Annotated in this window: 98 protein-coding genes, 1 tRNA gene and 2 pseudogenes (1 of these 101 cut by a window edge); 50 read left to right on the top strand and 51 right to left on the bottom strand. The window is 68.0% G+C overall.

The features are described from left to right. Nucleotides 1-1221 precede the first annotated feature (1221 nt). Nucleotides 1222-2898: a recombinase family protein gene (locus NI2_RS13120; RefSeq protein ID WP_243749992.1), complete on the top strand. Its 1677-nt coding sequence runs from the start codon at nt 1222-1224 to the stop codon at nt 2896-2898. Nucleotides 2899-3674: 776 nt separating this feature from the next. Here the strand turns inward: NI2_RS13120 and NI2_RS13115 are convergent. Both NI2_RS13115 and NI2_RS13110 read right to left on the bottom strand, forming a co-directional pair. Further along, nucleotides 3675-3762, bottom strand: a tRNA-Leu gene (locus tag NI2_RS13115). A gap of 197 nt (nt 3763-3959) precedes the next feature. Beyond that, nucleotides 3960-5567: an FAD-binding protein gene (locus tag NI2_RS13110; protein ID WP_371851973.1), complete on the bottom strand. Its 1608-nt coding sequence runs from the start codon at nt 5565-5567 to the stop codon at nt 3960-3962. 183 nt (nt 5568-5750) lie between these two features. On the opposite strand from NI2_RS13110, the gene NI2_RS13105 reads away from it, so the two are divergent. Further along, nucleotides 5751-6041 carry a hypothetical protein gene (locus tag NI2_RS13105; RefSeq protein ID WP_067490252.1) on the top strand — a complete coding sequence of 97 codons (291 nt, stop codon included), beginning with the start codon at nt 5751-5753 and terminating at the stop codon, nt 6039-6041. A 38-nt stretch (nt 6042-6079) separates the two neighbouring features. Here the strand turns inward: NI2_RS13105 and NI2_RS13100 are convergent, their stop codons facing one another. The 3 genes from NI2_RS13100 to NI2_RS13090 form a co-directional block, all read right to left on the bottom strand. Beyond that, entirely contained in the window at nt 6080-6553 is a 474-nt protein-coding gene (locus tag NI2_RS13100) for a PaaI family thioesterase (protein ID WP_067490249.1), read from the bottom strand. Further along, complete coding sequence (locus tag NI2_RS13095; RefSeq protein WP_067490246.1) at nt 6550-7047, bottom strand: nitroreductase family deazaflavin-dependent oxidoreductase; 498 nt, start codon at nt 7045-7047, stop codon at nt 6550-6552. The genes NI2_RS13100 and NI2_RS13095 overlap by 4 nt, the downstream gene beginning before the upstream one ends. A 120-nt stretch (nt 7048-7167) precedes the next feature. Continuing rightward, entirely contained in the window at nt 7168-8889 is a 1722-nt protein-coding gene (locus tag NI2_RS13090; protein ID WP_067490243.1) for a phytoene desaturase family protein, read from the bottom strand. A 145-nt stretch (nt 8890-9034) separates the two neighbouring features. On the opposite strand from NI2_RS13090, the gene NI2_RS13085 reads away from it, so the two are divergent. Continuing rightward, nucleotides 9035-9643 (top strand): TetR/AcrR family transcriptional regulator, encoded by a 609-nt coding sequence (locus NI2_RS13085; protein ID WP_067490240.1) that lies wholly within the window; start codon nt 9035-9037, stop codon nt 9641-9643. A gap of 256 nt (nt 9644-9899) precedes the next feature. On the opposite strand, the gene NI2_RS13080 is transcribed toward NI2_RS13085, so the two are convergent. From NI2_RS13080 to NI2_RS13070, 3 genes are all read right to left on the bottom strand, one after another. Next, nucleotides 9900-10568, bottom strand: coding sequence for a hypothetical protein (locus tag NI2_RS13080; protein ID WP_067490237.1), 669 nt, complete (start codon nt 10566-10568; stop codon nt 9900-9902). Then, nucleotides 10565-11221, bottom strand: coding sequence for a sigma-70 RNA polymerase sigma factor region 4 domain-containing protein (locus NI2_RS13075; protein ID WP_133734106.1), 657 nt, complete (start codon nt 11219-11221; stop codon nt 10565-10567). The genes NI2_RS13080 and NI2_RS13075 overlap by 4 nt, the downstream gene beginning before the upstream one ends. A gap of 277 nt (nt 11222-11498) precedes the next feature. Then, nucleotides 11499-12020, bottom strand: a complete 522-nt coding sequence (locus tag NI2_RS13070; RefSeq protein ID WP_067490232.1) for an MTB12 C-terminal domain-containing protein — start codon at nt 12018-12020, stop codon at nt 11499-11501. Between the two features lie 62 nt (nt 12021-12082). Between NI2_RS13070 and NI2_RS13065 the strand changes: the two genes are divergently transcribed. Then, nucleotides 12083-15433: a WD40 repeat domain-containing protein gene (locus NI2_RS13065; protein ID WP_067490229.1), complete on the top strand. Its 3351-nt coding sequence runs from the start codon at nt 12083-12085 to the stop codon at nt 15431-15433. Between the two features lie 246 nt (nt 15434-15679). On the opposite strand, the gene NI2_RS13060 is transcribed toward NI2_RS13065, so the two are convergent. Beyond that, entirely contained in the window at nt 15680-16606 is a 927-nt protein-coding gene (locus NI2_RS13060) for a LysR family transcriptional regulator (protein ID WP_243749993.1), read from the bottom strand. A gap of 117 nt (nt 16607-16723) precedes the next feature. Here NI2_RS13060 and NI2_RS13055 point away from each other — a divergent pair, with 117 nt between their 5' ends. Next, nucleotides 16724-18097: an MFS transporter gene (locus NI2_RS13055; RefSeq protein ID WP_067490223.1), complete on the top strand. Its 1374-nt coding sequence runs from the start codon at nt 16724-16726 to the stop codon at nt 18095-18097. Continuing rightward, the gene (locus NI2_RS13050) at nt 18094-18840 is read left to right on the top strand and encodes a 3-hydroxybutyrate dehydrogenase (RefSeq protein ID WP_067490220.1); all 747 of its coding nucleotides are present in this window, start codon (nt 18094-18096) and stop codon (nt 18838-18840) included. Before NI2_RS13055 ends, NI2_RS13050 begins: the two co-directional genes overlap by 4 nt. Nucleotides 18841-18857: 17 nt before the next feature. Here the strand turns inward: NI2_RS13050 and NI2_RS13045 are convergent, their stop codons facing one another. The 5 genes from NI2_RS13045 to cysD are packed head-to-tail and all read right to left on the bottom strand — an operon-like array spanning nt 18858 to nt 24756. After that, nucleotides 18858-19991: a sulfotransferase family protein gene (locus NI2_RS13045; RefSeq protein WP_067490217.1), complete on the bottom strand. Its 1134-nt coding sequence runs from the start codon at nt 19989-19991 to the stop codon at nt 18858-18860. A 16-nt stretch (nt 19992-20007) separates the two neighbouring features. Continuing rightward, complete coding sequence (locus NI2_RS13040) at nt 20008-20784, bottom strand: SDR family oxidoreductase (RefSeq protein WP_067490215.1); 777 nt, start codon at nt 20782-20784, stop codon at nt 20008-20010. Further along, complete coding sequence (locus tag NI2_RS13035; protein WP_067490212.1) at nt 20781-21995, bottom strand: hypothetical protein; 1215 nt, start codon at nt 21993-21995, stop codon at nt 20781-20783. Before NI2_RS13035 ends, NI2_RS13040 begins: the two co-directional genes overlap by 4 nt. Then, nucleotides 21992-23851 carry an adenylyl-sulfate kinase gene (gene cysC / locus NI2_RS13030; RefSeq protein WP_067490209.1) on the bottom strand — a complete coding sequence of 620 codons (1860 nt, stop codon included), beginning with the start codon at nt 23849-23851 and terminating at the stop codon, nt 21992-21994. The genes NI2_RS13035 and cysC overlap by 4 nt, the downstream gene beginning before the upstream one ends. Then, nucleotides 23851-24756, bottom strand: a complete 906-nt coding sequence (gene cysD, locus NI2_RS13025) for a sulfate adenylyltransferase subunit CysD (RefSeq protein WP_174550314.1) — start codon at nt 24754-24756, stop codon at nt 23851-23853. The genes cysC and cysD overlap by 1 nt, the downstream gene beginning before the upstream one ends. Before the next feature lie 69 nt (nt 24757-24825). Between cysD and NI2_RS13020 the strand changes: the two genes are divergently transcribed. The 3 genes from NI2_RS13020 (at nt 24826) to NI2_RS13010 (ending at nt 28189) form a co-directional block, all read left to right on the top strand. Then, the gene (locus tag NI2_RS13020) at nt 24826-25749 is read left to right on the top strand and encodes an IclR family transcriptional regulator (protein WP_243749994.1); all 924 of its coding nucleotides are present in this window, start codon (nt 24826-24828) and stop codon (nt 25747-25749) included. A gap of 644 nt (nt 25750-26393) precedes the next feature. After that, nucleotides 26394-27152 carry a DUF8017 domain-containing protein gene (locus tag NI2_RS13015; protein WP_067490201.1) on the top strand — a complete coding sequence of 253 codons (759 nt, stop codon included), beginning with the start codon at nt 26394-26396 and terminating at the stop codon, nt 27150-27152. Between the two features lie 149 nt (nt 27153-27301). After that, a complete protein-coding gene (locus NI2_RS13010; RefSeq protein WP_067490198.1) occupies nt 27302-28189 on the top strand; it encodes a DUF5995 family protein in 888 nt (295 codons plus the stop codon). A gap of 58 nt (nt 28190-28247) precedes the next feature. Here the strand turns inward: NI2_RS13010 and NI2_RS13005 are convergent, their stop codons facing one another. Continuing rightward, a complete protein-coding gene (locus NI2_RS13005; RefSeq protein WP_067490195.1) occupies nt 28248-29972 on the bottom strand; it encodes a GMC oxidoreductase in 1725 nt (574 codons plus the stop codon). A gap of 101 nt (nt 29973-30073) precedes the next feature. Between NI2_RS13005 and NI2_RS13000 the strand changes: the two genes are divergently transcribed. From NI2_RS13000 to NI2_RS12990, 3 genes are all read left to right on the top strand, one after another. Then, entirely contained in the window at nt 30074-30841 is a 768-nt protein-coding gene (locus NI2_RS13000) for a MerR family transcriptional regulator (RefSeq protein WP_084476387.1), read from the top strand. 87 nt (nt 30842-30928) lie between these two features. Beyond that, on the top strand, nt 30929-31519 hold the full coding sequence (locus tag NI2_RS12995) for a hypothetical protein (RefSeq protein WP_067490192.1): 591 nt from the start codon (nt 30929-30931) through the stop codon (nt 31517-31519). A 128-nt stretch (nt 31520-31647) separates the two neighbouring features. Then, the gene (locus NI2_RS12990; RefSeq protein ID WP_067490189.1) at nt 31648-32646 is read left to right on the top strand and encodes an AurF N-oxygenase family protein; all 999 of its coding nucleotides are present in this window, start codon (nt 31648-31650) and stop codon (nt 32644-32646) included. Between the two features lie 7 nt (nt 32647-32653). Here the strand turns inward: NI2_RS12990 and NI2_RS12985 are convergent, their stop codons facing one another. Further along, entirely contained in the window at nt 32654-33379 is a 726-nt protein-coding gene (locus NI2_RS12985; RefSeq protein ID WP_067490186.1) for a TetR/AcrR family transcriptional regulator, read from the bottom strand. 37 nt (nt 33380-33416) lie between these two features. Further along, nucleotides 33417-34736, bottom strand: coding sequence for a family 1 glycosylhydrolase (locus tag NI2_RS12980; RefSeq protein ID WP_067490183.1), 1320 nt, complete (start codon nt 34734-34736; stop codon nt 33417-33419). A 274-nt stretch (nt 34737-35010) separates the two neighbouring features. On the opposite strand from NI2_RS12980, the gene NI2_RS12975 reads away from it, so the two are divergent. After that, nucleotides 35011-35493, top strand: a complete 483-nt coding sequence (locus NI2_RS12975; protein WP_067490180.1) for a nitroreductase family deazaflavin-dependent oxidoreductase — start codon at nt 35011-35013, stop codon at nt 35491-35493. Nucleotides 35494-35541: 48 nt separating this feature from the next. Here the strand turns inward: NI2_RS12975 and NI2_RS12970 are convergent, their stop codons facing one another. From NI2_RS12970 to NI2_RS12945, 6 genes are read right to left on the bottom strand one after another with little or no spacing between them, the layout of a single operon-like run. Next, a complete protein-coding gene (locus NI2_RS12970; protein WP_067490177.1) occupies nt 35542-36984 on the bottom strand; it encodes an NCS1 family nucleobase:cation symporter-1 in 1443 nt (480 codons plus the stop codon). Between the two features lie 24 nt (nt 36985-37008). Beyond that, nucleotides 37009-38502 (bottom strand): CoA-acylating methylmalonate-semialdehyde dehydrogenase, encoded by a 1494-nt coding sequence (locus tag NI2_RS12965; protein WP_067490420.1) that lies wholly within the window; start codon nt 38500-38502, stop codon nt 37009-37011. Nucleotides 38503-38518: 16 nt separating this feature from the next. After that, nucleotides 38519-39835, bottom strand: a complete 1317-nt coding sequence (locus NI2_RS12960; protein WP_067490174.1) for an aspartate aminotransferase family protein — start codon at nt 39833-39835, stop codon at nt 38519-38521. Then, nucleotides 39832-40857 (bottom strand): TIGR03842 family LLM class F420-dependent oxidoreductase, encoded by a 1026-nt coding sequence (locus tag NI2_RS12955; protein ID WP_067490171.1) that lies wholly within the window; start codon nt 40855-40857, stop codon nt 39832-39834. The genes NI2_RS12960 and NI2_RS12955 overlap by 4 nt, the downstream gene beginning before the upstream one ends. A gap of 9 nt (nt 40858-40866) precedes the next feature. Continuing rightward, complete coding sequence (gene hydA / locus NI2_RS12950; RefSeq protein ID WP_067490168.1) at nt 40867-42288, bottom strand: dihydropyrimidinase; 1422 nt, start codon at nt 42286-42288, stop codon at nt 40867-40869. A gap of 16 nt (nt 42289-42304) precedes the next feature. After that, the gene (locus tag NI2_RS12945) at nt 42305-43147 is read right to left on the bottom strand and encodes a nitrilase-related carbon-nitrogen hydrolase (RefSeq protein ID WP_174552205.1); all 843 of its coding nucleotides are present in this window, start codon (nt 43145-43147) and stop codon (nt 42305-42307) included. Nucleotides 43148-43268: 121 nt separating this feature from the next. On the opposite strand from NI2_RS12945, the gene NI2_RS12940 reads away from it, so the two are divergent. The 4 genes from NI2_RS12940 to NI2_RS12925 all read left to right on the top strand — a co-directional run bounded on the left by NI2_RS12940 (nt 43269) and on the right by NI2_RS12925 (nt 47116). After that, a complete protein-coding gene (locus NI2_RS12940) occupies nt 43269-44630 on the top strand; it encodes an aminotransferase-like domain-containing protein (protein ID WP_067490162.1) in 1362 nt (453 codons plus the stop codon). A gap of 160 nt (nt 44631-44790) precedes the next feature. Beyond that, nucleotides 44791-45675: a haloalkane dehalogenase gene (locus NI2_RS12935; RefSeq protein ID WP_067490159.1), complete on the top strand. Its 885-nt coding sequence runs from the start codon at nt 44791-44793 to the stop codon at nt 45673-45675. Between the two features lie 287 nt (nt 45676-45962). Beyond that, nucleotides 45963-46685 (top strand): helix-turn-helix transcriptional regulator, encoded by a 723-nt coding sequence (locus NI2_RS12930; RefSeq protein ID WP_067490155.1) that lies wholly within the window; start codon nt 45963-45965, stop codon nt 46683-46685. Nucleotides 46686-46756: 71 nt separating this feature from the next. Then, complete coding sequence (locus tag NI2_RS12925; RefSeq protein ID WP_067490152.1) at nt 46757-47116, top strand: DUF3703 domain-containing protein; 360 nt, start codon at nt 46757-46759, stop codon at nt 47114-47116. Between the two features lie 62 nt (nt 47117-47178). On the opposite strand, the gene NI2_RS12920 is transcribed toward NI2_RS12925, so the two are convergent. From NI2_RS12920 to NI2_RS12910, 3 genes are all read right to left on the bottom strand, one after another. Next, nucleotides 47179-48372, bottom strand: coding sequence for a site-specific integrase (locus tag NI2_RS12920; protein WP_067490149.1), 1194 nt, complete (start codon nt 48370-48372; stop codon nt 47179-47181). Nucleotides 48373-48433: 61 nt separating this feature from the next. Then, entirely contained in the window at nt 48434-48667 is a 234-nt protein-coding gene (locus tag NI2_RS12915) for a hypothetical protein (RefSeq protein WP_067490147.1), read from the bottom strand. A 100-nt stretch (nt 48668-48767) separates the two neighbouring features. Further along, nucleotides 48768-49457: a winged helix-turn-helix transcriptional regulator gene (locus NI2_RS12910; RefSeq protein ID WP_067490417.1), complete on the bottom strand. Its 690-nt coding sequence runs from the start codon at nt 49455-49457 to the stop codon at nt 48768-48770. Nucleotides 49458-49548: 91 nt separating this feature from the next. Between NI2_RS12910 and NI2_RS12905 the strand changes: the two genes are divergently transcribed. The 5 genes from NI2_RS12905 (at nt 49549) to NI2_RS12885 (ending at nt 55088) form a co-directional block, all read left to right on the top strand. After that, nucleotides 49549-50667, top strand: coding sequence for an acyl-CoA dehydrogenase family protein (locus NI2_RS12905; RefSeq protein ID WP_067490144.1), 1119 nt, complete (start codon nt 49549-49551; stop codon nt 50665-50667). A gap of 187 nt (nt 50668-50854) precedes the next feature. Next, on the top strand, nt 50855-51559 hold the full coding sequence (locus NI2_RS12900) for a class I SAM-dependent methyltransferase (RefSeq protein WP_067490141.1): 705 nt from the start codon (nt 50855-50857) through the stop codon (nt 51557-51559). A gap of 36 nt (nt 51560-51595) precedes the next feature. Beyond that, nucleotides 51596-52105, top strand: a complete 510-nt coding sequence (locus NI2_RS35870) for a copper chaperone PCu(A)C domain-containing protein (protein ID WP_503826289.1) — start codon at nt 51596-51598, stop codon at nt 52103-52105. A gap of 41 nt (nt 52106-52146) precedes the next feature. After that, nucleotides 52147-54603 (top strand): molybdopterin oxidoreductase family protein, encoded by a 2457-nt coding sequence (locus tag NI2_RS12890; protein WP_084476385.1) that lies wholly within the window; start codon nt 52147-52149, stop codon nt 54601-54603. Next, nucleotides 54600-55088: a hypothetical protein gene (locus NI2_RS12885; protein WP_067490135.1), complete on the top strand. Its 489-nt coding sequence runs from the start codon at nt 54600-54602 to the stop codon at nt 55086-55088. The genes NI2_RS12890 and NI2_RS12885 overlap by 4 nt, the downstream gene beginning before the upstream one ends. 119 nt (nt 55089-55207) lie before the next feature. Here NI2_RS12885 and NI2_RS12880 read toward each other — a convergent pair whose 3' ends face one another. Further along, on the bottom strand, nt 55208-55615 hold the full coding sequence (locus NI2_RS12880) for a four-helix bundle copper-binding protein (RefSeq protein ID WP_067490132.1): 408 nt from the start codon (nt 55613-55615) through the stop codon (nt 55208-55210). A gap of 296 nt (nt 55616-55911) precedes the next feature. On the opposite strand from NI2_RS12880, the gene NI2_RS12875 reads away from it, so the two are divergent. The 3 genes and pseudogenes from NI2_RS12875 to NI2_RS12865 all read left to right on the top strand — a co-directional run. Further along, nucleotides 55912-56997, top strand: a complete 1086-nt coding sequence (locus NI2_RS12875) for a metallophosphoesterase (protein ID WP_067490129.1) — start codon at nt 55912-55914, stop codon at nt 56995-56997. Between the two features lie 86 nt (nt 56998-57083). Continuing rightward, nucleotides 57084-57695, top strand: a complete 612-nt coding sequence (locus NI2_RS12870) for a class I SAM-dependent methyltransferase (protein ID WP_067490126.1) — start codon at nt 57084-57086, stop codon at nt 57693-57695. Between the two features lie 123 nt (nt 57696-57818). Continuing rightward, nucleotides 57819-58004, top strand: a pseudogene (locus NI2_RS12865) (OsmC family protein); the annotation flags it as partial. Nucleotide 58005: 1 nt separating this feature from the next. Here the strand turns inward: NI2_RS12865 and NI2_RS12860 are convergent. Beyond that, nucleotides 58006-58860, bottom strand: coding sequence for an alpha/beta fold hydrolase (locus NI2_RS12860; RefSeq protein ID WP_067490123.1), 855 nt, complete (start codon nt 58858-58860; stop codon nt 58006-58008). Nucleotides 58861-58925: 65 nt separating this feature from the next. On the opposite strand from NI2_RS12860, the gene NI2_RS12855 reads away from it, so the two are divergent. Beyond that, the gene (locus NI2_RS12855; protein ID WP_067490120.1) at nt 58926-59510 is read left to right on the top strand and encodes a TetR/AcrR family transcriptional regulator; all 585 of its coding nucleotides are present in this window, start codon (nt 58926-58928) and stop codon (nt 59508-59510) included. A 3-nt stretch (nt 59511-59513) separates the two neighbouring features. On the opposite strand, the gene NI2_RS12850 is transcribed toward NI2_RS12855, so the two are convergent. Further along, nucleotides 59514-60467, bottom strand: a complete 954-nt coding sequence (locus NI2_RS12850; protein WP_307657047.1) for an endonuclease/exonuclease/phosphatase family protein — start codon at nt 60465-60467, stop codon at nt 59514-59516. 127 nt (nt 60468-60594) lie between these two features. On the opposite strand from NI2_RS12850, the gene NI2_RS12845 reads away from it, so the two are divergent. After that, entirely contained in the window at nt 60595-60948 is a 354-nt protein-coding gene (locus NI2_RS12845) for a YybH family protein (protein WP_208115371.1), read from the top strand. Next, complete coding sequence (locus NI2_RS34745) at nt 60903-61115, top strand: nuclear transport factor 2 family protein (protein ID WP_371851972.1); 213 nt, start codon at nt 60903-60905, stop codon at nt 61113-61115. The genes NI2_RS12845 and NI2_RS34745 overlap by 46 nt, the downstream gene beginning before the upstream one ends. A gap of 34 nt (nt 61116-61149) precedes the next feature. Here the strand turns inward: NI2_RS34745 and NI2_RS12840 are convergent, their stop codons facing one another. Further along, nucleotides 61150-61593 carry a DUF4267 domain-containing protein gene (locus tag NI2_RS12840; RefSeq protein WP_166655794.1) on the bottom strand — a complete coding sequence of 148 codons (444 nt, stop codon included), beginning with the start codon at nt 61591-61593 and terminating at the stop codon, nt 61150-61152. A gap of 115 nt (nt 61594-61708) precedes the next feature. Between NI2_RS12840 and NI2_RS12835 the strand changes: the two genes are divergently transcribed. Further along, nucleotides 61709-65044, top strand: coding sequence for an ATP-binding protein (locus NI2_RS12835; protein ID WP_067490114.1), 3336 nt, complete (start codon nt 61709-61711; stop codon nt 65042-65044). Nucleotides 65045-65139: 95 nt separating this feature from the next. Then, nucleotides 65140-66060 carry a zinc-binding dehydrogenase gene (locus NI2_RS12830; RefSeq protein WP_067490407.1) on the top strand — a complete coding sequence of 307 codons (921 nt, stop codon included), beginning with the start codon at nt 65140-65142 and terminating at the stop codon, nt 66058-66060. Here the strand turns inward: NI2_RS12830 and NI2_RS12825 are convergent. Then, nucleotides 66042-66656, bottom strand: coding sequence for a TetR/AcrR family transcriptional regulator (locus NI2_RS12825; RefSeq protein ID WP_208115373.1), 615 nt, complete (start codon nt 66654-66656; stop codon nt 66042-66044). The genes NI2_RS12830 and NI2_RS12825 overlap by 19 nt on opposite strands. Nucleotides 66657-66738: 82 nt before the next feature. On the opposite strand from NI2_RS12825, the gene NI2_RS12820 reads away from it, so the two are divergent. Continuing rightward, complete coding sequence (locus tag NI2_RS12820; RefSeq protein WP_067490108.1) at nt 66739-67965, top strand: alpha/beta fold hydrolase; 1227 nt, start codon at nt 66739-66741, stop codon at nt 67963-67965. Nucleotides 67966-67986: 21 nt separating this feature from the next. On the opposite strand, the gene NI2_RS12815 is transcribed toward NI2_RS12820, so the two are convergent. Next, nucleotides 67987-68595, bottom strand: coding sequence for an SRPBCC family protein (locus NI2_RS12815; protein ID WP_067490105.1), 609 nt, complete (start codon nt 68593-68595; stop codon nt 67987-67989). An 11-nt stretch (nt 68596-68606) separates the two neighbouring features. Next, entirely contained in the window at nt 68607-68936 is a 330-nt protein-coding gene (locus tag NI2_RS12810; protein WP_067490102.1) for an ArsR/SmtB family transcription factor, read from the bottom strand. A gap of 100 nt (nt 68937-69036) precedes the next feature. On the opposite strand from NI2_RS12810, the gene NI2_RS12805 reads away from it, so the two are divergent. Both NI2_RS12805 and NI2_RS12800 read left to right on the top strand, forming a co-directional pair. Next, complete coding sequence (locus NI2_RS12805; protein ID WP_084476381.1) at nt 69037-70398, top strand: M20/M25/M40 family metallo-hydrolase; 1362 nt, start codon at nt 69037-69039, stop codon at nt 70396-70398. Between the two features lie 39 nt (nt 70399-70437). Beyond that, entirely contained in the window at nt 70438-70965 is a 528-nt protein-coding gene (locus tag NI2_RS12800; RefSeq protein WP_067490099.1) for a YbhB/YbcL family Raf kinase inhibitor-like protein, read from the top strand. Between the two features lie 48 nt (nt 70966-71013). Here the strand turns inward: NI2_RS12800 and NI2_RS12795 are convergent, their stop codons facing one another. The 3 genes from NI2_RS12795 to NI2_RS12785 all read right to left on the bottom strand — a co-directional run bounded on the left by NI2_RS12795 (nt 71014) and on the right by NI2_RS12785 (nt 75185). Further along, entirely contained in the window at nt 71014-72840 is a 1827-nt protein-coding gene (locus tag NI2_RS12795) for an AMP-dependent synthetase/ligase (RefSeq protein WP_067490097.1), read from the bottom strand. 131 nt (nt 72841-72971) lie between these two features. Beyond that, nucleotides 72972-73649: a GTP cyclohydrolase II gene (locus tag NI2_RS12790; RefSeq protein ID WP_067490094.1), complete on the bottom strand. Its 678-nt coding sequence runs from the start codon at nt 73647-73649 to the stop codon at nt 72972-72974. A 54-nt stretch (nt 73650-73703) separates the two neighbouring features. Further along, a complete protein-coding gene (locus NI2_RS12785) occupies nt 73704-75185 on the bottom strand; it encodes a PfkB family carbohydrate kinase (protein ID WP_084476380.1) in 1482 nt (493 codons plus the stop codon). 215 nt (nt 75186-75400) lie between these two features. Here NI2_RS12785 and NI2_RS12780 point away from each other — a divergent pair, with 215 nt between their 5' ends. Then, nucleotides 75401-75787, top strand: a complete 387-nt coding sequence (locus NI2_RS12780) for a hypothetical protein (protein WP_067490091.1) — start codon at nt 75401-75403, stop codon at nt 75785-75787. Nucleotides 75788-75790: 3 nt separating this feature from the next. Here the strand turns inward: NI2_RS12780 and NI2_RS12775 are convergent, their stop codons facing one another. From NI2_RS12775 to NI2_RS12765, 3 genes are read right to left on the bottom strand one after another with little or no spacing between them, the layout of a single operon-like run. Next, a complete protein-coding gene (locus NI2_RS12775; RefSeq protein WP_067490088.1) occupies nt 75791-76870 on the bottom strand; it encodes a quinone-dependent dihydroorotate dehydrogenase in 1080 nt (359 codons plus the stop codon). Between the two features lie 8 nt (nt 76871-76878). Beyond that, nucleotides 76879-77106: a DUF5703 family protein gene (locus NI2_RS12770; protein ID WP_067490085.1), complete on the bottom strand. Its 228-nt coding sequence runs from the start codon at nt 77104-77106 to the stop codon at nt 76879-76881. Next, complete coding sequence (locus tag NI2_RS12765; RefSeq protein WP_067490082.1) at nt 77106-78101, bottom strand: NHL repeat-containing protein; 996 nt, start codon at nt 78099-78101, stop codon at nt 77106-77108. Before NI2_RS12765 ends, NI2_RS12770 begins: the two co-directional genes overlap by 1 nt. A gap of 166 nt (nt 78102-78267) precedes the next feature. Here NI2_RS12765 and NI2_RS12760 point away from each other — a divergent pair, with 166 nt between their 5' ends. The 4 genes from NI2_RS12760 (at nt 78268) to NI2_RS33775 (ending at nt 82296) form a co-directional block, all read left to right on the top strand. After that, the gene (locus tag NI2_RS12760) at nt 78268-78612 is read left to right on the top strand and encodes a hypothetical protein (protein WP_067490079.1); all 345 of its coding nucleotides are present in this window, start codon (nt 78268-78270) and stop codon (nt 78610-78612) included. A 6-nt stretch (nt 78613-78618) separates the two neighbouring features. Continuing rightward, nucleotides 78619-79149: a WKL family lipoprotein gene (locus NI2_RS12755; protein ID WP_243749995.1), complete on the top strand. Its 531-nt coding sequence runs from the start codon at nt 78619-78621 to the stop codon at nt 79147-79149. A 58-nt stretch (nt 79150-79207) separates the two neighbouring features. Beyond that, nucleotides 79208-81247: an MMPL family transporter gene (locus tag NI2_RS12750; protein ID WP_243749996.1), complete on the top strand. Its 2040-nt coding sequence runs from the start codon at nt 79208-79210 to the stop codon at nt 81245-81247. A 353-nt stretch (nt 81248-81600) separates the two neighbouring features. Further along, nucleotides 81601-82296 carry a hypothetical protein gene (locus NI2_RS33775; protein ID WP_133734110.1) on the top strand — a complete coding sequence of 232 codons (696 nt, stop codon included), beginning with the start codon at nt 81601-81603 and terminating at the stop codon, nt 82294-82296. 116 nt (nt 82297-82412) lie between these two features. Here NI2_RS33775 and NI2_RS12740 read toward each other — a convergent pair whose 3' ends face one another. The 4 genes from NI2_RS12740 to NI2_RS12725 all read right to left on the bottom strand — a co-directional run bounded on the left by NI2_RS12740 (nt 82413) and on the right by NI2_RS12725 (nt 86671). Next, nucleotides 82413-83330 carry a heme ABC transporter ATP-binding protein gene (locus NI2_RS12740; RefSeq protein ID WP_084476379.1) on the bottom strand — a complete coding sequence of 306 codons (918 nt, stop codon included), beginning with the start codon at nt 83328-83330 and terminating at the stop codon, nt 82413-82415. Then, nucleotides 83327-84448 carry a FecCD family ABC transporter permease gene (locus tag NI2_RS12735; protein ID WP_243749997.1) on the bottom strand — a complete coding sequence of 374 codons (1122 nt, stop codon included), beginning with the start codon at nt 84446-84448 and terminating at the stop codon, nt 83327-83329. Before NI2_RS12735 ends, NI2_RS12740 begins: the two co-directional genes overlap by 4 nt. 214 nt (nt 84449-84662) lie before the next feature. Next, nucleotides 84663-85676, bottom strand: coding sequence for a heme/hemin ABC transporter substrate-binding protein (locus NI2_RS12730; protein WP_084456846.1), 1014 nt, complete (start codon nt 85674-85676; stop codon nt 84663-84665). Between the two features lie 17 nt (nt 85677-85693). Continuing rightward, nucleotides 85694-86671, bottom strand: a complete 978-nt coding sequence (locus NI2_RS12725; RefSeq protein WP_067490064.1) for an aldo/keto reductase — start codon at nt 86669-86671, stop codon at nt 85694-85696. A 233-nt stretch (nt 86672-86904) separates the two neighbouring features. On the opposite strand from NI2_RS12725, the gene NI2_RS12720 reads away from it, so the two are divergent. The 6 genes from NI2_RS12720 to NI2_RS12695 all read left to right on the top strand — a co-directional run bounded on the left by NI2_RS12720 (nt 86905) and on the right by NI2_RS12695 (nt 90826). Next, on the top strand, nt 86905-87834 hold the full coding sequence (locus tag NI2_RS12720) for an undecaprenyl-diphosphate phosphatase (protein WP_067490393.1): 930 nt from the start codon (nt 86905-86907) through the stop codon (nt 87832-87834). Between the two features lie 32 nt (nt 87835-87866). Continuing rightward, the gene (locus tag NI2_RS12715) at nt 87867-88583 is read left to right on the top strand and encodes a histidine phosphatase family protein (protein WP_067490061.1); all 717 of its coding nucleotides are present in this window, start codon (nt 87867-87869) and stop codon (nt 88581-88583) included. A gap of 52 nt (nt 88584-88635) precedes the next feature. Beyond that, nucleotides 88636-89223, top strand: coding sequence for a DUF3090 domain-containing protein (locus NI2_RS12710; RefSeq protein WP_067490390.1), 588 nt, complete (start codon nt 88636-88638; stop codon nt 89221-89223). Between the two features lie 3 nt (nt 89224-89226). Continuing rightward, the gene (locus NI2_RS12705) at nt 89227-90024 is read left to right on the top strand and encodes an SCO1664 family protein (protein ID WP_067490059.1); all 798 of its coding nucleotides are present in this window, start codon (nt 89227-89229) and stop codon (nt 90022-90024) included. A 164-nt stretch (nt 90025-90188) separates the two neighbouring features. Continuing rightward, nucleotides 90189-90479, top strand: coding sequence for a cupin domain-containing protein (locus NI2_RS35135; RefSeq protein ID WP_243749998.1), 291 nt, complete (start codon nt 90189-90191; stop codon nt 90477-90479). 89 nt (nt 90480-90568) lie between these two features. Continuing rightward, the gene (locus NI2_RS12695; protein ID WP_067490056.1) at nt 90569-90826 is read left to right on the top strand and encodes a hypothetical protein; all 258 of its coding nucleotides are present in this window, start codon (nt 90569-90571) and stop codon (nt 90824-90826) included. Between the two features lie 37 nt (nt 90827-90863). Here the strand turns inward: NI2_RS12695 and NI2_RS12690 are convergent, their stop codons facing one another. Both NI2_RS12690 and NI2_RS12685 read right to left on the bottom strand, forming a co-directional pair. Beyond that, nucleotides 90864-91703, bottom strand: coding sequence for an alpha/beta fold hydrolase (locus tag NI2_RS12690; protein ID WP_067490053.1), 840 nt, complete (start codon nt 91701-91703; stop codon nt 90864-90866). Continuing rightward, nucleotides 91700-92122, bottom strand: coding sequence for a helix-turn-helix domain-containing protein (locus NI2_RS12685; protein WP_067490050.1), 423 nt, complete (start codon nt 92120-92122; stop codon nt 91700-91702). Before NI2_RS12685 ends, NI2_RS12690 begins: the two co-directional genes overlap by 4 nt. Before the next feature lie 295 nt (nt 92123-92417). On the opposite strand from NI2_RS12685, the gene mshC reads away from it, so the two are divergent. The 4 genes from mshC to NI2_RS12665 all read left to right on the top strand — a co-directional run bounded on the left by mshC (nt 92418) and on the right by NI2_RS12665 (nt 96976). Then, nucleotides 92418-93656 (top strand): cysteine--1-D-myo-inosityl 2-amino-2-deoxy-alpha-D-glucopyranoside ligase, encoded by a 1239-nt coding sequence (gene mshC / locus NI2_RS12680; RefSeq protein ID WP_067490047.1) that lies wholly within the window; start codon nt 92418-92420, stop codon nt 93654-93656. 87 nt (nt 93657-93743) lie between these two features. Beyond that, nucleotides 93744-94568 (top strand): universal stress protein, encoded by an 825-nt coding sequence (locus NI2_RS12675; RefSeq protein ID WP_067490044.1) that lies wholly within the window; start codon nt 93744-93746, stop codon nt 94566-94568. Between the two features lie 165 nt (nt 94569-94733). Beyond that, a complete protein-coding gene (locus NI2_RS12670) occupies nt 94734-96152 on the top strand; it encodes a DUF445 domain-containing protein (protein ID WP_067490041.1) in 1419 nt (472 codons plus the stop codon). Nucleotides 96153-96154: 2 nt separating this feature from the next. Then, the gene (locus tag NI2_RS12665) at nt 96155-96976 is read left to right on the top strand and encodes an Abi-alpha family protein (RefSeq protein ID WP_067490038.1); all 822 of its coding nucleotides are present in this window, start codon (nt 96155-96157) and stop codon (nt 96974-96976) included. Here NI2_RS12665 and NI2_RS12660 read toward each other — a convergent pair whose 3' ends face one another. Then, nucleotides 96977-97627 (bottom strand): enoyl-CoA hydratase/isomerase family protein, encoded by a 651-nt coding sequence (locus tag NI2_RS12660; RefSeq protein WP_067490035.1) that lies wholly within the window; start codon nt 97625-97627, stop codon nt 96977-96979. It lies immediately after the preceding gene. Nucleotides 97628-98018: 391 nt separating this feature from the next. Between NI2_RS12660 and NI2_RS12655 the strand changes: the two genes are divergently transcribed. Then, the gene (locus NI2_RS12655; RefSeq protein ID WP_067490032.1) at nt 98019-98564 is read left to right on the top strand and encodes a TetR/AcrR family transcriptional regulator; all 546 of its coding nucleotides are present in this window, start codon (nt 98019-98021) and stop codon (nt 98562-98564) included. On the opposite strand, the gene NI2_RS12650 is transcribed toward NI2_RS12655, so the two are convergent. From NI2_RS12650 to NI2_RS35120, 4 genes and pseudogenes are all read right to left on the bottom strand, one after another. Beyond that, nucleotides 98561-100411 (bottom strand): Na+/H+ antiporter, encoded by a 1851-nt coding sequence (locus NI2_RS12650; RefSeq protein WP_067490029.1) that lies wholly within the window; start codon nt 100409-100411, stop codon nt 98561-98563. The two genes, NI2_RS12655 and NI2_RS12650, sit on opposite strands and share 4 nt — an antisense overlap. Nucleotides 100412-100432: 21 nt before the next feature. Continuing rightward, nucleotides 100433-100558 carry a hypothetical protein gene (locus NI2_RS35130; RefSeq protein ID WP_255284015.1) on the bottom strand — a complete coding sequence of 42 codons (126 nt, stop codon included), beginning with the start codon at nt 100556-100558 and terminating at the stop codon, nt 100433-100435. A 243-nt stretch (nt 100559-100801) separates the two neighbouring features. Continuing rightward, nucleotides 100802-101266: a histidine phosphatase family protein gene (locus NI2_RS35125; protein ID WP_208115374.1), complete on the bottom strand. Its 465-nt coding sequence runs from the start codon at nt 101264-101266 to the stop codon at nt 100802-100804. Nucleotides 101267-101304: 38 nt separating this feature from the next. Continuing rightward, a pseudogene (locus tag NI2_RS35120) lies at nt 101305-101556 on the bottom strand (hypothetical protein); the annotation flags it as partial. Between the two features lie 128 nt (nt 101557-101684). On the opposite strand from NI2_RS35120, the gene NI2_RS12640 reads away from it, so the two are divergent. Then, complete coding sequence (locus NI2_RS12640) at nt 101685-102392, top strand: DsbA family oxidoreductase (RefSeq protein ID WP_067490388.1); 708 nt, start codon at nt 101685-101687, stop codon at nt 102390-102392. Here the strand turns inward: NI2_RS12640 and NI2_RS12635 are convergent. After that, nucleotides 102389-102499 carry the 3' end of a glucose 1-dehydrogenase gene (locus tag NI2_RS12635; protein WP_067490026.1) on the bottom strand. It continues 948 nt past the right edge of the window, so 111 of the gene's 1059 nt are visible here — the last part of the coding sequence; its start codon lies beyond the right edge, outside the window — the gene reads right to left on this strand; the stop codon is at nt 102389-102391. The two genes, NI2_RS12640 and NI2_RS12635, sit on opposite strands and share 4 nt — an antisense overlap.

Here is a 102499-nt window from a genome sequence, read left to right as displayed (position 1 = left end):
AACCCTCGCTACCTGGGGTTTTGTGGGGCATTTCTGACGAACCAGTCACATTCCGCCACTAGATGTCGCTGGGCCCATGCACTGCGCGCGCTGAAATAATTGAAAGCTGCTTCCCATCTGTTGGGAAGTCGGCTACAAGTTCTTCAAGGCGCCCGAGGAGAGGGGAAGTAGCGGGTTCGGCGGTGGCCATCGTCGAACCGATCGGCGGAAGGTGATCCGGCTTGCTGCAGTAAAACGCAGGCTTGACGAGAACGTTCCGAAGCGGGCGCGCTAGCGGTCGACGCCGCCGAGGCCTGCGCCACTAGCTCTGCAGGATCTCGTCCACGGACCGCTGCGCCCCGGCTGAGGCTCGTTAGGTTCGCCGACACCGCCCCAGGTCCTGCCGCCGTCGCAAGAGGGGATCGAACCGCAGTGTCGGCAGAACTTGACGTCCGGCACGCGATCGACACTAGTTCAGCGAGAAACAACCGCAATCGTTGAGATGTTATGAGCGATGCGCACATTGCATTATTGCTGGTAGTGGGCAGTTTTGAGACACGTTCAGCCCAATCGTGGACTTTCCGAACGCTATTAGGTGAACAGGCAATCAAATTCCAGCTCTGCATTGGCTGCTTACTATGGATCAACTCGTCACAATCAAGATCCTCTCGCGCAGTGGCCATGTGATGTGGTGAGTCCCTCTGACGTGATTCTCTTGGGAGGGTTGAGATTCTGAGTAGGGCCGATAGGGGAAGGCCTCCACCATGAGTGGCGGGTACACTCGATCCTGGAAGAGCCACTGACCGGGGCATCACTGACAAGGTGCCTTATGTTCTACGCTTGGAAACCAACTTCGGTGCCGCGGTACATCACCGGCGAGTCCGTCTATGGATCCGTCTTTCCTGTGCGGGATCCCGTGTCGGTCAACCGCTCGTGCGATCATGCCTCGTCGAGCATTCGGGTCACCGTGCTTTGGCTCACCAGTCGGCCCCAGCGAATGCTCGCGCAGCGGCAATTCTTGTTTCCTGCAATCGCGATGTCGAGCGATAGCCGACGCGAAGGGTCGCGACGCGACGGATCCCCAAGTATTGAAGTCGATTGTCCCGTCGAACCTCCGCGGGTCTCCGGTCGTGCAGCACGCGCTTTGCTTCGATTGCTGCGGGATGCCGCCCGGGGTGAGGAACGTCGAGCCCAGTCTGACGCCGGAGTGCGCTGATGTCAGCGACGGGCAATGAGTGGGCTGTGCTCGATGATCTCCTGGGGTTGGAGACTGCCCGAGTAGACGTGGCGGAAACAGATCTGTGCTTCTACGGGCGTTGCTCCACCGAGGACAATCAAGACCCCGAAACTTCCTATCGGTGGCAACTCGGCAACGCCGAGAAATTCGTCAGCGGGCAGATCGTGAAGAGCTACTTCGATGTCGGGCAATCGCGTTCGGTGCCCTGGCATCGACGTACTCACGCCGCTCGACTTCTGGAAGACCTTCGAGATCCTCAGCGAGGTTGGACCGGGATCGTTGTCGGAGAAGGCACCCGATGCTGGTTCGGTAACCAGTTCAGTCTTGTTGCACCCCGCATCCATGCCTACGGAGCCGAGATCTGGGTGCCCGAGTTGGGTGGCCGGTTCGATCCGAACAACGTCACGCACTCGATGATGATGAGCATGCTCGGCGGGCTCAGCGAATCCGAACGTCAGCATGTTCAGCAGCGAACTCGGGCCAGCATGGATGCCCAGGTCCTCAACGAAGGCCGCCACCAAGGCGGCAGGCCGCCCTACGGCTATCTCGTCGTGGACGGCCCACCACATCCCAATCCGAACCGCGCGGCGGACAACCTGAAACTTCGGGTCCTATCGGTCGACGCTGCGACCGCTCCGGTCGTTCAGCAGATCTTTCGCTCCTATCTCGCCGGCTACGGCGACCGGGCCATCGCTAATGAACTGAACCGGTTGATGATTCCGTGCCCGTCCGCGCATCGCCCCGAGCAGAACAAGCATCGTGCCGGTGACGGCTGGCAGGCCTCTACGGTGGCAGCGATTCTGCAGAATCCGCGCTACACGGGCTATGCGGTCTTCGGGCGTTGGAGCAAACACGACGTGCTGTTGGATCCCGATGACGTCGCTGCCGGCCACATCGTAAAGTTCAAACGTTCACCTGCCCAACGCATTGTCCGGTCGCGACGTCCGGCGCACCCGGCGATCGTCTCGGTCGAAACCTTCACTCAGGCAACGCTTCTGCGTCGCGAGCGGGCAGGAATGAGTAACCGTGCGCGCAGCCGGCTCGAACGGACTAGGCCAATTCGTTCCGGTGGGATCTATCTGTTGCGCGGCAGGGTGTACTGCACTGCTTGCGGCCGCAAGATGCAGGGCGAAATGGTGGGCGGAGCTGTCTACTATCGTTGTCGAGCCAGGAGTTTGGCTTCGGACAGCAGGGTTGAGCAGGAGCATCCCCGAACGGTGAATCTGCGTGAGTCGCACCTCATCGAACCTGTCGACGGCTGGCTGGCGACCCTGTTCGATGAGAGCAACCTGGACAGCACTGTTGCGGCATTGGTGGAGGCCCAGGGCGACGACGGCAGCGATTCTCGTCGTCAGGCGTTGCGCCGACGGATTGAACAAGCGCAAACGAAGATCGGGCGTCATCTCGCGGCGATCGAAGCGGGCGTAGATCCCCAGGCCGTCATCGGGCCGCTCAATTCGGCTCAGGCAGAGAAGACGGCCGCGGAGGGAGAGCTGAACAACCTTCCGAGGGAAGAGAGGCTCACCCACACCGAACTACGCAGGCTCATCGAGTCTTTGGGCGACATCCGTGCGATCCTCGCGGCGAGTGCGCCAGATCGTAAGGTCGAGCTCTATGACGCGTTCGAGCTCCGGGTGCGTTTTGCGTACTCCGAGCATCGAGCAACTGTCACCACCTCCTAGCTTGGGCTAGCACCGGCGTACTCGGAGACTACCCATAGGTTTGGTCAACTCCTCGGATGCCGCGCTCGCAGCGTGATTCCGATACGTCGGATTGCGGTGAGGCAATAGTCGGGAGGTCGCTGCGTGGACGGGATGTTCTGGGTGGCGGGGGTGGTTGCCGGGGTGATCGTCGCCGATCGGATTGCGGTATGGGCCGAAGGGCGGGGGTGGATTTACTGGCGTCACCGTCCTCGAAACGCCGGGGTGGGCGTGAGCGCACTCGGTCAGGTCGAGTCGCCCTACCTGATCCATCCGCGGTCAGACTGAGGGCATCTAACGGGATTCTCCTGATCGCCGCGCGCCTCGATCACCACTTGCCCGTTGGGCTTCTCAGTTTTCGAGCCTGGCGTCGCGGCCACGGCAGGCCGGGCAGACGAGGGCGGCGTTGTGCTCCTTGCCCTCGTCACGGTTTCGGGTGTAGCAGGGTCAGGCGCGTTTCGTGTTTGTGGTAGCGCGGCTGTGTATCGAGCTGCCCGAGCGGTGGGCAATCGAGTGATTCGAATCACACTGGCTCGATGGCGGAAGGGACCGATTCGGTCTCGTAACGCCACGGATCAGACGGTCACCCGTGGGTCGAGACGAAATCTGACCTGGACCGAACAGTTGGACGAGCGGCGAAGTTCGCCGACTCATAGCGGCAGCTGCTGCATGTTGCCTACAAATGCCGATGCTCCAGGTGCGAGGTCGCACCTGGAGCATCGAGTAGATATATGCAAACACATAGTTGTGTTTAGCACTGGTGTCCGGAGGGGGACTTGAACCCCCACGCCCTAATACGGGCACTAGCACCTCAAGCTAGCGCGTCTGCCATTCCGCCACCCGGACTTGCTGGTGTGCCAAAAGATTATCCGACTGATTGTCGTAAACCAAATCGCCTATCTGACCTGCGGTTTTGGTGGGGGTTCGGATGATCTTGACGGTGCGGTCAGACGCGGAATCCTAAGACGCCTCAGGTCTCCCTGTTTCGGAGGCGAACCAAGGAGACCGACCACGGCGCCGAGCGCTCGGGAATGCCCGAATAGTCAGTTCTGGTCGACGTGCTGGACGCTGTGAGTTCCCGCACGTCGACCGGCGAAGACGCAGTCCGCGAGGGAGAGTCCGCTGACGTAGCCGTTGGAGCAGATGCCGACTGCTGCGCGGCCTGCGGCGTAGAGGCCGGGGATGGTGTCGCCGGTTTCGGTGCGGACGGCGCCGGTTTGTTCGTCGACGAGGAGGCCGCCGAGGGTGAGCATCGGCATGGGGTAGGTGAGGCGGGCGGCGAAGGAGATGTCGAGTAGGGCGTAAGGGCCGGTGCGGATGGGGCGGCGGATGTCGTCGGGTTTGCCGAGTGGATCGGGGGCGCCCTGCTCGATGGCCTGGTTGTGGGCGTCGACGGTGGCGCGCAGGCCTGCGGGGTCGACGCCCGCGCGGGCGGCGGCTTCTTCGATGGTGCGGCCGGTGGTGCGTCCGAAGCGGAGGAGTCGTTCGGTCTGCATGCGCTGGAACCACACCGACTGGCCGGCGATCTGGGTGCGTGCTTCGGCGGCGAGCTCGGCGTCGACGAGCAGCCAGGCACGGTGGCCGGGGGCGGTGGCGATGGCGGCGCCCAGTGCCGCGCCGTAGCGTGATTCGTCGACCATGCGACTGCCTTCGGTGTCCACCGCGATCGCGCCGTAGAAGACGCTGGGCGGGCCGATGAAACGCCATGCCGACATCGCGTCCATCTTGCCGGTGGCCGCGCCGATCTCCTCGGCCATTGTGATGCCGCTGCCGTCGTCCCCGGCCGACCCCAGCGGCAGACCCTGCGCCCAGGGGTAATGGGGGCTGTGGCGGGCCACCATCGCCGCGTTGGCGATGAATCCGCCGGTGGTGAGTACGACACCGGAGCGGGCCCGGATGCGCAATGGCACACCATGTTTGCGCTCGATGCGTGCGATCGTCGCTTGCACGGCGCGGCGCAGGCCCTGGTGGTACACACCGGGTTTCGACGAGATCCGTGCCAGAGCCGCGAAACGGCGTCGCACGGCGGCGGGTGCGCCGTCGAGGGTGACCGCTTCTATGCCGGTCACCCGGCCGTCCTCGACCACGAGCCGGGTCGCCGTGGTTCCGGTTCGGACCCGCACCCCGCGCGCGGCGGCCGACCGTGCCAGCGGACGGAACACTGCCTTGCCCGAGACACCGGGTCCGTGGGCGCGGTGTCCGCGCTGCCGTGGTTTCGCGAGTTCCCGGTAGCCACCGGCGTTCTCGCTGCCGGAGTAGTAGAGGTAGTAGTCGTCGGTGGGGTAGGAGGTCTTGTACGGGCACACCGATGCCTCGAACGGCACGCCGTATTCGGTGAGCCAGTCGATGAGCGCGGGGGACTCCTCGCAGAAGCGGCGCAGCGTCGCGGGGCTCACCGCGTCGCCGACCTCTGCCTGCAGGTAGGCGAACATGTTGTCGGCATCGTCGTCGATTCCGGCGGCGCGTTGGACCCAGGTGCCCGCTCCGGCGTAGATGATTCCGCCGGACAGTTCTGTCGCGCCACCGCCGAGGTACCGGTCGAGCGCGAGGACATCGCCGCCGCGTTCGCGAGCGGCGAGCGCCGTCGTGACCCCCGCACCGCCGTATCCGACAACGACGACATCGGCTTCATCGTCCCAGGTCAGCACCACTACCACCTTTCGTACGGCGGGTTGTCCGGCCGCATCCAGAAACTATAACGTGTTCTAGAAATGACCGGACCCGGATCGCGTGGTGAGTCCTGTGCGACGAAGGTCCTGCAACGCGACACTCCGTGAAACGTCTTGGCTGTCTTACGATCCCGTTGTCGTTATCCATGGCCATCGGAGGACTTCATGCCCGTGACCATTTCCGCGTCGACTCGCGCCGTGTGGAAGATCGGCGCGCAGGGGCAGGCGCGGATCCTTTTCGTCGACGACTCTGCGTCGAGCGCGCCGGCCCGTCGCTGGCCCGACACCGCCATGCCGGGCGGTCGGCCGGGCCATCTGGCGTTCGATCCGAACGACTATCCGACTCTGTCGCACGTCCGGACCCTTGTGCCCGAGTACGCCGCGCTCTGGGATGCCGTGGCCGAGGACCTCGTCACGATAGGCGCCGCCGAGTCCGCCGCCGGTACGCGAGACTAGGCGAGCGACGCGTTCCCGCCCGCGACTTTCTGTCCGAGTCAGTGCACGGGCTGGATGATGCAGGTGGTGGTGCCGTGTGCGACGAGTTTTCCGCGCTCGTCGAGTACGCGTCCCTCGGCCGTCGCGGTCCGGCGGCCCACGTGCACGATGGTTCCGGTTGCCGTGAGTCGCTGCCCGTCGGTGGCGACCGTGCGGATGAAGTTGACCTTCAGTTCCAAGGTGGAGTAGCCGAGTCCAGGAGCCAGGGTGGTGTGCACCGCGGTGCCCATCACCGAGTCCAGCAGGGTTGCGCAGATGCCGCCGTGCACCGTACCGAGCGGGTTGGCGAAGTCGGGCCGGGTCTCGATCGCGAGTGTGACGCGGCCTTCCTCGAGTTCGAGCACGCTCATGCCGAGCAGCCGACCGATGCTGGGAACCTGGTCGAGCGGCAGCGCGCTCATCGCGCGCAACAGCTGCAGGCCCGACATCTGGGCTGGGTCCGTGATGGGGCCGCTGTCCTGGCTGGTTGTCATCGTCTGGGTCCTTTCGGTGCGGTAACCGATGTCATGGCCGGACCGGTGTCGGTGAAGGTGATCCGCACCGAGACCGGTGCGCTTTGCAAGGCGCGAAAGGCGGCCGAGGCCAATCCGGCGAAGGCGGGGTGTGAAACGAAAGTGCGTGCGCGGGCCACGACGTCGTCGTCGGGCACCAGATGCGCCGTCCCGGTACGCCACCGCGGGCCTTGCCGAATGCTGATCTGTGGGTCGGCGGTGATATTGGCCGTCCATCCGGCGCGGGTTCCGTGCTGGGAGATGAGCCAGGCACCGGAATCGTCGAAGGCCGCCGCGACCGGAACCCGACGGACCTTGCCGGTCTTCCGTCCGACGGTTTCCAATTCGGTGGCCATGGTCGTGGCGACCCCGATCCGGCGCAGTCCTCGTACCAGCGGATTGGCGACATAACGTCCGACCGCGCGTTCGATCGAGAACTTGCGCCGTGAACGGCCGTGGGTACCCTGCGAGGTCATCAGTGTGCTCCTGTCTGGTCCATCCGGTGCCGACCGGCGGCGAGGAATCTGTCGAGAACCGACATCGGGTGCCGGACTACCGGTGAAGTGGGCGGTCGTTCGAGCGCCGTGACCCTGCCGTCAGCTCGGCTTGCTCACCGCGCGGGACTTCTGGCCACGCAGCTTGGTGTCGGTGGCTACGGCCAGCGGGTCCCAGTCCTTGCCGTGGGCGGGGAGCTGGTCGGGGTTGCCGAGCACGGCGCCGCCCCGGATCTCGGTGAACAAGTCGCGGCGCAGGACAGCGCCGGCGGCACCCACGCCGGACAGCATCACTCCCTCCACGCCGGGGCCCCAGGCTTGGCTGGCCCCGGCCAGGTAGAGCCCGGTGATCTCGGTTTTCGGTCCGGGGCGCAGTGGACCGAGCTGGCGCAGGCTCATCTCGATGCCGTACGAGCCACCGCCGGTGGAGTGGGTGTAGCGCTCCTGAGTGATCGGGGTACCCGCCTCCTGCCACACCAGGTGCTCGCGCAGGTTCGGAATCACCTCGGCGGCAAGGTCGATCATGATTTCGGTGACCGCGTCCTTGAGCTCCAGATAGTCGGAATTATCGCGGTACTTCTCACCGGCGACCGGCCCACCCGCGGTGATGCCCCACAGGTCGGGGTCGGCGGGCAGATAGGTCATGATCTCGACGACCGACTGACCGGCAGGCGCGAACGGGGTGTTGGGGTCCTTGTTGCCGGCGATGTGGATCATGCCGCAGATGTTCTCGCGCACCGCTTGCAGCCATCGTGTCCGGTCGCGGCCCGCGGCTTCCCAGTTCAACGCCTCTTGCATGGGCCCGAAGTCGGTGTCTGCGCGGAACTTCCAGATCTGGGAACTGGTCATCGTCTTCGACAGGTCGAGGTCGATACCGAGGTAGGTGTTGAACAGCGGCCAAGCCATCGTGTAACCGGAGACCAGTTTGCGCTTGAGTGGCGAGACCGCCGCCGGGTCCAGAAGCTCGAGGTAGGTGCGCTTGACGTCGGCGTTGGACACCACCACCGGCGCGTCGATCTTCTCCCCGCCGTCGAGTTCGACCCCACGTACCCGCCCGTCTTCGACCAGAATCCGGCGTACCCGGGCGTTGAGCCGGAAGTCGCCACCGTTGGCGCGCACGACCTCGGCCATCGTGGCCGAGAGCACCTGCCCGCCCCCGACCGGGAAATAGGCGCCACCCTCGACATAGTTCTTCAGGAAGCCCGCCTGCACGATCGCCGGAGCCCGGTTTCCCGGGGCGGCGTAGGCCGGGGTCTGCCCACCCAGCACCGGCCGCGGCGCAGGCCCTACGCCGCAGATGTCGAACACGCGGGTCAGGGGCATCACCGCGAACGGCGCCGCCCACCCCGCGCGGGCCATCATCGCCGCGCTGCCACGGACCGAGGCGGGAGTGGTCGCCCGGTCGACCGCGTCAGCCAGTTTACGGATGACGCGCACATACCTGCGCAGTGCCGCAGCATCCTCGGGGAAGGTCTCGATCAACCGGTCGCGGTAGGCGTCCCAGCCGCGCGGCACGGAAAAGGTCACCGATGGGAAGGCCAGCACATCGAACCCGTCGGGATCGATCTCCTCGAACTCGACGTGCTTGTCGACGCCGACACCGCGCAGGATCGTGGGAATGTTGCCCTCCGGGCGTCCGCAGTCGCCCAAATAGTGCACGCCGACCTCGAACTCGAATCCCTTGCGGCGGAATACATGGGTACAGCCACCGAGTACGTCGCCCTGTTCGACCACCAGTATCCGGCGGCCACCCGCGGCCAGATACGCGGCGGCGGTCATTCCGCCCATGCCGCTGCCGACCACGATCGCATCCCAATTCTGCATACCTTGCCCTCGCCGTACGTTGTGGTGGTCCGAGGCTCGTCACCCCGCCTACCTGCGTAGATAGACCGTTCAGTCTATGTCGCTGTCGAACGCTACACGACGATGTACTGGTCGGTCTATAGTGTCGTGGGAAAGGAGGCACGGGATGTCGACACGAGGCCCCAGGCAGCGGCTGCTGGCCAGCGCGATCTCGCTGATGTGCGAGCGCGGTGTGCACGCGACAGGTCTGACCGATCTGCTCAAGCACAGTCGTACCGCCCGCGGCTCCATTTACCAGCACTTTCCCGCAGGCAAGTCCGAACTGTTCGAACAGGCCACCTACGCCGCCGGGCGCACCATCACCGCTCTACTCGACGATCTGTTCGCGACCCGGACCCCAGCCGAAGCCATCGACGGCATCATCGACTACTGGGAAGAAGTCCTCACCGGCAGCGACTACACCCGGGGGTGCCCGATTCTCGCGGCCGCCCAGGCCGGTGCACAGGAACCGTCCGTGCAAGCCGCCTCCGCTGTGGTCTTCGCGACGTGGACCGACCAGATCGCCACCGCCCTGCGCCACGCAGGCGCTGAACCCGCCACGTCCGAGGTCATCGCCAGCACGGTCGTGAGCGCGATCGAAGGGGCCATCGCGCAAAGTCGCGGCGGCCGCACCACGAAACCACTCGCCGACGCGCGCCGCGCGGTGAAGCTGCTCATCCATTCCGTGATCCCGGGTGCCGGTAGCTTCGTTGCCGGAGCGACAGATCCGGCGTAGCCGAACTCCCGCCCAGGAGCGAACCGATCCGGGCCGCTATCGCATCACTGTTGACGAGACCGGTCGTCGGCCCTGCCACGCCGCGTCTCGTGTCGTGGGTGAGGAGATCGCTGGGGGGTCTCCTCACCCACGATCTATCCGCCGCCACCGTTCCGGCGATTGCACTCTGTGCGCGGCTTCGGCCCCCGGGTATCCGATCGTGGTGGTACTAGTCGAACGGCCCTGCGGCAATCCTGTGGTGGGCCGTTCGTGGCACTCAGCTCAAGCCGGCGACGATCGCCGACCGAACCGGGTCTCCGTCCCGCAGCCCCTTGGCGACCCGCCGCCACGCGTTGCGTCCCGGGGTCAACGAGCACCGCACGGCGTCGGTGATCGCTGCCGTATGCGTCTCGCCCAGCGCGGTGCCCGGCACGATGGAGATCTCCAGGTGCTCCGCCAAAGTCACTGCGCGGGTGACGATCTGGCCGGTGAGCGATCCGTTGGCATCCGGATAGAGGACGACGAGGACTTCGGTTCGTTCCTCGCCCGCATGCACCGCGATGCGGACCACGTCGCCTGCCGCGGTGCCGGGACCGAACGATTGCACCGAGATCCGTGTCTGCTCGGCACCGGCGGGGGTACGTGTGAATTCGATGCCGAGCTCCTGGTCGATCTGTTTCTGGACGACCCGGCTCGATGACGCTCCGTCGCGTGAGGAGGCGGCCAGCGGCCGCACCGTCCACCCGGGCACCCGCATCACGATGCGTCGCGCGGACAAGGAATGGGGTTCCGGTGTCGCATTGTCTGCTGCGAGCAGGCGGTCCGCGATCCGGGCGCCCGCGGCGGCTGCCTCGGCATCGGGTTCGCAGTCGTCGGCGAGCGCGAGCAGCACGTCGATGTCGACGGGCAGGTTCAGCCGTGTGGGTCGATCATCTCGCGCCGTCACGATGCCTCCTCGGTGTCCTGGTCGCGGGCGTCGAGCTGGACACGCAGGGCCTCGCGCAGCATCTTCGTTCCCGCCGCGCGCAGCCGTTTGACCTTCTCCTGGCTGAAATTCAGGTCCTCGGCGACCTCTTTGGTCGTCTGTACGTCGGTGTAGGTGCCGTCGGGGGCGAGTACGAAGGTCGCGCGCAGCACGGCGGCGGTCTCGGGGTGCGGGATCGCGTCGAGCGCGTCTTGGAGGACGGCGCGGTCGGCCAGCCGGTCCTCACCGCCGACGAGTGTGTGGTCTTCGACGACGAGCGCGGTGGATTCGTAATCGACGCGCAGGCCCGGATGACGTTTCTCCGCTGTGCGACGCCGCCTGTTCTGCAGCACCTGCCACTGTAGTTGCTGCAGGACATGGGTTTTCCAGTGCCGGATACGTTCGGCGGGCAAGGTCACCGTCAACGCGACCATGGTGTCCTGGGCGACGTCCTCGAAGTCCGAACGCATGTCGGGGTCGACCCGCTCGACGACATACCGCGCCTTGGCCGCCGCATAGGTCGACATGGTGACCAGGTCGGCGCCGAAGATGTGTTCCACCACCGCGAGGCGCAGCGGTGCGGGGACCGTGCTCCAGGTGGCGCCGAGCCAGGTGTCCAAGGGGTCAGAAGTCAACCTGTGCCCCCACTTCGTCGGCGACTGTGCCGAATGCCGCACTGTCCGAGGAGAATTCGCGCGACGCATGCGGTGCTCTGCCGTCGGCGCCGATCGTATGAGCTGGGCCGGGCAGCTCGATGCCGAACCGGCATGGTGTTGCTCCGCCCGCGCGCCGGTCGGCGGACCGGGAAACGACCGGACGACACGGGTCACAGCGGGAGCCTCCTGCTGATGGGAAACGGGCTTCTACACAGATGCCGTTGCCCGCGCCACCGGTTCGCACGACGAATGTGAGCTAGGACGGACAGGTGGGGGAGGACACCATCATCGAGAACGCGATCTGGCAGTACCAGGACTTCTCGATCTTCCACTTTCCGTCCTCGGCCACGAACGGCACGATCAACGGGCTGGTAGCGGTGTTCATCCTTCCGGTGCCATCGGCGAGCATGCCCGGCGCGCCGAACCTGGTTCCCGAGATGGTGACGGTGACCGTCGCGTTGTTCCGGCCCGGTGCTTCGGCGATGCGGTTGGGCAGGCCCGGATCGTCGGCGATGTCCTGCACGTGATCGAGCTTCTCGGAGTTCGGGACCCGTGGGTCGAGCATGCGCGCGAACAGCCGCTCGACGTCGTCGGCCGACAGCAGTGGTGGCGGCGGTGTCGATGTGGGAGTGTTGGCACCGGCCACGGGCATGGCCGAACTGTCCCCGGTGGAGCAACCGGTGCCGAGCAGGGCGGTGATCGCCGCACCGGACAGCGCAGCACCGACAAGGAGTGATCTCGACAAGATGGTTCCCCCGGGAAGGTCGTTGATGCGCATCGGTGTCGAGCTTATCCGTCCGTGGTGAACGCGACTCGTGCCGCTGTGGTCGAGGACCGACGATGACCGGGCAGTCGGAGTTCCAGCGCGACGACGCGCTGTTGTCCGAGCTCACCGGAGCGCCGCAGCGGTGGGTGGCACTGTGCCGGGAAGCGGTCGCCGCGGGCCCCGAGGCGGCTCGTGGGCTGCTCGGCCTGCGCCGCGAAACCGGTGTGCTGGCACGGCATTCGCTGGCGCGGTGGAAGCACCTCGAGGCCGGTGACGACCCGCTGGAAGAGGAATCGGAGAACTCCGATCTGGAGGGTGATCGGGTCACCGCCGATGTGTCGGCGGCCCACGCGGTGGCCGCCCTCGCCCAAGCCCTGACCGGCGCGCGCGACATCGCCGAGGCGTGTTCGGTCTTCCTGCGGCACACCGAACGGGCCGGATTGCATTCGGCCGGTACCCAATTGCTCCCCGCCGGACCGATCACCGGTGGCGACGACCCGCTGGCCGAGGTGGTGCTGCACCTGCTCGGCCAGGGTGGCAGGCCCTCGCGCGGCTACGGCATCGTGACCGCGCTGGAACTGGCCGGTCGGCGACCGCCGACGGTGCGGACCGCCCGGGTCAGTGTGCTGTTCGTCGACATCGGAGGCGCCGGACGAGTCGGCGTGCTGCGGCTGGAGCAGGTGCGCGAAGGACCCAGCGGGTTGCACCCGGATCCGGCCGCCATGTCGTTCCTGCAGGCGGATCGCGAGTTGGCCGACAGTCTCGCGCGGGCGTGGGAGGTGAGCCGGCCTGCCGCGACCGGCGCGTGCGTGCTGTGGTCGGTGACCGGGGCGGGTCGCGCGCCCGAGAACGACATCAACGGTGCGTCGATGGCGGCGGCGATGGCCGTCGCGCTCGACGACCTGGCCCCGCGCCACCAGCTGGTCCGGTGGCTGCGGGTGCGCCGACTCGACCCGGCCTGCGCGGTGACGGCGGGCCTGTCGGAGACCGAACTGACCCCGGTCGGCGGATATGCGGGCAAACTCGCTGCGGCGCAGCGTGCTTCACTTCGGGTGGTGGTCGCCGCCACCGGCTACGAGGAGGCGCGGCGGCAGGCGCCGGAGAACTTCCTCGACCGCATCGCGGCGGCCGCGACGGTCACCGAAGCTGTGTCGCGCACGCGCAGCAGACCGAATATGGCGCTGTGGCTGGTCTCTGTCGCCGGTGTGCTCGCCGTCCTGCTCGCCGTGCTCTCGGTGACCGGTCTGACCCGGGTCCGGGCCGAGAATGCCGCCGCCAGAGCCGAATCGAATTCCCGGCTGTTCGCGGGCGTGGCCCGGGGTGGTGCCGACTTCGACCCCGCGCTGTCGCAACTCGTCGCCCTCGCGGCGGTGCGTACGAGCGCCACGACGGATGCCCGATCGGCCCTGCTGGAGTTCTCGGCTCTCGGCACGCCGATCCGGATCCTGCCCGGGGTCTCCGGTGACGCGGTCTCGGCCGGTATCGACCCGCCACGGCTGGCCACCAGCATCGGTGGCGACATGATCGCGATCGGCAACGGCGACGGCACCGTGCAGCTCGTGCGGGTCGATGATTCCGGGGTGACCCGAATGCCGCCGTTCGCGGCGGTGGCCGGTCCGGTGCGGGCATTGGCCGTCAGCGCCGACCAGCGTTGGCTTGCTGTGGCTGGTGAACGCTCGGCGGTGTTGTGGAGCATCGCGGATAATCCTTGGCGGAAAACCGAATTCGCGTTGGCGGATCATCTGCCCTCGTCGCTGGCCTTCGGCCCGGGCAACGATCTGTTGGCGATCGGCACCCACGGTGGGACGGTGCTGTCCTGGCGGTTCGGTGCCGATCCCGCGCGCCCTGTGCCGCAGCCCACGCTGACTGTTCCCGGTAACCACGCGTTCGTCGCGGCCGACGACCGTGTCCTCGTCGCGGCCGGTTCCCGGATCGTCGACACCATGTGGACGACGACCGTACGGGGCTGGGACGCAACAGCTCTGGATCCGGCCCGTCCCGCTTTCGAGCTGTCGGTCGAGCGAACGAACGGCGCCGAGATCAGGTCGGTCGATGTCGACGGTGACGTGCTCGCGGTGGGGCTGAACCCCGGCGAGATCGCCAGGTGGCGTCTCGGCGCCGACATCACCCGGCCCGAACCGCTGCGCGCGATGTCGCGGGGTGCCAACGAGTACTTCGACGTGGCGCCGACCGGGGACGGCCGCACGGCAGTGGTTGTCGGTGGTGATTCCCGTGCTCGCCTTCTCGATCTCGACGCCGGTGCGGTGCTCGCCCGATTCCCCGGCGGATCCGTAGCGCGCGCCGAGGTGTTCGGTGGCGGACGCGCACTGGTGACTTCCGGATTCGACCGTGCCGTGCATGTTTTCGATCTCGCGGGACAGGCCGCCGAACTCGGGCCGCGGACGCTGTTCAGGCTTCCCCAGGACGTCTCCGCGCCGCCTCCGGGCGTGCTGCCCGACGCATTGCTGCCGCGCTTGCGCGGTCTGTCGAGAACCCCCGCGGGCACAGGACGAGATTCCGTGGACGGCGATCCCTCGGGCTTCTTCGACACCGTGGTGCTCAGCCCCGACGGGACACGAGCCGCCACCCTGAACGAACGCGCCATCCAGGTCTGGGACATCACCGATCCGACCCCGAAGCCGTTCGGTCGACCGATCGACAACGGCTTGGTCGACACGCGAGGTGTCGTCTTCGGCCCGGACGGCACCCTGGCCGTCGGGCGGGGTCTGACGTCGTCGGTGGAACTGTGGGACCTGACCCGGCCCGGCGGCCCCGAGCTCCGGTCCACACTGCGATTCGGGCACGGCTATCCGACCGCACTCGCCGTGAGTCCCGACGGATCGAGACTGGCCGTCGGCAGCCACCGCACCGGGCACATCACGGTCTACGACCTGAGCGCCGGGTCCGACGCCCGACCCGTGGCGGAACTGTCCGGCCTGCCCACGGCTGGTCAGGACATGTCTCTGGCCGTCACGACAGACAACATTCTCGCCGTCGGCACCCGCGCCGGAGCCTTCGTCTACCGCCTCGGCGAACCAGGCGGGCCCCGACCCCTGCCGATACCCGTCACCGCACGTGGCCCCGCCGGTTCGGTCGCCTTCGACCACACCGGTACCCGCCTCGCCGTCGACGATCTCGCCGAGGACCGCATCGCAATCTGGGACTACACCGACCCTGACGCGCCGACCGTCTACGCCGCCCTGCACCACGGCGAAAGACACTGGCAGAAAACAATGCTCGCTTTCGCTGCCGGTGGAACCGTCCTCGTCGAATCCGCTACCGACGGCACACTGCGCCGTTGGCACACCGACGCCACCACCGAAGCGGCGCGCATCTGCGCCACCGGCACCGCACCCGTCACCGCACAAGAGTGGTCGAACACCCTCCCCGGCCGTACTTTCGTAAACCCTTGCCCCACAGGGTGACAACGGATCGACACTGCACGTCAGGGCCTTGGCACCGACCGCCTGTGGACAAATCCTGCTGCGGCGCGGCACCGTCCTGCGCGATCACCTCCGGGCCGGCGGATGACCAACTGACCGCGGGCGGCGGCCTCCCTCTTCATCTGACGGAACAGTGGGGCGGATACCGGAAAGCGTTGTGGTCGCGAAGCTGCGCTACATCATCCAGAACGTGGGCTGTCAGCCGATCGGTCGAAGGGATCGCGACCTTCACCCTTCGGGGATGCCGAGGAGGGCCGCTCGGCATTCGCGGACGGTGGTGCGCAGGGCATCGACCACGGCGGCGACCTCGGGGCGGCGCAGCGTCTCGGGTCGGGTGACCAGCCAATAGGTGAGTTGGACGCGGACTTCGTCGGCCAGGACCCGGACGAGGTCGGGGTGGCGGTCGGCCATGAAGCAGGGGAGCAGGCCGATACCGGCGGCCGCGCGGGTGGCTTCCACGTGGACGAAAACGTTGGTGGAGGAGACGGATTGGCGCATGGTCGGCGCGAAGCTGGTTGCCACGTCGAGGTCGTCGACCTGCAGGATCGACTCGATGAAATAGACAAGCGGATAGCGGGCGAGGTCGTCGATGGTGGTGGGGGCGCCGTGGGCGTCGAGATAGTCCCGGGCGGCGTAGAGGCCGAGACAATAGTCGCCGAGTTCGATGGCCTCGGCGCGGTGCACCTGAGGTCTGCCGACGACCACCTCGAGATCGAGACCGGTTCGCTGGGTGGATGCGCGGCGGGTGGCGGCGACGATCTCCACCGCGATGCCGGGGTGGCGGCGCTGCACCCGCGCCGCCGACGGTGCGGCCAGGTAGGCGCTGAACCCGTCGGTCGCCGAGAGCCGCACCACCCCTTCGAGCGTGCGTTCCCCGCCCGGGGAACCGAGTGAACGCACGGCGGCTTCGACCGTCTCGGCAGCTACGAGGGCTTCGCGACCGAGATCGGTGAGCTCCCAACCGCCTGCCACTTTCGTGAGAACCCGTCCGCCCACGGCCGCCTCGAGTGCGGCGATGCGCCGGGAAATGGTGGTGTGGTTGATGCCGAGTTCGGCTGCGGCCGTGACGAACCGCCCCGACCGGCCGACGGCGAGCAGTACGAGCAGATCATCGGCACTCGGCCTGCGCCCGGACGACGCGACGGAACGGCTCATATCTGCATATTCGCAGATTGCTGCTGCGAAACTGGGCATTGCGACCGAAATACTTCTGCACGAATACTCCTCGCATGGAATGTGAGTCAGCTCACAGCGCGTGAAGGAGTAGTGCGAATGAGCGTCAGCAGCACGACCCGGCCGACCGGTGACACACCGGAAGAGACACCGTCCGGGCTACGGCGGGTGGTGACCGCCTCGATGGCGGGCACCGTCGTCGAGTGGTATGAATTCTTCCTCTACGGCACCGCCGCCACCCTGGTGTTCAGCAAGGTGTTCTTCGCCGAGGGGACCAGCGACCTGGACGCGATCCTCGCCGCGTTCGTCACCTATGCCGTCGGTTTCGCGGCGCGCCCGCTCGGCGGCATCGTCTTCGGCTATTTCGGTGACCGATACGGGCGCAAGAAGCTGCTGCAGACGAGTCTCGTGCTCGTCGGCGCGGCGACGTTCCTGATGGGCTGCCTGCCTACCTTCGCCCAAATCGGTTACTGGGCACCGGCTCTGCTCGTGACACTGCGTTTCGTCCAGGGCTTCGCGGTCGGTGGTGAATGGGGTGGCGCGGTGCTGCTGGTCGCCGAGCACAGCCCCAGCCGCAGCCGCGCCTTCTGGTCGAGCTGGCCGCAGGCGGGAGTGCCCGCGGGCAATCTGCTCGCCACCATCGTGCTGCTGGTGCTCACCTCGACGCTGTCGGACGCGGCGTTCCTGAGCTGGGGTTGGCGGGTCGCGTTCTGGCTGTCGGCGGTGGTGGTGCTCGTCGGCTACTACGTGCGGACGAAGGTGACCGACGCGCCGATCTTCCTGGCCGCCCAGCAGGCGCTCGAGCACACCAAGGCCACCTCGTTCAGCCCGTTCGAGGTGTTGCGCCGTTACCCGCGTGGGGTTTTCACCGCCATGGGGCTGCGCTTCGGCGAGAACATCATGTACTACCTGGTGGTCACCTTCTCGATCACCTACCTCAAGGTGCAGGTACACGCCGACACGACCACGATCCTGTGGTGGCTGCTCATCGCCCACGCTGTGCACATCGCGGTGATCCCGTTCGCCGGATACCTCGGTGACCGGGTCGGGCGTCGGCCGGTGTACCTGGCCGGTGCCGTCGCAGGCGGAACGTGGGGATTCTTCGCGTTCCCGATGATGGACAGCGGGCACAGCGTGGTGATCCTGTCCGCCATCATCGTCGGCCTCGTCTTCCACGGGTTCATGTACGCCGGTCAGCCCGCCATGATGGCCGAGATGTTCCCCACCCGAATGCGGTATTCCGGTGTGTCGCTGGGATATCAGGTGACCTCGATCGTGGCCGGTTCGCTGGCGCCGATCATCGCGGTGCGCCTGCTCGACTCCTATGGTTCGTCGGTGCCGATCGCGGTCTATCTCGCGGTGGCGGCGACGGTCACGGTGGTCGCGGTGCTGTGTGCGCGGGAGACGCGCGGGATCCACCTGGAAACCATCGATCTGGCCGACACCGACGCACCGAAAAGGCTCGCGGCATGAGTGATCTCACCGGTCGCACCGCGCTGGTCACCGGCGCCGCGAGCGGGATCGGCGCCGCGTGCGCGCGGGTCCTCGCCGCCCGCGGCGCCGAGGTGACCGTCGCCGATCTCGACGGTGACGGCGCGAAAGCCGTCGCCCACGAGATCGGCGGCCACGCCTGGTGTGTCGACCTGCGTGATGTCGACGCACTCGCCGGGCTGCGCCTGGACACCGACATCCTCGTCAACAACGCGGGTATCCAAACCGTCAGCCCCATCGAGGAATTCGCGCCCGAACGGTTCCGGACCATGCAAACGCTGATGGTGGAGGCGCCGTTCCTGTTGATCCGCGCGGCACTGCCGCACATGTACCGCAACGGGTTCGGCCGCATCGTCAACATCTCCTCGGTGCACGGACTGCGCGCCTCCCGGTTCAAGGTCGCCTACGTCACGGCCAAGCACGGGCTGGAGGGTCTGTCGAAGGTGACGGCGCTCGAGGGTGGCCCGCACGGCGTCACCTGCAACTGCGTGAATCCCGGATATGTGCGAACACCGTTGGTGGACAGGCAGATCGCCGACCAGGCGCTCGTCCACGGCATCCCCGAACAGCAGGTGGTCGAACAGGTGCTGCTCACCGAGAGTGCGATCAAACGCCTGATCGAGCCCGAGGAGGTGGCCCAGTTGGTGGCGTGGTTGGCCTCGGACGCGGCGGGCATGGTGACCGGGTCGTCGTATGTGATGGACGGCGGGTGGAGCGCCCGCTAGACCCGCCGCCCCCACGATCAGCCGGAGAAGCGCTCGGCGACCATGTCCTCGGTGAGTCCGTAGTCGGCGAGCGAGTAGTGGTGGGTGGGTTTGCGTGCGCCCGTGCGGCTTTCGGCGTCCAGGGCGAGGACAGCCGCGCGGGCCTGCGGTGTGAGCTCGGTGCCGATGGACCGGTAGATCGTCTCGACGGTGCCGACCGGGTCGGAGCGCAGGTCGTCGAAGTCGATATCGATGAAGTGGGCCTCGGGGTGGCGGGCGCGCGCGGCGGTGAACTCGCGCGACCCGCGCGACCACAGGTCGAGTTGGGTGCGGCCGATGACCTCCGGGGTGAAGACGGTGGACCAGCCACGGGTGGCGTGCTCGTTGAGGCTGCAGACCGACGGGATCACGGTCGCGGGGTCGCGATGGGTCTGGATGACGACGGCATCGGGGTAGACGGTGAGCAGGGCGTCCAGACAGAACAGGTGACTGGGATTCTTGAGCACCCACCGGCGGGCGTCGTTCATCCCAATGAGCTGCAGGTTGCGCCGGTGCCGGGCGTAGGCGGGCGTCCAGTCTTGAGTGGTGAGCCATTGCGAATAGCTCGGCAGGTAGGCCAGACACTCGTAGGAGTGCGACATCACGGACTGGCGGAGCAACTGCCAGCATTCCTCGACGTCGGCGGCGCTCATGTAGTGCAGGCCCATGAACTCCGGGTTCTGCACTTGATGCTGACGCAGCCCCGCGTCGATCTGTTGATAGGCGGGATTGTCCGCCCAGCTCTCCCGCGGCGGACGGGGCTGCGGGAAGTCCGTCAGCCACATCTCCAGCCCCTGGTTGGCAGGGTCGGCCGCCAGCAGGCGGTGCAGTGCGGTGGTGCCGGTGCGCGGCAACCCGGTGACGAAAATCGGTCGGGTGACCGGTGTTTCGGCGAAACCCGGATTCGCGGCCCACGCGGCCTCGCTCAGCGCACGAGCGACCAAGGTGCCGCGCAGGAAGAACCGCGACATCTTGGACCCGAGCTCGGTGAGCCCGGCCTCGTCGCGATAGGAATCGAGCAACACCCCGAGGGCTTCGGTGTAATCGTCGGACCCGAAATCAGTGAGGCCGGTGAGTTTGGTTGCCGAGGTGTGCAGGTCGGCTACGGTGCCGACATCGGTGCGCACAGTCATCGAGGGAAACTCCTGATCAGTTGTGGTACTCGCCGCAGTTGACGTCGAGGGTCTGGCCGGTGATCGCGTTCGCCCAGTCCGAGGCGAGGAACACGACGGCACGGGCGATCTCGGCCGGCTCGGGCAGCCGCTTCAGATCGGAGCGGGCAGCGGTCTGTTCGTAGACCTGGTCGACGGTGATGCCGTACTTCTCGGCGATCTGGCCGAAGTACCACTTCAACTGGTCGCTCCAGATATAGCCGGGCAGCACACTGTTCACCCGAATGCCTTTGCCGCCCAGTTCGGTGGCGAGGGTCTGCGACATCGCCAGCAGCGCGGCCTTGGTGAGCTTGTAGCTGCCGTAGCGGGGTTCGCTGTGGCGCACCACCGCCGAATTGATCATCACCACGGCGCCGTTGGACTCCGACAGGGCGGGCGTGAACGCCTGCGTCATCCGCAGACCACCGAGCACGGTGAGATCGAGGCTGTCGCGGATCTGGTCGTAGTCGGTGCGTTCGAGCGGCTTCATCGAGGGCACCGAGAAGGCGTTGTTCACCAGTGCGTCGACTCGGCCGAATTTCTCGACCGTGCGCGACACGAGGTCACGCACAGCGTCGTCGTCGGTGATGTCGGTGGGGACGCAGAGTGTTTCGCCGTCGATCTCGGCGGCCACCTCCCGCAACCGTGATTCGGTCCGCGCCGCGAGCACGACTGTGGCGCCCGCCGCCGCCGCTTCCACACAGATCGACCGTCCGAGCCCCGGCCCGACACCGGAGACGACGACGACCTTTCCGTCCAGCAGAGCCCCGCTCATCCCAGCATCCTCTCGGCGAAAGCCCGCTGCCGGGCGGCGATCCGGTCCCGCCACGCGGCGGCGGCGATCCGGTTGTTGTCGTAGTACGGCAGGTGCGCGGCGACATCGGCGACGTCGACGAGTTCCACACCCGGGCCGTCGGCTTCGGTCATCGGCCGGTCGGTGCGCTGCCACCGGAACTGCAGAATGCCCCGCGTGCGGCCGGTGGTCTCGATCCAGTTCGTGATGCCGGGATCGCGGTTGCTCACCACCATGCGGATCATGCCGTCCGGATCCACCTGTGCCTGGGCATGATTGAGGCTCGTCTGATGGTTCACGTAATCCAGTGAGATGTACCAGAGGCTGCCCAGCTGGAACCCCTGATAGGGCGCGTCGGATTTCGGCACCCTGATCACCAGGGCCTGATCGTCGGCGAGGTCGAAATGTCCCACCGAGGAGTACTGGGTGCTGAGACCGCCCGGGGTGAGCCGCGGTGCGGTGAGGGTGTTCACCGGCAGGTCGAGATAGAACCACTTGGGGAAGTTGAACCAGGTGTGCACCCTGGTGAGCAGCATGTTCCCGGCGGCCCGGTAGCGCTTGCGCAACCGGGCCAGATCCGGTTCGTCCGGTGCGGTGCCGACGGTGTCGACCCGTTCGATGCGGATGGAGCCCTTGCGTTCGGTCCAGTCGCTGTAGACCTCGCGGACCGCGAGCATCGAGGCGCCCTCGCCGAGCGGGAGATAGTCCTCGCCCGCATCGGCTTTCGCCGGACCGAACCGGATCGAGAAGCTGCCGTCCGGGGCGATCGGGATCCGCCGGTCGTCGAAGGCATCGGCACCACCGGGCACGTCGGTGGCCGTGTAGTCACCCTTGAGGACCTGGAAACTCAGGTCGACGGTGCTGCCGCGCACCCCGCTCACCACGTACTCGGCGGTCGGCTCGATATTCGCGTGGTAGTAGAGGGTGTCCGGGTTGTCCAGGCCCATCTTGGCGTACGGGCCGGTGGAAGACACGAAGTAGGGGTGCGAGGTGCCGTGGGCACCCGAGAGCCGAAGGCAGGCGGCGATACTGGCGGCCAGATAGTCGTAGCCTTCGGCGCGGTCGGCGTCGCTGCGCACGAATTCCGCACCGGCGATGAGCGTTTCGGCCTGCGCGACAGCGGCGAGGAACGGGGCGGTGAGCGAATCAGGCGGTGCGCCCGTGTCGGCGGTGGTGGTACTCGGTTGGTTCAACGGACTGTGATCCCTAGCTCTCGGAGGATATGGGCGGCGATCTCGGCGGGGGAGCCGAGGTCGGGGGTGATGACCAAGTCGGGTTGCGCGGGCCGCTCGTAGGGAGAGCCGATGCCGGTGAAACCGGGCAGCTCGCCCGCACGGGCCTTGGCGTAGAGGCCCTTCGGGTCGCGGCGTTCGCATTCGGTCAGCGGGGTGTCGACGAACACCTCGTGGAAGGGCAGCTCCCGGTCGGTGTGCACGGTGCGGGCGTGGTCGCGTTGCGCGGCGAACGGGCTGATGACCGACACGACTGCGACGGTTCCGGAGTCGGCGAACAGGGCGGCGACCTCGGCGACCCGGCGCACGTTCTCGTCCCGGTCGGCGGGGGAGAAGCCGAGTCCGGAGTTCAGGCCGTGGCGCAGATTGTCACCGTCGAGTAGGTAGGCGGGGCGCCCGGCTTCGACGAGCAGGCGTTCGAGTTCCACGGCGACGGTCGACTTCCCCGAACCCGACAGGCCGGTCAGCCAGATCGTCGCCCCGAGGTGTGTGCGTTCGGCACGCGTCACCGCCGAGCGATGCCACGTCACCGGACCGGTGCGTGTGCTCGACACCTCGACCGTTTCGCGACCGGTGACCATCCCCGCCGCGACTGTCTCGTCGGTGCGCGGATCGATGAGGATGAAGCTGCCCGTGCGCCGGTTCTCCCGGTACGGATCCGACAGCAGCGGGCGCCGGGCACGCAACCGGACCCGGGCGATGTCGTTGAGCGACAACGCCTCCACCTCCGACACGCGGTGCAGGGTGTTCACGTCGAGCCGGTAGTCGATGGCGACGACCTCGGCCTGCGTGGTCTGCGCGGCTGTGCGGACGAGCAGGCTGTCGCCGGCGCGCAGCCGGGCGGTTTCGGAGAACCAGCACAGCATGGCGTCGAGTTCGGTGCTCTGGTGCGGGGAGTTGCCCGGGCGGGCGAGCAGGTCGCCCCGGCCGATGTCGATGTCGTCGTCGAGGGTCAGCGAGATCGCCATCCCGGTGAACGCCTCCTCGACCTTGGTGCCGCCCGGTCCCCAGATCTCCCGCACATGCGAGGCGTGACCGGCGGGCAGGACCACCACCTCGTCGCCCGGTTTGAAGATGCCGCCCGCCACAGTGCCCGCGTAACTGCGTTGCGCCGATCCCTGCTCGGCGCGGATCACGTACTGGATGGGGAGCCGTGCGTCGATGAGGTTGCGGTCCGAGGCGATGTGCACGTCCTCGAGGTGACGCAGCAGCGGCGGACCCGGATACCAGGCCAGATGCGGTGAACTGTCGACCACGTTGTCGCCGTGCAGGGCCGAGACGGGCACGAAACTGAGGTCTCCGACGGTCAATTTCGCGGCGAACGCGGAGAATTCCTCCTTGATCTCGGTGAAACGCTCCTCCGACCAGTCGACCAGGTCCATCTTGTTCACGCACACCACCAGGTGCGGGACGCCGAGCAGGGTGGCCAGGAAGGCATGACGGCGGGTCTGCTCGCTGACGCCGGTGCGGGCGTCGACCAGGATCAGGGCGAGATCGGCGGTGGACGCCCCGGTTACCATATTGCGCGTGTACTGCACATGTCCCGGAGTGTCGGCGATGACGAACTTGCGGCGCGGGGTGGTCACGTAGCGGTAGGCGACGTCGATGGTGATGCCCTGCTCGCGTTCGGCCCGCAAACCGTCGGTGAGCAGCGCGAGATCGGTGGTGGCACTGCCCCTTTCGGTGCTGAGCCGCTCGATGTTGGCGAGCTGGTCGTCGAACAGGGACTTCGAGTCGTAGAGCAGGCGACCGATGAGGGTGGACTTCCCGTCGTCCACGCTGCCCGCGGTGGCCAGGCGTAACAGGTTGCGGCGCATCAGAAATAGCCCTCTCGCTTGCGGTCTTCCATCCCGGTCTCGGAGATCCGGTCGTCGGCGCGGGTGGCGCCGCGCTCGGTGAGCCGGGTAGCCGCGATCTCCGCGATCACCTGCGTCGGGGTGGTGGCGGTGCTTTCGACACAGCCGGTACACGTGGCATCGCCGACGGTGCGGAAACGCACAGTGGCCTCGAAGGCGCGCTCGCCGGGTGCCTCGGTGACGAAACGGGTCGCGGACAACAGCATTCCGTCGCGCTCGATCACCCGCCTGCGGTGCGCGTAGTACAGCGACGGCAGCTCGACGGCCGCCTGGTCGATGTATTCCCACACGTCGAGCTCGGTCCAGTTCGACAGCGGGAACACCCGGATGTGCTCGCCCGGCTGATGCCTGCCGTTGTAGAGGTTCCACACCTCCGGACGCTGGGCGCGTGGCTCCCACTCGCCGAAACGGTTGCGGAAGCTGAACACCCGTTCCTTGGCGCGTGCCTTCTCCTCGTCGCGGCGTGCGCCACCGAACACGGCGTCGAAGCGGTGCTCGCCGATGGCGCGCAGCAGGGTGGTGGTCTGCAAGGGGTTGCGGGTGCCGCCGGGGCGTTCGACCACGCGGCCCGCGTCGATGTCGTCCTGGACCTTCGCGACGAGCAGGCGGGCGCCGGTGCGCTCGGCGGTGCGGTCGCGGAACGCGAGCACCTCGTCGAAATTGTGGCCGGTGTCCACGTGCAGCAGCGGGAACGGCAGCGGCGCGGGCCAGAACGCGCGCCGCGCCAGATGCAGCAGCACCGCCGAATCCTTCCCGCCGGAGAACAGCAGCACCGGCCGTTCGAAGGTGGCCGCCACCTCGCGCAGGATGTGCACCGCTTCGGCCTCCAGGGCCGCCAGGTGCGTCAACTCGTATCCCGTCTGCACTGTCCACCTTCCCGGCGGGCTCACGCCCGGGGTTGCGCTGTCGAATAATCGACGCTATCGTTCGGTATTGTGACACCGACGATAAGCCGGGCCGAGAGCGCCGGTCAAGAGGAGACGTCGGATCCGGCGTCGGCCGAATCGGATTCGAGCGTTGTCTCGGCCCCGACCCAGCGAGTGGTGAAGGTGCTCGAGCTGCTCTCGCGCCATGCCACCGAGCGGCTCACGCTGGCCCGCATCGTGCGCGAAGCCGGGATCTCCCGCGCCACCGCCCACGCCGTGCTCACCCAGCTCACCGCCGACGGGTGGACCGTGCGCGACGGCGACGGCTGCTACGGCATCGGTCTGCGGCTGCTCACCGTCGCCCGTCGGGCCGAAGCCGCGTTCCCGCTGCGCCGCACCGCCGCTCCGGTCCTGCGCGCGCTGTCGGACCAGGTGTCGGCACCGGTCTTCCTCGCCGAACGCGACGGGGCGAACATCGTGGTCACCGAACTCGTCGGCGACCCGTCGGCGACCTGGATCCGGCCCGGCCGCCGGCTACCGCTCGCCCCACCCGTCTGCCGCGAATTCGTCGCCTGGGCACCGGAATCCGAACAACGCGCCTGGCTCGCCGGCGCCGACCCCACACACCGTGAGCGCCTCGCGCACGTCCTCACCGAGATCCGCGCCCGCGGTTATTCCGTGGAGCGCCTGGTCGACGATTCGACGCCGATGCTGGAAGCCCTTGCGGCCCTGCGTGACACACCGATCACCGCCGCCCTGCGCGCCCAGCTCGGCTCGGTGATCAGCGAACTCATCACGATCGACTACCTGCCCGGCGAGCTCGGGCCCGACAATGCCGTCCTCACCGTCGCCGCCGCCATCCGCGACACCACCGGCACGGTCATCGCCTCGGTAGTGACCTGCCCCGACTCCCGCCTCACCGCCGCCCAGGTCACCGCCCTCGGAGCCGCCACCACCGCCGCCGCCGACCAGATCACGTCGTCCACGCGTTAGTCGCCCGATCGGCCCCACCCTGTCTCTCCGCACGTCGGGACGGGCATGCGCCTAGACCAAGATCACCACGCTCTCATGGCAAAATTTCGGCCGGTATCGCGCCATAGGAGCGTGGTGATCAGCCGTCCATGAGCGGGATGGCAGGTACCTGCAGAGGCACGCGCGGCTCTCGTTGGCGGGGTTGCGCCGTTACGCTGAGCGGGACGCCTGCTCGAGGGAGATCGGCGAGGCGGGTTGTGAGGAAGGACTGGGACGTGGCAGACAACGTCGATCGCTGGTGGGAGTCGGCGGGGGCGCCCGCGGATCCGCCGGACGGTGTGGGTGGGCAGCCGGGTGCGTTCGCGCCGCCGCCGGGCGAGTATCCGGCGTCGTCCGGGTCTACCTCTCAGCCCGCGATTCCGCAACCACCGCACGGGGATCCGACGATCCTCGCTCCACAGGGGCCTGGTCCGTTTCAGCAACCGCACGGCTTGGGGGTCTTCCCTCAATCGAGTGTGCCGCAGGGGTTGGGTGCGTTTCCGCAGCCCGGTACGCCGCAGGGATCGGAGGGCTATCCAGGGGCGCCACAGGGTTATGGGCAGCCGGGTGGATACGGAATTCCCGACTCGCAGCAAGGAATTCCGCAGCAGGGGCTCGGGCCGAGCATGTCTCTGCCGTTTCCGCATCACGGGCAGACCTATGGGTATGCGCCGCAGCCGCCGCGCAAGGGTAATGCCGGTCTGCTGATCGGGATCGGGGCCGTGGTGCTGGTGCTGGCCGTGGTGATCGTGACCGCGGTGGTGATCGGAACCGGTGGCGACGACGAGGCGGCGGTTGCCGCGCCGACGACCACCACGCAGACTGCGCCGCCCACCGGCACCAGCACCGCACCGGTCACGCCGGGTTGGAAGGGTGTGCTGCTCGCTGACGAGCGCGTCGCTTACGACGTGCCGTCGAGTTGGCAGATCGCCTCGGAGTCGGACTCGGTGGTGATCCTCGGTCTGAGCGGTATGTTCGCGGGGACCGGAAAGGCCTCCGAAGGCGAGAACTACTGTCCCGGTTCGGCCTACCGAGGACTGGCGGGGATCGCCCTCAGTACGGAGAACACACTGCCCGAGGCCGCGACCACCGCGGCAAGGATCGCGGCCGAGGGCGGCTACTCCGATTCGACAGGTGGCAAAATCACCGCCCCCACGTCGCTCACCACCAAGAGCGGCTTGGCCGGACAGTTCGCCGAGAGCTCGGGCTCGTGGACACCGGCGCGACCGGGTTGCACCACGACCACGTACTCGGTGTACACCTTCGCCTTCGAGAAGGCGGCGGGTCTGCCGATGGTCATGGCGATCCTGGTCGACCGTGGCACCACCGGCGAGCTGTCCGCCGACGACGCCAAGAAGATGATCGCGAGCATCCGCCTGATCTGACGGCCGCGAACGCTTGGGCTGCCGCAGCCGGCCCGCTACTGAACGGGCCTGCTTGTCAGCAGCTTCCGTGGCACCTGCACGCCTCGGCGAACTTGTCGATCCGGGTGCGTCGCACAGCGGATCGGGGTGGGAGATGGTGGAATCGCAGGATGCGTATCGGGAGTGGAACAGTCGCGGCTGTCGCGGTCGGGATCATGGCTCTGCCCGGGCTGGTCGCGGGACCGGCCGGCGCGGTAACCGATACCGCGTGCGGATCGACCCTGTCGCAGGCCGATATCGGCGAGATGGCCCGGCTCTCGGACACTTCCGAGATAGCGGGTGGCGATACTCTGGCCCGGCTGGAGGACGCCGTCGACAGGCATCACCGGATCACCGAAATCCTCGTCGAGCACCGGGATCTGCGAGGACTGTTCGCGATCGGCCTGGACGGCGTGGAATCCACCGCGGTGATGCCGATGCAACGAGATCCGGCGGCCTTCCTCGACCGCGAATACGCGCACTCCATCAGTCTCGAGCTGCTGCGCCGTTTCCTCGACAATCTGCATGCCGAATTCTCCGGCGGCGTCGTCGAACCGCAGTGGGCGCACTATTTCGCCCTCGCCAAGGACTGCGGCGCCTCGCGGGCGCGCACGGCGATGGCCGGATACAACGCGCACCTGACTGTCGACCTGACGTATTCGGTGGCCGCCGTCGGAAGCCGTCCCGAGCACGCACCGGACTATTTCAAGATCGTCGCAGGCATCGCCTCGGTCGGTGAGGTGATCGTCGATCGGACCAAAGCCGTCTACGGTGCCGACCTCGGGCCGCTGTGGCGGTTCTATTTCGTGGGGGAGGGCCTCGATCAGCTGTTCGGCGCGGGTGTGGCCACCGAACAGATGCTGATCGCCGCCGACCTCGGTGCGAACGTGGTGATCTTCAGCAACGGACTCGCGCTCCAGGACCCCGCGCTGGCGCCCACGATCCGGGCCGAGGTCGCCGCGCTGTGGCAGGCCGCCGATCTGGCGTTCGAGGCGCTGGCGCGCATCAACGCCCTCTGAACGAACCAAGCCCCGGACCTGCGGTGCGAACCGCTTGTCCGGGGCCTTGTTTCGGTCGTCAGCCCGCTGTCTTCTCCGGGTTGCGGATCTCGACGATCGGCAAGACCAACGCGGCGGGCGCACCCGCGGGGACCACCGGCTGCTTGGGTGCGACCGGCTCGATCCGGCGGTATCCCACGCCCTGCTCGGGACGGGTGTCGGCCTCACCCTTGTTGGGCCAGTAGGCGGTTGCACGCTCGGCTTGCGCGGTGATCGTCAGCGACGGGTTCACCCCGAGATTGGCCGAGACGGCCGCACCGTCGACAACGCTGAGCGTCGGGTAGCCGAACACGCGGTGGTAGGCGTCGATCACGCCGTGCTCCGGATCGGCGCCGATCGCCGCACCACCCAGGAAGTGCGCCGTCATCGGCACATTGAACACATCGCCCCAGGTACCGCCCGCGACGCCGCCGATCTTGTCCGCCACCCGGCGCGTCACCTCGTTGCCCGCCGGGATCCACGTCGGATTCGGTTGCCCGTGGCCCTGTTTGGACGTGAGCTTGCGCCCGAACAGCCCGCGCTTGGTGTAGGTGGTGATGGAGTTGTCCAAGTGCTGCATGACCAGCGAGATGATGGTGCGCTCGCTCCAGTTCCGCACGCTCATGAAGCCGAAGAAGGTGAGCGGGTGGGTGATCACCAGCCACAGGAACCGCAGCCACCTCGGCACGCGCCCGCCTCCGTCGACCATCAGGGTCTGCAGCATGCCCATCGAGTTGGAGCCCTTGCCGTAGCGGACCGGTTCGACATGGGTGTCGGGGGTGGGGTGGATCGAGGACGTGATCGCGACACCCTTGGTGAAGTCCTGGCCGGGCGCGAGCGTCTTGGTCGCCGCGCCGACGATGGACTCGGAGTTGGTGCGGGTGAGCAGGCCGAGCCGGTCGGAGATCTTGGGCAGCGCGTCCTCGTCGCGCATCGCGTGCAGCAGCTTCTGGGTGCCGAGCGTGCCCGCGGCGAGCACCACCTGCTTGGCGGTGTAGGTCTTGGGGTCCTTCCGCACCCAGGCGCCGGTGCGCTCGGTGGCGACGTCCCATGTTCCGTCGGGCAGCGGACGCAGCGCCGACACGGTGGTCATCGGAATGACCTGCGCGCCCGCCTTTTCCGCGAGGTAGAGGTAGTTCTTCACCAGCGTGTTCTTGGCGCCGAACTTGCAGCCCACCATGCAGTCACCGCATTCGATGCAGCCCGTGCGCTCGGGGCCCGCCCCGCCGAAGTACGGATCGGCGACTGTCTTGCCCGGCTCACCGAAGAAGACACCGACCGGCGTCTGGACGAAGGTGTCGCCCACGCCCATGTCCTCGGCGACGGCCTTGAAGATCTCGTCGGCGGGCGTCATGTGCGGGTTCTGCACCACGCCGAGCATCTTTTTTGCCCGCTCGTAGTACGGCGTGAGCTCGGCTCGCCAGTCGGTGATGTCGCGCCACTGCGCGTCCTGGAAGAACGGCTCCGGCGGAACGTAGAGGGTGTTGGCGTAGTTCAGCGAACCACCGCCGACACCGGCGCCGCCGAGGATGAGCACGTCGCGCAGCGGGTGGATGCGCTGGATGCCGTAGCAGCCGAGCTTGGGTGCCCACACGAATTTACGCAGGTCCCAGCTGGTTTTCGGCAGTTCGTCGTCGGCGAAGCGGCGGCCCGCCTCCAGCACGCCGACCTTGTAGCCCTTCTCCACCAGTCGCAGCGCGGTGACACTGCCGCCGAATCCGGAACCGACGATCAAGACGTCGAAGTCGGTGGTTCGCTCGGACATAGAAGAGCTCCTCGATGATGTCGACAGTGACGCCGGTAACGCTAACGCCGACAGCCAGCACTGTCAAAGTCTGCCCGGGTCCCGGCCCCTATGCTGGTCGCGTGCCTCGATACACCCGCGCGGAACTCGCCGACGCCAGCGGCGTCGCGGCGCGCACGATCCGCTATTACCACTCGCTCGGCGTCCTGCCCAAGCCAGGGCGCGCAGGCAAGGAAGTGGTGTATTCCGACGAGCACCTGGACCGATTGCGCGACATCGTCGCCATGCAGGGCCGCGGGCTTCGGCTCGACGCCATCCGTGAGGTCTTCGACGCCGAACCGACCAGCGGCGACTGGCGCACGCTGTTCGACCCGCGTTCGGCCCAGGCCGCGCAACGCAGCGCGGAGATCGACGACGCCGAACTCGCCGCCCTGCTCGGCGACCGCGGCTCGGACGTGCTGACCGAACTGATCGCCGTCGGTTATCTGGAGCGCCGCGGCGAACGGTGGTACGTGCCGGACCGCCCGATGCTCAAGGGCGCCCTCGTCCTCTACGACGTCGGTATCGACATCCCGCTCAGCGGCGAACTGCGCACCATGATCCGCTCGCGGATGGCCGCGCTGGCCGACGAGGTGGTCCGCGCGGTCCGCGACGCGTCGGGCGGCTACGCCGGCGAGGACCTCGGTGTCGACCTGACCCGCTTCCGTGAACGGCTGCTCGCCATGGCCTGGGAGGTCGGTGGTACCACGCTGGCCGCCGAGGTGAACCGGGCCGCCGAGGAGGCTGCCGAGGCGCGTCGCGAGACGACGGGCTCACCCCGGTCGGCTGATCGACATGACTTTCCCCACGTGGCGCCGTCGCTACGCCCGAGGGACCGGTCGGTACGGTAGCGAAGGAGGTGATTCCTGCGGTATGTGGGGTGAGAGATGTGTGAACGGCGGGCCCACCGGTACCGCCGCCGAATGGGGGGTGCCCGAGTGAATTCTCGCGAGGAGATCTTGCGCCGCGTCCGCGACGGGCTGCTCGACCTACCCGACGACGCGCGACGGGTGACGGTTCGTCGCTCATCGGGTCGCCCGGCCGACGCCGACCCGGCCGAACGCGCCGCCGTCCTCGCCCGCTTCGTCGAACGGCTGCGCGAGCAGGGCTCGCTGGTGCGCCTGGTCGACACCACGGGTCTGCCCGCCGCTGTGGCCGATGTGCTCTACGGGATGAGCGTGCGCACCGTGCTCGCCGCCGTCGAGCCCGGTCCGGCGTGGCTCGACCATTGGGCCGGTGCGCCGGGTCATGCCGTGGTGCACGGGGCCGGTGCGGCGAGCAATGGCGACGCGGTGGTTCGTGACGCTGTCGCCGGCGACGCCTCGACCGGTTCGCTCGCCCTGGAAGTGGACGGCGGGCCCGCCGTGTCGGAAGACATGCCCCAGGTGTGCGTAGTCCGCGCCGAGCGCGTGTTCAGCTCCCTGCCCGATGCGCTGGACCGTCTCGATCCCCGTCGTCCGCTGATCTGGCGCGGCGGCCCCGCAGATGCGGAACTGGCCCGTCAACTGGTTGTTCTGCTGGTCGAATAGATCATCGAGCTCGATTCGAACGCGCCGCACCCGGGGGTTGTGTGGGACCTCGAGTCTCAGTTACTCTGAGTACGACGATGTGACGGTTGACACTGCCGTGCGCATCGACGCGAACCGAGGAGGCACCGATGACGCTGACCGAATCGAGCCGTGGCGGACTCATCAGCGAGGAATACCGCGATGCCCTGGCGACCCTGTCTCAAGGGTCCGTCGACCGGCATTTCGATCCCTACCTCGACATCGACTGGGATTCGCCGGAGCTGGCTCTCGATCCGAACGACCCGCGCTGGGTGTTGTCGTCCGAATACGATCCGCTCGGTGCCACGCAGTGGTATCGCGAGCAGCCGCTGGAGCGGCAGATCGAGATCGGCAAGTGGCGCACCGCGAACGCGATCAGAGTCGGCGCGGCGTTCGAGAGCATCCTGATCCGCGGGATGATGCAGTACATCATGAAGCTGCCGAACGGCTCACCCGAGTTCCGTTACTGCTTGCACGAGATGACCGAAGAGTGCAACCACATCCAGATGTTCCAGGAACTGGTGAACCGCATCGGTGTGGACGTACCCGGCATGCGCCCCTTGTTCCGGGCACTCTCGCCGTTCATCGGCGTAGCGGGCGGCTACGCGCACACGATCCTGTTCATCGGCATCCTCGGTGGCGAGGAACCGATCGACCACTATCAGAAGGCCATGCTCCGCGCGGGCGCGAACCTGCCACCGATGGTAGTGCGCACCATGGAGATCCACATCGCCGAGGAAGCGCGGCACATCTCCTTCGCCCACGACTTCCTCGCCGCCCACATCGGGCGGATGGGCAAGTTCAACCGCGGCGTGTGTTCGGTGGCGTTCCCGATCGCGATGCGCTGGCTGGCCGGCGAGATCATGGCTCCGCCCCGTTCGTTCGCCAAGCAATTCGACATCCCGCGTGAGGTCATCCGTGAGGCTTTCTGGAAGTCGGAGCACTCGCAGCACGTCCTGGCGGGCTACTTCGCCGACGTGCGGAAGCTGGCCGACGACCTGGGCATGATGAACCCGATCGCCAAGCAGGTGTGGAAGGCGCTCGGCATCGACGGGCCGCTGTCGCGCTACCGCAGCGAGCCGGAGCGGAGTGCGCGCAGGGCGGCGTGAGCCGCCCTCAATCGCCGTTGGTCATCAGTTGGGTGATGACCGTGGTGAGGGGTTGCTCGGCGTCGAGGGTGAGTCCGTGGCGCCGGGCGACGCCGTCGACCACGTGCCAGGCGTAGGAGGCGACCTCCTCGATCAGCTGCTGTCTCGACAGGACCGGGGCGGGGTCGTTGGCCCAGCGGGTGACCGTCGCCTCGGTCATCGAGACGATCGCGAAGGTCATCGCGTCGGCCGAGCCGTCGTCGGCCACGCCCACCACCCCGGCCAGTCCGGTGACCAGCGCGCGGGTCGACGCGGCGAGTGTCGCGATGAGCGAACTCATCGCGTCGACGTCCGGATCGGCCTCCGACGGCCCGGTGCGCAGGAATTCGTGCAGTCGCGGATGCTCGGTGACCCACGTGACGACGGCATCGACCGTGCGAACGAGGATCTGGTGGATGGAGCCGTCGCCGATGTCGAGCGCGTCTTCGATATCGCCGACGAACCGGTCGGTGATATCGCTGCGGATGCGCCGGTCGAGCTCGTCGCGGCCCGCGAACTGCCGGTACACAACGGATTTCGCGAGCCCGGCATGTTCGGCGATCTGGACGATCGGCACCTCGACACCCGGCGGCGCCTGCTCGATCAATTCGATCGCCGCCAGCACGATCCGCTCCCGGCGGCTGTCGTTGTGCGGCTGCCACCGTGCTTGTCTGCCGCTCACGGCGCGGGCTGGTCGTGACGTTGCGCTCGACACCGCCTGAGTGTAAAGCACACGATCCGGTATCGAACTGTTACCGAGGGACTGTCACCGGATCGGTGCAACTCGCCACCCCGTTCACCACCGAGCAGGGCGCAGGCGCTCGCGTCGGGCGATAGTCGTCGCCGACGCCGCCCGCGGCGGTGATCTCCCGATAGGCCGCGACAGCGTCGGTGGGCTTGCGGGTGAGTGCGGGGTCGGTCAGCACGTCGACGGTGTAGAGGCCGAATCGTGGTGTGTAGGAACCCCATTCGTAGTTGTCGGTGAGGCTCCAGTAGTTGTAGCCGAGCAGTGGGATGCCGTCGGCCACGGCCCGCTGCAGCCAGTACACGGTGTCGCGCAGCGAATCGGCGCGGGTGTAGCCGTCGGGGCGTGGCAGCCCGTTCTCGGTGGGCATCCCGTTCTCGACGATGTAGAGCGGACGGCCGGGGAACTTGCGGGCGTAGTGCTCGAGGACGTAGTAGATGCCCTCGGGGTGCAGTGGCATGGTCCAGAGCTTGCCGGGGTCGGGGATGCGCGGTTCGGCGGGGGAGAAGCTGTAGTAGTAGTCGATCCCGATGTAGTCCAGGCGCGCCGAGATGCGTTCCAGCAGTGGGCCGTTCACCGTGTCGTCGACGGCGGGCAGGTGGGCGACGTTGCTGGTGACCATGGCACCCGGCTGCACGGAGTGGATGTACTCGTGGATGCCGTTGTGGGCCTGGGCGATTCGGTCGACCATGGTCGGTGCGTCGGCGGGGGCGAGCCCGCCGAGGCGTAGTTCGTTGGCCAGATACACCATCGGCTCGTTGAACGTCACCCACAGCGGGTCCGTGTGGGCGAACCGGTCGACGATGCTTCGCGCGTTGGTCAGCCAGTCGGCCACGATGCGCGGATCGCGCCAGCCGCCGCGATCCGCTACCCAGCCGGGATAGACCCAGTGATCGAGGGTGAGCATCGGTCGCATGCCCGCCGCGACGATCGCCCCGACGACCTCGTCGTAGAACCGGAGACCTGCCTCGTCCCAGACGCCGGGTCGAGGCTGCACCCGCGCCCACTCGATGCCGATGCGGTACACGCGCACGCCGAGGTCGGCCGCGAGTCCGATATCCGACCGGAACCGCTGGCGGAAGTCGACCGAGTTCAGGTACGGATGCTCGGTGCTGCCGGACTCCGCGTAGCGGCGCCAGTTGCTGTCCGGTGCGTCGCCTTCGGCCTGGAACCCGGAAGCGGCTACGCCCCAGAGGAAGTCGGGGCTCATCGGTGCCAACTGATCAGGTGCCGGTGGACGGGCGGCAGTGGGGGAGGTGCTTCCCGCGAGCGCGGCGAAGACAACGGCGATCGTGGCGAGGATCCTGCGGCGACTGGGGGAGGGCATGGCACTCCTGGCGGCTGGAATGGGAGGGGAGTCCAGTGTGCGGCATCGGCGAGCGGTAGTCCGGGAATTGCGTCAGCGAGGCGAACGACCATTTATAACATTCTGTTACGTAGATATGCGCATCTAACTATATAACCCCATCACCACAGACCTCGAACTCACCTCGGATACATGTGCCCACCGATAAACGACCAGCAAGGACGGGGGAGTGAAATGCCTCTCAAGCACACCCTGTGGGTTCGTTAATCCAGCGCGCTCGAGCCAGGATTCGGGGATGGTGTGGAATCCCTTGCCCCGTGTGGCGCGCGTGTTCGGAGCACAAGCCTGGGTGATGCGGGGGGCGAGTGTCGTGTTGCCCGCCGAGCGGTTGCTTCGCCGGTTCTCCGGTGGGCGTTGGGGTGTCCTGGATCTGGCCGGTCTGCCGTCGATCGAGGTGACCGTGGTCGGCCGCAAGTCAGGTGTACCGCGTACGACCTCGCTGCTGTGTGTGCCCGACGGCGACGGGTTCTTCCTCGTCGGTTCCAACTGGGGCAAGCCCGAGCATCCGGCGTGGTCGGCGAACCTGCGTGCCGCGCGCACGGCATCGGTGCGGTTCAACGGCAGTGCGGCCTTTCCGGTGTCGGTCACGGAGATCACCGGGGTGGAGCGTAAGCGGGTGTGGGATCAGGTCGTGGAGTTCTGGCCTGGCTACGAGATGGAGTATGAGCTCGCCGGCGGGCGCGAGTTCCGGATCTTCCGGCTCGACCGGATCATCTGACGACTGGGCCCCGGCGACAGTCGTTGTCGCCGGGGCACAGCCACGGGTTCAGACCTGCGCGGGTTTGCGGCTCAGGCCGTACATGACGGCCGCACCGAGTGCCGCGCCGACCGGCCACGACAGCGCCGTGACCGAGGCGGAATCGGGAACAAGGGCCACGAAGACGCTGACCGCACCCGCGATGAGCAGCGCGACGAGCGCTCGCGGGTTGAAGCCCCGGGTGTAGAAGTAGGTGCCGTCGGTCGCGCCGGAATAGAGCTCGGGTACCTCGGTGCGCTGCTTGCGAACCAGGTAGTAGTCGACGACCAGGATGCCGAACACCGGCCCCATGAGGGCGCCGACACCGCCGAGGAAGTAGACGATGAAGTCCTGGTTGGCCCACAGCTTCCAGGGCAGCACGACGATCGACAGGACGGCGGTGATGATGCCGCCGGTGCGGAACGAGATGTACTTCGGTGCGGCGTTGGAGATGTCGTAGGCGGGGGAGACGAAGTTCAGCACCACGTTGATGCCGACGGTCGCGATGGCGAACAGCACGGCGGAGATGATGACGATCGCGTCGTTGTCGATGTGGGCGACGAGTTCCACCGGGTCCGACAGCACTTCCCCGTACACCTTCAGAGTGGCCAGGGAGATGATGATCGAGATGACGACGAACGCGGTCTCGTTGAAGGGGATGCCCCAGGCGTTGCCGCGCCGGATGGCCTTCTGGCTGGGTGAGAACCGGGCGAAATCGGCGTAGTTCACCAGCGGTCCGGCCATGAACGCGACCATCAGGAAGGCGACCCCGATGAACGCCGACACCGTCTGTCCACTCGAGAGTGCTTCACCCGCACGGGCATTGAGGTCGATACTCCAGTCGGCCTCGCTCATGATCCACACGGCGAGGGCGATCATACCGATCCACACGACCGGTCCGGCGAAGTCGGAGGCCTTGCGCACGATCTCCATGCCGTAGCTGATGATCATGAGCTGCACGGTCCACAGCACCAGGAACGCGATCCAGCCGAGCGCGGACAGCCCGAGGAAGCTGGGTTTCGTCCACGACTCGAGACCCGGCGACACCCGCAGGATAAGCACGATCACGGCGGTAGAGGCGAGGTAGGTCTGGATGCCGTACCAGAAGATCGCGACGAGCGCGCGGAGCAAGGCCGGAATGTTGGCGCCGAACACGCCGAAGGTGGCGCGGGCGAAGACCGGGAACGGAACCCCGACCTTCTGACCCGCGACACCGACGAGGTTGCTCCCGAGCCACAGCATCAGCACACCGGCGAACAGGGCGAGCATGGTCTGCCAGCCGGTCATGCCGAGGGCGAGCATGCCGACGGCGAAGCCGTAGCTGGCGATGCTGTGGGCCGAGGTCATCCAGAGACAGAACAGGTCCCAGGTGCGCCAGGTCGCCGTCTCCTTGGTAGTGGGCGCCAAGTCGTCGTTGACCAGCTGCGAGTGTCGTCCCGCGCCCTCGGGCGCGTGGACCTGTGTTTCTGTCATCGCATTATCTCTCTACTACTGCTGCTAACTGTGCTGGGGGAACCCGAGGTTGATGCCGCCGTGGCTCGGGTCGAGCCAGCGTGACGTGATCGCCTTCTCCTGGGTGAAGAACGAGAAACCCTGCGGTCCGTAGGCTTTCGCGTCACCGAAGATCGACGCTTTGTGGCCGCCGAAGCTGTGGTAGGCGACGGGCACCGGGATGGGGACGTTGATGCCGATCATGCCGACGGTGACGCGGCGCTGGAATTGCCGTGCGGCTCCACCGTCGTTGGTGAAGATCGCGACCCCGTTGCCGTAGGGGGAGCTGTTGATGAGTTCGATGCCCTCCTCGAAGCCGTTCATCCGGACGACGGAGAGGACCGGGCCGAAGATCTCGTCCTGGTACACGGCGGAGCTGGTCGGGACGTTGTCGATGAGGGTCGGGCCGAGCCAGAACCCTTCGGCCGCACCGTCGATGCTGGTTTCGCGGCCGTCGACGACGATGGTGGCGCCGTCGGTGGCGGCCACATCGAGGTAGCCGGCCACCTTGTCGCGGTGTTCGCGGGTGATGAGCGGTCCCATGTCGCAGCCTCGGCGACCGTCGCCGGTGCGCAGTTCGCTCATGCGTTCGGCGATCTTGGCGACGAGTTCGTCGGCGATGCTGTCGACGGCGAGCAGGGCGCTCACCGCCATGCATCGTTCGCCCGCCGAGCCGAAGCCGGCATTGACGGCGGCGTCGGCGGCGAGGTCGAGGTCGGCGTCGGGCAGCACGAGCATGTGGTTCTTGGCCCCGCCGAGTGCCTGGACTCGTTTGTCGTTGGCGGCGGCGGTCTGATAGACGTAGCGCGCGATCGGGGTGGAGCCGACGAAGGAGATCGCGGCGACGTCCGGATGGACGAGCAGGGCGTCGACGGCTTCCTTGTCGCCGTGGACCACATTGAGAACGCCCGCGGGCAGGCCCGCTTCGGCGGCGAGTTCGGCGAGCCAGTTCGCGGCCGAGGGGTCCTTCTCGCTGGGCTTGAGGACGACGGTGTTGCCCGCGGCGATGGCGATCGGGAAGAACCAGAGCGGAACCATCGCGGGGAAATTGAACGGGCTGATGATTCCGACCACCCCGACCGGTTCGCGCACCGAGTACACGTCGACGTCGGTGGAGACGTTCTGGCTGAATTCGCCTTTGAGCAGTTGTGGCATGGCGAGGGCGAATTCGACGACTTCGAGTCCCCGGGCGATCTCGCCCCCCGCGTCGCTGAGGACCTTGCCGTGTTCGGCGGTGAGGATCTGGGCGAGGTCGTCTTTGCGGGCATTGAGCAGTTCGCGGAAGGTGAGCAGGAACCTGCTGCGGGTGGCGATCGAGCTGTCGCGCCACTGGGGCAGGGCGGCGGCGGCCGCGGCGACGGCGGTGCCGACGTCGGTGGCGGTCGCCATGCGCACCTCACGTTGAGGCGTGCCGAGGGCGGGATCGAAGACCGGTGCGGTGCGGGTGGATTCGCCCGGCCAGGCCTTGCCGTCGATCCAGTGCTCGAGAATCTGTGTCATGGTCGTTTCCTTGTCTTCAGAGTCCGGCGAGTACGTCACGAATCGCGGCGACGCCCGCGGTGGCCTCGGCGTCGGTGATGACGCAGGGCGGCACCACGTGCAGGCGGTTGTCGGCGATGAACGGGAGCACGCCGCGTTCGAGCAGACCGGTTTTGAGCTTGCCCATGGTCGCGGCGGGGACGGGTGTTCGGGTGTGCTGGTCGGCGACGAGTTCGAGTGCCCAGAACACGCCTTCGCCGCGTACCTCGCCGATGACGGGGAAGTCGTCGGCGAGGGCTCGTAGTGCGGGACCGAGGGTTTCGCGGCCGACGCGCTCGGCGTTGGCGACGATGCCCTCGGATGCCATGGCGTCGAGTGCGGCGACGATGGAGGCGGCGGCCAGGGGGTGACCGCTGTAGGTGAGGCCGCCGGGGAACACGGTGTCGTCGAAGGTGTGTGCCACGGGGTCGGAGATGATGACGCCGCCGACCGGGACGTAACCGGAGTTCACGCCCTTGGCGAAGGTGATCAGATCGGGGACGACATCGTGGCGGGAGAACGCGAACCAGGCGCCGGTGCGCCCGAAGCCTGCCATCACCTCGTCGAGGATGAGCAGGATGCCGTAGCGGTCGGCGAGCTGGCGCACACCGGCGAGGTAGCCCGGCGGTGGGACGAGCACACCGGCGGTTCCGGGCACGCTTTCGAGCAGGATGGCCGCGATGGAGGCGGGGCCTTCGCACTGGATGACCCGTTCCAGGTGGTGCAGGGCGCGTTCGCATTCCTGTTCGGCGGTCTCGGACCAGAATTCGCTGCGGTACAGGTAGGGGCCGAAGAAGTGGACGTGCCCGCGGGCGAATTCGTTGGGTACGCGCCGCCAGTCGCCGGTGGCGACCACGGCGGCGCCGGTGTTGCCGTGGTAGGAGCGGTAGGTGGAGAGCACCTTGTCGCGGCCGGTGTGCAGGCGGGCCATCCGGATGGCGTTCTCGATGGCGTCGGCGCCGCCGTTGGTGAAGAAGACCTTGTCGAAGCCGGCCGGCGCCAGAGCTGAGATGCGCTGTGCCGCTTGTCCTCTGGCGAGGTTGGCGGTGGCGGGGGAGATGGTGGTGAGCTGGGCGGCCTGCTCGGCGATGGCCCGGGTGACGGCCGGGTGCTGGTGGCCGATATTGACGTTGACGAGTTGGCTGGACAGGTCGAGGTATTCGCGGCCGGCGTGGTCCCACACGGTGCAGCCGCGTCCGCCCGCGATGACGAGTGGTTGCAGTGCGGCCTGGGCGGACCAGGAGTGGAAGACGTGGTCGCGGTCGAGCCGGTAGGCCAGGGCGTCGAGGTCGGTCGCGGTGTCGGCGGCGGTCATGATGCCGCCTTCATCGCGGTGACGTGTTTGGTCATGCCGGGGATGACGGTTTCGCCGTAGACGCGCATGGTCTCCTCCTTGTTGTCGTGTTGGAGATAGCCCGCGAACTGGTCGACACCGAGTTCGGCGAGGCGCTGCAGCTTCTTCAGATGTTCTTCGGCGGTGCCGAGGACACAGAACCGGTCGACGATGTCGTCGGTGACGAAGGCGGCGTGGGTGTTGCCCGCGCGGCCGTGCTGGTTGTAGTCGTAGCCTTCGCGACCGGCGATATAGTCGGTCAAAGCCGGTGGAACGGAACCGGTTTCGCCGTAACGGGCGACGATGTCGGCGACGTGGTTGCCGACCATGCCGCCGAACCAGCGGCACTGGTCACGCATGTGGGACCAGTCGGTGCCGATGTACATGGGTGCGGCCACGCAGATCTTGACCGCGTCGGGGTCGCGCCCGGCGGCGACGGCCGCGTCCTTGACGGTGCGGATCATCCATTCGGCGATATCGAGGTCGGCGAGCTGGAGGATGAACCCGTCGGCGACCTCACCGGTGAGCTGGAGGGCTTTGGGCCCGTAGGCGGCGACCCACACATCGAGGGTCGAGCCGGTGCTCCATGGGAACTGCAGTACGCGTCCGTCGACCTCGACGGGGCGGGAGTTGGCGAGTTCCTTGATGACGCGGATGGATTCACGCAGGGTCGCCAGGGTGGTCGGTTTGCCGCCACCCACCCGGACCGCGGAGTCGCCGCGGCCGATGCCGCAGATGGTGCGGTTGCCGTAGGCCTCGTTGAGGGTGGCGTAGGTGGAGGCGGTGACCGTCCAGTCGCGGGTGGCGGGGTTGGTGACCATCGGGCCGACGGTGATGCGTTTGGTCTCGTTGAGGATCTGGCTGTAGAGCACGTACGGTTCCTGCCACAGGATGTGGGAGTCGAACGTCCACAGGTGGCTGAAGCCGTGTGCTTCGGCGAGTTTGGCCAGGTGCACCGTGCGCGCCGCAGGCGGGTCGCACTGCAGGACCGCTCCGAATTGCATGGTGGCTCCCTAGATGAGGTATTGACAGGGGTCGCGTCGGACGAAACGTCCGTCGCCTTTGCGGCCGAGGTAGGTGTTGTCGTCGACGACGACCTTGCCTCGGGAGAGCACGGTGTCGACGTGGCCGTCGATCTCGTAGCCCTCCCAGGCGGAGTGGTCCATGTTCATGTGGTGGGTGGCGTCGACGCCGATGGAGGTGTGGCCCTTGGGGTCGTAGATCACCACGTCGGCGTCGGCGCCGGGGGCAAGGACGCCCTTGCGGCCGTAGAGACCGAACATGCGCGCGGGGGTGGTCGCGGTGATCTCCACCCAGCGTTCGAGGCTGATCTTGCCGTCGACCACACCCTGGTACATGAGATCCATGCGGTGTTCGACGGAGCCGATGCCGTTGGGGATCTTGGAGAAGTCGCCGATGCCCATGTCCTTCTGGCCCTTCATGCAGAAGGGGCAGTGATCGGTGGACACCATCTGCAGGTCGTTGGTGCGCAACGCCTGCCACGCTTCGTCCTGGTGGTGGTCGTGCTTGGAACGCAGCGGCGTGGAACACACCCATTTGGCGCCCTCGAAACCCGGCGCGCCCAGCTGGTCCTCCAACGACAGGTACAGGTACTGCGGGCAGGTTTCGCCGAAGACGTTCTGGCCGCGGTCGCGGGCGGCGGCGAGCTGCGCGACGGCCTGCTTGGCCGATACGTGCACCACATACAGCGGCGCGCCGGTGAGTTTGGCGAGCATGATCGCCCGGTGGGTGGCCTCTTCCTCGAGCTCCCAGGCGCGCGCGATGCCGTGGTAGTAGGGGTCGGTCTTGCCCTGGGCGAGCAGCTGGCCGACGAGCACGTCGATCGCGGGCCCGTTCTCGGCGTGCATCATGGTGAGCAGGCCGGTGTCGGCGCCGGTCTGCATGGCGCGCAGGATCTGGGCGTCGTCGCTGTAGAACACGCCGGGGTAGGCCATGAACAGTTTGAAGCTGCTGATGCCTTCGCCGGGCAGTTCGTGCATGGCGCGCAGGGATTCGTCGTTGACGTCGCCGATGATCTGGTGGAACGAGTAGTCGATCGCGCATTCGCCCGCGGCCATGTCGTGCCAGGTCTGCAGGCTGTCCTGGACCCGCTCACCGAATTTCTGGACGGCGAAGTCGATGATGGTGGTCGTCCCGCCCCAGGCGGCGGCGCGGGTGCCGGTTTCGAAGGTGTCGGCGGCGGTGGTGCCGCCGAAGGGCATCGACATGTGGGTGTGGGCGTCGATGCCGCCGGGGATGACGTATTTGCCGGTCGCGTCGATCACGCGGTCGACCGTTTCCGTCAGATTCGCGCCGAGGACGGTGCTGCCGGGTTCGAGGAGGGCGACGATGCGTTCACCGTCGATGAGCACATCGGCCGCGCCGCGCCCGGTCGCCGAGACGACGGTGCCGCCGGTGATCAATGTTGTTGCCACGGTGATCCTTTCCGGCTCAGGGCGCCACGATCGAGGAGTAGGAGTCGGGGCGGCGGTCGCGGTAGAACTGCCAGTCGCCACGCACCTCGCGCACCACGTCGAGGTCGATCTCGCGGATCACCAGTTCCTCGGTGCCGGTGGATGCGACCTCGCCGACGAAATTGCCGCGCGGGTCGACGAAGTAGGAGCTGCCGTAGAAGGTCACCGCGTCGTCGCCGAATTCGTCGCTCTCGGTGCCGATCCGGTTGTTGGCGGCGATGAAGTACTGATTGGCGGCCGCCGCGGCCGGCTGTTCGAGTTCCCAGAGCCGGTTGGACAGGCCGGGTTTGGTGGCCGAGGGGTTGAAGACGAGTTCGGCGCCGGCCAGGCCGAGGGCGCGCCAGCCTTCGGGGAAGTGGCGGTCGTAGCAGATGTAGACGCCGATCTTGCCGACGGCGGTGTCGAACACCGGGTAGCCGAGGTTGCCGGGGCGGAAGTAGAACTTCTCCCAGAAGCTGGGCAGGTGGGGGATGTGGTGCTTGCGGTATTTGCCCAGGTAGGTGCCGTCGGCGTCGATCACGGCGGCGGTGTTGTAGAGGACACCGGGCTGGTCTTCCTCGTACACCGGCAGCACGATCACGATGTTGTGCTCCCGCGCCAGGGTGGCGAACCGTTCGGTGGTGGGGCCCGGCACCGATTCGGCGTATTCGTAGTACTTCTTGTCCTGCACGTTGCCGAAATACGGCCCGTAGAACAGTTCCTGGAAGCAGATCACCTGAACGCCTTCGGCGGCTGCCTGCTCCACGAACTTCTCATGTTTGGCGAGCATCGATTCTTTGTCGCCGGTCCAGGTGGCCTGTGTGATGGCTGCTTTGATGATCGTCACCGGTCGATCTCCTGCCTAGGATTTGGGTTATGTTATCGTCAGCACTAAACATTTCTTGAATGTTTCACCCAATGCCGGGAAGTGTAAATCTCGAGGGGCCGACGGCGAGGGAAAAGTGGACAAGAAGATCCGGATCGATGATCCGACGCCCGCCGGGATCGCCGGTGCGATCGCCCGGCTCATCACCAGTGGCGAATTGCGCCCGGGTGATCGGCTCCCCACGGTGCGCGAACTGTCCGCGCAGCTGGGAGTGAGTCCGGCGACCGTGAGCCACGGGTGGCGGGCGTTGGCCCAGGCCGGGCTGGTTGTTTCCAAGGGGCGCAGCGGAACCTTCGTCACCGGGGTGCCTCGTGCGGCTCCGACGCGTGCGGGCGGGATGACCGGTGGGGCCGAGTCCGCGCGCCTGGATCTGTCGCTCGGCACGCCCGATCCCGCCCTGCTCCCCGAGATCGGATCGCTTCTCGCGCAGGTGGCCTCGCGCGCCGAGAGCACCGACTATCACCAGCCGCCGGTGGTTCCCGAGCTCGGTCGGCTGCTGCAGGCCGACTGGCCGACGGGGTCGGGTGGGTTGACCGTCGTCGACGGGGCGATGGACGCGGTGGCGCGCAGCCTGGCCGCGGTGGTGCGCTTCGGTGATCGGGTTATCGTCGAGAACCCGACCTTCCCGCATTTCCTCGACTACCTCGACACCATCGGTGTACAGGCCGTCCCGGTGGCGATGGATGAGAACGGTGTGCTGCCGGACGAACTGGCGCGCGCCCTCACGCTCGCGCCCGCCGCCGCCGTCCTGCAGCCGCGTGCCCAGAATCCGACCGGTGCGTCCATGACCGCCGAGCGCGTCGAGACGCTCGCCAGGATCCTCGGTCGCAGCGAGCATCGGTGCATGGTCGTCGAGGACGACCATTCCGGTGCGATCGTCGCCGCCCCCGACATCAGTCTCGGCCGCTGGTTACCCGACCAGGTGCTGCACGTGCGGAGTTTCTCCAAATCCCACGGCCCCGACCTGCGCATCGCCGCCCTTTCGGGCCCCGAGGAGGTGATCGACCGCATCGTCGCCACCCGCATGCTCGGCCCCGGCTGGACCCCGCGCATCCTGCAACGTCTGCTGTACGAACTCCTGCGTGACGACACCGCGAACGGCACTGTCTCGCAAGCACGCACGGAATACGCCGGTCGGCGACGCGCACTCACCGGTGCTTTGAGCCGGCACGGTGTGGCAGTCGCCGACGGGGACGGGCTCAATGCCTGGGTGCCGGTGACGGATGAACGCTCGGCGCTGGTTCACCTGGCGGCCAATGGCATTCGGGTGGCTCCGGGTGGTCCTTTCCTGGTGGGTGAGGAGGCGGGTCAGCCGCAGGCGGTGCGTGTGACCGTCGCGCCGTTGCGGGACGGCATCGACGACGTGGCACGAATCCTCGCCACCGCCGCCCAGCCGCCGCGGCAGTCGGAGTACTTCTCATTGCATACGGGGCGTTGACGGGGCCTGCCCCGCCCTTCTAGGTGAGTTGTCCAACTAACTCTGGACAAAACAGCGGGGTGCTCGCTAATGTCTCCCGTCAGTTAGCTAACTAACTGGTAGGAGATTCCGACTCTGTCGATCGGGATCGCCTCCTGGCTCCACCGCTGAAAGGACCACCATGCCTGTCACCCGTGTACTCGACTCGACCATCTACCACCGTGAAACCGGCACCGGCGCACCGATCGTGTTCCTGCACGGCAACCCGACCTCGTCGTACCTGTGGCGCAATGTTCTGCCCGGCGTCGGCGCCGGTCGCTTGATCGCTCCTGACCTGATCGGCATGGGCGAGTCGGGGAAGCCGGCGATCGACTACAGCTTCGACGACCATGCGCGCTATCTGGATGCCTGGATCGAGGCGATGGGGTTGGACAGTGTGGTGCTCGTCGGTCACGACTGGGGTGGCGCGCTCGCCTTCGACTGGGCGGCACGGCATCCGGATCGAGTGCGCGGGGTCGCGTTCACCGAGACGATCATCAAACCCATGAGCTGGGAGGAGTTCCCCGAAGCCGGTCGGGATCTGTGGCGTGCGATCCGGACCGACGGTGTGGGTGAGTCCATCTTCCTCGAGGATTCGTTCGTCCGAGACGGGCTCGCCACCATCTCGGGTCGGCTCGAGCCCGCCGACCTGGCGGTGTACCAGCGCCCGTTCCCGACGCGGGAGAGCAGAATTCCCGTGCTGCGCTTCGCCCGGTCGATGCCGCTGGACGGAACGCCGACCGATGTCGTCGCGCGCGCCGAAGCGTACGACGAATGGCTCGCGTCCAGCCCGGACGTGCCGAAGCTGATGGTGAACTTCACGCCTGCCTACGGTGCGATGACCGAACCCGCCGTCATCGAATGGTGCGCGAAAACCATTTCCGCCCTGCATATTCAGCAGTACGACGAGGTCGCCGGCCACCACACTCCCGAGGATCAGCCGGATCTGCTGGCGGCTGCCATCTCCGAGTGGCTCGACCGCAACGATCTGCGCCGGCAGGCACTCCATGCCGAGGCGCTGGTCTGACCCTGTGCGCTGCGGTGCCTGCCAGCCACATCGGCTATCCGCAGTAAGGGTGCGCGCCCCCGGCCATCGGATCGAATGCGCCGCCCACGGCAGCCGACTGCCCTTTCGGCGCCGCTTCGAAGAAGACGGACTCACCCACATCGGCCAGTCGAAGGCGAGCGCACCACCCCTGAATCCCACTCGCGGTTCCGGGGTGGGGGCTGGTGGCATTGCCATACTTCGACCATGCAGTCTTCGCACCGCGCGGTCGGTGGCCCAGCGTGTCGGGCCGCTCCTGGGCAGAACACATGAGCGGATGGATCGGGACGATGCTGTTGCGGCCCGGGTTGATGGTGCTGACGGGTGAGGTCGGAACCACGGCGCTGCATGCGCACCACACGGTGCAGATCATGCAGAGCGAGTCCGCGTTCCGTATCGGTGACGCACACGGATCGACCGCGAGCTGCCGGGCCGCGGTGATTCCGCCGAACACCAGCCACCGCGTGGTCGAGGGCACCGCCTCGGCGACATTGATCCACTTGGCGCCCGAAGCGGCGGTGGCGACCGTGCTGTGTCCCGATCCCGCGGATGCGGTCGATGTCTGGGTGCGTCACGGGGCGATGTTCAGCCGCGGCCCGATCGGAATGGCTGCCCTTGTCACCCGCGCGGGCGAGCCCGACCGTAGCGCCCGGCATCCGGCGGTGCGCCGTTCCTTGGCCGATTTGCCCGGGCTCCTCGCCGACGGCCCGGTGCGGCTCGGTGAACTCGCCCAGCGGGCGGGGCTGTCGGAGAGCCGACTGGCGCACCTGTTCTCGGCCGAAGTGGGGCTTCCGTTCCGGGCGTACGTGCGTTGGCTGCGGATGCAGCACGCAATCCGGCTGTTCGCCGCAGGTCGGACCCTCACCGAGGCCGCTCACGGTGCGGGATTCGCCGACAGCGCCCATCTGAACCGCGTCTGCCACAGCATGTTCGGCGCAGCCCCGTCGCACTTCGGGCAGCTGCGGTTGGTGGACGAACTCGACGGTCCGTAGCAGGTTTGTTCAAGCAGGCGCCGAGGTGGACAGCAACGCTGTTGGGAGGCAATCCAACTCAGGAGGTCCCCATGTCCCGCATGCCTGCCGGCGTCCGATCCGCGTTCGAAGCCGAACTGAACCGCGCTCGCCTGACGACTGATATCGATGAGATGTGGCACGCCCTCGAACGGGCCCACATCCTGTCGCAGGAGTGGGCGTGGCCGCACACGCGCGCCCACTGGGAGATGCTGCGGCTCGCGATCCGATCCCGCGACCGCCGCGAAGTCGTCGGCCAGGTCCTTCGACTCGCCTTCGGTGGCATCGCATCCGCGACCGGTCGGGCACCACTGGGCAACAACGGTCGATCCGATATCGGCCCGTTCACGCCGATGCCCATCCCGGAAGATCTCATGGCCATACTCTCCGCGGGTGCGACCACACCCCGATGACGAAGGTACGGCCGTTCGGGTGAGCGGCTCCGCGGGGCACCCGGTGCGCGTCGGTCAGCGTGTCAGAGGCCGAGTTTGGTGACGGCGTTGTCTTCGAGGGGGTTGGCGGTGCGGATGTAGCCGTGGACGGTTCGGGGGTTGGACCAGCGGCCCTGGCGCATGATTTCGCGGTCGCTGGCGCCGCCGAGGGCGGCTTGGGTGGCGAAACCGGCGCGTAGGGAGTGGCCGGAGAACAGGTCGGGGTCGAGGCCTGCGCGGGCGGCGTAGCGTTTGACCAGTTCGGCGACGGCGCGGCCGGACAGGGCGGTGGGGGCGATGGTGCCGTGCCGGTTGACGGTGGGGAACAAGGGGCGGTGGGGGTCGCCGCTCAGGGTGGTTCCGGTGAAGCCGTGGCAGCGGTGGATGGTGGTGTCGGTGATCGGGTTCGCGGTGACCCAAGCGCGCAGATCAACTGTGCTGGCACGGGTTTCGAGGAGCTGCACCCAGTCGGCGAAGGCGCAGACGGGGCAGGTGTGCGGGTGTTTGCCGCGTGGCAGAGCGACGCGCTGTTCGCTCGCACCGGTCGGGTCGGTTTTGGTGGTCGGCAGGTGCACGATCAGCAGTGGTTCACCGGTGTGGTGATCGGTGCGTACCTGGACATCGCCGATGCGCAGGGCGGCCAGTTCGCTGCGTCGCAGCGCACCGGCGAAACCGACCAGCAGGGCGAGGGCGTCGCGGCGGCGGGCCGGTTCGGTGGGCCAGCCGGGGGCGGGGAGTTCGGCGAGGAGCTGTTCGAGGGTGTGCAGCAGGACCGGGCGTTTGCGGGTCGGTGGGGTGCGGCGGGTGCGCCGGATGCCACGCAGGGTGAGGCGCACGACGTCGGACCTGGTTGGGGACGGCAAACCGTTGGCCGCGTGCACGGCGGCGATAGCGGCGGATTTGCGGTCGAGGGTGGCGGGGCTGAATGCCCACGTGCCGTTCTCGCGGCGGGCGTCGGCGACCGCGGCCAGATACACCGCCACGTCCAGGGGGTCGGCGGGCAGCGCCTGTCGGTGTTCGCCCGCGCACCAGCCCGCCCACGCGATCCAGTCGGTGCGGTAGGCGCGCAAGGTGTTGGCCGACTGTGATGCCTCGAGATAGCGGCGCAGCGCACTCGCTTGGTCGTCGTCGAAGCGTTCGCCGACGAGCCGTAGTGCGGCGGCGTCGATCAGGACGCTGCGCACGCCGCGGCGTAGTTCGGTGCGGACCCGTTCGGGTAGCACGACCGCCTCGCTCACCGCTGCCCTCCTCGCCCGCGTCGTCGCCGCTGATCTACGGCGCGCCCAGCTTAATCCGGGGTCAGGGTAGTTCCTCGAGTTCGGCGAGCTTGGTGTGGATGAACGCGGCGAGGCGGTGCTTGGCCGCGCCGGTGAGGAAGCTGGTGTCGCCGAGGCGAGGGAACCCGTCGTCCGCCGATGCCGTGGGTTCGGGGGTGTCGGTATCGCCGACCAGTTCGAGACGTGCCGGATGCTGCTGGGGGAGAGGAACATTCGGTTCGTCCGGTTCTGTCTGCTCTGCTCCGGTACGTACCATGACTCGAACAATAACGTTGTGGTCACGGCCGTTGCCAACACGATAGGCCACGGAGTGATAACAGACACGTTTTGTTCGGATTTGCGTAATAAGTCCGGTTTCAGGAGGCTCGGGCCTGCTGAGTGGTCGCGCGCACGTACCCGGCGACCGGGCTCAACCGCAGCACATCCGGCATCCGGCGGGTTACCGCGTGCGGGCCGATGAACCGCACCCGCCCGGTGTGCTGGGCGTGCGTCAGCGGCAACCGGCCGAGCCACACCTCGTACAAACCCGCCACGTCGGCGCTGATGGTGACATCGACCGGATATCCCGGATCCGTCTCGCACACCGACGCCGCGCCGGCCTCGACCACGATCCAGAACCGGCGCGGATCGTCGGTGAACCGGACCGCGAGCACCTGACGGCGACCCGGCAGTTGTGTGGTGTCGAGGCGGTTGTGCATCCACCACACGAGCAGGGCCGCGTCGCGTTCATCGGGGCGTGGTTCGCCGAAGGTCCAGCGCGCACCCCACTCGCCGAGGCCGAACAGGATCGGTTCCAGGTCCCGGCCCGCCTCGGTGAGCACGTACTCGGTGCCGAGCTTGGCGACCAGACCCGCGCGTTCGAACTGGCGCAGCCGTTTGGCCAGCAGGCTGCGCGACAGGCCGGGCAGGCCTCGGGCGAGGTCGTTGAACCGGGTGGTGCCGAGGAACAGGTCGCGGGCGATGAGCAGCGACCAGCGTTCACCGAGCACGTCGAGGGCGCGTGAAATGGGGCAGTACTGGGCGTAGCTGGGGGTTGTGCTCGTCATCATCACCTCACCGACGGGGTCCAGATACTGGACCGGGGAAGTCCACTTTCTGGACTATCCGGTTATCGCGCCCGTCCCTACCTTTCGAAACATGACTTCCACGATTACTTCCGCAACCGACCGGGTCGCCCTGGCCCGCACGATCGGTGAAACCCTGCGCACCGAGGTCGCCGAGCGCGACCGCACCGGCGAGATCTCCGTCGCCGCCTTCGACCTGCTGCGCTCCTCCGGGCTCTCGGCCGCGCTCGTTCCGGCCGAATTCGGGGGCGGCGGGGCAACGCATACCGAAATGGGGGCTGTGCTGCGTGAGCTCGGCGCTCACGATCCGTCGACGGCGGTGGCGTTCGCGATGCATTCGCATCTGGTCGCCGCGCAGGTGTGGCGGCACAAGCACGGTATCGATGCCTCCGGCGTGTTCGCGAAGGTTGTCGGAGGGGCGATTCTCGTCAGTACCGGCGCCTCGGACTGGGTGGATTCCAACGGAATGGCCGTGCCGGTGGACGGCGGGTACCGGGTGAGTGCGCGCAAAGCGCCCGCGAGCGGATGCGAGGCGGGCGACGTGCTCGTCACCAGCGTCCGCCTCGAAGGAAACCAGGTGCTGCACTGTGCGATCCCGATGTCGGCCATCGGTGTTCGGATCGAGAAGACTTGGGACACATTGGGTTTGCGGGCCAGCGGATCGCACACCGTGGTCCTCGACGAGGTGTTCGTGCCCGAGGCGGCGGTGTCGCTGATCCGGCCCGCCGGTGCGTGGCCCACCGTGCTGAATGTCGTGATGGGCGCCGCCCTGCCCCTGATCCTGGCCGCCTACCTCGGTATCGCCGACGCGGCGGTCGCCCTGACCGCCCACCTGCTGCGCGGGCGCGCCGACGACCACACCCTGCAAACCGCGGGCGAGATGCTCAACGCCCACACCACCGCCGACGACCTCGTCACCGCCATGTTCACCGACGCCGACGACCTCACCTTCCCCAACACCGACGCCTACGCCGCCCGCGCCCTCAGCCGCAAAACCGTCGCCGCCGAAGCCCTGATCAGCACCGTCCGCCTGGCCGTCGAAACCACCGGCGGCGCCGGTTACTCCCGCACCTGCGACCTCGAACGTCTGTACCGCGATGTCCTCGGCTGCCAATTCCACCCCCTGCCACGCGCCAAACAAACACGCTTCAGCGGCCGCGTCCTCCTCGGCCACACGCCGATCGACTGCTAGCGCCGCACGAATGTAATTGCGTGGCGGAACGCGGAGCTGGTGTAATCGGCCGGTGATGATGTTCGCGCAGCGGTGGTGGCCGGTCTTCTAGCGGCCCCTTGTTGTGCTCGGCCGCCCCGGAGGCGGCCAGATCTGTCGTAACGACCTCTGTTCCGGTTCGGGCGGTCCCGGAACGGAGAGGTCGACCATGATCGACAACAAGAAGCCGGCCACCGAGGGTTTCGGTGAGATTCTCGTCAGTTCACGTTCGTTGGCCGAGTATCGGGCGATGTTCGCGCTGACCGAACGCGACCTGCGACGCCGAATCCTCGACTGTCCCGGTGGTGCGGCGAGTTTTACCGCCGAGATGTCCGAGTTCGGCGCAGACGTGATGGCCTGTGACGTCGCCTATTTCGCGGACGGATTGGCGCGGGTGGCCTCGACCGCTGTCACCGAGGCCGATCGCGGCAACAGGTATGTGCGCGCCCACGCCGAGGAGTATCGCTGGACCTTCTTCGCCGGTCCGGACGAACATCGTCGTGCCCGGCGTGATTCGGCCGAGCGGTTCGTCGCGCACGCCGGGACGACGCCCGACCGCTATGTCGCTGCCCGGTTGCCGGTGCTGCCTTTCGCCGACGACTCTTTCGATCTCGTGCTCAGCTCGCATCTGCTGTTCAGTTACGCCGACGACCTCGGGCACGAGTTCCACCGCCGCGCCATCGTCGAACTGCTGCGAGTCGGTGCTGAGGTCCGGGTCTTTCCGCTGCTCGGGGTGGGGGCCGCGACGCCGTACGCGCGGCTGGGAGAACTGATCGCGGAGTTGGGCCGAGACGGGGTCGACAGCCGGATAGTGGCAGTCGATTACGAGTTCCAGGCGGGCGCGGACCAGATGCTGGTGTGTACCGCGCGGTGACGGGTTGGGATCGGTGCGAGCGGTTATTCGCGAACCATGATTACCAACCGAGCGATTCTGATGATTGCGGTGTCGACGGTCGCGGTGGCCGGATGTGGGGAGCAGGAGGTAGGGGAGGACTCGTCGCACGCGCGAGGGAGTGCGGGGCGGGTAGGGGCGATAACCGTGCAGAATGCGTACCTCGTTCCGGCATCGGCGTCGGAAACGTGTGTTATCGCCGCTGATGAACCGGCTGAGTTGTCGTTCACCGCCACCAACAACGGCGAGGCAGCGGACCGGCTCACCGGGATCCAGACCGACGCCGCGGCCATGGTGCGGCTGCCCGAGGACCCCGAAGCGCTGGTCCTGCCCGCCGAAGGAGGGTTGGCCGCCGGGCAGCCGATCGAACAACCTGCCACCACAGAACCGATCACGGTGCACGTCGAGCAGCTTGCCGACTGGGTGCGTCCCGGACGCAACGTGGACATGCGCTTCACCTTCGAAGGCGCCGGAACACTCGACCTGGCCGTGCCTGTCGATGCTTGCCCCACCCAGCAGTCCCCCTGATCGGTCCGTTTGAAACGGCGACCGCCGGGCATCGCGCGAATGTGGCAGATGTGGATCGGATCGCCGAGCCCTGGGGTTCACGCACGCCCTATGGTTCCGGCCGGCAATGGCCGGTCCGGGTGGACACCTATCTCGAGCCCGGTATCGATGAGCACGACGTCGATGCCTGGGTGCAATCGGCGTCGGTACTGCATTCCAACGGCGACGGCCTGGACATCGCGGTCCGTGACGGGCGCGTGGTCGGTGTGCGCGGGCGCGCCGTGGATCGGGTGAATCACGGCAGGCTCGGGCCCAAGGATCTGTTCGGTTGGCAGGCCAACAGTTCCGTGGACCGGTTGACGGTGCCGCTGATCCGCCGCGACGGCCGCTTGGTGGAAACGGATTGGGACACCGCGATGGCGGCCATGGTCGACCGGGCCAGGCAGCTACTGGCCGAGCGCGGCCCCAGCTCGATCGGTTTCTACACCAGTGGCCAGCTGTTTCTCGAGGAGTACTACACGCTGGCCCTGATCGGGCACGGCGGGATCGGCACCAACCACATGGACGGCAACACCCGGTTGTGCACGGCGACCGCCGCAGCGGCGTTGAAACAGTCGTTCGCCTGCGACGGGCAACCCGGTTCCTACACCGACATCGACCACGCCGACGTCATCGCCCTCTACGGGCACAACATGGCCGAAACTCAGACAGTGCTGTGGTCACGGGTGCTCGACCGGCTGGCCGGACCGAACCCACCCGCGATCGTGTGCGTCGACCCGCGCGAAACCCCGGTCGCACGCCTCGCGACGGTGCATCTGGCTCCGCGACCGGGGACCAATGTGATGCTGATGAACGGGCTACTGAACGAAATTGTGCACAACGAGTGGATCGACCACGACTACATCACCGCCCACACCGTCGGTTTCGAGGAGCTGCGGGCCCGGATCGCGCAATATCCGGCCGACGAAGTTGCCCATGTGTGTGACGTCCCGGTCGACGACCTGAGGGCGGCGGCGCGCCTGCTCGGTCGTGCGGAGCGGTTGTTGTCCACGGTGCTGCAAGGGTTCTACCAATCGCATCAGGCCACCGCGGCGGCCGTGCAGGTCGACAACGTGCACCTGGTGCGGGGCATGCTCGGCAAGCCGGGGTGCGGGATCTTGCAGATGAACGGGCAGCCGACCGCACAGAACACCCGCGAATGCGGCGCCGACGGTGATCTGCCCGCATTCCGAAACTGGGCCAACGACGCCCATGTCGAGGAGTTGGCCCGGATCTGGAATATCGACCCGATGCGCATTCCGCACTACACCGCCCCGACTCATCTGATGCAGATGATGCGCTACGTCGAGGACGGTTCGCTGCGGTGGTTGCACGTCAGCGGAACCAACCCCGCCGTGTCGTTGCCCGAACTGGCCCGGGTGCGCCAGATCCTCCGCCAGGATCGGTTGTTCCTGGTCGTGCAGGACATGTTCCTGTCCGAGACAGCGCAGCTGGCCGATGTCGTGTTGCCGGTGGCGGGGTGGGGTGAGAAGACCGGCACCTTCACCAATGTCGACCGGACGGTGCACCTGTCGGAGAAGGCGGTCGATCCACCGGGGCAGGCACGCTCGGATCTGGAGATCTTCCTCGATTTCGCCGACCGGCTCGGCCTGACCGACAAAGACGGTGCGCCACTGGTGAAGTGGCGCACCCCGGAAGAGGCGTTCGAGGCGTGGAAGCGGTGCACCGAGGGACGCCCCTGCGACTACACGGGGTTGTCCTACGACAAGTTGCGCGGCGGCAGCGGCATCCAGTGGCCGTGCAACGACGAATACCCCGACGGCACCGAGCGTCTCTACACCGACGGGCGATTCTTCAGCGCACCACAGGTGTGTGAGAGCTATGGCCGCGATCTGGTGACCGGCGCCCCACTCGAACCCACCGAGTACCGTGCGATGAACCCCCTGGGCAAGGCGATCATCAAAGCCGCCGAGTATCTGCCGCCCCACGAAACGGTCTCCGAGGAGTACCCGTATCACCTGATCACCGGGCGCACCCTGTACCACTTCCACACCAGAACCAAGACCGGGCGGGTACCGCAACTGCAGGACGCCGCGCCCGAGGTGTGGGTGGAGATGTCGGAGCACGACGCCTACGCCAACGAGTACCGCGAGGGTGACCTGCTGGAGGTCGGCACCGCCCGTGGGTCGGTGCGAGCGCGGTTGCGGGTCAGTGGAATTCGGCCGGGCGTGCTGTTCGTGCCCTTTCACTACGGGTACTGGGACACCCCGGCCGGGCACGAACCCGGCGACGGCGACCCTCGCGCCGCGAACGAACTCACCATCACCGATTGGGATCCAGCCTCCAAGCAGCCGCTGTTCAAAGCGGGCGCCGCACGGGTGGAGCGCGTCGCCGCGAGTGAGGGCGTGCCGTCCGCGGCACCGACAACCACCGCCTCGCGGCCGGTGCGCGCCGGGGTCACGCAGACAACGGGCGGTCCCGCCGGGACCGCCGACGAGATGATCGGAGAAGTGGTGTGAGCAAGATCGGCTTGGCGCTGCGCGAACTGCACAGCGCGGAGAACGACCTGGCCGCCCAGCTGCTGCACGCCTCGGACCGGCACAAGGTCGACCACGAGATCTTTTACCTCGGCCGCGATCTGGCCCGCTGGTCGCAGCGCCACGTCAGCGAATTGGCCCGCGTCGGTCGCGACTACGGCCTCGATCTCGACCCGGAACCGGCCGACGACACCACCATCCTGAGCACTCTGCGGCAGAAGGGCAGCGAGCTGCTCGGCCGCCACCACACCCCCGGCTTGTTGTTGTTGCGGGATCTGCGCGAGATCCATCGCACCGCGGCCGGGGTCTCGCTCGATTGGGAGATCCTGGCCCAGACCGCGCAGGCACTGGGCGACCGGGAACTCCTCGGCCTCGCGAAACGCTGTCATCCGGATACGTTGCGTCAAATGCGTTGGGCCAACTCGGAATTGAAGGAGAACGCCGCTCAGATCATGGTGACGCCCTGACCGAGGCGGCGATCTTCCCCAGCCAGGCTCAGCGCTCGGGAAGATCGGCGATCCCGTCGAGGGCCGACCCGTTGCCGACCGTATCCCGGGTGATGTGACTACCACTGCCACGATCGCGGTCAGGTCGACTCGGCGAGCAGGGCGCGGCAGGCGCGGGCGCAGCGGTGGCAGGCTTCGGCGCAGAGGCGGCAATGTTCGTGGTGTCCGGCGTGCCGGTCGCATTCCTCGGCGCAGCGTTCGCAGATCAGGGCGCAGGTCTCGAGCAGGGCGTGGGTGGTGGCCGGGTCGCCGCCACCGCGACGCGACAGCACCGTGGCGGTGGTGCGGCAGATGTCGGCGCAGTCGAGATCTGTGCGGATGCAGCTACGCAGCTCGGCCACCGATTCCTCGCTCAGGCAGGCGTCGGCGCAGATCACGCAGGTTTGGGTGCAGTCCCAGCAGGCCTCGATGCACTCGACCAGCAGGGCCGGGTTCGGTGCGGCGGCGCCCGCTGGGTGCGAACTGAGCATGGCGGCGGTTGTGCTCATCGAATTTCCTCCTCGATCACGGGTGTTCGGGTATCACGGTCGCTGATACCCGACTTCGGTGCTCGCACACCGCCGAGGATCTGTCACACCGATTTCGGCGCCTGTCCGGCCGAGTTCCCGCCCGCGACGGCAAGGCCGACCCGCCGTTGGTACCGGATCCGAGGAAGGCGAATCGACCGCGCCCTCGGAGCGACGCGCCGATCGTCTCGCGGGCGCCAGTCCGCTCGTGCTCTGATAATGCCCCTATGCTTCGATCAGGTCGGTCGTCCAGTGGCGTCTCCTTACGGAAGGTGAGCATGCGCGCGCAGTCCAGCCCAGCAGCGAACGGTCTCGGCCGTCGCGAAGTTCTCGCCGGTGCGGCCGGTGTCGTCGCGGGTCTGACGCTGGTCGGGCTCACCCCGGCCGGTGCCGTGCCCACCGAGGTGGCGAAGTTCGCGCCGAAGGCGGCGCGTGGGGTGCGGGTGCTTGTCACCGGTGACGCCGGGACCGGGACCCGCACGCAGTGGGCCGTAGCCGACGCGGCACGGGAATTCCATGCGCGCGAACCGTTTTCGCTCGCGGTCGGCCTCGGCGACAACATCTACGACTCCGGTCCGAACGGGCCCGACGACATCCAGTTCGCGACGAAATTCGAGGACCCCAACACCGGCCTGGACTTCCCGTGGGCGATGGCGCTCGGCAACCACGACACCAGTTCGGTGTTTCCCGGCGACGGCGGTTGGCTGCCGCGCGGCAACCACGAAGTGGCCTATCACGCCCATTCGCCGCGCTGGTGGATGCCGAGCCGCTACTACTCGCTGCGGGTACCCGAGCAGAACCCCGTCGTGGAGTTCTTCGTTCTCGACGTGAACCCCTTGGCCGCCTACATTCCGCCCGTGTTCGACCCGTATTGGGCGGTCGACGGCCCCTACATGAACGAACAGCGCGCCTGGCTCGACCGGGCCTTGGCCGAGTCGACCGCGCAGTGGAAGATCGCCTGCACCCACCACCCCTACCTGAGCAACGGCTCCCACGGCGACGCGGGCAACTACGAGGGCCTGCCGATCGAACCGCTCAACGGCATCCACGCCAAACGCTTCTTCGAAGACCACGTCCTTGGCAAGGTCTCGCTACTGCTGTCCGGCCACGACCACACCATGCAGATCCTCGAACCCACCCCCGCCACCAAGGGCACCCGCCAGATCATCTCCGGCGCCTCGGCCAAAACCTCCACCGGCCAGCCCGGCGAACCCGCCGGCCGCCACAACGCCCTCTACCAAACCCACCACGAACTGGGCTTCATGGTTCTGGACTTGCACCCGGACTCGATGCGCGCCCGCGTCGTCACCGTCGACCCCGCCACCGCAATCGGCACCCAGGTCTTCGACCGCCGCCTCGCCTGAACCGACTCGGACCGAGCTTCGCTGGTTGTGCGGCTGACGACTACAGGGGTCTTTTCTGGTAGCTGGTCGGCGAGGATGATCGGGGGATGGGCTTCTATACCGATCGGGTTCTTCCGCATCTCACCGACAAGGTGTGTGGGGCGCGGGTGAACGACTCGCTGCGGCGGCGGGTGTGTTCCGGGTTACGGGGGAATGTGGTGGAGGTGGGGTTCGGGTCCGGGAACAATGTGGGGTTCTATCCCGAGACAGTGGAGCGGGTCAGTGGGGTGGAGCCCGCTGATGTGGGGTGGAAGATCGCGGCGAAAAGGGTTGCGGCCAGCCGTGTTCCGATCGAGCGAGCCGGGTTGGACGGGCAGGCGCTGCCGTTCGGGGACGGCAGTTTCGACACCGCACTGTCGACGTTCACGTTGTGCACGATTCCCGATGTCGCGGCGGCACTCGCCGAGATCCGGCGGGTGCTCGAGCCTGGCGGCACCTTGCATTTCGTCGAGCACGGTTTGGCGCCGGACGAGTCGGTTCAGGTGTGGCAGCACCGGCTCGATCCGATCCAGCAGCGGGTCGCCGGTGGATGCCATCTGGCGCGCGACATCCCGGCACTGATCGCCGATGCCGGATTCGAAATAGTGGAACTCGACCGGTTCTACCAACCCGGCGCCCCGAAAGCCTTCGCCGCATTGTCCCTGGGTGTCGCCCGTTGAGCAGGGGTGGAAATCATCGGTTGGCCAGGGACAGCGGCATCGATAGCGTGCGAGCATGACCAGTCGGCTCGCGGCGTTGAACAGCACTTCCGAAGCGACAGCGAAAGCGGTGGCCCTCGATACGGCCAATGCGCAATCGACGACACGGTGCGTGCGGGGTTCCAGGCGGTGCGGGTCGCCGTGCGGATCAACGGTCCCGAGACTCCGCAGCGCGACGCAGAACTGCAGGAAGCCGTCGATGCGCACTGCCCCGTGCTCGATTCGACGACCGGCGTCACACCGGTGAACACCACCCTCGAGGTCGGCTGACTCACCGTTCCGTCGGGCGGACCGTTGTGCTGGTGAGGAACTCGGTGACAGCGGCGGCGACCGCGCTCGGCTGATCGAGCATCGACAACACGTAGGCGTCGTCGATCTCGACCAGTCGGGCGCGGGGGATCAGGTCGGCGAGGCGGCGGCCGTGCTCGCGGGGCATCACCTTGCCCGCCGACGACCACAGGATCAATGCCTCACCCCGGAAGTGTCGCAGCGCTTCGGTTGCGGCGATCAATTCGGCCTTGTCGAAACCGGAGCGGGTGTAGGCGAGCAGGTCGCGGCGGATACCGGCATCGCGCAGACCGGGGTCGGTCCAGGCGCGCACGAGCTCGTCCGACAGAGGGAATTTCGCCATCCAGCCGAACAGCAGTGGAGTCTCGCGCAACCAGCGCACGCGCAACTGGCGCAGGGCCAAGGTGATACCGCCCGGCAGGTAGGAGGCGAGGATCGCGGATTTGCCGGGCAGGCCGGGTGGGAAGTTGTCGAACGCCTCGCTGGGGAAGACGATCAGCCGACCCACCCGCTCGTCGAGACCGTACGCGGTCATAAACAGTCCACCACCCCAGTCCGAGTGCACGAGAGTGACATCGTGCAGGTCGAGAGCGGTGAGGAAGTCCGCGATCAGCCGATTCAGCCCGCGCAGACTCAGGTCGGTGCCCGGACGCAGCGGCTCGGGGTGCGCGCCCAACGGCAGATCCGGCAGCACATAACGGAACCCGGTGGGCAGCAGATCGATGACCGAATCCCACACCCGGTGGTTCATCAACAAGCCGTGCAGCAGCACGACCGGCGGTCCCTCCCCACGCTCTGTGTAGTGGACGCGGCCGGCGGGCAGTTCGACGGACGGCATGAGAACCTCCAGTTAGAGTGAACACTCTAGTGCGTTTGCTCTAGTCTGGAGCGGTGAGGGAGAAGATGTCAACGCCTACCCGGGAACGTCTGGTCACCGCCGTCGCCGAACTGATGCGCACGCACGGGTACAGCGCGATCACGGTCAAGCAGATCACCGCCGCCGCCGACGCGCCGATGGGCTCGCTCTACCACCACTTCCCGCAGGGCAAACCGCAGATCGCCGCGGTGGCGCTGCGTGATTCCGGTGCCGCCTACATCCAGTTGCTGCCGCTGCTGATGGACCCGCACGAGGACCTTGCCGTCGCGGTGTCGTCCGCGTTCGCCGACGCGGCCCGCACGCTCGAGGAATCCGGGTGGATGAATATGTGTCCCGTCGGGACCGTGGCGGGCGAGATCGCCGACTCCGAACCGGACCTGCGGGAGGTGGTGGCCGAGGTCGTCGCGGACTGGATCGACCAGGGCACCACATATTTCGTGCGTCGTGGACTGGTCCAGGACGAAGCGCGCGATCTTGTGCTGGCGATTCTGTCCGCGCTGGAAGGGGCGTTCGTGCTCGGCCGGACATTGCGCTCGGCCGAACCGCTGCTGGCGGCCGGGAATGCGATGCGGGCCCGGGTGGAGGCGGTGCTGACTCGGGCCGAGTCGTAGTTCTCATCGAGCGGGAAAGACGATGCGCGCTACCAGGGCTCGATGGTCGGCGCCGGGCAGATCGACGGTTTCCACGTTCGTGGCGTGCGCGTCGGCGAGTAGGAAATGGTCGATGCCGACCAAGGGGGGTATCGATTTGTCTGTCGGGTAGGTGACCAGATGACCCGCGCCCGCCTGTGCGGCCGCGTCGGCGTAGCGACCCGAGGCAATAGCGCGGTACCGGGCATGGTCGTGGGTGGCATTGAAATCGCCGCCGACGAGCACCGGGCGATCGGCCGGCGCGCCGTCCAGCACCTGCCGGAGCCGTGACAGCTCATCGGCCCAGACACGCGTGTCATAGATCGGGGGCACCGGGTGGAAGGCATACACCGACACCGGACCGACCTCGGGAACGGCGGCGGTGGCCGAGATCTGGTTGAGGACGTACCCGTCGTATTCGACGGTGTCGGACAACGGGTATCGGCTCCAGATCCCGGTCCCGCTCGCGGTCTGACCGGGGGCCAGGTAGCGGTACGGGAGCAGGGCATCCAGACCCGCACGACCCAGGTCCTCGACCGCCGGGCGGGTGAGCTCGTTGACGGTGAGCACGGCGATATCCCGCGCTCGCACCTCGTTCACGAGCACCACCGGATCGGCACCGTCGAACAGCAGATTGGCCTGCATCGCCATGATCGCCGGCCCCTCGCGACCACCATCGGCGAAGTACAGCGGTGCCTGGGTCGCCAGACCGGCGGCGACCACGATCCCCGCCACCCCGGCAGCCACCCACTGCTTGATGCCCGCGAAACCAGCCGCCCCCACCACCGCACCGCACATCAGATACGGCGCCGCCGACGCCGCCAACACGACCGGCTCCACATCCCACCGCGAAAAATGCAACGCCACACCGGCGATTCCGGCCAGCGTCGCCACCCCGGCAACCACCCCGACCCCGATCCGAACAATCCGCGCGCTCACCACGCCAGCCAAACACGCGCAGCGAGACTTTCCGAACCAGGGGCGCGCTCGGCGGGGGCCTCACATTCGTTGTCGCTGTCTCGTCGGACTACCGAAAAGGTCCGAACGTCGCGGAAGGAGACGCGGAATGTCAGGTGAGAGCGAGATCAGGGAATTCTTGGAAAGTCGTACCCGGGCGCACGAATCGAAGGATATCGACGCGGCGATGTCGTTCTATGCGGAGGACCTCGTCTACTACGATGCTGTCGCGCCGCTGCGGTTTTCGGGAACCGAGGAGGTGCGGGCGAACTTTCTGCGGTGGTTCGACGGGTACGACGGGCCGATCGAGCTGGAAACACATGAGCTGACGATCGCCGTCGACGGAGACGTGGCCTTCGCCAACATGCTTCACCTGATTCCGGCAAGCACAAAGGCGGCATCGAATTGTCGATCTGGGTGCGCGAAACCGTCTGCCTTCGGCGGGTGGACGGCCGATGGGTGATCACGCACGAGCACATCTCGATTCCGATGAGCCCCAAGACCTTTCAAGTCTGGTGCGCGCCGAGCAAAGACGCGCCCGCCGATGCGGGCAGGACGATCTTCGGTCTCGCGGCGCGGGCGCTGCTTGCGCGGTTCGGTGTGCGCAGGACAGCCGGCAGGTCGGTGTGATCGAGACGACCACATCGACCTGCTCCGGTTTCGGCTAGGCGCGCGCGGGGCGTTCTGTGAGCAGCAGTGCGGCCGTCAGCACGAGGAACAGCATTGCCGAAATATGCACGCTCAGCGCTGTCGTCACCGTTCCGCCATGCGTCACCACGGCCATTGCGTCGCCGAACGGGATCACCGCATTGATCAGCACGATCCAGCCGAGGACGCGACGGTGACCCAGTGCGAGCACGAGGAACGCCACCGCGGCGATAGAGATATCGCGTACGCCCTTGACGACGAAATAGCCGTCGGCATTGCCGGTGGGCCACGGCGTGATACCGAAACCGGCGGGCGAACTCTCGGGAGCGAGCAGGAAGCTGAGCCCGAAATACAACGGTGCCGCAGCGCAGATCACGGCCATCACGGTGGTGATCCGATACCTCGTGACCACCTTTCGTCCCACTGTGCCGATCCGCGTGCCCTGGGTGCTGATGCTCATATTGCCCTGCCTTTCAATGGGTTTCGATGTGAACGAGACTGCTCGCCGAGCTTTGGAAGGCAGTTGGAGCCGACTTGGAACCGTGCGGGCAGGCGCGCGTACGATATGGCTGGTCATGGTCTTGATCCGGGTGTTGGGCTCGTTCGCGGCCGAGGTCGGCGGCGAACCGCTTCCCCTCGGTGGCCCGCGTCAACGCGGTGTGCTCGCACTGCTGGTGGCCGCGCGCGGGCAGGTAGTGCCGGTGGACCGGCTGGTCGAAGACCTCTGGCGTGGGGAAGCACCGTCGCGGGCGTTGGCGTCGTTGCAGGCGTATGTGTCGAATCTGCGCCGCCTGCTGGAACCGGACCGACCACCACGGGCACCGGCCCGTCTGCTGGTGAGCGCCGCACCCGGTTACGCGCTGCACCTACCCGAGCACGCGGTGGACGCCTGGCGTTTCGAGGAACTACTCGAACAAGCCCGCACACTCACCGATCCCGAGGACACGCGCGCCCGGCTCGACGAGGCATTGGCGCTGTGGCGCGGTCCCGCGTTCGCCGAGGTCGCCGACGAGCCGTGGGTGGCCGCCGAAACAGCACGGCTGCACGAGTTGCGCCTGGTCGCGCGCGAACTGCACATCGATGCAGGTCTGCGCCTGGGCCGGGCCGCGACGGTCGTTCCCGACACCGAGACCCTCACCCGCGACGAACCCCTGCGCGAGGAAGGGTGGCGGCTGCACGCGCTGGCGCTGTGGGGCAGTGGGCGTCAGGCCGATGCGCTGACCGCACTGCGTCGCGCCCGAACCCTGTTCGCCGATGAGCTCGGCCTAGATCCGGGCCCGGACCTGGTGGAACTGGAAGAGGCGATCCTGGCTCAGCGCACGGACTTCCTGCGTGCGGCGGTTCCGGTGGCGTCCTCGCAGCGGACTGTGCTGCCCAGGAGCCGGAATGCGCCCGAAGATGCTGCGGCTGCGGGCGGACCAGGTGCGGTCGGCCCGGGGAAGAATTACTCCGGGAGCGTCGGATCACACTCAGCGGCAACGGCATTCGACAAAGGCCGGTCGCCCACCCCGTTCGTCGGACGCGACCACGAACTCGCAGCCCTGACCAGAGCCGCCGGCCAAGCGATCACCGACGGCGCGAGAACCGCCCTGATCACCGGCGAAGCGGGACAGGGCAAGTCGACCCTGCTCGAGCACCTCGCCACGACACTCACCCGCGACGGATGGCTCGTAGCCGCCGGGCGCTGCCCCGACGTCGACAGCGCACCACCGGCCTGGGCCTGGGTCGAAGTGCTGCGATCGATCGCCGAAAGCGCTGCGCCCCAACCGTTCTCTGACGATCTGGCACCGCTGTTGGGCGACTTCGCGCCCGCACACGGTGACGCGGCAGCCGGACGATTCCGGCTCCGGCGAGCCGTGTGGACCTGGCTCGCCGCAGCCGCCACCGAGCGTCCCGTCGCCGTCGTCCTCGACGACCTGCACTGGGCCGACGCCGCCACCCTGGAACTGCTCACCGGCGGCATCGACACCCGGGCCCCGATCCTGATCGTGGCCGCCTACCGTTCGGACGAAAGCGAGCGCCTCACCGAAACACTCGCCACCCTGGCCCGCACCGCCCCGCTTCGGCTCGACCTGCCCGGACTCGGCCGCGACGCCGTCGCCGAACTCGTGCGAGCCGAATGCGACACCGACGACTCGACCGTGGCCGGAATCGCCGAAAGAACCGGCGGCAACCCCTTCTACGTGCGCGAGACCGCCCGCCTGCTCAACGGTGAAGGCGCACTGGTCGCGCTCTCGGAGGTTCCCGAGGGTGTCCGCGACGTGCTGCGGCGTCGGCTCGCACGGTTGCCCGACAGCGGTGTGTCCGTGCTGCGGTTGGCGGCGGTGGCCGGTCGCGAATGCTCGGTCGACGTGCTCGTGCGCGCCGCCGACACCGACGAGGACGGCGTGCTCGACGCCGTGGACGCGGGCGTCATCGCCGGGCTGCTCGACGAACCGGGGCCCGGTCGTGTCCGGTTCGTGCACGCCCTGGTCAGAGACACCCTGGTCACCGGTGTCAGCCGGGCGCGCACGACGAGGATGCATGCGCGGATCGCGGCGGCTCTCGAAGGCTCCGGCGACATCGTCGCCCTGGCACACCACTGGGCGCGGGCCGGATCGCCGAAAGCCGTCGGGTACTGCGTGCAAGCCGCGGAACTGGCCGAGGCGCGCTACGCCCACGATGTGGCGGTCGCGCTCCTCACCGATGCGGTCGCCGCTGCCCGCGAACCGGACGAACGGGTGGATCTGCTCGGCAGGTTGCTGCGAGCACAGGTCAGAGCCGGGTCCATCGCGGGCGCCAGGCGCACGCGCGAGGAGGCAGTGGAGTTCGCCGAGTCGCTGGGACGTGAGGATCTGATGATCGCCGCGTTCACCGCCTGGACCGAACCGACACCGTGGCAGTCCCGGATGTACGGCACGGTCGACCGCCCGATCGTCGAACGGCTCGCCCGGTTGCTCACCCGCACCGATCTCGACCGCGAGGTGCGCGCTCATCTGCTCATCGCCTACACCCACGAACTGGTCGGCGAAGACGATCCGACGGTCATGCCGGCGGCCCTGGAAGCACTCGAGTCGGCGACCTCCCCGGGTCTGCGCGCCGCCGCCCTGCTGATTCTGGCGCGCGCCTCGCGTCGCCAGGAGTACTCGCGGGAACTCCTGGCGATCGGCACCGAACACGACCTGCCCGTGTACCGCATCACCGCCCTGCTCAACCTGGCTGCCGGTGCCGCCGCCGCCAACGATCCGACGACCATGCGTCGCGTCAGTGAACAAGCGCGCGACCTGGCCCGCGCCTACCGGATGCCCGAAGCGGTCGGCGCAGCCGAGATCGCCCTGGCGACGCTGGTACTGATCGAGGGACGGTTCGCCGACGCCGAACGCCGCTACATCACAGCCACCCAGCGCATGGAACGCGCCGGGTCGGTGCACGCCGCCGGGTTCCTCCGCATCGCCCGCGCGGCGATCTGGATCAACGACGGCACCCTCGGCGCCCACCTGGACGAGGTCCGCGCCGTCCACGCCGCGCTCGGCCCGATGGTCGCCGACCTGCTGACACTGGCCCTGCACGCCGCGGGTCGCGGCAACGAAGTAGTGCCCACACCACCGGCTCCGATCCGAGCCGACTTCTTCTTCACCTTCCTGACGAGCCTGCGCGCGCTGGCCCTGATCGCCGTGAACGACCGCGACGGCGCTGAGCGGGTCTATGCGGACCTGCTGCCACACCGCGCTGGTCCTCCCGCGGGCGCGGAGAGCGTGTCGCTCGCCGTGCGCCCGGTCGCGCACGTACTGGGCGAACTCGCGGTGTTCCTCGGTCGCGGCGACGAGGCGGCCGCGCATTTCGCGCAGGCAGCCGACATCGCCCAACGGTGGAACGCACCACACTGGTCCACCGAAGCCAGGGCACGCGCCGCCGCGGCGATCCGCACCTGACAGCGCAGGTCACGGCGACGTCCGATTCGGCTCCAACTCCCTTCCAAGTCGCACGAGCAGGCTGGAATCCACCAGCACTGATGGAGGAGCGAATCATGAACACAGCCGGAACTTTCCGGGCCGCCGTCGTCCGCACACCCGCCGGACCCGACTCGATCGAGATCATCGACGTCCCCGTCGCCGAGCCCGGACCCGGTGAGGTTCGGGTGGGCGTCGCGGCCGCACCCGTCAACCCCACCGACCTCGGTGTCGTCAGCGGCTTCTTCCACGATCTCGGGATGATTGACCAACCCGAACACACCGGACTGGGCTGGGACTTCGCCGGCACCGTCCTGGCCACCGGACCCGGCGTCGATCTGGCCGTCGGGACCCGAGTCGCCGGTGTCGTGCTCGGCTTCGACCGCGACTTCGGCACCTACGCCGAACAACTCGTCGTGCCCGCCACCGACCTCGCAGTGGTGCCGGACGGGCTCGACCTGGTCCCGGCAGCCACGGTGCCGCTCAGTGGTCTGAGCGCCGCACAGATCCTCGACATGCTCGGCGAGGCACCCGCCGACGGTGACCGGCTGCTGGTGATCGGAGCCGCCGGTGCCATCGGGGCCGGTGTCGCCGCCCTCGCACCCGACCGCGGCTGGCGGGTCACCGGTCTGGCCAGGGCGGCCGACGAACAGTTCGTGCGCGGACTCGGCGCCGACTTCGTCACCGCGGTCGAACCCGGGTGGGACGCGGTCGTCGACGCCACCCCGCAGCAGACGTGGGGCCTGAAACCGGTCCGCGACAGTGGAGTGTTCGTCGGTGTCCGGCCCAATATCGTGCCCGCGGTGGAACGGGGGATCACCGTGAACGTGCTGATGGTGCGATCGGACGGACCACGTTTGGGGCAACTGCTCGCCCTCGCCGCGGCAGGCCGATTGCCTACGCGGGTGCACGCGGTCCTGCCGCTGGACCGGGCCGCCGACGCCCACCGGGCCATGGCCGAGGGTGGGGCGCGCGGTCGTTACGTGCTCGAGCCCTGAGCCCGGCCGGGCGCGGACAGGCCGAGGGTGGTTTCGAGGTGGTGTGCCCACCACTGTGCGTGCGCGTCGAAGGTCGCGGCGGCGTCGGTGAGCCCGGCGCTGCGCCGGAAAGCGTTGCCGTAGCGGACATCCATCGCCACGGCCTGATGCAGGGCCGCGACCGCGTGGCGGGTGTCGTCGAGGCAACTGCCCGGTGGGCGGGCTCGATGCAGGGCCTCGACGACGGGGTCGAGCATGCCGCTGCCCCGGTCACGCCAACCCGCGGCGTGCAGGGCGACGGCCAGATCGGCGTAGCCGCCGCGGTAGAAGTCGTGGAGTGCGGTGATGAGTGCGGGCAGGTCGGCGTTGTCGTCCAGCCACGCCGCGACGATGTCGGCGAGGCCCGCTCGGAGCCGGCGGCCGCCGTGCCGCAAAAGTTCGGTGAGCAGGGTCTGCCGGTTTCGGAAATGATGGGTGACGCCCGCGTCGGTCATGCCGACGCGGGCGGCGACCGCACGGACCTGCACGGCCGCTGGACCGCCCTCGGCCAGGAGCGTCGCGGCGGCGTCGAGGATCGCCTGACGCGCCTCCTCGGGACGCCTCCGCACTCTCGGCATGCTCACATCGTCACACTACCTTGACCCAACAAGGTAGCAAGCCCTACCGTTACCTGGACATGTCAAGGTTTGGGGTACCACGATGATCCATACCGATATCGTCCTCGGCGACGCCACACTGCGCGCCACGGTCCGCGGTCGCGGACCCACGGTCCTGCTGCTGCACGCCGGGGGAGAGCGTCGCGGCGTGTGGTCGCCGATCGCGGCGCGGCTCGAGGCGCGTGGCTACCGCACCGTTGCGGTCGACCTGCGCGGCCACGGCGAGAGTTCCGGGCAGGTCACCACGCTTCGGCCGCTCGCCGACGACGTGGCCGCGCTCATCGGCCGTGAGGCCGGACCCGTGGTGGTCGCCGGAGCCTCCCTCGGCGGCTTCGCTGCCATGGCGGCGCTGGCCGAACCTGCCGTCCGGTCCAAGGTCGCCGGACTGGTCCTCGTGGACGTCGTTCCCGATCCCGACCCGGAGCCGACACGAAACTGGTTGCGCGACCAGGGCTTCGGCGCAAGCCTCGGGGACCTCACCGACGACATCCTCGGATCCGGGCCCGCTTTGCTCAGCACCATCGGCGCAGTGGACCTGCCCATCCTGCTCGTGCGCGGCGGCCGCTCCTTCCTCGCCGACGACGATGTGCACCGTCTGGGCCGGGCGAACCGGCGCGTCACCACTGCCGTGATCGCCGAGGCAGGGCACCTGGTTGCCCGCGACGCGCCGGAAGAGCTAGCGGATCGCATAGCGGTGCACGCCGATACCTGTCTCGACGAGGACACCGTCCGTGCGGCATTCGAATTCCAGCGAGCACTCGGCGCCGAACGCGTCGAGCACCCGGGCGGGAACCTGCTCGATCACCTGCGGCGCGTGCAGGCCATCACCGCGGAGTGGAACGCCCCACGGCGCACCCGGCTCGCCGCGATCTGCCACGCCACCTACGGCACGGACGGGTTCGCCACGGCACTCTTACCGACCACGCGGCGACACCGATTGGCCGAGGTGATCGGTTGTCCTGCCGAGGAATCGGTCTATCTCTACGGCGCCTGCGCCCGCACACCGACCTACCGTGAACTCGGGAAACCGTCACTTCGGGTCACCGACCGCTTCACCGGCGGACCGGTCACGATCACCGGGGACGACCTGTACGCCTTCGCCGTCCTCACCATCGCCAACGAGCTCGACGTGGCACGCCACGCCCGCCTCACACCGGAGATGCGGCAAGGAATCCGCGATCTCGTCACCGCCCTCGCCCACCACGCACCGCGAGAGGCGGCGAAAGCGCTCGCAGACGAGGCGTTGGCCGCGACTGTGCGAGGCTTTTGACGGGCTTGCCTCCGCTCGTCGCTACTCGGCGCCGGTGTAGAAGCCGGCCACGCGGTCGGCGACCGTGCGGGCAGTCGCCGGATCGGTCCCGGCGGTGGTGTGCGCGTCGCCCCAGGCGCTCGCGGCGCGCCGGATGTACTCGGCGCCTTCCGGTGTGGACAGCAGCTTTTCCAGCTCCGCCGGGGTCGCCCTGTCGTCACCGGACAGGAAGAAGCCCACTGCCAGGAACGAGGTTTCCCAGCCGACGCCGGTGGCGCCGGGGCCGTAGGTTCGCCAGTGTTCGTTGTCCGGCACGGTGTGGGTGAGCTCGAGGGCGGCCCCATCCTCGGTGCCGGTGATCGTCACCTCGACCACGCTCGTGTCGTCGCCGTACTCCCAGGTGATGCGCAGCCGTGTCGGCGCGACGCACTCTTCGATGGTGCCGGTCGTTCCGCTGCCGTCGAGCCGGTAGCGGCCGCCCTCCCGCAGCTCACCACCGACGGGCTCGAACCACCGTGACAGGCGCCGCGGGTCGGTGCACGCGTCCCACAGGTCCTCGGGGGTCGTGTCGTAGGTCCGTGCGAGCCGCACCTGTTTCGACGGCCCGAGGTCTGTCATGGTGCGGTTGATCTGATCGATGATGTCGAGCATTGCTGTCTCCTTCAGCTGCGTCGCTCGCGTTTGCCGCGGGCGATCTCGGTGTCCAGGGCGTCGAGCCGGGTTTGCCACAGGTGGCGGAACCGCTCGAGCCATTCGTCGGCTTGACGCATACCGGCGCTGTCGACCGCGTAGAGGCGCCGGGTGCCTTCCGCGCGGACGGTCGCGAACCCGTTCTCCCGCAGTACCCGCAGGTGATGTGACACCGCGGGGTGGGAGATCGGGTATTCCTGTCGCACAGCGTCACTGATCGCGCCCGCACCGCATTCACCGGCGGCGAGAAGTTCCAGAATCCGGCGGCGAACCGGATCCCCGAGGATGTCCAAAGCGTGCACCCCATTATTTAAGCACAGATTTAATTAAGTAAGAATCTAAGCACCGGAGTGATGCCTACGCGGGGCGCGTCGAGACGTCGAACAGTGGTAGGAAAGGGGCGTGGTGGCATCTGGCGAAAGTTCTGGAGTCGATCGACGGTCTCGCGCGGAAGACGAGGTGGTGGGGCTGGTCAGTACGCTGATCCGGTTCGACACCTCCAACACCGGTGAGCTCGCGACCACCAAGGGCGAACGAGAGTGTGCCGAGTGGGTTGCGGCGCAACTGCAGGAGGTGGGGTACGAGACCGAGTACGTCGAATCGGGAGCGCCGGGGCGCGGCAATGTGTTCGCCCGCCTGCGCGGGGCCGATCCGAGCCGGGGTGCGCTGATGATCCACGGGCATCTCGACGTGGTTCCCGCCGAAGCGGCCGACTGGAGCGTGCACCCGTTCTCGGGCGCCGTGCAGGACGGATACGTGTGGGGGCGCGGCGCGATCGACATGAAGGACATGGTCGGGATGACCCTGGCACTGGCGCGTCAGTTCAAGGCCGAGGGCACCGTGCCGCCGCGAGACCTGGTCTTCGCGTTCCTCGCCGACGAGGAGAACGGCGGCAAATGGGGCTCACAGTGGCTGGTCGACAATCGGCCCGACCTGTTCGAAGGCGTCACCGAAGCCGTCGGTGAGGTCGGCGGGTTCTCCCTGACCGTGCCGCGCCCCGACGGCACCGAACGCAGGCTGTACCTGGTGGAGACCGCCGAGAAGGGCCTGGGCTGGATGCGGTTGCGGGCCAAGGCTCGCGCGGGCCACGGGTCGTTCCTGCACGAGGACAACGCGGTCACCATTCTGGCCGACGCGGTGGCCCGGCTCGGGAAACACACCTTCCCCGTGGTGCTCTCGGATTCGGTGGCCGAATTCCTGGCCGCCGTCACCGAGGAAACCGGCCTGCAGTTCGACCCGAACAGTCCCGACATCGAAGGTCAGCTCGCCAAGCTGGGCACCATCTCCCGCATCATCGGTGCCACGCTGCGCGACACCGCCAACCCGACGATGCTCTCGGCGGGGTACAAGGCCAACGTTATTCCGCAGACCGCCGAGGCCGTGATCGACTGCCGGGTGGTGCCGGGGCGTCAGGCGGCGTTCGAACGCGAGGTCGACGAACTGATCGGCCCCGACGTGGAACGCGAGTGGATCACCAAACTCGACTCCTACGAAACCACCTTCGACGGGCACCTCGTCGACGCCATGAACGACGCGGTGCTGGCCAACGACCCCAACGGGCGGACCGTGCCCTACATGCTCTCCGGCGGCACCGACGCGAAAGCGTTCGCCCGCTTGGGAATTCGCTGCTTCGGTTTCGCGCCGCTGCAGCTGCCGCCGGACCTCGACTTCACCGCCCTGTTCCACGGCGTCGACGAACGGGTACCGGTGCAGTCCCTGGAATTCGGCACCCGGGTGCTGGAACACTTCCTGCTGAACAGCTGAACCCGCGGGCCCAGCCGCCAACAACACAGAGAGGCCGCTATGACCTACAACCCGTACGACGCGCTGCCGAAGGTGCCGTCGTTCACCCTCACCTCCACCGACATCACCGACGGGCAGCCGCTGGCCAACGATCAGGTCTCCGGGGTGTTCGGCGCGGGTGGCAAGGACATCTCCCCGCAGCTGAGCTGGTCCGGATTCCCCGAGGGCACACAGAGTTTCGCGGTCACCGTGTACGACCCGGACGCCCCGACCGCGTCGGGATTCTGGCACTGGGCGGTCGCCAACATCCCCGCCTCGGTGACCTCGCTCGACACCGGTGCCGGCAGTGAGGGTGGCGCCCTGCCCGCCGGTGCGGTGTCGTTGCGCAACGACGGTGGGTTCCCCGGGTTCGTCGGCGCGGGTCCGCCGAAAGGTCATGGGCCGCACCGGTATTTCGTGGTCGTGCACGCCGTCGACGTGCCCGAACTCGAAGTCGGCCCCGATGCGACCCCGGCCTACCTCGGGTTCAATCTGTTCTTCCACACCCTGGGTCGTGCCACCCTCGTCGGCACCTACGAACAGCACTGAAAACACCGGTGGCCCCGCACGGATGCGGGGCCACCGGTTCTTTCGGACCTACTTCACGTTCACGACGCCCGCGGGCGGTTCTGCCGCGTAGAGCTCGGCGATGCGGTCGGCGTATTTGTTCGCGATGGGGGTGCGCTTGAGCGACATCTTCGGGGTCAGCTCGTCGCCACCGGGCTCCCACAGCGTCTCGACGATGTGGAATCGCTTCACCTGCTCCACCCGCGACAGCTTGCGGTTGCCCGCGAGCACCGCCTCCTTGACCTCCTCGATGATCTCGGGGCGACGCGACAGTTCGGCCAGGGTGGCGTCGGTGGCACCGAATTCCTTGGCGCGCAGGGCGGCGACGTCGGGATCGAGCATGATCAGGGCGGTGATGTAGGGGCGGGCGTCGCCGATCGCGACGGCCTGGCCGATCATCGACGAGGCCGCCTTCATGGCGTTCTCGATATTGGAGGGGGCGATGTTCTTGCCCGCCTCGCTGATGATGAGCTCCTTCTTGCGGTCGACGATGCGCAGGTAGCCGTCGGCGTCGAGCGTGCCCACGTCGCCGGTGTGCAGCCAGCCCGCGTCGTCGATGGCTTCGGCGGTCTTGTCGGGCATGTTGCGGTAACCGCGGGTGATGATCGGGCCACGGATGAGGACCTCGCCGTCGGCGTCCAACCGCAACTCGACCCCGTCCATGACGCGACCGACCGAACCGGGGCGCGGTTTGTCGATCTCGGTGAACGTGCCGACACCCGAGGTCTCCGACATACCCCACACCTCGCTCACCGAGAAGCCGAGGCCGAGGAAGTACTCGAGAGTCTCCGGCGGCACCGGGGCGGCACCGGAGGCGGCGACCTTCAGTTCGGCGAAACCGAGCGCGTCACGCAACTTCGACAGCACCAGCGCGTCGGCGATCCTGTGCTGCACACCGAGCAGCAGCGACGAGCCCTCGCCCGCCAACTTGGCGCGCGCATCGGCGACGCCGACACCGATCGCCCAGTTGGCCAGCGCCTTCTTCACCGGGCTCGGTTCCACGGCGAGCTTGTTCTCGATACCGGTCTTGATCTTCTGCCACACCCGTGGCACACCGAAGAACACCGTCGGGCGGGCGTCGGGCAGGGCGGCGGCGATCTCGCGCGGATCCGGGACGGTGGTGATCTGCACACCGGTGAGCAGGCTGATCGCGTGCGCGGAAATGCGGTCGGCGACATGGGCGGCGGGCAGATACGACACCGCGCGGTCGTCGAAACCGACCGGCAGCGGGCCGGAAACCAGGCCGACGACCTGGGCGATCACATTGCCGTGGGTGAGCTCCACACCCTTGGGCGGGCCGGTGGTGCCCGAGGTGTAGATGAGGGTGGCCAGGTCGCCGGGCTCCACGGCCTGCCAGGCGGCGTCGAAATCGAACTCCGGCAGCGGGTCCGATTCGAGCTGGGTGAGTGACACGGTGTTCTCGGCGGTGCCGTCGACGAGGACCGTGTGCGCGATCTCGGCGCCGGATTCCCGGATCGCATCGAGGAAGGCCTGCTCGGTGATGACCACCTGGTTGCCCGCGTTGGCGAACACGTGCGCGATCTGCTCCGGCGAGCTGGTGTTGTACACCGAGAACGGGGTGGCGCCCAGGTGCAGCGCGGCGGTGTCGACCAGGTTGAACTCGGGCCGGTTGGTGAGCATGATGCCCACCGAATCGCCGTGTCCGACACCGAGCTTCGCGAGGCCGGCGGCCAGGGCGCGCACCCGGGTGGCGTATTCGGACCAGGTGATCTCCTGGGTGCCGCCGACGGTGCGCAGCGCGATCTGGCGGGGCCGCAAGGCGGCGGTCTGCTGGAAGGCGGCGGGTACGGTGTGCACCGTGACCCCGGAAGCGTGCGCGAAACCGATCTCTGTCATATCCCTGTTCCCATAGGCCGAGCTGAAGTGCCGAACCAATGAGACGACTTTCCTCGCATCATCTCGAGGCGAAGACGTCAAAAGTGGCACGGCTCACATATCGTAGCCGGATATCGGGAATCCCGGGGCGTTTACCTGCGGCGACCGGGCCACCACCACATCCGGCGGCGGGTGCCGGCGACCATATCGTCGGCGGGGATGGTGTGGTGACGGTGCACGCGTTTGGCCTGCAGATACCGTCTGCCGCGGGCCGAGGAAAGGGTGATCGTCAGGGGTACCGGGTCCACATCGATGCCCGCATCGGTCAGTGCCCGGCACTTGTCGGGGTTGTTGGTCAGCAGGCGTACCCGGCGCAAGCCCAGCTCGGCGAGCGCGTCGGCGGCGGGCGCGAAACGGCGGGTGTCGGCGGGCAGGCCGAGGCGCTCATAAGCCTGGAACGTGTCGGCGCCCGACAATTCGCTTTCCCGGTACCCCCTGGCCTTCCAGATCAGGCCGGCGCCGCGCCCCTCCTGCTCCAGATAGACCAGCACACCACTGCCCTCGGCTTGGATGCGGTCCATCGCGGTGCGCAGTTCGGCGCCGCAGTCGCAGTCGTCGGAGCCCAGGCTTTCGCCGTAGAGGCAGCGTGAATGCACCCGCACCAGGCAACCGTCGCCGGGATCACCGAAGACCAGCAGATGCCCGCCGTCGTCGGGGTCGGCGATCTCGACGACCCGTACCGGAAGCTGCCCGCCCGCGCGGCCCAAACGGTGGGCGGTGTCGGACCCGGCGCGTGTGCTCGCGGCACTGCCGAACGACAGGATGGTCAACGATCCTCCGAGGTGGGACGGGGTGCGGTGCGACGCCGCGACTTTACCCCCGGATCAGGCGCGCGGCGCGTACAGGCGCACGATGCGATCGATGTCGTCGACACCGGGCATGGTCACCGCGACCGCACCCAGCTTCTGGGTCGGAATCATCGCGGCGGTGGCCCACGCGAAATCGGCTGCGGTGAGCGCGGTTCGGCTGTTCACCAGCCGATGCGCCAGCGCCCCGGTGAACGCCGCCGCCGCACCGACGGAGGCCTTGAGCACCTGCGGGAAGTGATCGATGACGGTGTTCACCGTGTCGGAGGCGACCGCGCACTGGAAGTTCTCGACCGTGCACACCGTGCCGACGCCGAGCCCGCGCAGTAACCGGGCGATGTCGTCGCCGGACTCGGCGGGCACGTCGGGCAGCAGCGCGGCGAGTTCGGCGGCCGTACCGACCAGGTAGTCGACGGCGCCGAAATGCTGGTACAGCCCTTGGGGAACCGGCATCGACGGGGTGGGACACACGATCACGGGCGGTTTGGGTTGCAGCTGCGACACCGTGGCCAGCACCTGTTCGATCACCGCCGGGGGCTGCTCGAAACTCAGGATCACCACATCCGAGGACTCGAGGGCGGCACGCAGTTCGGGGCGGTGGAGGTCCTCGTCCTGCAATTGCACCCGGGTGTCGCGGCAGCCGATCATCCGCGATTCGCCGTTGGGAGCCAGCACGACGGCGGTCACCAGCGACGGCGCGAACAGGACCACCTTCACCAGATCGAGGTGCACGCGCTCGGTTTCGAGGAACTCACGGATGCGGCGGCCGTACTCGTCGTCGCCGACCGCGCACACCAGGTGCACGTCGATGCCGAGCCGGGCCGCCGCCACCGCCCGGTTCAGGCCTTTGCCGCCGGGATGGCCGGTGAAGCTGCCGCTGGCCGCGCTGGTGGCGGTGGGAAAGTCGTCCACCCGGTACAGGTGGTCGATCACCGCGTCACCGAACACCGTCACCACCCCGCGCTGGGCGGGCGGCGGCGCGGTCGGCGCGGGCGCGGCGGGCTGAGCCATCGGATAGCCCGAGTCGGCGGCGAGCAGCCCGGCCAGGGCGGTGAACGCGGCGTGTTCGGCGACGGTGCGCAGGCGTTTGACGGTGGGGGTCTCCGGGATCGGGTCGACATCGAGCAGGGTGTGCAGCGCGACCCACTGTTCGGTCAAGGCCTCTCGACGTTCGCCGAGGTTGTCCGCATACAGGCGATCGACATCGACACCGACGCCCGGCCGGTCCCGCCACAACCCCAGACACAGGGCGGCATCGACGATGAGCCGATCGGTCGGGGAGAGCCACTGGGCGACCTCGCGCACCACCGGCAGGATCGCGGCTTCGACACTGTCACCGGTGCGCCTGGCGTGCCTGCGCACCGACAGCAGCTCGAGCAGCGGCGCGGCGTCGATCTCGGTGTGGCGCAAGCGTTCCGCGCTCAGGCCGGAGTATTTGCCGAGGCGCGTGAGGATGCTGCGGATAGCGGCGACACGGGCGTCCTGGGGAACCATCGACATGTCTGCCTCCCGTCACCTGACGACCCGCGACCACGCGGTCGCCGGACTGCGATCGCCACAATGCCGGGTTTGCCACGCCCGGTTTGCGGCAATTACCTCTCTACAATGGCAATTGACCCGGACAAAAGGCAAATGCCACACTGGGTTACGGGGGAGCGCCCGCCCCGCCGGACACCCGGACAGGTGAAGCGCTCGCCGGGGAAGGCAGGTCCGCGATGATTTTCCGCACCGACGACACCATGCGCAGCGACCGCACACCGGAATACGCCGAACGCGTCGGCCCCGATTCCTGGACCCTGAGCTGGTTGCCCGGCTATCTGCTCACCACGGAACAGGCTCGCGCGGGCATGGAACTGGACGAACTCGTCAGCGATCTCGGCATGGCCTACGACCGCATCGCCCACGCCGAGATCAGCGCCCGCGCCGACATCCTCGGCATGATGTGGCAGCAGGCGCTGATCAAACTGGCCAAACGACTCGACACTCGCGCCGGTCGCGAACCCGCGGGCGAATCGTTCCACGATCCGCCCGACCGCCGGGTCGGGTGGGGGCCGCCGAAATTGCGGCACGGCGACCGTGCGCGGAATGTGTACTACGGGTGAGGTTCAGGCCTTCGCGGTGCGGTGTTCGGCGCCGACGGCTTGGGCCAGCGAGGTGAAACCGCCCGCGCGCAGGTTGGCGGCGATGCCGCGATGGATGCGGGTGGTCCAGAAGGGGCCGCCGTAGATGAAACCGGTGTAGCCCTGCAGCAGGGTGGCACCGGCGAGGATGCGCTCCCAGGCCTGCTCGGGGGTTTCGATACCGCCCACCGAGATCAGGACGAGCTTGTCGCCCACGCGCGCGTAGAGGCGGCGCAGGACCTGCAGGGAACGCTCGGCCACCGGGGCGCCGGACAGCCCGCCCGCGCCCATCGCCTCGACCTCGGCGGCGGGAGTCTTCAGGCCGTCGCGGCGGATGGTGGTGTTGGTGGCGACGATGCCGGCCAGACCCAGCTCGACAGCGAGGTCGGCGACGGCGTCGATGTCGTCGTCGGACAGGTCGGGGGCGATCTTCACCAGCACCGGCACCGACACCACCTCGAGCACGGCCGCCAGGATCGGGCGCAACGATTCGACCGCCTGCAGATCGCGCAGGCCGGGGGTGTTGGGGGAGGACACGTTGACCACGACGAAGTCGGCCAGCGGACCGAGCAGGCGCGCGCTGGTGGCGTAATCGGCTGCGGCCGCATCGGGTTCGACGACCTTGGTCTTACCGATGTTCGCGCCGATCGGCACCGTGGGGTGCGCGCCGTGCAGGCGGGCGGCCGCGGCGGCCGCGCCGTGATTGTTGAAGCCCATGCGGTTGATGAGGCCGCGATCGGCCGATACCCGGAACAGGCGCGGCGCGGGATTGCCGGGCTGGGCCTGGGCGGTGACGGTGCCGATCTCGGCGAACCCGAAACCGAGCGATCCCCAGGTGTTCGCGCCGTCGGCGTTCTTGTCGAAACCGGCGGCCAGCCCGAGCGGGGCGGGGAAATCGACACCGAACGCGGTGGTCGCCAGGATCGGGTCCTCGACGACGGTGAGCTTGCGCGCCACCCATCGCGTGGGCGGGAACCAGGTCGCGAACCGCAGGGCCGCGAACACCAGGTGGTGCACCCGCTCCGGCGGGATCAGGAACATCAAACGTAATAGCAGGGCGTACATGGGTCGGCTCACAATCCGGGTTCGGGCACAGGGAGGACGGCGGTCTTGCGGCGGCGCAACAACACCCGGCGGCTGCCGTCGTTGTAGGCGCGCACCCGCGACAGTTCCCAGCCACCGAATTCGGCCTGGATGGCCAACCGCATGGAGGCGGAGACCCGGGTGACCTCCGGTGGCAGGCGAAGCGGCACGTATTCGTAGTCGTCGTTGCTGGTCTCCCAGCTCGGGGGAGTCGCCATCACAGCCCTCTCTTCCGCTGTCCGGCCCCGATCCGCTGCAGACCCTCGCCCGCGGCCGAGGCGACGAACAGGTCGCCGGTGCGTTCGTCGACGGCGATCGCGTCGGGCTGACGCACGGTGGTCAAGCGGTCGACCTCGACACCGATGCCGGTCGACAGGTCGTACCCGACGACCTCGTTGCTCTCTGTGCACGACACCCAGACCGTGTCCGAGCGCGGATCGTAGGCCAGGGCGTAAGGCGCCGATGCTACCGGGAACCGCTGACGCAGCACGAGCGGACCGGCCGAGTAGACGAGCAGTTCACCCCCGTCGGTGTCGGCGACGAGGATGCGGCCGTGCGGGTCGGCCAGGGCATTGGTCGCGCCGTCGCCCGCGCGCAGCATCAGGCCGAGCGCGTCGGTGCCGACACCGACGACGGCGGTCTGTTTGCGGTCGAGGACGGTGATGTCGTCGCCGGTGACCGCGAGCGCGTCGGCCGAGACGAGACCGGTGACGGTGCGGGTGACGACGCCGGTGGGGTCGAGGACGCGGACGGTGCCGTCGGCGGTGCCGACGACCAGGCTCGCATCGGGCCGGATCTGCACACTGCGCACGTCACCCTCGACGGGCAGTTCGGTGATCGCGCCCGAATCGGCACGCACCCGCAGCACCCGGCGGTCGGCGGCGACGAGCACCTCTCCGGCCGTCCCCTGCGCCAAGGCGGCGCCCGCGACGGGCAGGGTTACCCGCTGGGTGCCCGCCGAGTCGATCAGGGCGAGCGTCGTGCCCGCGGTGTCGAGCGCGGCGAGCCGACCGGTCGCGCGTTCGGCCAGTAGCGCTTTCGTTGCCGACAGCGGCGTGACACTCCCGGCCGGGACACCTGCCACGACGGGCGAGACCGCGGCGCGCGCCGGTTCCCGGGTCGGCACAGAGGGGCCGCTGTCCTCACCCGCGCAACCGGTGGTCACCACAAGTGCCACCAGCAACGTCGAGGCGACCGAGCCACGAAGGCGCATGCACCGAACTCCTTCAATTCCGCACGAGATGACCGCAGATCACCATCTGACCATGATGACTCACCAGTAGCTCCGACCGGGTGGCCCGCGCCGCGACGTCGGTGACGCGCGTTACTGTTGACGTGTCGACAACTGATCGCCCCTCGCAGCGGCAGGAGAACACACGATGACCGAGCCCACCGCGTCGGGTTTCGGTATCGATGACCTCTCACTCGGCCCGTTCGCCCACGGTTTCGGCACCACCGACGACGGACGGCCCTTCGCCTTCCGCACCCGGCGCGCCACCCTGACCGTCCAGATATACCGCCCCGACCTGGGCGAAACCGTGCCCGGCTCGGCCGATGTGGTGGCCCAGGCCGGCGCGCAGGTCACCGATATCGACCTCGACGACGAGCGAAGCGTCGTCGCGTTCGTGCGCGACCTGATCGAGCACGCGCAACCCGTGCATCGACCCGAAACCAGTGTTCGCGGCATCCTCGGCCGGATCGGTTCCGTCATTGATGGTATGTAGATGGTGATGTCTTCCACACTTCTCGCCAGGGCCGCTGCGGCCACCGCCTGCCTCACGGCCCTCGCCGTCCTCACCGCCTGCGGTGGGACCGACGAGGCCTCGGTCGACGCCGCACGGTCCTCGGCCAACGCCTCCCTGTCCTCCTCGGTCGCGATCTCGTCGAGCAAGGCCAATGTGCCGCTGCCGACCGCCGCCGAACTCGACGCGCAGATCAAACGCGCGCTCGACCCCAACCTGCCCGACGACGAACGCACCGCTCTCATCGAGGACGGCGCCGCGTTCAAGGACGCGATCCCCGACATGTACAAGGCGCTGCGCGACAACCCGCACGCCGTGTACGGGGTCGTGGACCCGGTGTTCGACAACCGCGACGGCACGCTCACCGCGACCATGCGCCTGGACAAGGACGGGTCGGGCACCAATGTCCGCACCACCATCGTGCATTTCGTGCTGATCGACGGGAATTGGAAGATCTCGCGCACCGATCTGTGCGGCATCCTGCGCTCGGCCGACTACCGCACCGCCGCCTGCGGCTGAGATGCGGGAATCGCGGTCGATGCGGTGGGGGCGTTTCGTCCACCGGCATCGTTTTCTCGTGCTCGGGCTGTTCGTCCTCGCGGTGGCGATCTCCGGGTGGTACGGCCGCGATTTGGCCGGCCGCTACACCCAGGAGGGCTGGTTCGACGAGGACAGCCAGTCGGTCGCCGCGTCGAAACTGGCCGACGACACCTTCGGGCGCGACACCGACGGCGACCTCATCGTCATCTACACCGCCCCGACCGGCGCCACCGTCGACGATCCGGCGGTGCGCGGCCCGGTCCTGGCCGCCCTCAACGGTTTACGTGCCGAGCACGGCGAGCGCATCCACAAGATCGACAGCTACTGGGACAGCCCGTTCTCGGCGAACGCCTCCGACCCGACCAAACAGCACGCCTTCGCCAGCATCGGGCTGGCCGGTGGCGGCGGCACGGCAACGGTCAACAACTACCTGGCACTCAAACCTCACCTGAACGCCGGTGTGCCCGGCGGCGGACCCGGTGGGACGACGGTGCAGCTGGCCGGGTTGCAGCCGGTGGTCGAGGGCATCAACATCGGAATGCAGCACGACATCCGGCGCGCGGAGATCATCGCGCTGCCGATCGTGGCGATCCTGCTGTACTTCGTGTTCGGCGGAGTGATCGGTGCGTTGCTGCCGGTGCTGATCGGTGGGCTCACCATCCTCGGCACCTCGGGGATCCTGCGGGTGCTCACCGACCACATCGAGGTCAACGTGTTCGCCAGTGCCGTGATGACGCTGGTCAGTCTCGGATTGGCGATCGACTACGGGCTGTTCACGGTGACCAGGTTCCGGGAGGAGTTGGCCGCCGGGCGCAGCGTGGAGGAAGCGACCGCGCGCACCGTGGCGACCGCGGGCCGCACGGTGCAGTTCTCGGCGGGCATCATCGCGCTCAGCCTCGGTGCCCTGTTCATCTTCCCCAACGGGGTGCTGCGCTCGGTGCCCTACGGTGGCATCTCGGCGGTGATGCTGGCGGCGGTGCTGTCGGTGACCGCCCTGCCCGCCGCGTTGAGTATCGCCGGGCGGCGCATCGACTGGCTCGGCTTGAAACGGTTCTCCCGCACCAAGACCGAAGCCCAGATCGACGCCGGGTTCTTCTCCCGGCTGGCGATCTGGGCGATGCGCAGGCCGTGGGCGGTGGTGATCCCGATCGTGCTGGGGTTGCTGGCATTGAGTATTCCCTTGCGCCACATCGAGTTCGGCGGGATCAGCGAGAAGTACCTGGCCGCCGACAACCCCGCCCGGGTGGCGCAGGAGGATTTCGACCGGCTGTTCCCGGGGTTCCGCACCGAACCGCTGAAACTGGTGGTGGTCGGCGCCTCCCCGCAGCAACTGAGCGACATCCGGTTCGAGGCCAACCAGGTCCCGGGTCTGACCGGGCGGTTCGAACCGGCCGCGCCGACGAAGAACGATGTGAACGTGCTCTCGGCCGGGCTCGGGGACAAACGCGATGCCGACCGGGTGATCGACACCTTGCGCGCACTGCCCGCACCACCGGGCGTCGAGATCATGGTCGCCGGCATTCCGGCGCTGGAACGCGACAGCATCAACGGTTTGATCGACGGGCTGCCACTGCTGCTGGCGATTCTCATCGCCGCCGCCCTGGCCTTGATGATCGTGGCGTTCCGGTCGGTGATCCTCGCGGTGAAGGCCGTGGCGATGAGCGCACTCAGCCTGGTGTCCACATTGGGTGTGCTGACCTGGATCTTCGTAGAAGGGCACGGGGCCGGGGTCTTCCAGTTCACGCCCGGGCCTTTGATGTTCGCGGTGGTCGCGCTGATCGTGACGGTCATCTTCGGGTTGTCCACCGACTACGAGGTTTTCCTGCTCTCACGCATCGCGGAGAAACGCGCGTCCGGTGCCGATGCCACCGAATCGATCCGCTACGGCGTCGCCCACACCGGCGGGGTCATCACCTCCGCCGCCGCCATCCTCATCGTGGTGACCGGTGCGTTCGGATTCTCCGACCTGGTGCTGATGAAGTACATCGCCTACGGGATGATCGTCGCGCTCATCATCGACGCCACGATCATCCGCATGGTGCTCACCCCCGCGCTGCTCAAGATCATCTGGCGGTGAGGGAGAACCCGGCGGTCGACCCCGGCGCGGAGGGTGCGGTCGACCTCGGGGTCATCATGTGGATCGGCCCGTGTGAAAGGCCGTGTCGGACAACGTAGTTCTGTCACAATGAGGTATGGGCCGCACGGTACACGTGAGCACACTGGCGAACCTGGTCGAGAATCGCCGCCTCGATGTGATCGGTGAACTGATCCGGGACCATGACTATCTCGCGTGCGTGAGCGATCCAGGTTTCCGATCGGATGCGCATCCGGACACCTCGGTCTCCAGCAGCGACTACGACCGGTGGCGTACGGCGACCGACGACCTGCTCGGCGCCATCAGCGAATTACAGGCCCGCGCACGTGAAGTGGGTGCGCACCTCGAGCCGCCACTCGGCGGGACCCTGTTGTGGTCGCTGCGGTACGCGAGAAGAAAACCGGCGGCTGCGCGCGAACTACGACACGCACGCCGCCGAACTGCGCGCCGAGTTCCACCGGGTGATCGCGGAGTACAAGCAACGTACCGGCGACCTGACCGAATTCCTGGAAGAAGAGCGCCGACGCAAACGACAGCGCATCGAAGAGGAACAGCGGCGGCGCGAGGAAGAACGCATGCGCGAACAAGCGCGCATCCGCTCGCGTCGTGCCGCGGCGCTGGACGCGGCCACCGGGGCACAGTGGGCCTACGAGATCACCGCCTTCTCGAATGCGCGCACCTTCTGGATCTACCTGTCCACTCTGGACGCCATCCTCGGGGCGGAGGGCGAGCTGACCGTGGCCGAAGTTCAGGAAGCCTTGCGTGCCGAGCGCGAACGCCACCCGTATACGCAGGTGGCGTGGGGTAACGAAACCGGACGGGCACTGACGGATAGGTATTCGAGTGAGGCCGAAGGCTGGCAGGCGCTGACCGGTGAGCTGATCGATCCGCATCCACACGATCCGACCAGACCGCGACGGTCCGGGAAGTATTACGGCCCCTCCAGCAACTACGGGGGCGACGGGGGTGGTGGGTACTCCGGCTGCTCCGGTGGTGGCTACTCCGGTGGATTCGGAGGCGGTTTCCGGTAGGACCAGCCCCCGCCGGTTCCTCGGCGGCTACACCTGTCGGCCGCGGTAGCGGGTGCGGACCGCTGCGGAGCTCGGTTACGGCAGGCGCCTTCGTCGCAGCGTGGTGCGCGGGTGGTTCAGGGGCGGGTGCGGTCGGGGAGGACCAGTTGCAGGCCGGTGACGGGGTGGTCGAAGACGTCGACCGGGTGTCGGTAGATCTTGGTCAGCAGGTCCCGGGTGAGGACTTGCCGGGGTGGGCCGTCGGCGGCGACCCGGCCCTCGTCGAGGACGGTGACGCGGTCGGCGTAGGCGGCGGCTACCCCGAGGTCGTGCACGACGACGACCACCGCCGAGCCCTCGGCGGCACGGTCGGCGGCGAGCCGCAGTACCGCTTCCTGGTGGCCGATGTCGAGGGCGGCGGTGGGTTCGTCCAGCAGCAGGGTTGCGGTGTCCTGGGCGAGGACCCGGGCCAGGGCGACGCGGGCGCGTTCACCGCCGGACAGGGCGGGAAAGGTGCGGGCGGCGAGGTGGGTTACGTCGGTGGCGGCCAGGGCGGCGGCGATCAGTTCGTCGTCGCGGTCGGCGGCGGGGGTGTGCAGCCACGGCGCGCGACCCATGGCGACAACCTCGCGGGCCGTGAACGGGAAGCCGACGGTGTGCGATTGAGGCAGTACCGCGCGGCGCCGGGCCATGTCGGCGTGTGTCCAGTGCGAGAGGGCGTGGCCTTCGAGTTTCACCGTGCCCGAGGTGGGCTCCAGCTCACCGGCCAGGGCGGCGAGCAGGCTCGACTTGCCCGCGCCGTTGGGTCCGACCAGCGCGACGATCTCACCGGCTGCCACCCGGAAGTCGACGTCCTCCAAAACCGTGCGTCCCCCACGGCGCACGGTGAGATCCGTCGCCCGCAGCGTGACGGTGCCCGGTTCCGGGCGCGCGGGGACATCGGGAGTGCGGGCGAACAGCGACCGCCACGACGTCGGCTTCCGCCGCTGAACCGGGGTACTCGCGGCCGTTCGGTCGAGTGCCGGGCGGAAAGCGGACCGGCTCGGTGTGCTCATCCCCAACCTCCGGCCTTGGCCCTGGTGCGGCGCAGCAGCCAGAAGAAGAACGGGCCGCCGATCAGTGAGGTCAGCATGCCGAGGGGCAGGTCGGCATTGCGGACCAGGGTGCGCGCGGCGACGTCGGCACCGAGCAACACCACCGCGCCGACGACGGCGCTGAGCGGCACGAGCACCCGGTGCCCCGGCCCGACGAGCATCCGCACCACATGCGGCACGATCAAGCCGACGAACAGGATGATGCCGCTGAACGCGACACCCGCGGCGGTGAGCACGGCGACCACCACGATCACCTGCCTGCGCAGCCGCTCTACGTCGACACCGAGGTGACGGGCCGCGGAATCACCCAGCGCCAGCAGATCCAGGCGCGGCGCGATGAGCACGGCGGCCAGGATTCCGCTCGCGGCGAGGGTGGCGACGACGGCGACCGACGGCCAGGTTGCGCCGTTGAGACTGCCCAGCTGCCAGAACACGATCTGATCGCGGGCGGCGGGGGTGGCGATGAACAGCAGCAGCGCGATGAGACCACCGGCGAACGCGTTGATCGCCACACCGGTGAGGATCAACGTCACCACCTCGGTGCGCCCACCCGAACGCGACAGCACATAGACCAGCGCCGTCGTGACGAGCCCGGCGACGAACGCGGCCGCCGCGATCGACCAGGCCGCGACGAACGCGCCACCGATCACGATCACCGTGCCCGCACCGACCGCCGCACCGGCGGACACCCCGATCACGCCCGGTTCGGCCAGGGGGTTGGCGAACACGCCCTGCAACAATGCACCCGCTGTCGCGAGGACCGCCCCGACCAGGATGGCCAGCACCACGCGGGGGAAACGCACCTCCCACAGCGTCACCTCGCCGGCCGGGTGTGCGGGCATCGGCCCGAAACCCAGTCCGATCCGGTGCGCGACGCTGCCGACCACCTCCGCGGCGGTGGTCGGCACCTGTCCGAGCACCGCCGATACGACTGCCAGGATCACCAGCGCGGCCAGTGCGACCACGAACACCACCGTCACCCGGGTAGCTCGGTGCCGCGGACGCGGCAGCGGGTCAGGCGTCGCATCGGTGATCCGCGCCGGATCGGCAGACTTGATCAGCTCCGGGGCGTCACTCATGCGACGTCTCGGTACTCGTCGCGGGAAGGCTCAGTCGTCATCGGACGACGACGCCGCCCTGGCTGTCGAGTGCGAGAGCTATCGCCACCGCCCGGCGCTTCGCGGGTAACCGCCGCCAGACGTTCGAAGTCCGGGCATCGCCGGCTGCGCCGAACGACCAGGTCAACCGGCTGGAGGACACGCGCCCGGCAGGTCACTCCTGCTGCTCGCGGGGTCATGACGTCTTCCCGTAGATGGCATCGGACAGCGCCGAGATCACCCGGCCGGTGTTGGGGCCGAAGCTCAGCACCACCGCGTCGGACATGTCGACCACGCGCCGATCACGCCCGGCAGGCGTCTGGGCGATGCCGGGCACCTTCACCAAACCGTCGACCCCACCGACGGATTTCAGCCCGTCGGTCATCACCAGCAGCACATCCGGGGATGCGGCGATCATGGCCTCGCTGGTGATGGCCGTGAACGGTTCGCTCAGCCCGGCCGAGGTCCCCGCGTCGACTCCGCCCACCGCGGTGATCAGCGAATCGGCACCGGAACCCGGGCCGGCCATCATGGTGATCGCGGCGCTGCGCAGGTACAGGAACGCGATCTTGGGTTTCGGGTCGGCGGAGGGCACGCGGGCGGTGGCGGCGGCGATCTCGTCGCTGGTGCGCTGACCGAGCGCGCGCCCCGCGTCGGGAACCCCGAGCGCGGTCGCGACGGCCTCGATCTGCGGGACGACACCGTCCATGCTGCGGTCGGGGTCGAAGTACACGACCGTCACACCGGCGGCGCGCAGCTGGTCGCGCACGGCGGGCGCGGCGCTGGTGGTGTCGGTGAGGAACACCGACGGGCGAAGGGCGAGCACCGCTTCGACGCTGAGGCTGCCGTTGCCGCCCGCCACATTCGGCACGTCGGCGACGGCGGGGAACGAGGCGGAGGTGCTTCGCCCGACGAGGTTGTCTCCGAGACCGAGCGCCCACACAGTCTGGGCGAGGGTGCCGTACCGGTCGACGGCGATGATGCGCGAGGCGTCGGTGACCGTCACCTCGGTGCCGTCGAACGAGCGCGCGGTCGCGGGCATCTTCGGCGTAGGTGCGGGCCCGATCGGGACGGGGTCGAGGTCGGCGAACTGGGCGGTCACCGGCCCACGGGTTTGTGCAGTCGATGCAGGATTGCTTCCGGTGCAGGCGACGGCGCCGGTCAGGACCGTCGCCGCCAGCATCGCCGTCAGCACACCACGCAGTTTCATGCAGGTAAGGCTAGCCATCATTCCGAACGGGCGCTCACATCGTCGAGGGCGGCCGCTATCGCCCGCGGCAATTCCAGGGTCTCGGCGGCCAGCACGCCCGTGAGCTGACCGATATCACGGGCGCCGACGATCATGCTCGCGATACCCGGCCGGTCCCGGATCCAGGCCAGCGCCACCGCCAGCGGCGAAGTACCGAGCCCGTCGGCGGCGGTGACCAGCGCATCGACCACCCGGGTCGCGCGGTCGTCGTCGAGGCGGCGGCGGATCTCGGCGGCCGTCGACTCGTCGGCACCGCGCGAATCGGCGGGCACACCGTCGCTGTATTTGCCGGTGAGGATGCCACCGGCCAGCGGCGCCGAAGCGATGATCCCCACCCCGTGATGGCGTGCGGCCGGAATCACATCGTTCTCAGGGGCGCGCGCCAGCAGCGAATACGGTGTCTGCGCGGCCGTGACCGGGCCGATCGCGGCCAAGCTCGCCAGCTGCCACGCGCTGAGGCCACGCACGCCCGCGTACCTGGCCCGCCCGGTGGCGATCACCGTCTCGAGGGTGGCCGCGACCTCCTCGAGAGGTGTGTAGGGATCCCAGGCCGCGATGCTGAAGATGTCCAGATGGTCGGTGCCGAGGTCGGCGAGTGTGCGGTCGAGCTGACGCAGCAGGGTGCGCCGGGAGGCATCGACGACCGGGCCGACCGCGGCAGGCGCGGGAACCGTGTCGCCCACACCCGCGCCCGGCTTGTGGGTCACCACACCCGCGCACCCGCTGAGCACCACGTCCTCACGCGAGACCACCTCACCGAGCAACCCGGCCAGGATCTGATGCGCGGCGCCGTCACCGTAGACGGGGGAGAGGTCGATCAGTGTCCCCCCGGCATCGGCGAACGCCGCCAGCTGCACCGAGGCCTCCTCGGCATCGGTATGGGTGCCCCAGGTATGGGTCGCCAACCCGATCCGCGACACCCGCAGTCCGCTTCGTCCCACCGTTCGCTGTTCCATCACCGCGCCCGTGCTTTCGTCACGGCGCCCAGCCTAATGCGCGGCGTGGCCGTCACCGCCGCGCCGACCCGGTGCGAGTCGGGTTCACCGGTGGGCCGACGACACCGATCCGGCCCGACGGGTAGGGTCGCTGCGGGATCGCGGGCCCACACGGCCGGGCGAGCAAGCAAAAGCCCAGGAGGACGCGATCTTTCGGGCGCGAGAAGTGGTAGGAGGATGTGGTGGGCGAGTCGATGACCTGGTTCCAGGCATTGGTACTCGGACTGGTGCAGGGGCTCACGGAGTTCCTGCCGATCTCCTCCTCCGGACACCTGCGCATCGTCTCGGGTGTGTTCTTCGGGGACGACGCGGGCGCGTCGTTCACCGCCGTCACCCAGCTCGGCACCGAGGCCGCGGTCCTGGTGTACTTCGCCAAGGACATCTGGCGCATCCTGATCGCCTGGTTCACCACTCTCGGCATGCGATGGCGCGAACGCTCGCAGCGTGAGGTGGCCGTCGGTGACCGGGTGACGACCAAACTGCCGGTGATGGACCGCAGCGCCCGCGAGGCACACGAACGCGACACCCAGCGCGAGCTGGACTACCGCATCGGCTGGTACGTCATCATCGCGACCATCCCGATCGGTGTGCTCGGCTACTTGTTCAAGGACGAGATCCGCACCGGGGCACGCAACCTGTGGCTGGTGTCGTTCATGCTGGTGGCGTTCGCGCTGGTGATCGCCGCCGGTGAGTACTACGGCAAGAAGGCCCGCCCGATCGAACAGCTCACCACCCGCGACGGCATCATCATGGGCCTGGCCCAGTGCCTCGCCCTGATCCCGGGTGTGTCGCGTTCCGGCGCCACCTCGACCGCAGGCCTGTTCCTCGGCCTGAAACGGGAAGCGGCGGTGCGGTTCTCTTTCCTGCTCGCCATTCCCGCCGTCACCGCGTCGGGCCTGTTCAGCCTGCCCGACGCCTTCGAACCGGCCGGTGAGGGGCTCAACGCCAGCGGCCCACAACTGCTGGTCGCGACCGTCCTCGCCTTCGTCGTCGGTTATGCCTCGGTGGCGTGGCTGCTCAAGTTCGTCGGCAAGCATTCCTTCTACTGGTTCGTCGGCTACCGGATCATCCTCGGCCTGACGGTGATGGGCCTGCTCGCCGCGGGTGTCGTCTCCGCCACCTGAGCCCGAGGCCCGCTGATGGTTAGGCTGGTCCCATGACGGTGATCCTGCTCCGGCACGGAGTGTCCACCTCCAACACCGCGCGCACCCTGGCTGGGCGCGCACCCGGTGTGGAGCTCACCGAGCGTGGTACCGAACAGGCCGCCGCGGTCGCCGACCGGCTCGCCACCCTGCCGATCGAACACATCGCCAGCTCACCGCTGCTGCGCTGTCAGCGCACCGTCGCCCCGCTGGCCGACAAACTGGGTCTCGAACCCGAGCACGACGAACGGCTCATCGAGGTCGACTACGGCGAGTGGACCGGGCGCCCGATCGCCGAGCTGCTCACCGAACCGCTGTGGAAAGTGGTGCAGGGGCACGCTTCCGGTGCCGTGTTCCCCGGTGGTGAAGGGCTGGCCCAGGTGCAGCAGCGGGCGGTGGCCGCGATCCGCGACACCGAACGCCGCCTCGCCGACAAGGCCGGTCGTGATGTGCTGTGGGTGGCGTGCGCGCACGGTGATGTCATCAAGTCGATCCTGGCCGACGCGCTCGGCCTGCATCTGGACAGTTTCCAGCGGATCGCGGTGGAACCGGCCTCGATCAGTGTGGTCCGGTACAGCCCGCACGGGCCGTCGGTGTGGAAGTTCAACGACACCGGCGCCGACCTGTCGGCCCTGTCCGCGGGTACACCACCGCCACCGCTGCCCGGCGGAGAAGTACCCGGGACAGCGAGTGCGGATAATGGGAATGTGAGACACCGCGATTCTCCTTGAACCAGGAGGTTGTTCGTGAGTGTCGTTGAGGGTCACGTATCAGGAGGTGCATGTGTCACGCGCAATCCATGTATTCCGCACCCCCGATCGTTTCGTCGCCGGGACCGTGGGCGAGCCGGGCGATCGTTCGTTCTACCTGCAGGCCGTGCAGGAACCGCGCGTGGTCAGCGTGCTGCTGGAGAAGCAGCAGGTGAAGGTGCTCGCCGACCGGATGGGGTTGCTGCTCGACGAGGTGGCGCGCCGTTTCGGGGCCGAGGTACCGCCCGAAGGTGAGGACGTCACCGATGTCGCGCCGCTGATGACTCCCATCGACACCGAATTCCGGGTCGGCACCATGGGTCTGGGCTGGGACGCCGACGCGAACGCCGTGGTGGTGGAACTGCTGGCGATCACCGAGACCGAGGTCGACGAATCGGTGGTGCTCGACGACACCGACGAAGGCCCCGACGCGGTGCGCGTGTTCCTCACCCCGATGCAGGCGCGGGAGTTCGCGTTGCGCTCCACCCGGGTGATCGCGGCCGGGCGTCCACCGTGCCCGCTGTGCGGGGAACCGCTGTCGGCGCGCGGGCACATGTGTGTGCGCACCAACGGGTACAAGCGCGGCGAGATCTTCGGTGCGGCCGAACTCGACGAGGAGTGAGACGTGTCCGGCATCACCGACGGTGAGCTCGAGATCATCGGACGGGTCGGCGTCGCCAGCAACCTGACGCTGGTGTGCGAGATCGCCGCACCCGAACCCGATGGTGCGCCGCTGCGGGTGGTGTACAAGCCGGTGCGCGGTGAACGACCGCTGTGGGACTTCCCCGACGGCACCCTCGCCGGGCGCGAGGTGGCCTCGTACCTGATCTCCGAACAGCTGGGATGGGGTGTCATCCCGGAGACGGTGTTGCGCGACGGCCCGTTCGGGCCTGGCATGGTGCAGCGGTGGGTGACCTCGGTCGACAACCGCACCGACGCGCGCCAACGCCTCGACCTGGTCGACCTGTGTTCACCGGGTACGGTGCCCGAGGGGTTCTGCGAGGTGCTGCGCGCCCTCGACGACACCGGCAACGAGATCTCGCTCGTGCACGCCGACGATCCACGCCTGCAACGCATGGCGGTGCTCGACCTGCTGCTCAACAACGCCGACCGCAAGGGTGGGCACGCGCTGGAAGGTGTCGACGGCCAGGTCTACGGCGTCGATCACGGCATCTGCCTGCACAGCGAACCGAAACTGCGCACGGTGCTGTGGGGGTGGGCCGGTCAGCCCATCGACGAGGCACTGATCGCCGATGTCACCGCGTTCGCCACGAATCTGACCGGCCCGATAGCGGATTCGCTCGCCGAGCACATCACCGACGCCGAGATCACCGCACTGACCGAACGCACCAAAGCCCTGCTGGAACGCCCGGTCATGCCCCTACCGAATTCGGCCCGCCCGATCCCCTGGCCCGCGTTCTGAGGGCGCGAACCCGGCCGCGGCTCGAAACCGGCAAACGGCGACCTACCCTCGATCTGCTGTCCTTGGCGCGGGCGCACCGGGTGTCGCTCGACCAGTTGATCGCCGCACCCGCCACCGGGAACCCGCGGGTGCATCTCACGCCGTGACGAAGCCGCAACGGCAGCATGGTGGTGCCGCTCACCGACTATCCGGGACGCATGCAGGTCCTCGAACAGATCCTCGGCCCGAACACTCCGAGACTGGTCACCCACGCCGGCTACGAGTGGCTGTATGTGCTGGCCGGGGACCTGCGGCTGATCCTCGGCGAACAGGATCTGCTGTTGCGCCCCGGGGAGGTCGCCGAGTTCGACGCCGACCAGCCCCACTGGTTCGGGCCCGCCGACGATCGAAGCGTCGAGATCCCGCACATGTTCGGCCCGCAGGGTGGGAAAGCGCGGGTGCGCACACCCTCCTGACCGGAACGGATTTTCCTGGGTGTACGACGATGCCGGTGCTAGTGTGCTCCAAGCACTTTCGCTGTCCCCGCATCATCAGAGGAACACCCATGTCGACCCGTTCGATCGTCACCGGATCCGCCGCCGCCCTGCTGCTCGGCGCCGTCGTCGCCGCGCCCGCCCAGGCATTCCCCGCCGGCTGGTGGGAGAACAAGACCTTCGTGTGCACCGCCACCGACCGCAACACCGGCGCCCCGCTGCCCGATGTCACCGTGCAGGCCCCCGACCAGGTCGGTGCCTCGTTCTACGCGCTGCCGCAGTTCGGGGAGAACGTCGACAACCTGAACGTGCAGTGCTACGAGCAGTGAGCTGAACCCCGGACCGCCGCACGTCGGGGAGCGGCGGTCACCGGGAGCGCAGGAACCGGCTGATCCGTTCCGCCTGGCCGAGTACCGCGTGCCCCACACCGGGCAGCACCTGCACCTCACCCTTGGTGAGGAACCGGGCACGACGTGCGGTGCCCGCCGAATCGAACAGGGCGTCACGCTCGCCGACGATCACCAGCACCGGAATGTCCACCGCCCGCAACCGCGCCTCGGAGAATCTCGGCAGGTTGCCCGAGCGGGCCGAGAAATGGGTGAAGACGAGTTCCACGTCGTCGAGCATCGCCTCCGCCGCCGGACCGGTGAGCCCCAGACCGGTGCGCGCCATGTCACGCACACTGTGGCGACCGAGCAACCGTAGACCCACGGCTTTCACCAGCCACCCGTAACGATGCCTGCCCAGGCCACCGGGGCACAGCAGCGCCAGCGCCCCGACCCGGCCCGGTCTGCGCGTCACGTAGTCCAACGCGGTCCAGCCACCCAGGGACATCCCGGTCATCGACACCGTGTCCAGCCCCAGCCCGTCGAGGACCTCGTCGAGCCAGTGCGCGCAGGCGTCGCTGTCCAGCGCCAGCCTGGTGGGCGCGCTGAAACCGGGCTCACCGGGCAGGTCGACCGCGTACACCCGGAAGTGGGCCGCCCACTCGGTGATATCGCCGCGCCAGGCGCTCGCATTGGACCCGGAACCGTGCAGCATTACCAGCGGTGGCGCGTCGGCCGGTCCGCAGACCAGCACGAACGTCTCACCCGCGGCGGTCGGGACGAGCCGCTGCTCCCAGGGCACCGGCCAGTCGGCCAGATGTTCGCGGTAGCGCTCGGCGATGCGTTCGCGGCCGTGCTCGGAGGTGTAGATGGTGCTCATGGCGCGAGGACTCCGTCCAGGTAGTCGAGCAGGCGTGCGGTGTCGGCGAGTCCGCCGAGCAGGATCACTTTCAGGCGTCCGCGTGCCGGGTCGTAGCTGGTTTCGACCCGCAATGCCCGCCCGCCGGGACCCCGTGTGGCGGCGGTGGCGGTGAGCAGGGTCGCGACACGGTCGACGGTGGCGCGGTCGATGTCGTCGATTTCGACGATGCAGGAGGCCTCCGCGTGCCCGGCGGTCGCGGGTTTCGGTGCGCTGATCGGGAGGCCGGTGAAGGTCTCGAGGTCGTCGTGAGTGATGCGGTACTGCTTTCCGATGCGGGCGGCGGGCAGTTTGCCGTCACGGACATATCCGCGCACGGTGCGGACATGCAGTCCGAGCAATTCCGCGACCTGTTCCACCGAATAGAAACCTTCTGGCATGAAACAACCGTATAGGAACGTACTGATAGGTGCAAATAGGGACTGTTAGGTAGTAGGCGTGCAGCGTGCCGGTGACGGCAGCTACCGTTCGCGGATTCGGCGACCGAGACCGCGACACAACGGCCCACCGCACAGGCGCTCCCCCCGCGGCCTGGGAATCCTCGTGAGCGCAACCCTTGACAGCGCCGGTAGAACACGTTTGTGTGCAGGTTGCGGGCCGCGCCGAATCCGGCCGGGCAACCGGGTGGACCGGGCCGCGAGGCGAGCACTCCGGCCGGGGCTCTACCCTCGAATCATGCAGTCCTGGTCCGATAACGCCCTTCCGACCGTCCCCGGAGCAGGGCCGCCGTTGCGGTTGTACGACACCGCCGACCGCCAGATCCGCCCGGTCACCCCCGGCGCGACCGCGAAGATGTACGTCTGCGGAATCACCCCCTACGACGCCACCCACCTCGGCCACGCAGCGACCTACCTGGCATTCGACCTGGTCAACCGGGTGTGGCGCGACGCCGGACACGACGTGCACTACGTACAGAACGTCACCGACGTCGACGACCCGCTGTTCGAACGCGCCGCCCGCGACGGCATCGACTGGCGCGACCTCGGCAGCTCCGAGATCGACCTGTTCCGTGAGGACATGTCCGCCCTTCGGGTGCTGCCGCCCCGCCAGTACATCGGCGCCATCGAATCGGTCGAAGAGGTCGTCGAGGTGGTGCAGAAACTGCTCGCCTCCGGCGCCGCCTACATCGTCGACGACGCCGAACATCCCGACATCTACTTCCGCACCGACGCCACCGAACAGTTCGGCTACGAGTCGGGCTACGACCGCGCAACCATGGAGAAGTTCTTCGCCGAACGCGGCGGCGACCCCGACCGGCCCGGCAAGCGCGACACCATCGACGCCCTGCTGTGGCGCGCCGAACGCCCCGGCGAACCGTCGTGGCAGGCGCCGTTCGGCGCCGGGCGCCCCGGCTGGCACATCGAGTGTGCCGCGATCGCGCTCAACCGCATCGGCACCGAGTTCGATGTCCAGGGCGGCGGCTCGGACCTGATCTACCCCCACCACGAGTACTCCGCCGCGCACGCCGAAGCCATCACCGGCACCCGCCGCTTCGCCCGCCACTACGTGCACGCCGGGCTGATCGGGCTCGACGGCGAGAAGATGTCGAAGTCCAAGGGCAACCTGGTGCTCGTCTCGAAACTGCGCCGCTCCGGAGTCGACCCCGCCGCGATCCGCCTCGGCCTGCTCGCCGGGCACTACCGGCAGGACCGCATGTGGACCGACGCGGTCCTCGACCAAGCCCAGGCGCGGCTCGCCCGCTGGCGCGAAGCGGTATCGCTCGCCTCGGGACCGTCGGCGACCGACACCGTCGCCCGCCTGCGTCAGCACCTGGCCGACGACCTCGACACCCCCAAAGCCCTTGTCGCGGTGGACAACTGGGCTGAGCAGGCGATCGCCTACGGCGGCACCGACACCGCCGCCCCGGCCCTGGTGCGCACCGCCGTCGACGGACTCCTCGGCATCGCCCTCTGACCCGGCGCGGGCATTTGCGGCAGGATTGCCGGAGCGTGCGGTGTTTATACTGTGGCGAACCGCCGTCGTCGGATCGGAGAGGGTCCCATGGACCGCTACCAGCGCATCGTGGTGGGAACCGACGGGTCGGAGGCCGCGCAACTGGCGGTCACCGTCGCCGGTGAGGTCGCGCTCCGGCTCGGAGTCCCGATCACCGCGCTGACCGTCTGGAAGGAAAAGGCGCGCAAGTCCGCCCTCGATCCCGAATCGGCCGTGCGGATCAGCGCCGCCGCCGTCGCCGCGCTCGTCGAGGCGGGCCTGTCGCAGGTGACGGCCCTCGACATGGCGGGGACACCGAGCGCGGCGCTGCTCGAAGTCGGTGCGCAGGACCCGGGCACGTTGCTGGTGATCGGGGCGCGTGGGCTCGGCCGCTCCAAGGACCGGCTCACCAGCTCCACCGCCAACCACGTCTCCCACCACAGCCCCACCGACGTCCTGTTCACCCACAAGGTGCCCAAACGCTGGACCACCGTCGGCCTGGCCACCGACGGCTCACCCAGCTCGATGCTCGCGGTGCGCCGCGGCTACGACCTCGCTCTCGAACTCGGTGCGCGCCCGTTCCTGGTGACCGCGACGAAAACCGACGCCGATGGCGCGGAAACCCTGGCCCAGGTACACGCGGCCCTGAGCCTCGACGATCCCGAACTGCTCGGCCACGACGTGCTCACGGGCGTGCCGCCCGCCGAAGCGCTGTGTAACGCCGCCTGGAAATACGACCTCGTGGTCATCGGAAACCGGGGTATGAGTGGACCCGCGCGGCTGCTCGGATCGGTCGCCAACAAGGTCACCCACGACATCGACACCAACCTGCTGCTGGTCGCCACCACCCATGGGTCCGACGATCCCGCCCCGGAGCCGGACCCACCGCGTTAGCCTGGAATACGTACCTGCGCAGGATCGAACCAACGCCGGGTCCGGACATGATCGCAGGTTTGCTCCGATATTGCGGGTAAGTGCCGAACTTGCCCGGAACCGCCCGATCTGTCCCCTAAGATGACCGAAACGCGCGATGTTCGGACACGACGGAGTGGACGCCGGATGAATGCTGAGATCGAGGCGGCGGGCTTCTTCGGCCTGCTGAACTGGGAAGAGATGACCGGACTCAGCAAGTTCTGGGTCGACATGATCAGCATTCCGATCTTCAGCGCCATCGCGGGTCTGATCACCAACTGGACCGGCGTCATCATGCTGTTCGCACCGGTGCGATTCACCGGTTTCTATGTACCGGGTCTCAAGACGCTGTTCCCGTTGCTGCCGCGCAAGGTTCAGATCCTGCCGACCTTCGCACCGGGCGGCATTCTCGGATTCCAGGGTTTCATCCCGGCGCGCGCGGAGAAGATGGCCAGCCTGATGGTCGACAACGCCGTCGCCAAGATCGGCACGGCCAAGGACTTCTTCGACCAGATGGATCCGCGCAAGATCTCCGCCCAGGTCGCGCACGTGGCGTTACCGAATGTGCGCTCGATGGTCGATTCGATCATGACCACCGAACACCCGCAGCTGTGGGCGGACATGCCGCCGCGCGCGCGTGAGGCGATCTACGCGCGGGTCGAAGCCGAACTGCCCGCGATCACCGACCGTGCCTTCGATTTCATCGGCGCCAATATCGACCAGCTGCTCGATGTGAAGCTGATGGTCGTCGGATATCTGCGGCGCCGCCCCGAATTGCTCAAGGACGTCATCTACGGGCTCGGTGCTCCCGAACTGCGGTTCATGACGCGCAGCGGGGTACTGGGTTTCCCCTTCGGTGTGGTCGTGGCGCTGTGGTTGTCGCTGCTGCACTACAGCTCCCCGCACGGTGACACGCCCGCGATGATCGAACTGCCCGGCTGGTTGCACACGCTGGTGCATCTGGTGCCCGCGTGGCTGGTCGTGTTGCTCGGCGGCGCCGTGGTGGGTGTGCTGGTCAACATCATCGCCATCAAAGTGGTGTTCGAACCCGCGAATCCGCAGCCGAGATACAAATACCCGTGGGGTGTCGCGAAATTCGCCAAACGCCAGTACCAGGCGGCGGCCGATCTGGGGCACGCGATCGGGTATCAGATCGTCACCCTGGACGTGGTCACCGAACAACTGCTCGACGGGCCGAGCGGTGACAAGACCCGCGCGGTGATCGCGCACTTCCTGCAGCTCGAGATCGACCGCATCCTCGGCCCGCTGCGGTCGGTGACCCGATTGGCCGTCGGCCCACGGCATTTCGACGCCATCCAGGCCACCGCCGGCGCGAGCCTGGCCACCGAGATGAAGCCTTGGCTGGTCGAGGACGTGGAGTTCTCCCAGTCGACAGCGGCCAGCGTCGACGAGCTCGCCACCGAGAAACTGCGCGAACTACCGCCCGAGGAATTCGTCGAAATGCTGTACACCGCCATCGAACAGGACGCGTGGCTGCTGTATCTGCACGGCGGCATCCTGGGCGCCCTCGTCGGCGGCGTACACCTACTGGTCTTCGGAGCGTGACCATGAACGACGACCGCGATTCCGGTATCCCCACCGACCTGGCGGGTCTGGCCCGCATCGCCGGGCTCACGATGCGGCAATTCGTTGGTGCCGTCACCAAGGGTGCTGTGCACACGGCCACCGAACTGGTCGACGACATCCGGGCGGGCGAACCGATGTCGCGCATCATCGACGAACGCGTCGACGTACTGCGCCGGGCGGCACTGAGTGCGCTCGGCTTGGCACCCACCGCTTCCGGTGCCCTGCGCGCCATCGACTCCGATGTCGACGCCGAAGACCTCAAGACCATCGGCGACGCCATGATCAACGAGGGCTGGGACTCGGCGCAGCAGCCCCGCGACGTGCACCCCTCGTTCGTGCCGATCCTGCACGACCTGACCCCCGACGAGGCAAGGATCCTGCGGTTCCTCGCCGTCGCCGGACCACAGCCCGCCATCGACATCCGCACCAAGACACCCTTCGGGATCGGGTCCCAGCGCCTCGCCGACGGGATCAACATGATCGCCAATATGGCCGGGTGCGCGATGCCCGAACGCGACCAGCACTACCTGGGCAACCTCAACCGGCTCGGGCTGGTCCGGTTCTCGAGCGAACCGGTCGCCGACTTCCGCCGCTACGCTTTCCTCGAGGCCCAGCCCGCCGCCCAGGCCGCCTACAAGTCGGTGAAGATGCGGGCGATCAGTCAGTACCGCAGCATCTACCTGTCGGTGTTCGGGAAACAGTTCTGCGACGCCTGTTTCGTACTCGACGGGTATACCGGTGGCGGCTGGGCCACCGACGACCGCGGCGATGTGTATCTGGGCAAGGGACCGCGGCTGCCGTGATCAGTTCTTGCCGCGCAAGGCGGTGAGCACTCCCTCGAACATCACCGATTTGATGGCCGTCATCGTCGGCTGATCCTTGCCGCCCAGTGGGGCGACCGAGGCGAGGGCGGCGTCGAGGACCTCGGCGGCGGTGGCGTCGACCAGGTCGAAGGCGGCGGCCTCGGTGCCGTCGAAGCGGCGTGCGGTGGTCATGGCCGCGATCGCCGTCTTGGGGGGCACTTTCGCCTGGATGAGGGCGGCCATTCCGTTCGTGAACGGGATCCGCAGCTCGGCCTCGGGGAAACAGAAGAACCCGCGATCGGCGCGCATCACGCGGTAGTCGTGGGCCAGCGCCAGCATCGCGCCCGCCCCGAACGCGTCTCCGTCGATCGCGGCGGCCGTGGGCATCGGGAGGGTGAGCACACGGGCGAGCAGGGTGTGCACGGCGGCCACGTAGCCGGCGGCCTGGTCACCGTTGGCGGCCAACCACTCGAGATCGAGGCCGTGGGAGTAGACCGGGCCGGTCGCGGTCGTCACCATGGCCCGCGCACCGGTGGTGACGACGGTGTCGAGGTGGGTGTTCATCTCGGTGAGGAAGTCGGGGGAGAAGCGGTTCTCGCCGTCGCCGAGGTCGAGAACGGCGACGGTGCCGTGACGGCGCAGGGTGGGCATACGGTTCCTTTCGGTGCGTAACCAGATGTGCGCCAGCACTTCCCGGCATACGCCGAGGCGGTGCCTACCGTCCACTCGCAAACGACGGTTCCGCGAAGGTGGCGGAACCTGTTCGGGCAACAGGGTTTCGATGGCGTCGAGCACGGTCCGCGGGGCCATGAAACAGGGGCCCCTACTGAACAATACTTTACAGAGCTATTGCTCCGTTATTCCATCCGGGACCTCCTTTCGTCGCATGGAGCACCGATTATGTTCCAGCCCTTGGCATTTCGGGAGACGCGACGGCGTTCGGGCCACAGAATAGATTTCGTTACGGTGCTCTGGGCCCTCGATACGATGGGGTACTGTTCGCATTCTTCGGCCCTGCCCGCACGAACAGAACGGCATCGCGATGTCCCGAGTGGTTACCAAGGAGCAGTACTTCGACACCGCTGTGGCGGTGCTCGCCGAGTTCGGCTTCAAAGGTCTCAACATCGGCGTACTCTGCCGTCGTCTCGGGGTCACCAGCGGCTCGTTCTACCACCACTTCGGCTCCTGGCAGGGCTTCGTCGACGCCCTGCTCGAGCACTGGGAGAACCGGCAGATGGTCGAGCTACGCGCCCTCGACGTGGGCCACGGCGACCCCGACGCCGACGTACGTGCCATGTCCGAACTCACCGGCGGCCTCGAACACGGTGCCGAAGCGGCCCTGCGTGCCTGGGCGGCCAACGACGAATCCGTTCACGTCACCGTGAAACGGATCGACGAATCACGCAGGCGCACCGTGCACCGGGTGATCGACAGCGTCATCGGCGACGACGACACCGCGGCCGTGGTCACCGAGGTCGGCATGGCCATGCTCATCGGCTACCAGCAGCTCGCCGCCACCGGCGAACCGACCGAACTCGACCGCCTCCTGTCCCAGTACGCGCGGCTGATCTACTCGCACCGCCGCTAACCGAGCAGTTCGTCGAGATAGCACCAGCGCCACTGCTCGCCCGGTTCGACGCTGCGCATCACCGGGTGCGCGGTGGCACGGAAGTGTTCGGTCGCGTGGTTGCCCACCGAGGACTCACAGCAGCCGATGTGCCCGCACTCCAGGCACATCCGCAGATGCACCCACCGCATCCCGGCGTCCCGGCACGCACGGCACACCGGTTCGCCCGCAGGGGGCGCGGTGTCGGGTGCCTGTTCCAGATGCGCGCAGCCGGCGGTGGCGTTGCCGAGGGGTTCGGTCGAGGTGTCGTCGTCGTCCTCGTCGAAGCGGTCGATCATCGACTCCTCGAGATCGAGGCGGGCCAGCACATGCTGGAGCACTTCGTAATCCACCGCACCCACGTCACGCACGGCGAGCACGGCGTCGCGTTCGGCGGCCAGCATCGCCAGCCGTAGCCGCCGGTACTCCGCGGTCGGTGTCACCCATTCGGCCTCCGGACGACCGAGCCGCTCCCACGCGGCATTGCTGCGCCAGGTGAGGCGTTGGCGCAGCGATTCGATCACCGGTTCCGGCGTGTGCGGGCCGATCCGGCGGTCCAGCTCGGCGAGCCCGGCCACCGAAGCCTGGTGCAGCAGATCGGCTTTGGTGAGCGCGTCCTCGGCGCGGCTCGGCCCACGCAACCGCAGCAGCCGCACCAGCCACGGCAACGAGGTGCCCTGCACCAGCAGCGTGCCACCGACCACCACCAGCGCCAGCAATTCGAGCACCGGCAGTTGCGGCGTCGAATCCGGCAGCAACAGCACCGCGGCCAACGTCACCACGCCGCGCATCCCCGCCCACGACACCACCGCCGCATGACTCAACGGTTCGGTTTCGCGCCCGAACAGCCGGGCGACCAGCACCGGGGTGAACACCCACACCGGACGCGCCAGCATCACCGCCGCCGGCACCGCCACCGCCGCGATCACCAACGTGGTGTGGTCGAGACCGGAATGCCAGGCGCCCTCCACGATCCAGCGCACCTGCAACCCGATGACCAGGAACACCGCGCTCTCCAGAATGAACTGCACCGTGCGCCAATTGGTTGTCTCGGCGACCCGCGAGGCCGCGCCCTGCCAGCGGTGCGCGCCGTGGCCGAGGATCATCCCGCACGTCACCACCGCGATCACCCCGGAGGCGTGCACGTGCTCGGCGGGCAGGTAGGCCACGAACGGGGCGAGCAGCGACACCGTCGTGTCCAGCACCGGGTCCTGAATCCGCCTGCGCAACACCACCAGCACCGCGGCGACCAGCGCACCGATCACCGCGCCACCGACCGAGGCGAGCAAGAAGTCGCCACCGATCTGCCACACCGTCACCGCGCCGGCCATCGCCGCGATCGCCCCACGCAACGACACCAGCGCCGTCGCGTCGTTGAACAGCGACTCGTCCTCGAGCACCGTCACGATGCTGCGTGGCATCCCGGTACGGCGCGCGATCGCGGTGGCCGCCACGGCATCCGGGGGAGCCACGACCGCACCGAGCGCGACCGCCGCCGCGAACGGCACCGGCAACAACCACCACACCACCAGCGCGACAGCGAACGTGGAGAACAACACCAACCCCACCGACAGCGACGCGATGGTGCGCAGATTCCTCCGGAAATCGACCAGCGAGGTCTTCAGTGCCGCCGTGTACAGCAGCGGCGGCAACAGGCCGAGCAGCACCATTTCCGGTTCCAGATGCACCTGCGGAACCATCGGGACATACGAGGCGAGCACACCCGCCACCGTCAGCACGAGCGGTTCGGACACCCCGAAACGCCGCGCGGTCGCGGCAAGAGCCGCCGCGGACCCGATGAGCATCACCAAACCGATCGCGATATCCACCCCGGCATTGTTCCACCCCCGCTACCGCGCGGTGCCCGCCCAACCGCGCCGCGCCACCACCGACCACAGGTACACCCCGAGACTGGCCCCGACCCCCAACGCCACACACACCGCCCCCGCCTGCACGAAATACTCGACCCCCGACACCTGATAGCACCCGGCCCATCCCCGTCACCGTCAGCCTCGACAAGCCCCACGCCGCAGCGCACGCCCGCACCATGTCCTCGGCGGCGGCGGTGGCGTAACCGCACTCGAGCGCGTCGGTTCCCAGCCTGGTCAGGAACTCGAGGGCCGCATCGAGGTGGGCATGCCGGTGCGGCCGGTGTCCTGGTTCGGCATAGCGCCAATCTGGGGGTGGGGTGACCGCCTTCCACGCCGACACGCATGGACTCAGCCGTCTCGCTCACCCACGGTCAGGTGGTCGACGGAACCCCACACCCGCAACGCCAACCGGTCGCCCTCGCGCCGCCACTGCGACACCGAGGCGTTGGGCACCGGTTCCAGCGAATCCGGGACGGGCGCGCCGAGGCCGTCGAGGATGTAGCGCAACGACACGACCACCGCGTCGTGGGTGACCAGCAGGACCTGTTCCCCGGCGGCGACGGCGTCGAGTTCGTCGAGGAAACCGCGCACCCGCACCGCCACGTCGGCCAGCGACTCGCCGCCGGGTGGGCGGTACACCCAGTTGCCGATCTGCTCGCGGCGCGACGCCTCCTCGGGGGCGCGTCGCCGGATCGCCCGGTAGGGGTGCAGTTCGAACACACCCATCTCCCGGTCGCGCAGTCGTTCGTCGACGAGGGTGCGGATCGGGGGAAGCGGCGTTCGCGCACGGCCGCGTCGGCCGTCAACGCCCACGTCAGCCGCGTGCGCAGGTAGGGGGAACACACCACGAGGCCGGGGCGCTGCGAGCTCGACAACCCGGCCAGCCACCCACCCAACCGCTGACACTGGGTGCGGCCGTATTCGGTGAGGTCCATCCCGGCGTCGGTGCCGCGCATCGGCCGGGTCTGCGTAGCGGGATCGGCGTACCAGACATTGGCTTCGCTCTGGGCATGGCGGATGGCCCACAGTCCGCCGAGTGCCCGTGGCCGTGGCAGACCGTCGGGCACCTGCACCCACCCCCTGTCGCCGCGCTCGACCGCCATCATGTTCCTCCCCGTTCCGCCGGAATAGCGGCAGTGTCGCTCGCGTTGCACCGAACGAACTTGTACGCCTGTCCAGAATCTTCCGCCGGGCCGGCGCACCCATCCACGATGTGGCGCAGGAGGCCCGCTTGACCACAAGAGTAGAGATCTGGACCGACATCAACTGCCCGTTCTGCTACCTGGGCAAAGCCCGCTTCGAGCAGGCCCTGCACAGCTTCGAACACCGGGACGACGTCGAAGTCGTGCACCGTTCCTTCGAACTCGACCCCACCCTGCCCGCCGACGAGAGCGGCCCGGTGATCCCACGCATCGCCGCCAAATACGGCATCACCGTCGACCAGGCCGCCGCCAACGAACGCGCCCTCGCCGCGCAGGCCGCCGAGCTCGGCCTGCCCTACCAGAGCAGCGGCCGCGACTACGGCAGCAGCTTCGACATGCACCGGCTCCTACACTTCGCCCTCGAACAGGGCCGTCAGGAGGCACTGCTCGACGCCCTGTACGCGGGCAACTTCGCCGAAACCGAGCCGGTCTTCGCCGACACCGAACGCCTCGTCGACCTCGCCGTGCGCGCCGGCCTCGACGAAACCGAGGTTCGTGCCGTCCTGGCCGACCCCACCGCCTACGCCGACGCCGTCCGCCAGGACGAACGCACCGCCGCCCAGCTCGGCGTCACCGGCGTTCCGTTCTTCGTGTTCGACAACAAGTACGCCGTGTCGGGCGCCCAGCCCACCGAGGTGTTCACTCAGGCACTCACCACCGCCTACAACGACCGCCCGGCACCGCTGGTCACCGTTGCCGAGGGCGAGTCCTGCGGGCCGGACGGCTGCGCGGTCTAACTCGCGCCGAGGTCGATGACGACCTTGATGTCGGAATGATCGCCTGGATCGAATGCCTCGAGGGCCCGCTCCAACGGCAACCGCCGGGTGATCAACCGGCCCAGCCA

The organism is Nocardia ignorata NBRC 108230 (assembly GCF_001612905.1).
Lineage (GTDB): Bacteria > Actinomycetota > Actinomycetes > Mycobacteriales > Mycobacteriaceae > Nocardia > Nocardia ignorata.
Note: the sequence above shows the minus strand (reverse complement) of the source record. Positions and strands in the feature narration are given on the sequence as shown.

What these genes read in the sequence shown, in the direction of transcription:
- NI2_RS13105 (WP_067490252.1), top strand. Translation starts at nt 5,751, where the DNA reads ATGCCCGTGACCATTTCCGCGTCGACTCGCGCCGTGTGGAAGATCGGC.
- NI2_RS13100 (WP_067490249.1), bottom strand. Translation starts at nt 6,553, where the DNA reads ATGACAACCAGCCAGGACAGCGGCCCCATCACGGACCCAGCCCAGATG.
- NI2_RS13095 (WP_067490246.1), bottom strand. Translation starts at nt 7,047, where the DNA reads ATGACCTCGCAGGGTACCCACGGCCGTTCACGGCGCAAGTTCTCGATC.
- NI2_RS13090 (WP_067490243.1), bottom strand. Translation starts at nt 8,889, where the DNA reads ATGCAGAATTGGGATGCGATCGTGGTCGGCAGCGGCATGGGCGGAATG.
- NI2_RS13085 (WP_067490240.1), top strand. Translation starts at nt 9,035, where the DNA reads ATGTCGACACGAGGCCCCAGGCAGCGGCTGCTGGCCAGCGCGATCTCG.
- NI2_RS13070 (WP_067490232.1), bottom strand. Translation starts at nt 12,020, where the DNA reads ATGCGCATCAACGACCTTCCCGGGGGAACCATCTTGTCGAGATCACTC.
- NI2_RS13065 (WP_067490229.1), top strand. Translation starts at nt 12,083, where the DNA reads ATGACCGGGCAGTCGGAGTTCCAGCGCGACGACGCGCTGTTGTCCGAG.
- NI2_RS13060 (WP_243749993.1), bottom strand. Translation starts at nt 16,606, where the DNA reads ATGAGCCGTTCCGTCGCGTCGTCCGGGCGCAGGCCGAGTGCCGATGAT.
- NI2_RS13055 (WP_067490223.1), top strand. Translation starts at nt 16,724, where the DNA reads ATGAGCGTCAGCAGCACGACCCGGCCGACCGGTGACACACCGGAAGAG.
- NI2_RS13050 (WP_067490220.1), top strand. Translation starts at nt 18,094, where the DNA reads ATGAGTGATCTCACCGGTCGCACCGCGCTGGTCACCGGCGCCGCGAGC.
- NI2_RS13045 (WP_067490217.1), bottom strand. Translation starts at nt 19,991, where the DNA reads ATGACTGTGCGCACCGATGTCGGCACCGTAGCCGACCTGCACACCTCG.
- NI2_RS13040 (WP_067490215.1), bottom strand. Translation starts at nt 20,784, where the DNA reads ATGAGCGGGGCTCTGCTGGACGGAAAGGTCGTCGTCGTCTCCGGTGTC.
- cysC (WP_067490209.1), bottom strand. Translation starts at nt 23,851, where the DNA reads ATGCGCCGCAACCTGTTACGCCTGGCCACCGCGGGCAGCGTGGACGAC.
- NI2_RS13015 (WP_067490201.1), top strand. Translation starts at nt 26,394, where the DNA reads ATGTCTCTGCCGTTTCCGCATCACGGGCAGACCTATGGGTATGCGCCG.
- NI2_RS13010 (WP_067490198.1), top strand. Translation starts at nt 27,302, where the DNA reads ATGCGTATCGGGAGTGGAACAGTCGCGGCTGTCGCGGTCGGGATCATG.
- NI2_RS13005 (WP_067490195.1), bottom strand. Translation starts at nt 29,972, where the DNA reads ATGTCCGAGCGAACCACCGACTTCGACGTCTTGATCGTCGGTTCCGGA.
- NI2_RS12990 (WP_067490189.1), top strand. Translation starts at nt 31,648, where the DNA reads ATGACGCTGACCGAATCGAGCCGTGGCGGACTCATCAGCGAGGAATAC.
- NI2_RS12980 (WP_067490183.1), bottom strand. Translation starts at nt 34,736, where the DNA reads ATGCCCTCCCCCAGTCGCCGCAGGATCCTCGCCACGATCGCCGTTGTC.
- NI2_RS12975 (WP_067490180.1), top strand. Translation starts at nt 35,011, where the DNA reads ATGGTGTGGAATCCCTTGCCCCGTGTGGCGCGCGTGTTCGGAGCACAA.
- NI2_RS12970 (WP_067490177.1), bottom strand. Translation starts at nt 36,984, where the DNA reads ATGACAGAAACACAGGTCCACGCGCCCGAGGGCGCGGGACGACACTCG.
- NI2_RS12965 (WP_067490420.1), bottom strand. Translation starts at nt 38,502, where the DNA reads ATGACACAGATTCTCGAGCACTGGATCGACGGCAAGGCCTGGCCGGGC.
- NI2_RS12960 (WP_067490174.1), bottom strand. Translation starts at nt 39,835, where the DNA reads ATGACCGCCGCCGACACCGCGACCGACCTCGACGCCCTGGCCTACCGG.
- NI2_RS12955 (WP_067490171.1), bottom strand. Translation starts at nt 40,857, where the DNA reads ATGCAATTCGGAGCGGTCCTGCAGTGCGACCCGCCTGCGGCGCGCACG.
- NI2_RS12935 (WP_067490159.1), top strand. Translation starts at nt 44,791, where the DNA reads ATGCCTGTCACCCGTGTACTCGACTCGACCATCTACCACCGTGAAACC.
- NI2_RS12930 (WP_067490155.1), top strand. Translation starts at nt 45,963, where the DNA reads ATGAGCGGATGGATCGGGACGATGCTGTTGCGGCCCGGGTTGATGGTG.
- NI2_RS12925 (WP_067490152.1), top strand. Translation starts at nt 46,757, where the DNA reads ATGTCCCGCATGCCTGCCGGCGTCCGATCCGCGTTCGAAGCCGAACTG.
- NI2_RS12915 (WP_067490147.1), bottom strand. Translation starts at nt 48,667, where the DNA reads ATGGTACGTACCGGAGCAGAGCAGACAGAACCGGACGAACCGAATGTT.
- NI2_RS12910 (WP_067490417.1), bottom strand. Translation starts at nt 49,457, where the DNA reads ATGACGAGCACAACCCCCAGCTACGCCCAGTACTGCCCCATTTCACGC.
- NI2_RS12905 (WP_067490144.1), top strand. Translation starts at nt 49,549, where the DNA reads ATGACTTCCACGATTACTTCCGCAACCGACCGGGTCGCCCTGGCCCGC.
- NI2_RS12900 (WP_067490141.1), top strand. Translation starts at nt 50,855, where the DNA reads ATGATCGACAACAAGAAGCCGGCCACCGAGGGTTTCGGTGAGATTCTC.
- NI2_RS35870 (WP_503826289.1), top strand. Translation starts at nt 51,596, where the DNA reads ATGATTACCAACCGAGCGATTCTGATGATTGCGGTGTCGACGGTCGCG.
- NI2_RS12880 (WP_067490132.1), bottom strand. Translation starts at nt 55,615, where the DNA reads ATGAGCACAACCGCCGCCATGCTCAGTTCGCACCCAGCGGGCGCCGCC.
- NI2_RS12875 (WP_067490129.1), top strand. Translation starts at nt 55,912, where the DNA reads ATGCGCGCGCAGTCCAGCCCAGCAGCGAACGGTCTCGGCCGTCGCGAA.
- NI2_RS12870 (WP_067490126.1), top strand. Translation starts at nt 57,084, where the DNA reads ATGGGCTTCTATACCGATCGGGTTCTTCCGCATCTCACCGACAAGGTG.
- NI2_RS12860 (WP_067490123.1), bottom strand. Translation starts at nt 58,860, where the DNA reads ATGCCGTCCGTCGAACTGCCCGCCGGCCGCGTCCACTACACAGAGCGT.
- NI2_RS12855 (WP_067490120.1), top strand. Translation starts at nt 58,926, where the DNA reads ATGTCAACGCCTACCCGGGAACGTCTGGTCACCGCCGTCGCCGAACTG.
- NI2_RS12845 (WP_208115371.1), top strand. Translation starts at nt 60,595, where the DNA reads ATGTCAGGTGAGAGCGAGATCAGGGAATTCTTGGAAAGTCGTACCCGG.
- NI2_RS12840 (WP_166655794.1), bottom strand. Translation starts at nt 61,593, where the DNA reads ATGAGCATCAGCACCCAGGGCACGCGGATCGGCACAGTGGGACGAAAG.
- NI2_RS12835 (WP_067490114.1), top strand. Translation starts at nt 61,709, where the DNA reads ATGGTCTTGATCCGGGTGTTGGGCTCGTTCGCGGCCGAGGTCGGCGGC.
- NI2_RS12830 (WP_067490407.1), top strand. Translation starts at nt 65,140, where the DNA reads ATGAACACAGCCGGAACTTTCCGGGCCGCCGTCGTCCGCACACCCGCC.
- NI2_RS12825 (WP_208115373.1), bottom strand. Translation starts at nt 66,656, where the DNA reads ATGCCGAGAGTGCGGAGGCGTCCCGAGGAGGCGCGTCAGGCGATCCTC.
- NI2_RS12820 (WP_067490108.1), top strand. Translation starts at nt 66,739, where the DNA reads ATGATCCATACCGATATCGTCCTCGGCGACGCCACACTGCGCGCCACG.
- NI2_RS12815 (WP_067490105.1), bottom strand. Translation starts at nt 68,595, where the DNA reads ATGCTCGACATCATCGATCAGATCAACCGCACCATGACAGACCTCGGG.
- NI2_RS12800 (WP_067490099.1), top strand. Translation starts at nt 70,438, where the DNA reads ATGACCTACAACCCGTACGACGCGCTGCCGAAGGTGCCGTCGTTCACC.
- NI2_RS12795 (WP_067490097.1), bottom strand. Translation starts at nt 72,840, where the DNA reads ATGACAGAGATCGGTTTCGCGCACGCTTCCGGGGTCACGGTGCACACC.
- NI2_RS12785 (WP_084476380.1), bottom strand. Translation starts at nt 75,185, where the DNA reads ATGTCGATGGTTCCCCAGGACGCCCGTGTCGCCGCTATCCGCAGCATC.
- NI2_RS12780 (WP_067490091.1), top strand. Translation starts at nt 75,401, where the DNA reads ATGATTTTCCGCACCGACGACACCATGCGCAGCGACCGCACACCGGAA.
- NI2_RS12775 (WP_067490088.1), bottom strand. Translation starts at nt 76,870, where the DNA reads ATGTACGCCCTGCTATTACGTTTGATGTTCCTGATCCCGCCGGAGCGG.
- NI2_RS12770 (WP_067490085.1), bottom strand. Translation starts at nt 77,106, where the DNA reads ATGGCGACTCCCCCGAGCTGGGAGACCAGCAACGACGACTACGAATAC.
- NI2_RS12765 (WP_067490082.1), bottom strand. Translation starts at nt 78,101, where the DNA reads ATGCGCCTTCGTGGCTCGGTCGCCTCGACGTTGCTGGTGGCACTTGTG.
- NI2_RS12760 (WP_067490079.1), top strand. Translation starts at nt 78,268, where the DNA reads ATGACCGAGCCCACCGCGTCGGGTTTCGGTATCGATGACCTCTCACTC.
- NI2_RS12755 (WP_243749995.1), top strand. Translation starts at nt 78,619, where the DNA reads ATGTCTTCCACACTTCTCGCCAGGGCCGCTGCGGCCACCGCCTGCCTC.
- NI2_RS12740 (WP_084476379.1), bottom strand. Translation starts at nt 83,330, where the DNA reads ATGAGCACACCGAGCCGGTCCGCTTTCCGCCCGGCACTCGACCGAACG.
- NI2_RS12735 (WP_243749997.1), bottom strand. Translation starts at nt 84,448, where the DNA reads ATGAGTGACGCCCCGGAGCTGATCAAGTCTGCCGATCCGGCGCGGATC.
- NI2_RS12730 (WP_084456846.1), bottom strand. Translation starts at nt 85,676, where the DNA reads ATGAAACTGCGTGGTGTGCTGACGGCGATGCTGGCGGCGACGGTCCTG.
- NI2_RS12725 (WP_067490064.1), bottom strand. Translation starts at nt 86,671, where the DNA reads ATGGAACAGCGAACGGTGGGACGAAGCGGACTGCGGGTGTCGCGGATC.
- NI2_RS12720 (WP_067490393.1), top strand. Translation starts at nt 86,905, where the DNA reads ATGACCTGGTTCCAGGCATTGGTACTCGGACTGGTGCAGGGGCTCACG.
- NI2_RS12715 (WP_067490061.1), top strand. Translation starts at nt 87,867, where the DNA reads ATGACGGTGATCCTGCTCCGGCACGGAGTGTCCACCTCCAACACCGCG.
- NI2_RS35135 (WP_243749998.1), top strand. Translation starts at nt 90,189, where the DNA reads ATGGTGGTGCCGCTCACCGACTATCCGGGACGCATGCAGGTCCTCGAA.
- NI2_RS12695 (WP_067490056.1), top strand. Translation starts at nt 90,569, where the DNA reads ATGTCGACCCGTTCGATCGTCACCGGATCCGCCGCCGCCCTGCTGCTC.
- NI2_RS12690 (WP_067490053.1), bottom strand. Translation starts at nt 91,703, where the DNA reads ATGAGCACCATCTACACCTCCGAGCACGGCCGCGAACGCATCGCCGAG.
- NI2_RS12685 (WP_067490050.1), bottom strand. Translation starts at nt 92,122, where the DNA reads ATGCCAGAAGGTTTCTATTCGGTGGAACAGGTCGCGGAATTGCTCGGA.
- mshC (WP_067490047.1), top strand. Translation starts at nt 92,418, where the DNA reads ATGCAGTCCTGGTCCGATAACGCCCTTCCGACCGTCCCCGGAGCAGGG.
- NI2_RS12675 (WP_067490044.1), top strand. Translation starts at nt 93,744, where the DNA reads ATGGACCGCTACCAGCGCATCGTGGTGGGAACCGACGGGTCGGAGGCC.
- NI2_RS12670 (WP_067490041.1), top strand. Translation starts at nt 94,734, where the DNA reads ATGAATGCTGAGATCGAGGCGGCGGGCTTCTTCGGCCTGCTGAACTGG.
- NI2_RS12665 (WP_067490038.1), top strand. Translation starts at nt 96,155, where the DNA reads ATGAACGACGACCGCGATTCCGGTATCCCCACCGACCTGGCGGGTCTG.
- NI2_RS12660 (WP_067490035.1), bottom strand. Translation starts at nt 97,627, where the DNA reads ATGCCCACCCTGCGCCGTCACGGCACCGTCGCCGTTCTCGACCTCGGC.
- NI2_RS12655 (WP_067490032.1), top strand. Translation starts at nt 98,019, where the DNA reads ATGTCCCGAGTGGTTACCAAGGAGCAGTACTTCGACACCGCTGTGGCG.